Annotated in this window: 91 protein-coding genes, 6 pseudogenes and 1 riboswitch (1 of these 98 running past the window's edge); of the genes and pseudogenes, 37 read left to right on the top strand and 60 right to left on the bottom strand. The window is 72.4% G+C overall.

Annotated features, from left to right (window positions below; genetic code table 11):
- Both KJS59_RS08130 and KJS59_RS08125 read left to right on the top strand, forming a co-directional pair.
- Positions 1 to 1017, top strand: partial view of a sensor histidine kinase gene (locus KJS59_RS08130; protein ID WP_213451715.1) — the 3' portion only. It extends 174 nt beyond the left edge of the window; the window shows 1017 of its 1191 coding nt (coding positions 175-1191); its start codon lies beyond the left edge, outside the window; it ends in the stop codon at positions 1015 to 1017.
- Positions 1014 to 1667: a response regulator transcription factor gene (locus tag KJS59_RS08125; RefSeq protein ID WP_213451714.1), complete on the top strand. Its 654-nt coding sequence runs from the start codon at positions 1014 to 1016 to the stop codon at positions 1665 to 1667. Before KJS59_RS08130 ends, KJS59_RS08125 begins: the two co-directional genes overlap by 4 nt.
- A gap of 7 nt (positions 1668 to 1674) precedes the next feature.
- Here the strand turns inward: KJS59_RS08125 and KJS59_RS08120 are convergent, their stop codons facing one another.
- The 4 genes from KJS59_RS08120 to KJS59_RS08105 all read right to left on the bottom strand — a co-directional run bounded on the left by KJS59_RS08120 (position 1675) and on the right by KJS59_RS08105 (position 5516).
- On the bottom strand, positions 1675 to 2433 hold the full coding sequence (locus tag KJS59_RS08120; protein ID WP_213451713.1) for an SDR family NAD(P)-dependent oxidoreductase: 759 nt from the start codon (positions 2431 to 2433) through the stop codon (positions 1675 to 1677).
- A gap of 41 nt (positions 2434 to 2474) precedes the next feature.
- The gene (locus KJS59_RS08115; protein ID WP_213451712.1) at positions 2475 to 3452 is read right to left on the bottom strand and encodes an aldo/keto reductase; all 978 of its coding nucleotides are present in this window, start codon (positions 3450 to 3452) and stop codon (positions 2475 to 2477) included.
- 146 nt (positions 3453 to 3598) lie between these two features.
- Positions 3599 to 4369, bottom strand: coding sequence for a spermidine synthase (locus tag KJS59_RS08110; RefSeq protein ID WP_213451711.1), 771 nt, complete (start codon positions 4367 to 4369; stop codon positions 3599 to 3601).
- A gap of 91 nt (positions 4370 to 4460) precedes the next feature.
- Entirely contained in the window at positions 4461 to 5516 is a 1056-nt protein-coding gene (locus KJS59_RS08105) for a LacI family DNA-binding transcriptional regulator (protein WP_213451710.1), read from the bottom strand.
- A gap of 86 nt (positions 5517 to 5602) precedes the next feature.
- Between KJS59_RS08105 and arfA the strand changes: the two genes are divergently transcribed.
- Genes arfA through KJS59_RS08090 form a run of 3 tightly spaced genes read left to right on the top strand, consistent with a single transcriptional unit; the run spans position 5603 to position 10456 of the window.
- Positions 5603 to 7117 carry an arabinosylfuranosidase ArfA gene (gene arfA, locus KJS59_RS08100; RefSeq protein ID WP_213451708.1) on the top strand — a complete coding sequence of 505 codons (1515 nt, stop codon included), beginning with the start codon at positions 5603 to 5605 and terminating at the stop codon, positions 7115 to 7117.
- Positions 7118 to 7174: 57 nt separating this feature from the next.
- Positions 7175 to 7771 carry an extracellular solute-binding protein gene (locus tag KJS59_RS08095; protein ID WP_213451707.1) on the top strand — a complete coding sequence of 199 codons (597 nt, stop codon included), beginning with the start codon at positions 7175 to 7177 and terminating at the stop codon, positions 7769 to 7771.
- Positions 7772 to 7831: 60 nt separating this feature from the next.
- Complete coding sequence (locus tag KJS59_RS08090; RefSeq protein ID WP_213451706.1) at positions 7832 to 10456, top strand: discoidin domain-containing protein; 2625 nt, start codon at positions 7832 to 7834, stop codon at positions 10454 to 10456.
- Here KJS59_RS08090 and KJS59_RS08085 read toward each other — a convergent pair.
- Together KJS59_RS08085 and lpdA are read right to left on the bottom strand one after the other, a co-directional pair.
- Positions 10447 to 11028, bottom strand: coding sequence for a TetR/AcrR family transcriptional regulator (locus KJS59_RS08085; protein ID WP_213451705.1), 582 nt, complete (start codon positions 11026 to 11028; stop codon positions 10447 to 10449). The genes KJS59_RS08090 and KJS59_RS08085 overlap by 10 nt on opposite strands.
- A 205-nt stretch (positions 11029 to 11233) precedes the next feature.
- Positions 11234 to 12619 carry a dihydrolipoyl dehydrogenase gene (gene lpdA / locus KJS59_RS08080; RefSeq protein ID WP_213451704.1) on the bottom strand — a complete coding sequence of 462 codons (1386 nt, stop codon included), beginning with the start codon at positions 12617 to 12619 and terminating at the stop codon, positions 11234 to 11236.
- 181 nt (positions 12620 to 12800) lie between these two features.
- Here lpdA and pabB point away from each other — a divergent pair, with 181 nt between their 5' ends.
- Positions 12801 to 15149, top strand: a complete 2349-nt coding sequence (pabB, locus tag KJS59_RS08075) for an aminodeoxychorismate synthase component I (protein WP_213451703.1) — start codon at positions 12801 to 12803, stop codon at positions 15147 to 15149.
- Here the strand turns inward: pabB and KJS59_RS08070 are convergent.
- Together KJS59_RS08070 and KJS59_RS08065 are read right to left on the bottom strand one after the other, a co-directional pair.
- Positions 15129 to 16430: an NAD(P)/FAD-dependent oxidoreductase gene (locus KJS59_RS08070; RefSeq protein WP_213451702.1), complete on the bottom strand. Its 1302-nt coding sequence runs from the start codon at positions 16428 to 16430 to the stop codon at positions 15129 to 15131. The two genes, pabB and KJS59_RS08070, sit on opposite strands and share 21 nt — an antisense overlap.
- Positions 16431 to 16517: 87 nt before the next feature.
- Positions 16518 to 17543, bottom strand: a complete 1026-nt coding sequence (locus tag KJS59_RS08065) for a zf-HC2 domain-containing protein (RefSeq protein ID WP_213451701.1) — start codon at positions 17541 to 17543, stop codon at positions 16518 to 16520.
- A 58-nt stretch (positions 17544 to 17601) separates the two neighbouring features.
- Between KJS59_RS08065 and KJS59_RS08060 the strand changes: the two genes are divergently transcribed.
- The gene (locus KJS59_RS08060; protein WP_213451700.1) at positions 17602 to 18126 is read left to right on the top strand and encodes a DnaJ family domain-containing protein; all 525 of its coding nucleotides are present in this window, start codon (positions 17602 to 17604) and stop codon (positions 18124 to 18126) included.
- A gap of 334 nt (positions 18127 to 18460) precedes the next feature.
- Positions 18461 to 19513, top strand: coding sequence for a polysaccharide deacetylase family protein (locus KJS59_RS08055; protein ID WP_249713966.1), 1053 nt, complete (start codon positions 18461 to 18463; stop codon positions 19511 to 19513).
- Here the strand turns inward: KJS59_RS08055 and KJS59_RS08050 are convergent, their stop codons facing one another.
- Together KJS59_RS08050 and KJS59_RS08045 are read right to left on the bottom strand one after the other, a co-directional pair.
- Positions 19514 to 20545 carry a lytic polysaccharide monooxygenase auxiliary activity family 9 protein gene (locus KJS59_RS08050; RefSeq protein WP_213451699.1) on the bottom strand — a complete coding sequence of 344 codons (1032 nt, stop codon included), beginning with the start codon at positions 20543 to 20545 and terminating at the stop codon, positions 19514 to 19516.
- Positions 20546 to 20854: 309 nt separating this feature from the next.
- Complete coding sequence (locus KJS59_RS08045) at positions 20855 to 21793, bottom strand: PfkB family carbohydrate kinase (protein ID WP_213451698.1); 939 nt, start codon at positions 21791 to 21793, stop codon at positions 20855 to 20857.
- Positions 21794 to 22031: 238 nt separating this feature from the next.
- On the opposite strand from KJS59_RS08045, the gene KJS59_RS31710 reads away from it, so the two are divergent.
- Positions 22032 to 23897, top strand: a complete 1866-nt coding sequence (locus KJS59_RS31710; RefSeq protein WP_213451697.1) for a GGDEF domain-containing protein — start codon at positions 22032 to 22034, stop codon at positions 23895 to 23897.
- Here KJS59_RS31710 and KJS59_RS08035 read toward each other — a convergent pair.
- A complete protein-coding gene (locus tag KJS59_RS08035; protein ID WP_213451696.1) occupies positions 23881 to 26094 on the bottom strand; it encodes a glycoside hydrolase family 95 protein in 2214 nt (737 codons plus the stop codon). The two genes, KJS59_RS31710 and KJS59_RS08035, sit on opposite strands and share 17 nt — an antisense overlap.
- A gap of 162 nt (positions 26095 to 26256) precedes the next feature.
- On the opposite strand from KJS59_RS08035, the gene KJS59_RS08030 reads away from it, so the two are divergent.
- Positions 26257 to 27540 carry an erythromycin esterase family protein gene (locus tag KJS59_RS08030; RefSeq protein WP_213451813.1) on the top strand — a complete coding sequence of 428 codons (1284 nt, stop codon included), beginning with the start codon at positions 26257 to 26259 and terminating at the stop codon, positions 27538 to 27540.
- A gap of 13 nt (positions 27541 to 27553) precedes the next feature.
- On the opposite strand, the gene KJS59_RS08025 is transcribed toward KJS59_RS08030, so the two are convergent.
- From KJS59_RS08025 to KJS59_RS08015, 3 genes are read right to left on the bottom strand one after another with little or no spacing between them, the layout of a single operon-like run.
- Positions 27554 to 27853 carry a hypothetical protein gene (locus KJS59_RS08025; protein WP_213451695.1) on the bottom strand — a complete coding sequence of 100 codons (300 nt, stop codon included), beginning with the start codon at positions 27851 to 27853 and terminating at the stop codon, positions 27554 to 27556.
- Entirely contained in the window at positions 27850 to 27990 is a 141-nt protein-coding gene (locus KJS59_RS08020) for a hypothetical protein (RefSeq protein WP_213451694.1), read from the bottom strand. Before KJS59_RS08020 ends, KJS59_RS08025 begins: the two co-directional genes overlap by 4 nt.
- On the bottom strand, positions 27980 to 28429 hold the full coding sequence (locus KJS59_RS08015; RefSeq protein WP_213451693.1) for a hypothetical protein: 450 nt from the start codon (positions 28427 to 28429) through the stop codon (positions 27980 to 27982). The genes KJS59_RS08020 and KJS59_RS08015 overlap by 11 nt, the downstream gene beginning before the upstream one ends.
- A 138-nt stretch (positions 28430 to 28567) precedes the next feature.
- Between KJS59_RS08015 and KJS59_RS08010 the strand changes: the two genes are divergently transcribed.
- The gene (locus KJS59_RS08010; protein ID WP_249713965.1) at positions 28568 to 29119 is read left to right on the top strand and encodes a GtrA family protein; all 552 of its coding nucleotides are present in this window, start codon (positions 28568 to 28570) and stop codon (positions 29117 to 29119) included.
- Here the strand turns inward: KJS59_RS08010 and KJS59_RS08005 are convergent.
- The 5 genes from KJS59_RS08005 to KJS59_RS07985 form a co-directional block, all read right to left on the bottom strand.
- The gene (locus tag KJS59_RS08005) at positions 29085 to 30128 is read right to left on the bottom strand and encodes a LacI family DNA-binding transcriptional regulator (RefSeq protein ID WP_213451692.1); all 1044 of its coding nucleotides are present in this window, start codon (positions 30126 to 30128) and stop codon (positions 29085 to 29087) included. The genes KJS59_RS08010 and KJS59_RS08005 overlap by 35 nt on opposite strands.
- Positions 30129 to 30150: 22 nt before the next feature.
- A complete protein-coding gene (locus KJS59_RS08000) occupies positions 30151 to 30567 on the bottom strand; it encodes a beta-1,3-glucanase family protein (RefSeq protein ID WP_249713964.1) in 417 nt (138 codons plus the stop codon).
- Between the two features lie 130 nt (positions 30568 to 30697).
- Positions 30698 to 30967 carry an alpha/beta fold hydrolase gene (locus KJS59_RS07995; protein WP_213451691.1) on the bottom strand — a complete coding sequence of 90 codons (270 nt, stop codon included), beginning with the start codon at positions 30965 to 30967 and terminating at the stop codon, positions 30698 to 30700.
- Positions 30964 to 31173: an alpha/beta fold hydrolase gene (locus tag KJS59_RS07990; RefSeq protein ID WP_213451690.1), complete on the bottom strand. Its 210-nt coding sequence runs from the start codon at positions 31171 to 31173 to the stop codon at positions 30964 to 30966. The genes KJS59_RS07995 and KJS59_RS07990 overlap by 4 nt, the downstream gene beginning before the upstream one ends.
- A 49-nt stretch (positions 31174 to 31222) precedes the next feature.
- A complete protein-coding gene (locus KJS59_RS07985) occupies positions 31223 to 31630 on the bottom strand; it encodes a hypothetical protein (RefSeq protein ID WP_213451689.1) in 408 nt (135 codons plus the stop codon).
- Positions 31631 to 31703: 73 nt separating this feature from the next.
- Here KJS59_RS07985 and KJS59_RS07980 point away from each other — a divergent pair, with 73 nt between their 5' ends.
- The 4 genes from KJS59_RS07980 to KJS59_RS07965 all read left to right on the top strand — a co-directional run bounded on the left by KJS59_RS07980 (position 31704) and on the right by KJS59_RS07965 (position 35111).
- Positions 31704 to 33254 (top strand): phosphatidylglycerol lysyltransferase domain-containing protein, encoded by a 1551-nt coding sequence (locus tag KJS59_RS07980; RefSeq protein ID WP_213451688.1) that lies wholly within the window; start codon positions 31704 to 31706, stop codon positions 33252 to 33254.
- 18 nt (positions 33255 to 33272) lie between these two features.
- A complete protein-coding gene (crcB, locus tag KJS59_RS07975; protein ID WP_213451687.1) occupies positions 33273 to 33746 on the top strand; it encodes a fluoride efflux transporter CrcB in 474 nt (157 codons plus the stop codon).
- Positions 33743 to 34117 (top strand): fluoride efflux transporter CrcB, encoded by a 375-nt coding sequence (crcB, locus tag KJS59_RS07970; RefSeq protein ID WP_213451686.1) that lies wholly within the window; start codon positions 33743 to 33745, stop codon positions 34115 to 34117. The genes crcB (KJS59_RS07975) and crcB (KJS59_RS07970) overlap by 4 nt, the downstream gene beginning before the upstream one ends.
- A gap of 88 nt (positions 34118 to 34205) precedes the next feature.
- Entirely contained in the window at positions 34206 to 35111 is a 906-nt protein-coding gene (locus tag KJS59_RS07965) for a sulfite exporter TauE/SafE family protein (protein ID WP_213451685.1), read from the top strand.
- 31 nt (positions 35112 to 35142) lie between these two features.
- On the opposite strand, the gene KJS59_RS07960 is transcribed toward KJS59_RS07965, so the two are convergent.
- Positions 35143 to 35844 carry a gamma-glutamyl-gamma-aminobutyrate hydrolase family protein gene (locus KJS59_RS07960; RefSeq protein WP_213451684.1) on the bottom strand — a complete coding sequence of 234 codons (702 nt, stop codon included), beginning with the start codon at positions 35842 to 35844 and terminating at the stop codon, positions 35143 to 35145.
- Positions 35845 to 36130: 286 nt separating this feature from the next.
- Here KJS59_RS07960 and KJS59_RS07955 point away from each other — a divergent pair, with 286 nt between their 5' ends.
- Entirely contained in the window at positions 36131 to 37246 is a 1116-nt protein-coding gene (locus tag KJS59_RS07955; protein WP_249713963.1) for an SPFH domain-containing protein, read from the top strand.
- Between the two features lie 19 nt (positions 37247 to 37265).
- Positions 37266 to 38357 (top strand): hypothetical protein, encoded by a 1092-nt coding sequence (locus KJS59_RS07950; RefSeq protein WP_213451683.1) that lies wholly within the window; start codon positions 37266 to 37268, stop codon positions 38355 to 38357.
- A gap of 13 nt (positions 38358 to 38370) precedes the next feature.
- Here KJS59_RS07950 and KJS59_RS07945 read toward each other — a convergent pair whose 3' ends face one another.
- The 7 genes from KJS59_RS07945 to KJS59_RS07910 all read right to left on the bottom strand — a co-directional run bounded on the left by KJS59_RS07945 (position 38371) and on the right by KJS59_RS07910 (position 48765).
- A complete protein-coding gene (locus KJS59_RS07945) occupies positions 38371 to 40449 on the bottom strand; it encodes an amylo-alpha-1,6-glucosidase (RefSeq protein WP_213451682.1) in 2079 nt (692 codons plus the stop codon).
- Positions 40446 to 40832 (bottom strand): SCP2 sterol-binding domain-containing protein, encoded by a 387-nt coding sequence (locus tag KJS59_RS07940; protein WP_213451681.1) that lies wholly within the window; start codon positions 40830 to 40832, stop codon positions 40446 to 40448. The genes KJS59_RS07945 and KJS59_RS07940 overlap by 4 nt, the downstream gene beginning before the upstream one ends.
- Positions 40833 to 40885: 53 nt before the next feature.
- The gene (locus tag KJS59_RS07935; protein WP_213451680.1) at positions 40886 to 43801 is read right to left on the bottom strand and encodes an FAD-binding and (Fe-S)-binding domain-containing protein; all 2916 of its coding nucleotides are present in this window, start codon (positions 43799 to 43801) and stop codon (positions 40886 to 40888) included.
- Position 43802: 1 nt separating this feature from the next.
- Positions 43803 to 45566 carry a thiamine pyrophosphate-dependent enzyme gene (locus tag KJS59_RS07930; protein WP_213451679.1) on the bottom strand — a complete coding sequence of 588 codons (1764 nt, stop codon included), beginning with the start codon at positions 45564 to 45566 and terminating at the stop codon, positions 43803 to 43805.
- Between the two features lie 180 nt (positions 45567 to 45746).
- Positions 45747 to 46541, bottom strand: a complete 795-nt coding sequence (locus KJS59_RS07925) for an SAM-dependent chlorinase/fluorinase (protein WP_213451678.1) — start codon at positions 46539 to 46541, stop codon at positions 45747 to 45749.
- Between the two features lie 247 nt (positions 46542 to 46788).
- Entirely contained in the window at positions 46789 to 47289 is a 501-nt protein-coding gene (locus KJS59_RS07920; RefSeq protein ID WP_249713962.1) for a hypothetical protein, read from the bottom strand.
- Positions 47290 to 47550: 261 nt separating this feature from the next.
- Positions 47551 to 48765 (bottom strand): MFS transporter, encoded by a 1215-nt coding sequence (locus tag KJS59_RS07910; RefSeq protein ID WP_249713961.1) that lies wholly within the window; start codon positions 48763 to 48765, stop codon positions 47551 to 47553.
- Between the two features lie 106 nt (positions 48766 to 48871).
- Between KJS59_RS07910 and pepN the strand changes: the two genes are divergently transcribed.
- From pepN to KJS59_RS07890, 4 genes are all read left to right on the top strand, one after another.
- Complete coding sequence (gene pepN, locus KJS59_RS07905) at positions 48872 to 51424, top strand: aminopeptidase N (RefSeq protein ID WP_213451674.1); 2553 nt, start codon at positions 48872 to 48874, stop codon at positions 51422 to 51424.
- 80 nt (positions 51425 to 51504) lie between these two features.
- Complete coding sequence (locus KJS59_RS07900) at positions 51505 to 52779, top strand: L,D-transpeptidase (protein WP_213451673.1); 1275 nt, start codon at positions 51505 to 51507, stop codon at positions 52777 to 52779.
- Positions 52776 to 53642, top strand: a complete 867-nt coding sequence (locus KJS59_RS07895; protein WP_213451672.1) for a universal stress protein — start codon at positions 52776 to 52778, stop codon at positions 53640 to 53642. Before KJS59_RS07900 ends, KJS59_RS07895 begins: the two co-directional genes overlap by 4 nt.
- A 106-nt stretch (positions 53643 to 53748) precedes the next feature.
- Complete coding sequence (locus KJS59_RS07890) at positions 53749 to 54483, top strand: YqeB family protein (RefSeq protein ID WP_213451671.1); 735 nt, start codon at positions 53749 to 53751, stop codon at positions 54481 to 54483.
- On the opposite strand, the gene KJS59_RS07885 is transcribed toward KJS59_RS07890, so the two are convergent.
- The gene (locus KJS59_RS07885; protein WP_213451670.1) at positions 54458 to 54994 is read right to left on the bottom strand and encodes a DinB family protein; all 537 of its coding nucleotides are present in this window, start codon (positions 54992 to 54994) and stop codon (positions 54458 to 54460) included. The genes KJS59_RS07890 and KJS59_RS07885 overlap by 26 nt on opposite strands.
- A 205-nt stretch (positions 54995 to 55199) precedes the next feature.
- A riboswitch (cyclic di-AMP (ydaO/yuaA leader) is annotated at positions 55200 to 55337 on the top strand.
- A 5-nt stretch (positions 55338 to 55342) separates the two neighbouring features.
- Here KJS59_RS07885 and KJS59_RS30995 point away from each other — a divergent pair.
- Positions 55343 to 56065 (top strand): C39 family peptidase, encoded by a 723-nt coding sequence (locus tag KJS59_RS30995; protein ID WP_249713960.1) that lies wholly within the window; start codon positions 55343 to 55345, stop codon positions 56063 to 56065.
- 277 nt (positions 56066 to 56342) lie between these two features.
- Here the strand turns inward: KJS59_RS30995 and KJS59_RS30990 are convergent.
- Together KJS59_RS30990 and KJS59_RS07875 are read right to left on the bottom strand one after the other, a co-directional pair.
- Positions 56343 to 57080: pseudogene (locus KJS59_RS30990) on the bottom strand (glycosyltransferase family 9 protein); the annotation flags it as partial.
- A 235-nt stretch (positions 57081 to 57315) separates the two neighbouring features.
- The gene (locus KJS59_RS07875) at positions 57316 to 58494 is read right to left on the bottom strand and encodes a glycosyltransferase (protein WP_213451668.1); all 1179 of its coding nucleotides are present in this window, start codon (positions 58492 to 58494) and stop codon (positions 57316 to 57318) included.
- A 71-nt stretch (positions 58495 to 58565) separates the two neighbouring features.
- On the opposite strand from KJS59_RS07875, the gene KJS59_RS07870 reads away from it, so the two are divergent.
- Positions 58566 to 59840 carry a glycosyltransferase family 9 protein gene (locus KJS59_RS07870; RefSeq protein ID WP_213451667.1) on the top strand — a complete coding sequence of 425 codons (1275 nt, stop codon included), beginning with the start codon at positions 58566 to 58568 and terminating at the stop codon, positions 59838 to 59840.
- The gene (locus tag KJS59_RS07865) at positions 59837 to 60097 is read left to right on the top strand and encodes a PspC domain-containing protein (RefSeq protein WP_213451666.1); all 261 of its coding nucleotides are present in this window, start codon (positions 59837 to 59839) and stop codon (positions 60095 to 60097) included. Before KJS59_RS07870 ends, KJS59_RS07865 begins: the two co-directional genes overlap by 4 nt.
- Positions 60098 to 60158: 61 nt before the next feature.
- On the opposite strand, the gene KJS59_RS07860 is transcribed toward KJS59_RS07865, so the two are convergent.
- Entirely contained in the window at positions 60159 to 61544 is a 1386-nt protein-coding gene (locus KJS59_RS07860; RefSeq protein ID WP_213451665.1) for a GH1 family beta-glucosidase, read from the bottom strand.
- 393 nt (positions 61545 to 61937) lie between these two features.
- Here KJS59_RS07860 and KJS59_RS07855 point away from each other — a divergent pair, with 393 nt between their 5' ends.
- The 3 genes from KJS59_RS07855 to KJS59_RS07845 all read left to right on the top strand — a co-directional run bounded on the left by KJS59_RS07855 (position 61938) and on the right by KJS59_RS07845 (position 66888).
- On the top strand, positions 61938 to 65312 hold the full coding sequence (locus KJS59_RS07855) for a discoidin domain-containing protein (protein WP_213451805.1): 3375 nt from the start codon (positions 61938 to 61940) through the stop codon (positions 65310 to 65312).
- Positions 65313 to 65521: 209 nt separating this feature from the next.
- Positions 65522 to 66589 (top strand): LacI family DNA-binding transcriptional regulator, encoded by a 1068-nt coding sequence (locus KJS59_RS07850; RefSeq protein ID WP_213451664.1) that lies wholly within the window; start codon positions 65522 to 65524, stop codon positions 66587 to 66589.
- Positions 66586 to 66888 carry a hypothetical protein gene (locus KJS59_RS07845; protein WP_213451663.1) on the top strand — a complete coding sequence of 101 codons (303 nt, stop codon included), beginning with the start codon at positions 66586 to 66588 and terminating at the stop codon, positions 66886 to 66888. Before KJS59_RS07850 ends, KJS59_RS07845 begins: the two co-directional genes overlap by 4 nt.
- Positions 66889 to 67040: 152 nt before the next feature.
- On the opposite strand, the gene KJS59_RS07840 is transcribed toward KJS59_RS07845, so the two are convergent.
- The 17 genes from KJS59_RS07840 to KJS59_RS07760 form a co-directional block, all read right to left on the bottom strand.
- Positions 67041 to 67607, bottom strand: coding sequence for a MauE/DoxX family redox-associated membrane protein (locus tag KJS59_RS07840; protein ID WP_213451662.1), 567 nt, complete (start codon positions 67605 to 67607; stop codon positions 67041 to 67043).
- 27 nt (positions 67608 to 67634) lie between these two features.
- Positions 67635 to 68093: a S26 family signal peptidase gene (locus KJS59_RS07835; RefSeq protein WP_213451661.1), complete on the bottom strand. Its 459-nt coding sequence runs from the start codon at positions 68091 to 68093 to the stop codon at positions 67635 to 67637.
- Positions 68090 to 69865, bottom strand: a complete 1776-nt coding sequence (locus tag KJS59_RS07830) for an ABC transporter ATP-binding protein (RefSeq protein WP_249713958.1) — start codon at positions 69863 to 69865, stop codon at positions 68090 to 68092. Before KJS59_RS07830 ends, KJS59_RS07835 begins: the two co-directional genes overlap by 4 nt.
- A 104-nt stretch (positions 69866 to 69969) precedes the next feature.
- A complete protein-coding gene (locus KJS59_RS07825; RefSeq protein ID WP_213451659.1) occupies positions 69970 to 70515 on the bottom strand; it encodes a redoxin domain-containing protein in 546 nt (181 codons plus the stop codon).
- A 64-nt stretch (positions 70516 to 70579) separates the two neighbouring features.
- Positions 70580 to 70783, bottom strand: coding sequence for a hypothetical protein (locus KJS59_RS07820; protein WP_213451658.1), 204 nt, complete (start codon positions 70781 to 70783; stop codon positions 70580 to 70582).
- 74 nt (positions 70784 to 70857) lie between these two features.
- Positions 70858 to 73089, bottom strand: coding sequence for a peptidase domain-containing ABC transporter (locus KJS59_RS07815; protein ID WP_213451657.1), 2232 nt, complete (start codon positions 73087 to 73089; stop codon positions 70858 to 70860).
- Positions 73089 to 73517 carry a hypothetical protein gene (locus KJS59_RS07810; protein WP_213451656.1) on the bottom strand — a complete coding sequence of 143 codons (429 nt, stop codon included), beginning with the start codon at positions 73515 to 73517 and terminating at the stop codon, positions 73089 to 73091. Before KJS59_RS07810 ends, KJS59_RS07815 begins: the two co-directional genes overlap by 1 nt.
- 19 nt (positions 73518 to 73536) lie before the next feature.
- Positions 73537 to 76815, bottom strand: a complete 3279-nt coding sequence (locus KJS59_RS07805) for a type 2 lanthipeptide synthetase LanM family protein (protein WP_213451655.1) — start codon at positions 76813 to 76815, stop codon at positions 73537 to 73539.
- A gap of 144 nt (positions 76816 to 76959) precedes the next feature.
- Positions 76960 to 77205 (bottom strand): mersacidin/lichenicidin family type 2 lantibiotic, encoded by a 246-nt coding sequence (locus KJS59_RS07800; protein ID WP_213451654.1) that lies wholly within the window; start codon positions 77203 to 77205, stop codon positions 76960 to 76962.
- Positions 77206 to 77283: 78 nt separating this feature from the next.
- Entirely contained in the window at positions 77284 to 80676 is a 3393-nt protein-coding gene (gene lanM, locus KJS59_RS07795; protein WP_213451653.1) for a type 2 lanthipeptide synthetase LanM, read from the bottom strand.
- An 86-nt stretch (positions 80677 to 80762) separates the two neighbouring features.
- A complete protein-coding gene (locus tag KJS59_RS07790; RefSeq protein ID WP_213451652.1) occupies positions 80763 to 81008 on the bottom strand; it encodes a mersacidin/lichenicidin family type 2 lantibiotic in 246 nt (81 codons plus the stop codon).
- 171 nt (positions 81009 to 81179) lie between these two features.
- Positions 81180 to 82337 carry a helix-turn-helix transcriptional regulator gene (locus tag KJS59_RS07785; protein WP_213451651.1) on the bottom strand — a complete coding sequence of 386 codons (1158 nt, stop codon included), beginning with the start codon at positions 82335 to 82337 and terminating at the stop codon, positions 81180 to 81182.
- Positions 82338 to 82436: 99 nt separating this feature from the next.
- Complete coding sequence (locus KJS59_RS07780; RefSeq protein WP_213451650.1) at positions 82437 to 83750, bottom strand: tetratricopeptide repeat protein; 1314 nt, start codon at positions 83748 to 83750, stop codon at positions 82437 to 82439.
- Positions 83751 to 83806: 56 nt separating this feature from the next.
- Positions 83807 to 85726, bottom strand: a complete 1920-nt coding sequence (locus KJS59_RS07775) for a BTAD domain-containing putative transcriptional regulator (protein ID WP_213451649.1) — start codon at positions 85724 to 85726, stop codon at positions 83807 to 83809.
- A gap of 2 nt (positions 85727 to 85728) precedes the next feature.
- The gene (locus tag KJS59_RS07770) at positions 85729 to 85896 is read right to left on the bottom strand and encodes a hypothetical protein (RefSeq protein WP_213451648.1); all 168 of its coding nucleotides are present in this window, start codon (positions 85894 to 85896) and stop codon (positions 85729 to 85731) included.
- Positions 85897 to 86452: 556 nt separating this feature from the next.
- A complete protein-coding gene (locus KJS59_RS07765; protein ID WP_213451647.1) occupies positions 86453 to 86995 on the bottom strand; it encodes an amino acid permease in 543 nt (180 codons plus the stop codon).
- A gap of 353 nt (positions 86996 to 87348) precedes the next feature.
- A complete protein-coding gene (locus KJS59_RS07760; protein WP_213451646.1) occupies positions 87349 to 88770 on the bottom strand; it encodes an FAD-binding oxidoreductase in 1422 nt (473 codons plus the stop codon).
- 770 nt (positions 88771 to 89540) lie between these two features.
- Between KJS59_RS07760 and KJS59_RS32460 the strand changes: the two are divergent.
- From KJS59_RS32460 to KJS59_RS32145, 3 genes and pseudogenes are all read left to right on the top strand, one after another.
- A pseudogene (locus KJS59_RS32460) lies at positions 89541 to 90021 on the top strand (transposase); the annotation flags it as partial.
- A 527-nt stretch (positions 90022 to 90548) separates the two neighbouring features.
- Positions 90549 to 91058: an MFS transporter gene (locus KJS59_RS07755; protein ID WP_213451645.1), complete on the top strand. Its 510-nt coding sequence runs from the start codon at positions 90549 to 90551 to the stop codon at positions 91056 to 91058.
- Between the two features lie 67 nt (positions 91059 to 91125).
- Positions 91126 to 91200, top strand: a pseudogene (locus KJS59_RS32145) (hypothetical protein); the annotation flags it as partial.
- Positions 91201 to 91220: 20 nt separating this feature from the next.
- Here the strand turns inward: KJS59_RS32145 and KJS59_RS07745 are convergent.
- From KJS59_RS07745 to KJS59_RS07705, 9 genes are all read right to left on the bottom strand, one after another.
- Entirely contained in the window at positions 91221 to 92648 is a 1428-nt protein-coding gene (locus KJS59_RS07745) for a rhamnulokinase (protein ID WP_213451644.1), read from the bottom strand.
- On the bottom strand, positions 92645 to 92863 hold the full coding sequence (locus KJS59_RS07740) for a helix-turn-helix domain-containing protein (protein ID WP_213451643.1): 219 nt from the start codon (positions 92861 to 92863) through the stop codon (positions 92645 to 92647). The genes KJS59_RS07745 and KJS59_RS07740 overlap by 4 nt, the downstream gene beginning before the upstream one ends.
- Positions 92864 to 92879: 16 nt before the next feature.
- Positions 92880 to 94913, bottom strand: a complete 2034-nt coding sequence (locus KJS59_RS07735) for a bifunctional aldolase/short-chain dehydrogenase (RefSeq protein WP_213451642.1) — start codon at positions 94911 to 94913, stop codon at positions 92880 to 92882.
- Between the two features lie 34 nt (positions 94914 to 94947).
- Positions 94948 to 96129, bottom strand: coding sequence for an L-rhamnose isomerase (rhaI, locus tag KJS59_RS07730; RefSeq protein ID WP_213451641.1), 1182 nt, complete (start codon positions 96127 to 96129; stop codon positions 94948 to 94950).
- Complete coding sequence (locus tag KJS59_RS07725) at positions 96126 to 96479, bottom strand: L-rhamnose mutarotase (protein WP_213451640.1); 354 nt, start codon at positions 96477 to 96479, stop codon at positions 96126 to 96128. The genes rhaI and KJS59_RS07725 overlap by 4 nt, the downstream gene beginning before the upstream one ends.
- A gap of 63 nt (positions 96480 to 96542) precedes the next feature.
- Complete coding sequence (gene rhaS, locus KJS59_RS07720; protein ID WP_213451639.1) at positions 96543 to 97625, bottom strand: rhamnose ABC transporter substrate-binding protein; 1083 nt, start codon at positions 97623 to 97625, stop codon at positions 96543 to 96545.
- Positions 97626 to 97662: 37 nt separating this feature from the next.
- Entirely contained in the window at positions 97663 to 98730 is a 1068-nt protein-coding gene (locus KJS59_RS07715) for an ABC transporter permease (RefSeq protein WP_213451638.1), read from the bottom strand.
- On the bottom strand, positions 98720 to 99781 hold the full coding sequence (locus KJS59_RS07710) for an ABC transporter permease (RefSeq protein WP_213451637.1): 1062 nt from the start codon (positions 99779 to 99781) through the stop codon (positions 98720 to 98722). The genes KJS59_RS07715 and KJS59_RS07710 overlap by 11 nt, the downstream gene beginning before the upstream one ends.
- Positions 99778 to 101301, bottom strand: a complete 1524-nt coding sequence (locus KJS59_RS07705) for a sugar ABC transporter ATP-binding protein (protein WP_213451636.1) — start codon at positions 101299 to 101301, stop codon at positions 99778 to 99780. The genes KJS59_RS07710 and KJS59_RS07705 overlap by 4 nt, the downstream gene beginning before the upstream one ends.
- A 282-nt stretch (positions 101302 to 101583) precedes the next feature.
- Between KJS59_RS07705 and KJS59_RS07700 the strand changes: the two genes are divergently transcribed.
- Positions 101584 to 102606 (top strand): LacI family DNA-binding transcriptional regulator, encoded by a 1023-nt coding sequence (locus KJS59_RS07700; RefSeq protein WP_213451635.1) that lies wholly within the window; start codon positions 101584 to 101586, stop codon positions 102604 to 102606.
- A 173-nt stretch (positions 102607 to 102779) separates the two neighbouring features.
- On the opposite strand, the gene KJS59_RS07695 is transcribed toward KJS59_RS07700, so the two are convergent.
- The 3 genes and pseudogenes from KJS59_RS07695 to KJS59_RS32455 form a co-directional block, all read right to left on the bottom strand.
- On the bottom strand, positions 102780 to 106112 hold the full coding sequence (locus tag KJS59_RS07695; RefSeq protein ID WP_213451634.1) for a family 78 glycoside hydrolase catalytic domain: 3333 nt from the start codon (positions 106110 to 106112) through the stop codon (positions 102780 to 102782).
- 179 nt (positions 106113 to 106291) lie between these two features.
- Entirely contained in the window at positions 106292 to 111046 is a 4755-nt protein-coding gene (locus tag KJS59_RS07690) for a family 78 glycoside hydrolase catalytic domain (RefSeq protein ID WP_213451633.1), read from the bottom strand.
- Between the two features lie 151 nt (positions 111047 to 111197).
- Positions 111198 to 111455, bottom strand: a pseudogene (locus KJS59_RS32455) (IS1634 family transposase); the annotation flags it as partial.
- Between the two features lie 67 nt (positions 111456 to 111522).
- Between KJS59_RS32455 and KJS59_RS07685 the strand changes: the two are divergent.
- The 6 genes and pseudogenes from KJS59_RS07685 (at position 111523) to KJS59_RS07665 (ending at position 115218) form a co-directional block, all read left to right on the top strand.
- The gene (locus tag KJS59_RS07685; RefSeq protein WP_213451632.1) at positions 111523 to 111822 is read left to right on the top strand and encodes an IS110 family transposase; all 300 of its coding nucleotides are present in this window, start codon (positions 111523 to 111525) and stop codon (positions 111820 to 111822) included.
- Positions 111823 to 111985: 163 nt separating this feature from the next.
- A pseudogene (locus KJS59_RS32140) lies at positions 111986 to 112201 on the top strand (transposase); the annotation flags it as partial.
- A gap of 38 nt (positions 112202 to 112239) precedes the next feature.
- Positions 112240 to 112503 (top strand): hypothetical protein, encoded by a 264-nt coding sequence (locus tag KJS59_RS30975; protein ID WP_249713957.1) that lies wholly within the window; start codon positions 112240 to 112242, stop codon positions 112501 to 112503.
- A gap of 12 nt (positions 112504 to 112515) precedes the next feature.
- Positions 112516 to 112686: pseudogene (locus KJS59_RS32135) on the top strand (IS3 family transposase); the annotation flags it as partial.
- A gap of 150 nt (positions 112687 to 112836) precedes the next feature.
- On the top strand, positions 112837 to 113847 hold the full coding sequence (locus tag KJS59_RS07670) for a terpene synthase family protein (protein WP_213451631.1): 1011 nt from the start codon (positions 112837 to 112839) through the stop codon (positions 113845 to 113847).
- Between the two features lie 6 nt (positions 113848 to 113853).
- Positions 113854 to 115218: a cytochrome P450 gene (locus KJS59_RS07665; RefSeq protein ID WP_213451630.1), complete on the top strand. Its 1365-nt coding sequence runs from the start codon at positions 113854 to 113856 to the stop codon at positions 115216 to 115218.
- The last annotated feature ends 125 nt before the right edge of the window (positions 115219 to 115343 follow it).

Genomic DNA, 115343 nt, shown 5'->3' with positions numbered 1-115343 from the left:
TTCGGCGGGGCCATCGTCCTCGGCGCGCTGACCGGCGCCGGTTACGCGCTACTGATCTGGAGCGCCTACCGGGCCGGGCGCCGGGTCGCGTCCCGCCGGGACGCCGCCGTCGCCGCCGGCCTCGCGGCGGGCGGGCTGGGCGCCGTGCTCGCCAGGGCGCCCGATCCCCGCCTGCTCCCCCAGTTCGCCACCGCGTACCTGGTGTTCGTCGCCCTGCCGCTGCTGACCGGGCGGTACGTGGCGCAGCAGGAACGCCTGGTGACCGCGCTCGACCGGAGCAACCGCCACCTGCGCCGCGAGCGGGAACTGCTGGGCGAGCGGGAACGGCTGCGGGAGCGGCTGCGCATCGCCCGCGACATGCACGACTCGCTGGGTCGCCGGCTGAGCCTGGTCTCCATGCAGGCGGCGGCGCTGGAGGTGGCCGCCCTCCCGCAGGCGCACCGGGCGGCGGCGCGGCGGCTGGCCGAGGCGGCCCGGGACGCCGCCGCCGAACTGTATGACGTGGTGGGCGCACTGCGGGCGGCGGAACCGCCGGGGCCGGACCGGATCCCGGCGCTGGTCGCGGAGTACCGCGCCGCGGGCGTGCCGGTGACGCTGCACCGGCGGGGTACTCCGGTGGATCTGTCCATGCTGGCCGGTGAGGCGGCGTACCGGGCCGTCGAGGAGGGCGTCACCAACGCCGCGAAGCACGCGCCGGGGCGCCCGGTCGAGGTGCGGCTCGCCTGGGAGGCGGACGCGCTGCTGCTGACCGTCACCAACCCTCTCGGCGACGGGACCGGCGCGGGTTCCGGGCAGGGGCTGCGCGGGCTCGGCGAGCGGATGTCGGCGGCGGGCGGCCTGCTCGACCATCGCCGCGCCGGTGGCGAGTTCCGGCTCGGCGCGATGCTGCCCGCCGCCGCGCCGGCACCGGATCCCGACCTGCCCGGTGGCCGGCTGCGCACCACCGCGGTCGGCGTCGCCGCCGCCTGTCTGATGTTCGTCGTCCTGCCCGCCGGCCTGCTGCTGGGGCCGGCGTGAGCGCGCCGATCCGGGTTCTGGTGGCCGACGACGAGCCGCTGCTGCGCGCCGGGCTGCGCGCCGTGCTCGAAGCGGCCGGCGACGTGGCGGTGGTGGCCGAGGCCGGCACCGGCCGGGAGGCGGTCGACCTGGCCGACCGGCACCGTCCCGATGTGGCCCTGCTCGACGTGCGCATGCCGGACCTGGACGGGTTGGCCGCCGCGGAGGAACTGCGCCGCCGCACGCCCGGGGTCCGGGTGGTCATGCTCACCTCGTTCGGCACCGAGCCGAACGTGCTGCGGGCGGTCCGGGGCGAGGCGGCGGGGTTCGTGCTGAAGACGTGCGCGCCCGACGAACTGGTCCGTGCGGTCCGCGCGGCGCACGCCGGCGAGGCGTACCTCTCCCCGCCGGTGGCCCGGATCGTGCTGGGCCTCATCCCCCGCCAGGCCGCCGAGCGCCGCAGCGCCGCCGCCGCGCGCCTGGCGACGCTGGCGCCCCGGGAGGCGGACGTGCTGCGCCTGGCGGCCGAGGGGCTGCCCAACGCCGATATCGCCCGCCGGCTGCGGATGACCGAGACCAGCGTCAAGACCTACATGAGCCGAATAATGTCCAAGTTGGACTGTGCGAACCGGGTGCAGGCCGCGCTGCTGGTCCGGGACGCCGGCGTCTGACCCGCGGTCAGGCGCGCGGCCTGGGCGGCAGGCGCAGCCCGGACATGCCGCCGTCCACCGGCAGGGCGGTACCGGTGACCCCGCCGGCGGAGCGGCTGGAGAGGTAGACCACGGCGGCGGCCACCTCGGCGGCGGCGACCAGGCGGCCGGTGGGCTGGCGGGCGGCCAGGCGGGCCTTCTCCCCCGCCGGGTCCTCGACGTTCGACAGGAGCCGGGCCACCCACGGGGTGTCCACGGTGCCCGGCGCCACGCAGTTGACCCGGATGCCCTCGCCCACCAGGTCGGCGGCCATCGCCAGGGTGAGCGCGTGCACGGCGCCCTTTGACGCGGAGTACAGAGCCCGCTGGACCAGCCCGGCGGTGGCCGCGATCGAGGACAGGTTGACGATCGCGCCGGCGGCGCTGCGGCGCAGGTACGGCAGGGCGGCGCGGCTCGCACGGGCGACACCCACCACGTTGACGTCCAGGACCCGCTGCCACTCGTCGTCGCCGTTCGCCTCGACCGGGCCGACCGCGCTGATCCCGGCGCTGTTGACCAGCACGTCGATCCCGCCGTGGGCGTCCGCCGCGGTGGCCATCGCCCGGTCCAGGGCGGCGGAGTCGGCCACGTCGGCGACCACCGCCAGCGCGCCCGCGGGCGCACCGGACGGGTCCAGGTCCAGGGCGGCGACCCGCGCTCCCCCGGCCAGGAACGCCTCCCCACACGCCCGGCCGATCCCCGACCCGCCGCCGGTGACCACCGCCACCAGGCCCTCGACCCCGCTCATCCGGCCTCCCGACATCCCCGTACCTCCCTCGGCCCTGCCCGTCACGGCACCGGCACCCCGTCCGGGATCAGCCCGGTGGCGCGCAGGTCGGCCCAGAGCGCGCCGGGGATCTCCACCGAGCACATGGCGACGGCGTCGTCCACCTCCGCGGGCGACCGGGCGCCGATGACCACGCCGGCCACCGCCGGGTGCCCGAACGGGAACTGGATCGCGGCGGCCCGCAGCGGCACGCCGTGCCGCTCGCACACCGCCCGCATCGCGAGCGCACGCTCCACAAGGGAGGCCGGGGCGGGTGCGTAGTTGTACCGGGCGCCCGCGCCCGGGTCGGCCAGGATGCCGGAGTTGTAGACGCCGCCGCAGATCACCGAGGTACCCCGCTCGGCGCAGAGCGGCAGCAGGCCGGCGAGGCCGGACTGGTCCAGCAGCGTGTACCGGCCGGCGAGCAGGACGCAGTCGAAGTCGCCGGTGCGCACGAAGTCGGCCAGCATCGCCGACTGGTTCATGCCGGCCGAGACGGCGCCGATCCGGCCCTCGGCGCGCAGGTCGACCAGCGCCGGCCGGGCGCCCGCCATCGCGTCGACGAAGTGGTCGTCCGGGTCGTGGATGTGCAGGACGTCGGCGCGCTCCAGGCCGAGCCGCTCCAGGCTTTCCGCGTACGAGCGCCGGGTGCCCTCCGCCGAGAAGTCCCAGACCGGCCGCTCGCCGCTGTCCTCCGCCCAGAAGTCCTGCCCGTCGCCGCCGGCCGCCGCCAGTCGCCGCCCCACCTTCGTGGCCAGCGTGAAGCCATCCCGCGGCAGGGTGGACAGGACCGACCCGGCGCGGCGCTCGGAGAGTCCGCTGCCGTACAGCGGCGCGGTGTCGAAGTGCCCGATGCCCAGGTCGTACGCGCGCCGCACGGTCGCCCGGGCGGCCTCGTCGCCGACGGCCGCGTAGAGCCCGCCGATCGGGGCCAGGCCGAGGCCGAGCCGGGTCACGGTCACCTCGGTGCGGCCCAACCGGGCGCGTTCGAAGGGGTCCATGCATCCGCTCCCGTCTCGTCCGCCCACCGGCGCGGGCAAGATCCTATAGGATCCGCGGGCCAGGGACGGGTTCGGGCCGGGCGTGGCGGGGCTCAGCGTCACCGACCAGGTCGCCGTCGCGCGGGCCGGTTCGGGCGTCGCGCGGATCAGTCCGCCGCGGACGTTCCGGCGACGAACGCGTCCAGGTCGGCCCCGTGCAGCACCCGGCCGCGTACCTCGTCCCGGGCGGCCGTGGCGGTGAGGGCGGCCACGGGCAACCCGCCCGGGCGGTTCGTCGCGGCGAGCACCACGTTGCCGTACCGGCGGCCACGCAGCATCGTCCGCGCGGCGATCAGGCACACGTCCGCGAAGGCGGTGCGCAGCGTGGCGACCTGCCGGCGGCAGAGCACCAGCGGCGGCAGGTCGGTCACGTTGACCGCGTAGAGCCCGCGTGGGCCGGCGACCCGGGCCGCGTGCGCGGCGAAGTCCCGCCCCGTGACCCGCTCGGGCATGTGCGCGCCGCCGTACACGTCCGACAGCACCACGTCGTACCCCGCGTCCGGGGCGGCGTCGAGGGCGTCGAGGGCGTCGGCGATGTCGACCCGGACCCCGGGCGGCGGCGGCAGCGCCCGGCGGACCAGCGCCATCAGCCGCGCGTCCCGGTCCACGACCGTCTGGGCGGAGCCGGGCCGGGTCGCCGCCACGTACCGGGGCAGGGTCAGCGCTCCCCCGCCGAGGTGCAGAACGCGCAGCGGCACGCCGGCCGGCGCCGCGGCGTCCACCGCGCGGGCCAGGCGCCGCGTGTACTCGAAGCGCAGCCGGGTGGGGTCCATGGCGACGTGGGACTGCTCCACCCCGTCCACCAGCAGGGTTCGGCCACCGGTGGCGTCCAGCACCAGATCGGCGACGCCGAAGTCGACCGGAAGGTTCCGCCACATCGCGCGCTCAACCGCCGACCGGTGTGCCCGGGCCACCGGCGGCGGCGTCCCGCTCCGCGCGGGTCAGCCGGGATCGCAGGCCGACGCCCATTCAGCGCGCGGCCGCCGGCCGGCCCACGGAGCTCTCGCGGATCTCCAGGTGGTACCCGGCGGAGATTTCGCGCGACGGCGAGCCGCCCTCCCGGCCCGACGGTTCGCCGCCCGATCGCCGGCCGCCCAGCCGCTCGGCGAGGAGCGCGACGGCGAGCCGGGCGATCTCCGCCTTGTCGGGCGAGACGGTGGTGAGCGTCGGCACGGCGAAGCGGCCGTCCTCGATGTCGTCGAAGCCCGCGACCGCCACGTCCTCGGGCAGGCGCAGCCCGTGCTCGTGCAGGGCCCGCATCGCGCCGAGCGCGAGTGTGTCGTTGAAGCAGAAGACGGCGTCCGGGCGGACCGGGCCGGCCAGCAGCGCGGTCATCGCGGCGGCGCCGTCCGCGCGGTGCCAGGCGGCGGCGGGCGCGACGAGGCGGTCGTCGTACGGCAGGCCGGCGTCGGCCAGCGCGGCCGCGTACCCGGCCAGGCGCAGGCGGGTGCTGACGCCCTCGGCGGTGCGCTGGGCGCCGATGGCCGCGATCCGGCGGCGGCCGAGCCCGGCGAGGTGGGCGGTCACCTCCCGGGCGGCGGCCACGTTGTCGATGACGACGTGGTCGGCCGGGCCACCCTCGATCCGCTCGCCGAGCAGCACCATGGGGGTGCTGTCGGCGCCCGCGCCGAGGTCGTCGGCGGTGAGCGCGAGCGGGCTGAAGATGAGCCCGTCGATCAGGTGGTCGCGGATGCCGGTGGCGACCTCCCGCTCGCGGTCGATCGCGCCGCCGGTCTGGTCCACCAGCACGGTCCAGTCGTGCGCGCCGGCGGCGTTGACCACGTGCCGGGTCAGCTCCGCGAAGTACGGCAGGTCCAGTTCGGGGACGGCGAGCGCGATCACCCCGGTGCGGCCCCGGCGCAGGCTGCGCGCGGAGAGGTTGGGCCGGTAGTTGAGCTCGGCGATGGCCTCCTCCACCCGGGCCCGGGTGGAGGCGCGCACGTGCTGGTAGCCGTTGACCACGTTCGACACGGTCTTGACCGAGACCCCGGCCCGCTGGGCCACGTCCTTGAGCCTGTGCCGCACGCCGCCTCCTCCCAGGGCACGGTGTCACCGGCACTCTACCGCCCGATCCCTTTACAACGTTGTATACAACGTTATAGAAACGTCGCATGGACATCGCCCAGCTGACGATCGACCCCGCCTTCCGGATCGGCGACGTGCACCGCCGGATCTTCGGATCCTTCGTCGAGCATATGGGGCGGTGTGTCTACGGCGGCGTGTTCGAGCCGGGCCATCCCCGCGCCGACGAGCGCGGCCTGCGGGGCGACGTGCTCGAGCTGACCCGCGAGTTGGGCGCCACGGTCATCCGATACCCGGGCGGGAACTTCGTCTCCGGGTCCCGGTGGGAGGACGGGGTCGGGCCGGCCGGCGACCGGCCGCGCCGCCTCGACCTGGCCTGGAAGACCGTCGAGCCGAACGCGTTCGGGCTGGACGAGTTCATGACCTGGACCCGGGCCGCCGGCGCCGAGCCGATGATGGCGGTCAACCTCGGCACCCGGGGCGTCCAGGAGGCGTGCGACCTGCTCGAGTACGCCAACCACCCGGGCGGCACCCGGCTGTCGGACCTGCGCCGCGCGCACGGCAGCGCCGAGCCGTACGGCATCCGGCTGTGGTGCCTGGGCAACGAACTGGACGGGCCGTGGCAGGTCGGCCACAAGACCGCCGACGAGTACGGCCGGCTGGCCGCCGAGACGGCCCGGGCGATGAAGATGATCGACCCGGACGTCAGCCTGGTGGCGTGCGGCAGCTCCGGCCGGGGGATGCCCACGTTCGCCGCCTGGGAGGCCACCGTCCTGGAGCACACCTACGAGCACGTCGACTACATCTCCGCGCACACCTACTACGATCCGTCGGACGGCGACCGGCCCAGCATTCTCGCCTCGGCCGTGGACATGGACGCCTTCATCACCGAGGTGGTCGCCACCGCGGACCACGTCGCCGCCAAGCAGCGGCACCGGCGCAAGCTGAAGATCTCCTTCGACGAGTGGAACGTGTGGTACCAGAGCCGGCTGCGCGCCGACCTGGACCGGCGCGGCTGGGTGGAGGCGCCGGCGCTGATCGAGGACACCTACACCGCCACCGACGCCGTGGTGGTCGGCGACCTGCTGGTCACCCTGCTGCGCCACGCCGACCGGGTCGGGGTGGCCTGCCAGGCGCAACTGGTCAACGTCATCGCCCCGATCCGCACCGAGAAGGGCGGGCCGGCCTGGCGGCAGACCATCTTCCACCCGTTCGCGCTGACCGCCCGGCACGCCCGCGGGGCGGTCCTGCGCACCGAGCCGGTCGCGCCGCAGTACGACACCGCGCGCCACGGCCGGGTGTCCGGTGTGGACACCGTGGCCGTGCACGACCCGGAGACCGGTTACCTCAACGTCTTCGCGGTCAACCGCCTCGACCGCGACGTCATCCTCGACTGCGACCTTCGGGCGTTCCCGGGGATCGCCGGCGCCGGGCACATCACGCTCGACGCCGGCGCCGACCCGGACGCCGTCAACACCGCGGCGGCCCCGGACCGGGTCACCCCCCGCCAGGGGGATCGGCCGGCCATCGACGGCGGGCGCTGCCAGGTACGGCTGCCCGCGATCTCCTGGAATCTGCTCCGCTTCACCTCCCCCACCCACTGAGCTCTTCCAGCCGGCGTAGCCCGGCACATCCCCAAGAAGACCGATTGGGAGCACGCCATGCAGAGCACGCCATTCACCCGACGTCGGCTGCTGGACCTCGGGCTCGGGGCCGGCGCCGGGGCCGCCCTGACCCTCGCCGGCTGCGGCGGCGACAGCGACGAGCCGGCCGCCAGCGGCAACGGCGGCAAGGACTACACCGGGCCCAGGGTCCAGCTGAACCTGTGGAACGGCTTCACCGGCGGCGACGGCGACATCTTCAAGAAGCTGGTCGAGGAGTTCAACGGCCAGCACAGCACCATCACGGTCACGCCCGCCACGTACCGGTGGGAGGACTACTACGCCAAGCTGCCCGGCGCGGTCTCCAGCGGCAACGGGCCGGACATCGGCGTCATGCACATGGACCAGTTGGCCACGTTCACGGCCCGGCAGATCCTCGCCCCGCTGGACGACGTGGCCGGCGCGCTCGGGCTGACCGAGGCGGACTTCGTGCCGACCGTACCTCATCCAGGGCGTCTCGCGAAGCGGGTTGAAGGGCTGAGCACCCCGGCTCGCCGGGCGGGGGATGCTCGCGTCATTCGGAGAGCGCTCCCTCATGACGGGACGGCTGCGCATGGTTCCGGAACCGTAACCCTATTGACACATGCACATGGCTGACGGATTCTCCCAGAGAGCGCTCTCCCAACCGTCGTCCCTCCCCCGCACAGGAGATGTCGCATGCATCCCAACCCCCGCCCCCCGGACCGGTACCGCCGGCGCCCGACCCTGGCCGTCCTCGGCGCCGTCGCGGCGCTGCTCGCCGGGTACCTCGCGGTCGCGACCGCGCACCTGGCCAGCGCCGCCGACACCCTGCTCTCCCAGGGGAAACCGGCCACCGCCTCGACCACGGAGAACGCCGGTACCCCGGCCTCGGCCGCGGTCGACGGCAACACCGGCACCCGGTGGTCGAGCGCGTTCAGCGACCCGCAGTGGATCCAGGTGGACCTCGGCGCCACCGCCACGATCAGCCAGGTGGTCCTGAACTGGGAGGCGGCGTACGGCCGGGCCTTCCAGATCCAGGTCTCGGCGGACGCTAACGCCTGGACGACCGTGTACTCCACCACCAGCGGTACCGGCGGCACCCAGACCCTCGCGGTGACCGGCACCGGCCGGTACGTGCGGATGTACGGCACGACGCGGGCCACCGGATACGGGTACTCGCTGTGGGAGTTCCAGGTGTACGGCAGCACCGGGTCAGGCGGTGCCTGCGGCACGGCGAACGCCGCCCTCAACCGCCCCGCGACGGCGAGTTCCACCGAGAACGCCGGCACCCCCGCCTCGGCGGCCGTGGACGGCAACACCGGCACCCGCTGGTCGAGCGCGGCCAGTGATCCACAGTGGATCCAAGTCGACCTCGGCGCCGCCGCGGGCGTCTGCCAGGTGGTGCTGAACTGGGAGACCGCGTACGGGAAGACGTTCCAGATCCAGCTCTCCACCGACGCGAGCGCCTGGACGACGGTCTACTCGACCACGACCGGCACCGGCGGCGTCCAGACGCTGGCCGTGTCGGGCACCGGCCGGTACGTGCGGATGTACGGCACGACGCGGGCCACCGGGTACGGCTATTCACTGTGGGAGTTCGAGGTGCGCACGAGCGGTTCGACCGGTGGGCCGACGGCCACCCCGACCACCACGCCGACCGGCACCGTGCCCGGCGGTGGCTCGCTCGGCCCGAACGTGCTCGTGTTCGACCCGTCGATGTCGGCCAGCACCGTCCAGCGTCAGCTCGACACCGTGTTCAGCCGGCAGGAGAGCAACCAGTTCGGCACCGACCGGTACGCCCTGCTGTTCAAGCCGGGCAGCTACGGCGTCAACGCGAACATCGGGTTCTACACGTCCATCGCCGGCCTGGGACGCAACCCCGGCGACGTGGTCATCAACGGCGGCGTGACGGTGGACGCGGGCTGGTTCAACGGCAACGCCACGCAGAACTTCTGGCGCTCCGCCGAGAACCTGGCCATCAACCCGACCGGCGGCTTCAACCGCTGGGCGGTCTCCCAGGCGGCGCCGTTCCGCCGGATCGACGTGCGCGGCGACCTGAACCTGGCGCCCAACGGCTACGGCTGGGCCAGCGGCGGGTACATCGCCGACAGCCGGGTCAGCGGCACGGTGCAGCCGTACTCGCAGCAGCAGTGGTACACCCGGGACAGCCAGATCGGCGGCTGGCTCAACGGCGTGTGGAACATGGTGTTCACCGGCGTGACCGGGGCGCCCGCCACCAGCTTCCCGAACCCGCCGTACACCACCGTGGCGCAGAGCCCGGTGACCCGGGAGAAGCCGTACCTGTACGTGGACTCGGCCGGCGCGTACAACGTGTTCGTCCCGTCGCTGCGGACCAACTCGCAGGGCGCCACCTGGACCGGCGGCGGCACACCGGGGTCCTCGATCCCGCTCAGCCAGTTCTACGTGGCCAAGCCGGGCGACTCGGCCGCGACCCTCAACGCGGCCCTCGCCCAGGGCCTGAACCTGCTGTTCACGCCCGGCATCTACCACGTGAACCAGACCGTCACCGTGACCCGGGCCGACACGGTCGTCCTGGGCCTGGGGTACGCGACGATCATCCCGGACAACGGGGTGGTCCCGATGACGGTGGCCGATGTGGACGGCGTCCGGCTGGCCGGGCTGCTGTTCGACGCCGGCCCGACCAACTCGCCGGTGCTGCTGCGGGTCGGGCCGGACGGCTCCGCCGGCACCGGACACGCCGCCAACCCGACGTCCATCCAGGACGTGTTCTTCCGGATCGGCGGCGCCGGCGCGGGCAAGGCGACCACCAGCCTGGTGGTCAACAGCAGCAACGCCATCATCGACCACATCTGGGCCTGGCGGGCGGACCACGGCACGGGCGTCGGCTGGACGGTCAACACCGCCGACACCGGGCTGATCGTCAACGGCGCGAACGTGACCGCGTACGGGCTGTTCGTCGAGCACTACCAGAAGTACCAGGTGATCTGGAACGGCAACGGCGGGCGCACGTACTTCTTCCAGAACGAGATGCCGTACGACCCGCCGAACCAGGCGGCCTGGATGAACGGCGGCACCAACGGGTACGCCGCGTACAAGGTGGCCAGTGGCGTCACCTCCCACGAGGGCTGGGGCCTGGGCAGCTACTGCTACTTCAACGTGGACCCGTCGGTGAACGCGGCCCGCGGCTTCGAGGCACCCAACACCGGCGGCGTGCGGTTCCACAGCCTGCTGACGGTGAGCCTCGGCGGCAACGGGACCATCACCAACGTCATCAACACGACCGGCGGCACGGCGCAGGGCACGAGCACGGTGCCCGTCAACGTGGTGAGTTACCCGTGATCGTCGTCCGCCCGTAGGGCGGCTCGGATGCCCGGGGCGGCCAGCGCGTGGTACATGCGCGCCAGCCGCTCCGGGCCGTACCGGAAGTCGTGGTCCACCCACCAAATCAGCAGGCCGATCGCCGCGCTGGCGCAGAACTCCGCCGCGACCTCCACCGGCACCCCGGACCCGGCGGCGGCCAGCCGCGGGCGCAGGTGCGCCGCCAGCAGGTCGGCGAGGAGCCGGTGCAGGTGCCGGCGCACCACGTCGCCGCCGCGCCGGCCGCACAGCGCCTGGTACACCATCCGGTGCCGGTAGGCGTGCTCGAACAGGGCGCGGACCGGGTAGTCCGGACCCGGCCGCGCGGTGTCGTCGAGGTCCGCCCACAGCCGCTCGCGCACGTCGTCGAAGCTCGCCAGCAGCAGGGACTCCTTGTCCCGGAAGTGCGCGTAGAACGTGGAGCGCCCCACATCGGCGCGGTCCAGGATGTCCTGCACCGTGATCTTCTCGTACCCGCGCTCCAGGACGAGCGCGATCAGGGCCTCGTGCAACTCCCGCCGGGTCCGGCGGACCCGGCGGTCCACCCGCTCCATCGCCGCCCCTTTTCCCGCACGGCGGCCGGACCCGGTCGTTGACCCGCCCCCCGCCGGTCGCGCGCATACGCGAACAGCGTGTTCGACAACGTACACCAGATTCGCGGCGCCGCTCGCGATCGCCCGGCCCATCGTCTCGCTACGCCGGCTCGCCAAACCGCGCGGCCAACCGGACGCGCGGCCGGCTTGCCGGGCAGGTCCGCCACTACATGTTGATCATGTGGCCGGCGAGGCCGTGCACCGCCTCCTTCACGGCCTCGCCCAGCGTCGGGTGGGCGTGCACGTTGCGGGCCACCTCGTGCACCGTGAGGTCCCACTGCTGGGCGAGGGTCAGCTCGGGCAGCAGTTCGGTCACGTCCGGGCCGATCAGGTGGGCGCCGAGCAGCTCGCCGTGGGTCCCGTCGCTGATCAGCTTCACGAAACCGACCGGCTCGCCCAGGCCGTGCGCCTTGCCGTTGGCGGTGAACGGGAACTTGGCCACCCGCACGTCGAAACCCTTCTCCCGGGCCTGCGCCTCGGTCCAGCCGAAGCTGGCCACCTGCGGCTGGCAGTAGGTGGCCCGGGGGATCATCGGGTAGTCCAGCTCCATCGTCTCGGCGACGGCGATGGTCTCGGCGGCCACGATGCCCATCGCCTCGGCGGCGTGCGCCAGCATCAGCTTGGCCGTCACGTCGCCGATCGCGAAGAGGTGCGGGACGCTGGTGCGGCAGCGGCCGTCCACGTCGATCGCGCCCCGGTCGGTGAGCCGGACCCCGGTGCGCTCCAGCCCGTACCCATCGACCCGCGGCCGGAAGCCGATCGCCTGCAGGACCTTGTCCGCCGCCAGGACCCGCCGCTCGCCGCCCTTCGTCACGGTCACCCGGACGCCCTCGGCGCCCTCCTCGATGCCCTCCACCCGGGTGCCGGTGAGCACGTCGATGCCCAACCGCCGGTACCGGCGGGCCAGCTCGGCGGAGACGTCGGCGTCCTCCAGCGGCACGATCCGGTCCAGGAACTCGACGATGGTCACCTTGACCCCGTACGCGTTCAGCACGTACGCGAACTCGACGCCGATGGCGCCCGCGCCGGCGATGACGATGCTGCCGGGCAGCTCGGCGCTGAGGATCTGCTCCTCGTACGTGACGACCCGTTCGGACCGCGACGTGCCGGGCAGCAGGCGGGTCGTGGCGCCGGCCGCGATGATGCAGTGCCCGAAGGAGACGGCCTCGCCACCCACCCGGATCGTGTGCGCGTCCAGGAACTCGCCGCGCCCGTCGAACTGCCGGATGCCGTTCTTGCGCATCAGGTAGTGCACGCCCTTGACCCGGCCGTCGGCCACCGCCCGGCTGCGCTCGTGCGCCGGCCCGTAGTCGAAGCTCAGCGAGCCGTCGACGCGGAGGCCGAAGGTGCCGCCCTCGCGCTGGACCAGGTTCGCCAGCTCGGCGTTGCGCAGCAGCGCCTTGGACGGGATGCAGCCGACGTTCAGGCAGACGCCGCCCCAGTACCGCTCCTCGATGACGGCGGTGGACAGGCCGAGCTGGGCGGCGCGGACGGCCGCGGTGTAGCCGCCGGGGCCCGCGCCGAGGACGACGACGTCGAAGTGTGAGGTCATGCCGGCCAGCCTAGGGTCCGCCTCGCCGCGGGGGCCGGAGCGAGGCTGGGTCCAGGCGTCGGCTGAGGGTGCGGCCGGATACCGGGGTTGTGTCTGGCCGTGACCGGCGTGCTTCCAAGCGGCGTCCGGGCCCGGTCATCCACGTCGAGACAGGCCCTGGGAGTGTGCCTAGGCTGGCCGGGTGCGCACCCTCGTCGTCGACAACTACGACTCGTTCACCTACAACCTGGTGCACCTGCTCGCCGGGGTGGCGGGCCGGGAGCCGGTCGTGGTGCGCAACGACGACCCGATGCCCGACCTGGCCGGCTACGACGCGATCGTCCTCTCGCCCGGGCCCGGGACGCCCGAGCGGCCCGCCGACTTCGGGATCTGCCGGGCGCTCGCCGAATCGTCGGACCTGCCGCTGCTCGGGGTGTGCCTCGGGCACCAGGGCCTGGCGTGGGCGCACGGTGGCGCGATCGGGCCGGCCCCCGAGCCCCGGCACGGGCGCGTCTCCCCCGTGCTCCACGACGGGCGGGAACTGTTTGCCGGCATCCCCTCCCCCTTCCGGGCGGTCCGGTACCACTCGCTCGCGGTGACCGCGGTGCCGCCGGCCATGGAGGCGACCGCGTACACCCCGGACGGGGTGGTGATGGGGCTGCGCCACCACACCCGTCCCCGGTGGGGGGTGCAGTTCCACCCCGAGTCGATCGGTACCGAGCACGGGCAGCGGCTGATCCGTAACTTCGTGTCGCTGGCCGAGCGGGCCGCGAGGCCGGGGCCCATCACCGTCACGCCGCCCACCCCGCCACCGCCCACCGTGCCGGCGGCCGAGCCCGCGTACCGGGTGCTGCACGCCGCCCTGCCCACCCGGTGGAGCGACGAACTCGTGTACGACCGGCTGTTCCGCCGGTCGATGAACGCCGTGTGGCTGGACAGCAGCCAGACCGGCGGCGAGTCGGGCCGCTTCTCCGTCATGGCCGACGACTCCGGCCCGCTCGCCCGGACCGCGTACGCCGACGCGTGGACCGGTACCGTGCGGGTGGAGTCGGCGGCCGGCGTCACCGAGACCCGCGGCCCCTTCCTGGACTGGCTGGACGCGGACCTGCGCGCGCACGCGGTCGCCCCGCCGCCCGTCCCGTGCGACTTCGCGCTCGGGTGGCTGGGGTACCTCGGGTACGAGCTGAAGGCCGAGTGCGGCGGCGACCGGGCGCACCGCTCCGCCGAACCGGACGCGGCACTGCTGTTCACCGACCGGGCGGTGGTCCTGGACCACGCGACGGGCACCACGTACCTGCTCGCACTGGCACGCACCGGGAGTGAGGCCGACGCGCGGGCCGGGCAAGGGGCCGGCCCGGGGCCCGGGCAAAAGGTCGAGGCGCGGGCGGGGCAAGAGGCGGACGCGCACGCGGGGCAGGAGGCCGGGGCGCGCGGGAGGCAGGAGGCCGGGACGCGGGCCGGGCAAGAGGCCGGGGCGGAGCAGGAGGTCGGGGCGCGGGCCGGGCGGGAGGCCGGGGCGCGGGAGTGGCTGGCGGCGACCGCCGAGCGGCTGCGGGAGCTGGCCGGTCAGGAGCTTCCCGGGCCGCGGTGGCACCCGCCCGGCGTGGCGCCGTCGCTGCGGCACGACCGCACCGGATACCTCGCCATGATCGAGAAGTCGCGGGCGCTGATCGCAGCCGGCGAGACCTACGAGGTGTGCCTCACCAACGCCGCGACGGCACCGGTCCGGCTTGACACCTGGGCGGCATACCGGACGCTGCGCCGGTTCAGCCCGGCCCCGCACGCGGCACTGCTGCGCTTCGGCGCGCTCGCGGTGCTGAGCAGCTCGCCGGAGCGGTTCCTTCGGGTGTACCCGGACGGCACGGTCGAGTCGCGGCCCATCAAGGGCACCCGGCCGCGCGGCGCCGGCGAGGCGGCCGACGAACTGCTCCGCAAGGACCTGGTCGCCAGCGAGAAGGACCGGGCCGAGAACCTGATGATCGTCGACCTGGTCCGCAACGACCTGGGCCGGGTCGCCACGGTCGGCTCGGTGCGCGTGCCGCGCCTGTTCGAGGTGGAGACCTACGCCACCGTGCACCAGCTCGTCAGCACCGTCCGCGCCGCGCTGCGCCCGGGCGCCACGGCGGTGGACTGCGTGCGGGCCGCCTTCCCGGGCGGGTCGATGACCGGCGCGCCGAAGGTCCGAACGATGGCGATCATCGACGCGCTGGAGGGCGCGGCGCGCGGCGTCTACTCGGGCGCGATCGGCTACTTTTCGCTCACCGGCGCCGCCGACCTCAGCATCGCGATCCGCACGCTGGTCGCCGCGCCCGGCGGCGTCCGCTACGGGACCGGCGGGGCGATCGTGGCGCTCTCCGAGCCGGCGGCGGAGTACGAGGAGACGGCGGTCAAGGCGGCGCCACTGCTGCGCCTGCTGGGCGCCGAGTTCCCCGACCGGACCACGACCGCGGGGCCAGGGCCGGCAGGGCCGGGGCCGGAGCCGGCAGGGCCGGAGCTGGCAGAGCCGGAGCCGGAGCCGGCGGGGCCGGCGTCAGTGTGGCAGGGCGGGTAGCTCCGGCGACTCGGTGTCGAGCGGCACCGCCGGCGAGCGGACCAGGCCAAGCTGGGTGGTCTGCCGGGGCAGGACAGCTTCGAGCAGCCAGTCGGTCGCGGTCCGGGCCCGGTTGCCGGGCAGCGAGAGCAGGTGGTACCCGCGGGTCACCGCCTTGGCCGGCAGCCCGGCCAGCGGCACGCCGAGCGGGTTCGCCGCCGCCTCGCGGCCACCGAGATCCACCACGAAGCCGAGGTCCCGGTGCTTGTAGGGGCGCCGCTTGCCGGACCCGTACGAGGCGGCCACATTGCGCGCGGCCCGGACACCCTGCCGCTGCGCGTGCTGGGCGGTCATCGTGGTGACCTGGCCCGGCCGGGTCAGATCCGGCACCGCGGCCACGTCACCGCACGCGTACACCTCGGGGTGGCCCGGCACGGCCAGGTATTCGTCCACGGCGAGCCGGCCCCGCTCCAACTGGAGGCCGAGGCGGGCGACGAGCGGGTCCGGGCGGACCCCGACGCACCAGATCAGCGATCGGGTCGGCACGTGCTCGCCGTCGGTCAGGCGGACCCCGTCCGCGGTCGCCTCCGCCACCGAGACGCCCATCCGCAGGTCCACCCCACGCTCGCGGAGCACCCGGTCGGCGGTCCGGGACAGCCGCGGCGCGAGTTCCGGCAGCACCCGGGGAGCCGTGTCCAGCAGCAGCCAGCGGGGGCGGCTGCCGCGCAGCCGCGGGTGCCGCCGCCACAACGCATCCGTGTAGAGGACCCCCTGCGCGGCCACCTCCGTACCCGTGTAGCCCGCGCCGACCACGACGAACGTCGACCGGGCGGCCCGCTCCCGCCCGTCGTCCGTGGCGTCGGCCAACTCCAGCTGGCGGGTCATGTGGTCGCGCAGGTACAGCGCCTCGGGGATGCTGCGGAACCCGTGGGCGTGCTCGGCCACACCCGGGATCGGCAGCAGCTTGTTCACGCTGCCCGCGGCGAGGATCAGCCGGTGGTACCCGGTCCGGCCGTGCCGCCCCTCGGCATCCACCCAGCCCACCTCGCGCGCCCCGAGGTCGATCTCCTCAACCTGGGCGAGGATCAGCCGCACGCCGGTCAGCGTCTGCGGCAGGGAGACCGTGATCCGCCGGGGCTCCACCAGCCCGGCCGCGACCTCCGGCAGCAGCGGCAGGTACAGGAAGTAGTCGGTCGGGTTGATGACGACGATCTCGGCGCCGCCGCCGGACCGGCACAGCGTGCGCGCCGCGTGGTACCCCGCGAACCCCGCACCCACGACGACGATCCTCGGCCTGGCCATGGTCACCTCCCGATCCCCGGCTCGCCGGGCTCGCCGGAGCCGGTACCCCGGTCCCCTCTCCCGAAAACGGCAGGACGGGCCGCCCCCTCACGCGGCGCGCCGGCCGGTCGTGCCGGCTGCTCCCTCGGCGCGTACCCGGGCGGCACCCGGCCCGGCCTTAGCGCCGCTTATCGGGGCGGCGCGGGCCGCGCTGCCAGCCGCCCCCGCGGCGCTGGCTCCAGCACCGCGCATCGTCGCGCTGCCAGCCGCCCCCGCGACACGGACACGCATCGCCGCAGTGCCGCCTATCCCGGCGGCGCCCGCCCCGGCCCCGTGAAGAGCGGCGGCGCCGGCGACCCCTGCCGCGCGCACCCCAGCACCGAACATCGCGGCGGCGTGGGCCTCGGAGGGCAGGCCGCGAATCAGGCGCAGGCGCGGCGGCGCGGGGGCGCCCGCGGGCTCGTCCGCGGTGGTCTCGTCGTCGAAGCGGACCTTCCAGCGGGACGGTTCCCGCCGCCCCCCGGGCGGCTCGTCCGCCGGGCTCCGCCGGTTCAGCACCAGGATGATGAGGTACCCGGCGAGGACGGCGATGTGGCTGGCGACCCGGGCGCGGTCCACCCGGCTGGCCAGCAGATCGTTGACGGTCAGCACCGTCAGCGCGGCGACGAAGGCGCTGAGCATCGGCAGCACCCCGACCGGGCGCCCACGCCGGGCCGCGACCCAGGCGAAGCCGGCGCCGATCGCGATGTTCCAGGCGGCGGACTCGTGCCACAGGTGGCCGGCCTGCAACCCGCCGCCGCCCGTGTGCAGGTGCTGGCCCCCCGCCACCCCGGCGACCTGGGCGGCGCCGAGCAGGAACTGGACCGCGCCGAGCACCCCGAGAGCCCAGCGCAACGCGATCACCTGGACCGCCTCGTCACCCGCGCGCCGCGACGGCGGCACGGGCACCGCGGGCAGTTCGTCCGGCGCCGGCACCGACGCGCGCACCAGGTCCGTCACCTGCGTGGCGGCCTGCAACCAACGGCGGCACGCGGCACACCGGCTCAGGTGCGCGTCGACCGCACCCGGCGCGCCCGGTTCGTCCTCTCCGTCCAGCCGGGCCGACAGCGCTTCCCGGCATCGCTCACACCCCATACCGTCATAGTCGCCGCGCGCCGTCGCCGAGTTCCCGCAGGCCGGGTACGGTTGCCGGGTGAGCGAGCGCACGCCGCGCGGGCTTGGCTTCGAGACCCGGGTGGACCGGCAGATCCGCGAGGCTGCCGAGCGCGGCGAGTTCGACAACCTGCTGGGCGCCGGCAAGCCGCTGCGGAACCTCTCCGGCCCCGAGGACGAGCAGTGGTGGATCAAGGACTGGGTGCGCCGTGAGAACGTGTCGCCGGACGCGCTGCTGCCCCTGCCGCTCCTGCTGCGCCGGGAGGTCGAGCACCTGCCGGAGACGGTACGCGGCCTCCGGTCGGAGGAGACCGTGCGCGAGGCCGTGGCGGAACTCAACCGTCGGATCCTGGACTACCTGCTTACGCCGTCCGGGCCGCCCGTCTCCATCCGCCGCGTGGACGCGGAGCGGATCGTCGCCGCCTGGCGGGCGGAGCGCGAGGCCACCGCCCACGAAGCTGCCCCGGCCACCGCTGCCACCTCGCCGGGGCCCGCCGTGGTCGGCCCGCCCCGGCCGGCGCGCCACCCGTGGTGGCGCCGCATCGCCCGCCGCCCGGGTCAGTAACCGTCCGGTGTGGGCAGCCGGGTCCGCCGCGCCAGCGTCACAGTCCTCAGCCCGGTCGCGGAACGCGAGCCACCGACCCCGCCCCGCGCCCGGGTCGCCGGGTGGGCCGGGCGACGACCCGCGCGCCCTCGGGGCAAACCCGCACGCGCCCGGGTCGCCGGCCATGCTCTCGCACCCCCACCTTGCCGGGCCGGCTCGCAGACCCGGCTCGCACGCCGGCTCGCACGCCCGGAGATCTTGGTACGGATACTGACAATCACCATCAAGTGCGGCAATGTATCGGATCAATTCAACGGGGCACCCGGCACCCGTTCTTGTCGCTATCGTCAGCGGCGTGGGGGAGCCAGTGGGGGCCGGGTCACCGGGAGATGCGGCGCGGCAGGCGGATTTACGGGCCGCCGACGCGGCCGGCGACGCGCACAAGGCCGGGCCGGAAATGCGCAGTGCGCAGGAGACCGGCGCAAAGCGGACCGACCCGGACCCGGATGACGCGGACCAGCCGGGACCGGACCAGACAGGGCCGGACCAGCCCGGGGCTGAACAGCCCGGGGGCGAGGTGGCCGCACCGGAACGGGCCGGACCGCGGTGGAGCCGGGAGAGCCGGCGGGCGCTGCTGCGGCGGGCCTGCCTGGTCGCCGCCGGGGCGGGGCTCGGCGCGGTGGCCTTCGCCGAGGCGGCCGACGTCCTCGACCGTAACCTGCCGATCCGGGGCGGCGCGGCCGGCGCCACGGAGGTCGACCGGGGGCCGCACAGCGGCGCCGGGCAGATCGCCGTCACGTGGAGGGTCCAGACCGACCGGAAGCTCGTCGCCCTCACCTTCGACGACGGTCCCCAACCGAACTGGACCGAACTGACCCTCGACACCCTCGACCGGTACGACGTGCCGGCGACGTTCTTCATGGTCGGCCAGCGGGCGCTGAAGAACCCGGGCGTGGTGCACGGGCGGATGGCGCGGCACGAGGCGGCGAACCACTCGTGGCGGCACAACGACCTGGCGCGGGCGGACGCCCAGCGGGCCGGCGACGACCTGCGCCGCTCGCACGACGCGATCGCCGAGGTCACCGGGCAGGAGCCGGCGCTGCTGCGCCCGCCGTACGGCCACCTGGGCGGCGGCGCGCTGCTGGCCGCGGCGCGGATGAACTACCGGGTCGTGCTGTGGTCCCAGCAGATGGTGGAGTCGGAGTTCCCGGGCGACCCGGCGGGGCACGCGCGGCACATCATCGACCAGATGGCGCCCGGCACGATCCTGCTCGCCCACAACGTGGGCAAGCCGGACCGGCTGGTCGCCCTCCGCGGGCTGCCCCGGATGATCGAAGGGCTCCGCGAGCGCGGCTACGAGTTCGTGACCGTGTCGCAGTTGCTGGGGGAGACCAGCCGGTCCGTCTGATCACGGGCTGGTGCAGGTGACGGCGGGCGTGCCGGTGACGGTGCCGGAGCCGACGAAGCCGTAGGTGGCGGACCCGTGCGGCGTCAGTTGCCGGTTCCAGCTCTCGTTGCGGACCACCGACAGCGTGCCGCTCTGCAGGTACACGCCGTTCCATGCCTGGGTGATGGTGGCGCCGGAGCCGGGCGAGAAGCTGGTCGTCCAGCCGCTCACGCCGCTGGAGCCGGCCGTCACGGTCACCTCGCCCTGGAACCCGCCGGGCCAGCTGTTCGTGATTTCGAGCACCGCGGTGCACAGCCCCGGGGCGCCTGGCTGTGGGGTGCCCTCGCTGCCCGTCCCGACCCCGGTCACCTGGCCGGTGCCGCCGTCGAAGACCACGTCCGAGCAGCTGAAGAAGTTCTCCTGGCTGTCCGAGCGGACCCACCGGGCGTAGATGAGGTGCCGGCCGGTCTTTCCGGCGGGCAGGGTGACGGTCCAGTAGTAGTGGCCGTCGTTGGTGCCCGGACCGCCGACCTGTGGCGGGTCGGTCACGGTGGAGAACGGGGCGGCCTCCAGGTCGCTCCAGGCGAGCGGCCGGGTGGGGCTCCACGTGTCCCTGGTGACGTAGACGTAGAAGGTGCCCGGGTGCTTCGCCCAGTTGCTGTAGTCGATTTCAAACTGGGCGCCCGCGGTCACGTGGGTGACCGGCCAGTCGCTGCGGGCAAGGTCGTACGCGGCGAACGTGGGGTTGCCGCCGCTGCACAGTTGCCCGTCCGGGACGAAGCCGGTGGTGCGCCCGTTCGCGTCCGAGCGGAGCACGCCGAACCAGTTGTAGAGAGGGGTGGTGCCGCCCTGCGCGACGGCGGCGGAGCAGGCCGGGTTGTGTGGCTGGATGTCGCCCTGCGGCGACAGTCCGTCCAGGTAGCACAGCCAGGTGCGGCTGCCCGGCTGCTGCGGGGTGCCGTGTGCCGGCGCGGCGGCCGGCGCCACGACGGCGCCGACGGCGAGGGCGAGCAGGAGGGTGGCGGCGAGGGCGGTGAGACGGCGTGCGGTCATGGCGACTCCCGGTAGCGGGTCGCGGCGCCCGCTGGTCGCCGCCGGCGGCCGGTGCCGCCGGGCGCCGCCGGCCAGCCGGCGCCGCGGGAGACCCATCCGCGCGGGGCCAACGGACCGGCGGACGGGTATGACACCCGAATTCGACCACCCACCACCGGGGCCAAACAAGAGGAACTTCCATGTCTCGATTCCCGGCGGCGGGCGGCGCCGCCCCGGCAGTAGGCGCGTGGGAGCGCTCCACCGATCTGCCAGCCCGCCAATCCCCCGGTGGCGACGGCGCCGCCGGACTCGGCGCGGACCGCAGCGGCGCTACGGACCACCGGGCCCGATCAGGGGGCGCCCGCCATCCAGCGGCGTCAGGGCCGGGCGGCCACCCGGCTGGCCGACGCAGGCGGCGGCGGCCCCGACCGCCAGCCGGGCCGCGTCCCTCGGGTGGTCGCCGCGCAGCAGGGCGGCGGTCAGCGCGGCGGTGAACGCGTCGCCCGCGCCGGTCGTGTCGATGATCTTCTCCTTCGCGAGGGGCAGCAGCGCGTGCCCCCGGCCCCACGCCCGGTCGTCCCAGACGAACAGGTTGCCCGCGCCGCCGAGGGCCAGGGCCAGCAGCCGGGGACCGGCGGAGAGCAGGCCCCAGGCCGCCTCCAGCACCCGGTCCGGGTCGTTGCCCGGGGCGCCGGTCAGCGCCTCGGCCTCCTTGGCGTCAGCGCGCACCACGTCGGCGGTGCCGAGCAGGGTCGCCCGGTCGGCACCGTCCCCGGGCGCGCCGTCCAGGACCACCATCGCGCCGGCGTCCCGGCCGCGCCGCGCCGCCGCCAGCACCGCGGCGGGCGGCTGCTGGAGCTGGACGAGGACCGCCTCCGCCGCGTCCAGCGCCGGGCCGGCCGCCGCCACGTCCGCCTCGGTGAGCAGCACCTGGACGGGCAGGTGCTGCAGGTACCGCCAGCCGCCGTCCGCCTCCAACGCCTCCACGATCAGCCCGGTCTGCGCACCGGGCCGGCGCACCACGTACCGGACGTCGATGCCGTCGCGCCGGGCCTGGGCGAGCAGTTCCTCACCGACCCGGTCGTCGCCGGCCACCGCCACCAGCGCCACCGGCACGCCGAGCTGGGCCAGTGAGACGGCCTGGTTGGCACCCTTGCCGCCCAGCATCTCCAGACGCAGCCGGGCGTCCGCGGAGGTGCCGGTGGGCGGCAGCTCGTCCACGAGCAGCACGACGTCCCGGGCCAACTGCCCGGCCACAACGACCGTCATCCCACCCCTCCCCCTTCGCCGATCTTGGACCTGCCGTGCCGGTCAAACCGCCCTTACCCATCCGATCCCGACACCACAACTCCAAGATCGGCGGGTGCTTCGCGCCGGACCGGGGCGCGGGGCGGGTGCACGTGCATTGGCACTTGCCGCCGCACGATCGACACGGGCATCATGGTGTCCGCGCGACCACGCAACGTCGCCAATCGCACCTCTCGCGATCGGACAGAAGCTCTTGGCCATGGAGATGGACGCCGACCCGCGCCCGAGCGCGCTCGTCGCGAGGTTCCGTCCCCTCGCCACCCCGGCGGCCGCCGGGCAGAGCGCCCTGACCCGGTACCCCCGTTGGTGGTGGATCCCGCTCGCCGGCGCGGTCGCGATGGGCGCCCAGGCCGCGCTGCACGCCCATGCCCTGGCCGCCGCGGTCGGGGTCGCCGGGGTCGCGCTCGCCGGGCGCGCCCTGAGCCGCCGCAGCGCCCCGCTCGGCGGCTGGCTCGCCTTCCTCGGGCTGGCCCTCGGCGCGGTGGTGCTGCTGGCCAGCGCCGTGCCCGCCGGCCGGTCGGTGCCCTCGCTGGTCTGGGTCGCGGCGTTCGCGGTCGCGTACCTGCTGTTCACCGCGGGGCTGCTCGCCCTGATGCTGCTCTCCGCCGAGGTGGCGCCGGGCACCACCGTGCTGGAAGCGGGGATCGTGGCGGTCGGTGCCATGATCTTCGGCTGGACGCTGCTCGTGGCGCCCTCGCTGCACGGCGGCTCGCCGACCGCCGCCCAACTCGCCGTGGCCGTCACGTACAACGCGCTGGACCTGGCGATGGCCGCCGCGCTCGTCGTCGTCGGCCGCGCCTGGCGGCGGCGCCGGGTGGCCCCGCCCGTGCTCCTGCTGGCCGCGGCCGGCGCCGCCGTGCTCGCCGGGGACGTGGCGTTCCTGACCCGCATGGCCGCGATCGGGACCGGCGCGTTCGCGTCCGGCGGTGCGGGCCAGTACGCCTGGCTGGCCTGGTGCTTCCTGGCCGCCGGGGCGTTGGCGCACCCGGCGTTCGGGGTGGTGTCCCGCCGCGAGGCGCGCCCGCCGCGGCGCCTCTCCCCGCGGCGGCACGGCGTGTTCATGGCGCTGGCGGCGGCCACCCCGCTCGTCGCGGCGGCCGGCGCGGTGACCTCCGGCCACGCGGACACCCCGGCGGCCACGGTCGCGACGATCGGGCCGGCCGTGCTGGCCAGCGTCGTGTCCGTGCTGCTGGTCGCGAGGCACGCGCTGTCCCTGCGGGTCGCCGAGCAGAACGCCCGGGCGGTGGCCGTGCACGCCGTGATGCTGGACGAGTACGCGGCGCGACTGCGCCGGTCCCTGGCGGAGCAGGAGGAACTCCAGCGCCGTCTGGCCCACCAGGCGCTGCACGACCCGTTGACCGGGCTGGCGAACCGCATCCTGTTCGCCGAGCGGCTGGAGGCCGCCCTCACGCTCGGCCCGCCGCCGCACAGCGCATCGCGGCACGGCCCGCCGCCACAGAACCCGCCGCCGCCCGGCGCACAACCACACAGCGCATCGCGGCACGGCCCGCCGCCGCACAACCCGCCGTCGCCCGGCGCGTCGCTGCACAGCGCGCTGCCGCAGAACCCACCGCCGCGCGGCGCGCTGCTGCTGGTGGACCTCGACCGGTTCAAGGCGGTCAACGACGGGTTCGGCCACGCGGCCGGCGACGCCCTGCTGGTGGCGGTGGCGGCGCGGCTGCGGGACGCGACCGACGGCGCGGACGCGGTGGCGCGCCTCGGCGGCGACGAGTTCGCCGTGCTGCTGACCGGCGCCGACCCGGAGCGTTGCCGGGCCGTGGCCGCCGCGGTCCGCGGCGGGATCCGCGCCCTGGGCATCACCGGGGGCGACGGCCGGCTGACCACCGCCAGCGTCGGGCTGCTGCTGTTCGGCGACGCCCCGCTCTGCCCGGCCGAGGCGCTGCGCCGCGCCGACCTGGCGCTGTACGCGGCCAAGGCGGCCGGCCGGGACCGGATCGCCGAGTTCGGCCCCGAACTGGCCGAGGCGGCTCCGCCGGCGGCGGGCGGGCCGCGACACCGGCCCGTACTCGCGGAGCGGGTCCCGTCCACTACCGGTGGAAGCTGAGCCGCCGGGGCACCCCGGCGCGAAGCTCCACGGTGGACGGCGTGGCCACCGCCGGCGGCGGTGCGACCCGGACGGTACGGTCGTGGCGGGCGGTCAGGGTGGCCTCCCGGAGCCGGCCGGCCCGCCAGTCCAGGTCGACGGTCACCGCGCCGCGGGCGCGCAGGCCCCGGACCGACCCGTCCCGCCAGGGCGGCGGCAATGCCGGGAGCAGGCGGAGCCGGCCGCGGTGGCTCTGTACCAGCAGCTCCGCCACGGCGGCGGTCACGCCGAAGTTGCCGTCGATCTGGAACAGGTCGGTGGGGTGCAGGTCGAACAGGTTCTCCGCCACGTACTCGCGCAGCAGGGTGGCGATGCTGGCCACGGCGGCCGTCCCGTCGCCCAGCCGCGCCCAGAGGGCCACCGCCCAGGCCCGGCTCCAACCGGTGCTCCCGCCGCCGTGGTCCAGCCGGTGGCGCAGTGCAGCGCGGGCCGCCTCGGCGAGGTCCGGCGTGTCGTCGACGTCGATCGCGTCGCCCGGGAACAGCCCGTAGAGGTGGGAGAGGTGGCGGTGCCCGGGCTCCACCTCGGTGACCGGCGCGGACCACTCCAGGAGCCGGCCGTCCGCCCCGACGGCCGGCTCGGGCAGCGCCGGCTCCGCCAGGCCGGCCCAGCGGAACAGGTCCCGGATCAGCCAGATGTCCATCGTGGAGCAGGTGTCGAGGGAGACCGGGCGGTCACGGTCGTCGCGGAAGGCGTTCTCGGGCGAGGTCGACGGGGCGGGCACGAGTCGGCCGCCGTGCGGTACCAGGTAGTCGCGGACGAACTCCGCCGCGCCCCGCACCGGCCGGTCGTCCACCGGCTCCCCGGTGAAGTCGGCGTGCTCGGCCAGGTGGCGGGCCAGCCACGCGCCGGCCATGGGCCACAGCGCCCAGACCGGGTCACCGGTGCCCTCCCCCACCGGCCAGCTTGCGCGCCAGAGGTCGGTGTTGTGGTGCGCGACCCAGCCGGCGCAGCCGTACAGCGAGCGGGCGGTGCGGGCACCGGGTTCGGCCAACTGTCCGATGAGGTCGAGCAGCGGGCCGTGGCACTCCGCGAGGTTCGCGGTCAGCGCCGGCCAGTAGTTCATCGGCAGGTTGATGTTCGTGGTGTAGTTGCCCCGCCACGGTGGTCGCACCGTCTCGTTCCAGATGCCCTGGAGGTTGGCGGGCTCGGTGCCGGGCCGCGACGAGGCCATCAGCAGGTACCGCCCGTAGTCGAAGAGCAGCGCCACCAGGTCGGGGTCGGGCACGCCGGCCCGGAAGGCGGCGAGCCGCTCGTCGGTCGGGATGTCCGCGCCGCCGCGACCGCCGAGGTCCAGGTGGACGCGGTCGAAGAGGACCCGGTGGTCCCGCTCGTGCCGGGCGAGAAGGTCGCCGGTCGCCGCCCGGATGGTGGCGAGGCACCGGGTGATCAGTTCGCCGGGGTCGTCGCCCGGGTGCTGGTTCCACCCTCGGAAGGACGTGTGCGCCGCGAGTACGAGGGTGACCTCACGCCCACCGGTCACGCGCAGGTCACCGTCCACCGTGCTGATCTGCCCTTCGGGGCTGCGGGCCGTGAGTGCGATGACGAAGCGGATGCCCCGCTGCGGGTCGTAGGTGACCGGCTCGGCGCGCACCGGACCGCGACCGCTGAGCGCGATGGTGGTCCCGCCGGCCGACGGCCGCCTGGCGTCCGGGTGCGGCGTTCGCAACCGGGCACGCAGATGAAGCCCGCCCGGCCGGTCCGTGGTGACCCGGACGACGAGCACGTCGTCCGGGGCCGAGGCGAACACCTCCGTGCGTACCCCGCCGCCGGAGGCGGTCGCCACGCCCCGGGCAAGGTCGAGTTCCCGGTGGTAGTCCGGCGCGCCAGCCGGCCCGTCCACCTCCAGCAGCAGGTCACCGAGCGGCTGGTACGCCTCGGTGTCCGGGCCCTGGAGCGCCCGCGAGGCGTCGCCGGCCGCCGCGCGGTCGCCCTCGGCGAGCAGCAGGTGGCGCACCCGGGCCAGGGTCCGTGGCCCGCCCGCCACGCCGGCCTGGCGCGGCCCGCTCCCGGACCACAGCGTGTCGATGTTCAGCCCGATCCGCTCCGCGACCAGGTCGCCGAAGACCATCCCGCCGAGCCGCCCGTTGCCCACCGGCAGCGCCTGCGCCCACCGCTGCGCGGGTCGCCGGTACCACAGCCGCCGCGTCCGATCCACATCGAGGAACGTACCGTCCCCGATGTTTCGGCGAGGCCATGGCTCAGCGGTGGCCAGCGGTGCGGAGCGGGCCCCGGCTGGACACCGTGGTGCCCGGACCTCTTGCGCCGGCCCAGCCGGCATGGCCGCGGACGCACGGGGTACCCGCTGGTCGTGAGGGCAATGGGCCGGTACGGCGACGAGGTGACGGGGCTGGCGACGCCACTGACCGGGCCGGGCGACCTGGACCCGCTGATGGACCGGGTGGCCGGCGCGCGGGTGGTGATGCTCGGCGAGGCGACGCACGGCACGCACGAGTTCTACCGGTGGCGCGCGGCGCTCACCCAGCGGCTGATCACCGAGCGGGGCTTCTCGTTCGTGGCCGTGGAGGGCGACTGGCCGGACTGCGCCCGGGTGGACCGCAGCACCCGCCGCGACCCCGGCGCGCCGGAGGACCCCCGGGCGGCGCTGACCGGGTTCGAGCGGTGGCCGACGTGGATGTGGGCCAACGAGGAGGTGGCCGACTTCTGCCGGTGGCTGCGCGGGTACAACGCGACCGTGCCGGAGCCGGTCGGCTTCCACGGCCTGGACGTGTACTCGCTGTGGGAGTCGCTGCGCGAGGTCATGCTGTACCTGCGGGAGAACGACCCGGAACGGGTACCGGAGGCGCTGGCCGCCTACCGGTGCTTCGAACCCTACGGCGAGGACCCGCAGCGGTACGCGATGGCCACCCGCCTGGTACCCGAGGGCTGCGAGCCGGAGGTGCTGGAACTGCTGATGGCGCTGCGCGAGGCGGCCGCCCGGAACGCCGGCAGCGACTCGTTCGGCGCGGAGCGCAACGCCGCGGCGGTGCTGGGCGCGGAGCGGTACTACCGGGCGATGCTCGGCGGCGGCTCCGAGGCGTGGAACGTGCGCGACCGGCACATGGACGACACCCTGGCCCGGCTGCTGGAGTACTACGGGCGGGCGGCCAAGGGGATCGTCTGGGCGCACAACACGCACGTCGGGGACGCCCGCGCCACCGACATGGCGCAGTCCGGCGCGGTGAACATCGGGCAGTTGGGCCGGGAGCGGTACGGCGCGGACGAGGTGGTGCTGGTCGGCTTCGGCACCCATGCGGGCACGGTGATCGCCGGGGACGAGTGGGGTGCCCCGATGCGTGAGATGCCGGTGCCGCCGGCCCGGCGGGACTCGCTGGAGGAGGTCCTGCACGAGACCGCGCCGGAGCGGGCGCTGCTCGTCTTCCCCCGGGACGGGCGGCCCGACCTGCTCACCGACGCGCTGGACCACCGCGCGATCGGTGTGGTCTACCACCCGGAGCGGGAGCGGTGGGGCAACTACGTGCCGACCGTGCTCGGCGAGCGGTACGACGCGTTCTGCTGGTTCGACCGGTCGTCGGCGGTGCGCCCGCTGCGCACCCCGGCCGAGGACGCCCGCGAGCCGGAGACCTTCCCCACCGGCGCCTGACGGGCACCGCGGGTCAGGCCACGGCGGCCAGGAAGTCCGCGGCCGGCACCGCGAACGCCACGACCACGAGCGCCATCCGTGGGATCGACGGCCGGCGCGCGGCGACCGCGTACACCGCCACGAGCAGCGGCGCGGCTACCGTCTGGAGTGTCCAGTCGTCACGCCGGGCGAGTACGTTCAGGTGGCAGCAGACCAGCCAGGTGATGGTCGCCGCCGTCCACAGTGCCAGGCCGGTGCGGTAGCAGGTGCGGGGGTGCCACCGCACCGCGGCCGCCGCGTAGCCGGCCGCCCGGTCGGCCGCCAGGTCGATCACGGTCGTCGGCAGGTAGAGCGCCGCGCCGAGCAGCAGGCCAGCACCACCATCACCGGCGGGTACGCGCCGGGCGGGCGGTGCAGGGACCAGCCGGCCAGCGGGCCCAGCACGCCCACGACCAGCGCGTTAACGGTCACGTCCGCGCCGGGGCGGGCCTTGAGGCGGATCGGCGGCGCGCTGTAGAGCCAGCCGAGGACGAGCACGGCGACCGTGCCCGCGAGGAAGGTCGGCCCGATCCCGGCCGCGACCGCGAGCGCGCCGCAGGTCCACCCTGGTCAGCGCCCCGGTGACCAGCGACGCGGTCGCCTTGCGCGGGTTGCGCCGATCGCCGGGCAGGTCGTGCAGGTCGTTCAGGGCCAGCACCGCGCCCCAGACCAGCGGTCCAAGCACGACGTACGCGGCCAGGTACGCGGGCAGGGCCGGCGGCTCGGGCAGCCACCGCCCGGTGGCGAGGACCGAGCCGAGGAACGTACCGGCCCAGCCGAGCGGCCAGAACCACGGGCGCGTGAGGCGGACCACCGCCCAGGCCCGCTCAGCGCGGACACTGTGGAGGATCACGGCGTGCGTCTGTGCCATGACCCCGACGCTAGGGACCGGCACCCCGGCCCCGCTTCACCCGCCGGAGGCAACGTCCTCCCCGGCGGAGGGAGGACCCCTGGTGGGGCCGTGTCGCCAACGACCGGGGCGCACAGGATGAACCGGTAAAGTGCGCCGGTGCCCATCGCCCGCCACGCGCTCGCAAAGCTCCCCGCGCCCCTGCACCGGCTGCTGTGGAAGCACCGCGAGGTCGTGAAGTTCGTCCTGGTCGGCGGCTTCTGCTATCTGCTGACCGCCGCGATCAACTACGGCCTGAAGCTGACCGTCCTGGCGCACAAGCCGGTGACGGCGCTCACCATCGCGACCGTGGTCGCCTCCGTGGTGTCGTACCTGCTGAACCGGGAGTGGTCGTTCCGGCACCGCGGCGGCCGCCGGCGGCACCACGAGGCGGTGCTGTTCTTCCTGTTCAGCGGCCTGGCCGTGGCGGTGACCGACGTCCCGCTGCTGCTGGCCCGGTACGTCTTCCACCTGCACGTCCCCGAGGTCTCCCGGACCGTGCAGGAGGTCTCCGACTTCGCCAGCGGCATGATCCTGGGCACCCTGCTCGGCATGGTGTTCCGCCTGTGGGCGTTCCGCCGCTGGGTGTGGCCCGAGCCGAACGGCCGCGCGGCCCGTGCGCTGCGCCGGCGGCCGGTCACCCCCGCGGCCACCCGGCGGGACGCCGCCTGAGCCGTCCACGCCCACGCCGCGGATCAGGACGCGAGCTTTCGCGCACCTTGAGCGTGGTCGGAAAGGTGCTCTGCCAGGCGGCGAGGTGGCCGCCCAGCAGCGCGCGGGTGGCCGTGGCCGCCATCTCCTCCACCGGCTGCCGCACCGAACTCAGCGGCGGGATCGTGCAGCTGACCAGGAGGCTGTCGTCGAAGCCGACCACGGCCACGTCGTCCGGCACCCGGCGGCCGGCGGCGGCCAGCGCCTGGAGCGCGCCGACGGCCATCACGTCGCAGGCGACGAACAGGGCGTCCAGGTCCGGGTGGTCGGCCAGCAGGCGCTGCGTCCCGGCGTACCCGCCCTCGCGGCGGAAGTTCCCACCGGCACCGAGCGGGGGCAGACCGGCGTCGCGCATCGCCTCCTGGTAGCCGGTGCGGCGCCCGATCGCGCACGGGTTCCGCTCCGGGCCGTGGATCGCGGCCAGCCTCCGCCGCCCGCCCCGGTACAGATGGTCGACGGCGGCGCGGGCGCCGGCCACGTTGTCCGGGTCGATGAACGGCACCCGGGGCGCCGAACGGCCCATCGAGACGACCCGGTCGCACCGGCGGTAGAAGTCGGCGCCCAGGTCGGCGGGGACGTTGACCAGGATCGCGCCGAGGCTGGCCGCCCCCGCGACCTCGACCAGCCGGCGCGGCGCCGCGGACTCGTCCACGACGTGGATGCGCAGCTGTGCCGGGCTGCCGGCCAGCTCGGCGGCGATCCCCGCCACCACCCGCCCGCAGTACGGGTTGGACCCGAGGCTGCATTCGCCGTCGTCGACCACGACCAGTTCGACCACGTCGGCGCGGCCCGCGGCGAGGGCCCGCGCGGCGGGGCTGGGCCGGTACGCCAGCCGGTCGATCACCGCCTGGACCCGGCGCCGCACGTGCGGGGCGACACCCCGGCCGCCGTTGACGACGCGGGACGCCGCCGTCACGGACACCCCCGCCTCGCGGGCCACATCGGCCAGCGTCGGCCTTCTCTCCTGCATCCGCCGAGGGTACCTGCGGCCGCTACCAGCCCACGGCAACCAGCAGGTACTGCGGGTTGCCGTGGGAGATGAACGAGGACTGGCCGGCGTAGTCGTCGTACGGGAAGCCGTACGCCAGCTTGGTGATCGCGTGGTCGTGCCAGAAGCGCGCGTAGTAGTTCGCCGGCGCAGCCTGGTAGTACAGGCTCGGCGTGGACCACTGCGACTCGGGTAGCTGGGCCACGTGCCGGTTCAGGGCGGAGCAGTGCCCCGGGTCGTTCGCGAGCGGGCCCGCGCAGCCGAAGATGTCCTGGGTGGACGCCGACACCCCGACCGACGACGCGTAGCCGGTGAAGTAGTTGGCGTACTGCCCGCCGGCGCGGAAGTCGGCGTCGCTGCCCGGCGCCGGGATCCGGTACGGCGCCTGCACCTGGGCCAGGTGCTTGAACTCGGCGGGCACCTCGTCGCTGAGATGCGCACCGCGAACTCCCAGAGCGAGTAGCCGTATGCGGTGGCTCGGGCGGTCCCGTACATCCGCACGTACCGGCCGGTGCCGGTCACGGCGAGCGTCCGCGTGCCGCCGATCCCCTTCACCCGGCGGCGACGGCCTCGCGGATCAGCGCCGCCACGGCCGCCGGCCGCTCCAGGGACGGCAGGTGCGCCACCCCGGGCAGCACCACCGCCCGGGCGCTGGGCAGCCGTTCCGCCAGTCGGGTGCAGCGGTCGATGATGTGGGGCAGGTCCAGGTCACCCCGGGCGACGGTGGTCGGCACGGTGACCCGCTCGATTCGCGGCCACGCCTCGACGCCGGAGGCGCCGGCCTCCTCGGGCAGGCCGCGCCGGAGGATCGCCAGGTTCATCTCCAGCGCCAGTGTCCGCGCCCGTAGCCGCGCCGGTCGTACGCGACCGCGGTGCCCGCCTCCGCCAGCAGGTCCGCGCTGCCGCACCAGGACCGGCGGTCGGTGACTCCGCTGTGCAGCAGGACGATCGTGGGGTCCCGACCGGGCCAGCGGTCGGCCGCGAGACGCGCCTCGCCGGCCCGGAACTCCATCGCTTCTCGCCTCATCGCCGCCCAGCATTGGCGCCGCCACCGCCCCTGTCGACCGGTTTCGCCCTCAGCCGGGCACCCGGCGGCCCCGCCGGACCGCGCGGGCGGTCACGCCGGTGAGCAGCGCCGAACCGGCGGCCGTGCCGAGCAGGACCAGCACCGCGCCGACCACCCACAGCCCCGAGTCGTCGGACGAGGCCGCGCGGGCCGACCAGGCGGCGGTGAACGCGAGGGTCAGCGCCCCGGCGACGGCCCACGCGGGCGCGATCAGGGTGGCGAGGACGGCGATGGCCGCCAGGGTGAACACGCAGCCGGCGACCTGCCACCACTGGTACGGGCCGCTGACCGCGCCGGTGCTGGGATCCACGTCATAACCGGTATCCCAGCCGAGCCAGGCATACCAGGCGGCCACGGTCAAAACGGCGACGGCGGGGACGGCCAGGGCGGCACGGACGCCGGTACGCATCGAGGTCATCCGCCGAGTCTGCCGCCGTAATCGGCCCCATGGATGAGTACCGGTACTCAGTGCGGTCCGCGATGATGGCGGGGTGAGGGCATGGGGGCCGCGCGCGGCGGGTGCGCTCTCGGTCGGGGCGGCCGTGGGTTGCCTGACCCCGCTCGGTGCCGCTCTGCCCACGGTGGACCGTTGGGCGCTGGCCGGCACCCTGCTGGTCCTCGGGCGCGGGCTGCTCGGCCGGCGGCGCCTCGCGTGGCAGGCGGGCCTGGCCCTGGTGGCGTTGCTGGCGCTGCTGCCGCCGCACCGGCCGGGCCGGTTCCTCGCGCTCGGCGCGGTGGCGGTGCTGCTGATCGCCGGTCACGCGCAGTACGTCGCGCGCCCCGATCCGCGCCGGCTGCGCGCGGCCGCGTACGCCGGCCTGGGCGCGCTGACGCTGGTCGTGGGGCACGGGCTGTGGCTGTCCGCCCGGGACCGGACGCCGGTGCGGCAGGTGGCGCACGCAGCGCTGACCCTGCCGTCGCGGGCGGCCGCCCGCTCCGACCGGGTGTTCCTGCTCGCCGTCGTGCTCGCGGCGCTGCTCGCCCTGGCGCTGGCGTTCGCGCCCGCGCCGCCGCCGCCCGCCGATGACGAGGCCACCCGCGCGCGGGTGCGCGACCTCGTCCGGCACCCGGATTCGGGCAGCCTCGCGCCATTTGCCACCCGTGCCGACAGGGCGTACGTGTTCAGCGACGACGGCGCCGCGGCGATCGGGTACCGGGTGGTGTGGGGGGTGGCCCTGGCCGGCGGGGATCCGGTGGGCGCGGCGGCGTCCGCACCCGCGGCGGTCGCCGCCTTCGGCCGGCTCTGCGAGCGGCGCGGATGGCGCCCCGCCGTGCTCGGCGCCGACGCCGCGGACGCCGGGGTGTGGCGCGCCGCCGGCCCCCGGCGCGGCGTCGAGATCGGCGACGAGGCGGTGCTGGACGTGGCCGGGTTCTCGCTGGCCACCCGGCGGATGCGCAACGTGCGCCAGGCGGTGCGCCGCACCCACCTCAGCGGGGTCCGGGTCGACCTCGGCGTCCTCGACGCGTCGCTGGCCCGCCGGCTGGCGCCGGTCCTGGAGAACTGGCTGCGGGGGCGGGCGGAGCGCGGCTTCGCGATGAACCTGGACCGCATCCTCGCGCCGCGCGCGGACGTGCTGGTCGCGGTGGCCTACGACCGGGCGGGCGCGCCGCAGGCGTTCGCGCGGTTCGCGGTGGCCGGTGGCGGTGCCGTGCTCTCCCTGGATGTCGCGCCGCGCCGGCTGGACGCGCCGAACGGCGTCGTCGAGCGACTCATCGTCGAGGCGGCCGGGTACGGCCGGGAGCGCGGCGTGCGGGAGGTCTCGCTGAACTTCGCGGGCATGCGCCGCGCCTTCGTCAGCCCCGGCCGGATGGCCGCGCTGGCCCGGATCCCCCTGCACGTGTTGGACCGCTGGATCGAACTGCGGCCGCTGTGGCGGTTCACGGCCAAGTTCCACCCGCGGTGGCGCCCCCGGCTCCTGCTGCTGTGCACCTGGTGGGACCTGCCCCGGGTCGGCCCCGCCGCGCTGCTGGCCGAGTTCGGCCGGCACCGCCCCGCCGCGCCGGGCCGCGACCTGCCGCAGGAGGCGGGCGTGGCGCCGTAGCGGCACTATGCTCGGCCCGTGGCAGACGCTCGACCCGTGGTTGATCCGGACGTCGACCTCCACGTACCCGCGCAGCGCGCCGAACTGGCGCGCACGCCCTGGGCGGTGCTCGCCGCCATCTCCGCCGGTGGCGTCGCCGGCGCCTGCGGACGGTACGCCCTGGCGCTGGCCCTGCCCCGCCAGCCCGACCAGTTCCCGTGGGCCACGCTGCTGACCAACGTCTCCGGGTGCCTGCTCATCGGGGTGCTCATGGTGCTGATCACGGAGGTACGCCCGGCGCACCGGCTGGTCCGCCCGTTCCTCGGCGTGGGCGTGCTCGGCGGGTACACCACGTTCTCCACCTACGCGGTGGAGGTGCAGCGGCTCGTCGCCGCGGGCGCCGCCGGCACCGGCCTGGTGTACCTGGCCGGCACGCTCGTCGCCGCGCTCGCCGCGGTCGCGGCCGGGCAGGCGCTCACCCGGCGCCTGGCGCGGCGGGGTCGGCCGCGGTGAGCTTCCTGTACGTGGCGCTCGGGGCGGCCGTCGGCGCGCCGCTGCGGTACCTGCTGGACCGCGCCGTCCAGGCCCGCCACGACTCGCTGTTCCCGTGGGGGACGTTCGCGGTCAACGTGACCGGGTCGCTGATCCTCGGCGTGCTGATCGGCGGCGCCACCGCCGGGGTCGTGCCGGGCGCGCTGGGCACCCTCCTCGGCACCGGCTTCTGCGGCGCGCTCACCACGTACTCGACGTTCGGTTACGAGACGGTACGGCTGGTCGAGGAGAAGGCGGCGTTCTACGCGGTCGCCAACGCGGTCGCCAGCGTCGCGGCGGGGCTCGGCGCCGCATTCATCGGCATCACGGTCGCCCAGGCGATCTGGTCCTGACCGGCCGGCGTCCCGGCTGATAGGAAGTTCTCCACCAAGTCCACTGGTTTAGTAGACAAAGCCCGGCCGCCGCGCGCAAACTCGGGGCGTGGACCCCATCATGGCGCTGGCCGGCCTCGGCGTGGGCATCATCGTCGGGTTGACCGGCATGGGCGGCGGGGCGCTGATGACGCCGATCCTGGTGCTGCTGTTCGGCGTGCCGCCGGTGGCGGCGGTCTCCAGCGACCTGGCGGCGAGCGCGGTGATGAAGCCGTTCGGCGGCTGGGTGCACGCCCGCCGCGGCACGGTGAACTGGGCGCTGGTCGGCTGGCTGTGCGCGGGCAGCGTGCCGAGCGCGTTCCTCGGCGTGCTGCTGCTGCGCCTGCTCGGCGACGACGCCGCGGTGCAGACCGCCATCCGGGTCGCGCTGGCGGTGGCGCTGCTGCTGGCCGTGGTCGGGCTGCTGATCAAGGCGTACACGGCGCGCCGGACGGCCGGCCGGGCGCCGGCGCCGCTGCGGGTCCGGCCGCTGCCGACGGTGGTCCTCGGGGCGCTGGGCGGGCTGGTCGTGGGCCTCACGTCGGTCGGCTCCGGGTCGCTGATCATCGTGGTGCTGCTGGCGATCTACCCGATGCTGCGCCCCAACGACCTGGTCGGCACCGACCTGATCCAGGCGATACCGCTGGTCACGGCCGCGGCCCTGGGCCACGCCCTGTTCGGGGACCTGCACCTGGACATCGCCGGCGCGGTGCTGCTGGGATCGGTGCCCGGGGTACTGATCGGCGCGCGGGTGTCGTCCCGGGCGCCGGCCGGGCTGGTCCGCGCCGCGCTCGTCGTGGTGCTCCTGGCCAGCGCTCTCAAGCTGCTGGACCTGCCGACCGCCGCCGTGGGTGCCGCGGCCGGCGGGGCCGTCCTGGTGATCGCCGCCGTGACGGTGGCGCTGCGCCGGGCCGGCCGCAGCCCGGCGGGCACGGTGCCGGTGCCCCACCTCGACGCGGCGGCCGGCGTGCAGTAGACCGTCGTGCGGCTGGCCGCCCGCGGGACTTTCACCGCCTGGTCTGGGCGGTGTTGGCGGCCGTGGTGAATGCCGTCATCAGTGTGGCGAGATGACCGGGGTCGGCGTCGGGGTCTTCCGGGTGCCACTGGACGCCGAGCGCCCAGCCCTCGGTTCCCTCGATGGCCTCGATGATCCCGTCGCTCGCGGTCGCGCAGACCCGCAGCCCCGCACCGACGGCGTCCACGGCCTGGTGGTGGCCGGAGCGGACGTCGAGGCGCGCGCGCCCACAGATGCCGGCCAGCAGCGTGCCGGGGATGATCCCGATGCCGTGGGTGGTCATCGTCGAGTTATCGGATTCGATGTTGTGCATCGTCCCGGGGCCCAGATCCTGGATCAGTGACCCACCCGCGGCGACGTTGAGTACCTGCATGCCGCGGCAGATGCCGAGGACGGGTCGACCGGCGTCGAGCGCGGCGCGGGCCAGTCCGAGTTCGAAGGCATCGGCGGCGGCGTCGAGGCCGTACAGGTTCCTCACCCGGCGCGGCTGCCCGTAGGTGGCGGGATCCAGGTCGGCGCCGCCGAGGATGAGCACGCCGTCCGCGTCGCGCACCAGGTCCGCCGGGTCGCCGAGCGGGCGGGCGGCGTCGACCAGCACAACCTGCGCCCCGGCCGCTTCCGCCGCCGCGGCCGCGTTCTTCGCCAGGGTGTGGAGGAACTCCCGGAGCCAGCTGGAGCTCTGCTCCGCGTCCATCGAATAGGACGCGACAAGCCGCCCCCGACGCCCCGCGACGGTTGCGGAAGTGGGCTCGGACTGAAGCATGATTCTCCTTCGACTCCCGTGCCCGACGGCCGGCGAGCCGGACCCTACCGGAAACGCGGCCACCTCGTCGATCTTGGACGCGCGGTGGGCCGCGGAGCGGGCGAATCCGCGCGATACCGGCACCACCACTCCAAGATCGGCAGGTGGGATGCGGTGGCGGTCGCTTGCTATCGTCACCGGGGCGCCTACCCGCCGGGGGCGCGAAGGGAAGGGGGGCGTGGTGGGGCTGATCGACAAGCTCCGGGGCGAGTTCATCGACATCGTGGAGTGGCTGGACGACAGCCGGGACACGATCGTCTGGCGCTTCCCCCGGTACCAGAACGAGATCAAGATGGGCGCCCAGCTCGTCGTGCGCGAGTCGCAGGCGGCGGTGTTCGTCAACGAGGGGCAGATCGCCGACGCGTTCACCCCCGGCACGTACACCCTCGAGACCCGGAACCTGCCGGTGCTGTCCACGCTGAAGGGCTGGAAGTACGGCTTCAACTCGCCGTTCAAGGCCGAGGTGTACTTCGTCAACACCCGGCAGTTCACCGACCTCAAGTGGGGCACCCAGAACCCGGTCATCGTGCGCGACCCGGAGTTCGGTGTGGTCCGGCTGCGGGCGTTCGGCGCCTACGCGACCCGGGTGGCGGATCCGCAGAAGCTGCTGCGCGAGCTGGTCGGCACCGACCCGCAGTTCCGCACCGAGGAGGTGCAGGAGTACCTGCGCCAACTCATCGTGGGGCGGCTGGGCTCGGCGCTCGCGACCGCCGGGGTCCCGCTGCTGGACCTGGCCGCGCACCAGGACGCGATCGGCCGGCGGCTGGCCGCCGTGCTGACCGAGGAGCTGTCCGACGTCGGCATCGCGATCCCGAAGTTCGTCATCGAGAACATCTCCGTGCCGCCGGAGGTGGAGCAGGCCCTGGACAAGCGGACCGGCATGGGCGCCGTCGGCGACCTGGACCGGTACACCCGGTACCAGGCGGCCAACGCCCTGGAGGAGGCGGCGAAGAACCCGGGTGGCGGCGCGGGCGGCGGCATCGGGCTCGGCATGGGGATGGCGGTCGGTCAGCAGGTGGCGCGCAGCATGGCGGGTGGTGGCGCCCCGGCGGGCGCACCCGCTGCCGCCGAGCCGCCGCCGCTGCCGAACCAGGCGCAGTGGTACGTCGGCGTGGCCGGCCAGCGGCAGGGCCCGTTCGACCTCGGCGGCCTGGCCGAGCGGGCCGGCGCGGGAACGCTGAGCGCCGAGACGCTGGTCTGGCGGGCCGGAATGGCCCAGTGGCAGCCGGCCGGGCAGCTGCCCGAACTGGCGTCCGTCCTGGCCAGCGTCCCGCCGCCGCTGCCGCCGCAGTGAGCGACGAGGGAGCGGCGCGATGAGCGACACGGCAGTCTCGCCACCGTCGTACCAGTGCGGCGGCTGCGGCGCGCGGGTCGAGTACGCACCGGGGACGACGGTGCTGCGCTGCCCGTACTGCGGGCACCAGCAGCAGATCGCCGGGCCGGTGCGGGAGGTGCGGGAACACCCGTTCGCCGAACTGGCGACCCTGCCGCGCAAGCCGGTGGCGAGCGTGGGCGCGTACGTGTTCGTCTGCCCGGGCTGCGGCGCCCGGACGGAGAGCGACGCGCTGGCCGAGCGGTGCCAGTTCTGCGCCGCGCCGCTGGTGGCCGAGGCCAGGGCGGGGGAGCTCGTCGCGCCCGAGGCGGTGCTGCCGTTCGCCGTGGACCGGGCCGGCGTGCGCACCGCGCTCGGCGCCTGGTGCCGGTCCCGGTGGTTCGCGCCGAACAGCCTGAAGAAGGTCTCCGAGGCGGAGACGCTCAAGGGCACGTACCTGCCGCACTGGACGTTCGACGCGCACACCGTCTCGGACTACCTGGGCCAGCGCGGCGTGTACTACTACGTGACCGAGACGTACACGGTGACGGTGAACGGCAAGTCGGAGCGGCGCACCCGGCAGGTGCGGCGCACCCGGTGGTACCCGGCCAGCGGCCGGGTGAGCCGGGACTTCGACGACGTGCTCGTTCCGGCCACCACCCGGTTGCCCGAGAAGCAGCTGGACCGGCTGACCCCGTGGCCGCTGGCCGAGGCGGTCCCGTACCAGGCGGCGTACCTGGCCGGGTACCACGCGCTGCGGTACGACACCGAGCCGGAGGCCGGCCTCGTGGGGGCCAAGAACCGGATGGCGCCGGTCATCGAACGGGACTGCCGGCGGGACATCGGCGGGGACGAGCAGCGGGTGACCTCGGTCGACACCGCCTACTCCGACGTCATGTACAAGCTGCTCCTGCTGCCCGTCTGGATCGCCGCGTACCTGCACGCCGGCCGCTCGTACCAGGTGCTGGTCAACGCCCGCACCGGCGAGGTGATCGGTGAGCGTCCGTACAGCGCGGCGAAGATCGCGGCGACCGTCGTCGCGGCGCTCGCGCTGGTGGCCGCCGTCGTCGCGCTGTACCTCGTCAATCGCTGAGCGGGCCCGGCCGCTACCGTTCGCCGTCCGGCGAGCGCTCCACCTCCTTGCTGTGCAGGGTGGCGCGGCCCCGGCCGAAGGCGTCCACCCGGCCCCAGCGGCCGGGGATGTCCAGCAACTCCATCCGGCCCAGGTCCGGGGGCAGCGCCGGGTCGACCACCAGGTGGTCGCCGTGCGGGTCGAGCCCGAGCAGGGTCCGCAGCAGCAGCAGCGGGGTCCCCGTGGACCAGGCCTGCGGGCTGCACGCCGTCGGGTACTGCACCGGGTACTTGGTGAGCTCCCGCGGGTAGCCGCCGAACGCCTCGGGCAGCCGGCCCTGGAAGTAGTTGGCCGCGTCGAAGATGCCCGTGGCGATCTTGGCGACCTCCTCGCGGAAGCCGTACCGCTGCAGGCCCCAGGCGATGAACGAGTTGTCGAAGGGCCACACGGTGCCGACGTGGTAGCCGATCGGGTTGTACCGGCCCTCCCCCACGGCCAGCGTGCGCACGCCCCAGCCGGAGAACAGCCGCGGACCGACCAGGTGCTCGGCCACCTTCGTGGCGCGGTCCTGTGGCACGATGCCGCTCCACAGCAGGTGACCCATGTTGGAGGACAGGGCGTCCACCTGCTGGCCGTCGGCGTCCAGCGCGAGGGCGTAGAACTGGCCCTTCTCCACCCAGAAGTCCCGGTTGAACCGTTCCCTGAGGTCGGCCGCCTCCTTCTCCAGGCGCTCGGCGTAACCCGGGTCGTTCCAGGCGCGCCGGGCCAGCCGGGCGCCGCGCAGCTTGGCGTCGTACGCGTACCCCTGTAGTTCGCAGGTGGCGCGGGGGAACCCGGGCAGCCGGCCGTCGTGGTAGGAGATCGAGTCCCAGGAGTCCTTCCAGCACTGGTTCTCCAGGCCGGTGTCCTGGTTGCGCCGCTCGTACCAGATGTAGCCGTTGCCGAGCAGGTCCGCGTACGTCTCGATCCAGTCCAGCGCGGCCCGCGCCTCGAACTCCAGGTACCGCACCAGGTCCAGGTCGCCGGTCCACCGCTCGTACTCGTCGAGCAGAATCACGAACAGCGGGGTGGCGTCGGCGGTGCCGTAGTAGGGCGAGTGGGGCTGCTCCTCGAACGCGGCCGACTCGCCGTACCGCAACTCGTGCACGATCCGGCCCGGGTCCTCGTCCCGGAAGTCGTCGAACCGGCTGCCCTGGGTCAGGCCGAGGACCCGCAGCGTGGTGGCGGCCAGTTCGGGCGTGAACGGCAGCGACTGGAGGCTGGTGAGGATGCTGTCCCGGCCGAACACCGCCATGAACCAGGGCAGGCCGGCGGCGGGCAGGGCGGGCCCACCCAGCGACAGCGGCGGGAACCGCAGCGCCGCCAGGTCCACCAGGCTGCGCTTGTAGGTCTCGACCAGGCTGCGGGAGTCGCTGTTCAGCGTGGGCGCCCGGGTCAGCCACTGGTTCAGGTCGACCGCCAGGTCGCCCTTCTCCCGGCTCTGCGACGACAGGCCGAGGCGCAGGTCCTGGCCGTCGGGGCCGACCGCCACCGCGCTCACGGTCAGCGTGGTGTGCCACTTCTCGCCCGGCTCCAGGTGGATCTGAAAGGTGATCCCCTGCGGGTCGAACGCCGCGGGCACGCTGCTGGTGATGATCGTCTCGCGGCGGAACGTGTCCCGCTCGTACCCCAGCCGCAGCCGGTCGTCCCGCGGCTCGGCGTAGTACTTGCCCTTCTTGGTCAGCTCATTCTTGATCTCGAAGATGTCGGCGAAGTCGGAGGTGGCCTGCATGCGCACGGTCAGGTCGACCCCGACCTCGTTGTGGTTGAGCAGGGTGAGGTCCTCAAACAGGCCGATGCCCAGCGAGCGCTGCCGGATGATCGACAGCTTCGAGTCGACGTACTGCCCGGCCACCCCGGGGACGAGGAAGAACCGGGCCTCGTAGTACTGCAGGTCGTCCACCGACAGGGCGCTGGTCCGCTCGCCGTTGATGGTCAGCACCCAGGTGGACAGGAACCGGGTGTCGATGGAGAACAGGCCGACCACCGCCGTGGGACCGGCCTCGATGTCGCCGCGGTCGTCGCTGACCACGAACGTGTTGCCGTCCAGGATCCGGTTCTGTTCGCGGCTCATCGGAACGCCTCCTGGTAGCGGGCGCGTGGGTCGCGGGTCCCGGGTGGCGACGGGAGCAGCCGCTCGAACGAGACCAGCAGGTACAGGTTGCCCTCCACGAGCGCGGCGCCCCGCAGCAGCGAGGCGATCGCGTTCTCCTCGCCACGGGCGATCCGGGCCAGCGCCCCCTCGCCGGTGCGCACGACGCAGTCCGCCGGGCGCCGCTCGTGCGCCACCTCGATGTCACCCCGGTCCAGGCGCAGGAACCAGGTGTCGACCGGCTGCCCACCGCCCGCCGCCTTGTCGCCACGCTCGATCTCGAACTGGATGCTGCCCCGCACGCCCTCCAGCCGGACCTCATGCTCCCGGTGCCCGAGCTGCTCGAAGAAGTCCGCGATAGTCACCCTGGCAGCCTCGTGCGTGGCCGGGTAGTCCGGCATCACCCCTGGCGGGCTAATCACGCCTCGCGCCGCGGGCCGAGCGTCCGCTCCGGGTACTCGCCGAGCGGGGTGCCGCGCACGGCGGCGTTGAGCAGCTCGGCCAGGTGGACGCCGCGCCGCCCCGTGCCGGTGTCGGCGATCTGGAGGCGGCAGGAGAACCCGTCGGCCAGCACGACGGCGGACGGGCCGGCGGCGTGGATCGCCGGCAGCAGTTCCCGCTCCGCGCAGGCGATCGAGACGTCCCGGTGCTCCGGGACCATGCCGAAGTTGCCGGCCAGCCCGCAGCACCCGCCCGGCAGGTCCCGGACCCGCACCCCGGCGGCGGCCATCAGCCGCTGGTCGCAGTCGAAGCCGAGCACCGAGTGATGGTGGCAGTGCTTCTGCACCACCGCCTCCACCGGCTCCCGCAGCCGCGGGGTGAAGTCGGGTGCCCGTTCGACCAGCAGCTCGGCCAGGGTGCGGGTGTGCCTGGTGAGCCGCCGGGCGTCCTGGTCGTCGCCGAACAGCTCGGGCAGGTCCGAGCGGAGCGTGGCGGTGCAGGACGGTTCCAGGCCGACCACCGGCATGCCGGCCCGGGTGAAGGGGGCCAGCGCGTCCACGGTCCGGCGCAGCACCCGCTTGGCGGTGGCCAGCTGCCCGGTCGAGATCCAGGTGAGTCCGCAGCACACGGCCCTGGGGGGCACGACCACACGGAACCCGGCCGCCTCCAGGACGCCGACGGCCGACGCGACGACGCCCGGGGCGAACGCGGTGCTGAACGTGTCCGGGAACAGCAGCACCGGCCCGCGGTGCCCGGAGCCGCGCGGGGGCCGGCGGCGCAGCCACCGGTCGATGCGGGCGTGCGCGAATCGGGGCGCGGTGCGCTTCGGGTCGATGCCGGCCAGCCGCTTGAGCGCGGGTATCCGGGTTGCGGCGTTTGCCACGCCGGGGGCCAGCGCCGCCGCGCGGGCCAGGACCGGCAGCCAGCCCAGCGAGTAGTGGTCCACCGGGCGGACCCGGCCGGCGTAGTGGTGGGACAGGAACTCCGCCTTGTACGTCGCCATGTCCACGCCGACCGGGCAGTCGCTGCGACATCCCTTGCACATCAGGCACAGGTCCAGCGCGTCGTGCACCGCCCGGCTGCGCCAGCCGTCCTCAATGGTCTCGCCGGTGGCCATCTCGAACAGCAACCGCGCCCGGCCCCGGGTGGAGTGCTCCTCCTCGCGGGTCACGAGGTAGCTCGGGCACATCACCTCGCCGCGCGGGTCGGTGCGCCGGCACTCGCCCACGCCGACGCAGCGCAGCGCCGCCCGCGCGAAGCTGCCGCCATCGGTGGAGTACCGGAAGTGCGTGGGCGGCTGGGCCGGGGCGTAGTCGGCGCCCAGGCGCAGGTCCGCGTCGAGTGGGCGGGGGTGCACGATCCGGCCGGGATTCATCCGGTCGGCCGGGTCGAACACCGCCTTGAACTCCTCGAACGCGGTGACGATCTCCGGGCCGAACATGACCGACAGCAGGGCGGCGCGGGACTGCCCATCCCCGTGCTCGCCGGAGAGCGAGCCGCGGTGCGCCACGCAGAGCCGGGCGGCGCGCTCCACGAACCGCCGGTACGCGGCGATCCCGTCCGCGTCGGTCAGGTCGAACGGGATGCTGGTGTGCACGCAGCCCTGGCCGAAGTGGCCGTAGAGGCTCGCGTCGCCGTAGCCGAACTCGTTCAGCAGTCCGGTCAGCTCGCGCAGGTAGGCGCCCACCTCGTTGGGAGCGACCGCGGAGTCCTCCCATCCCGGCCAGGTGTCCGGACCGCCGGGTGTGCGGGAAGTGCTGGCCAGCGCCACCTCGCGCAGGCGTTGCAGCCGCGCCCGCTGCCCGCCGTCGGTGATCAGGCGGGCCTGCGTGTGGTCCAGGTCGGCGACGAGCGCCCGGGCCCGGTCGGTGGCCTCGTCCGCCGACTCGCCGCCCAGTTCGACCATCAGCCACGCGTTCCCCGGCGGCAGCAGCGGCATCGCGGCGAGGTTGCGGCCCTGCTCCCGCTCGTACCGGACGAGCTTGTCGTCCAGCCCTTCGAGCTGGATCGGGCCGTGCGGCACGATCGCCGGCACCGCGTCGCCGGCCGACCCGAGGTCGGGGTAGCCCAGCAGCACCACCGCCCGGTACGGCGGCTCGGGGCGCAGCGCCAGTTCGGCGCGCAGCACGGTCACGCAGGTGGACTCGGTACCGACCAGCGCGCGGGCCAGGTTGAAGCCGCGCTCCTCGGTCAGCGAGGTCAGGTCGTAGCCGGAGATGCGCCGCGGGATGTCCGGGAACCGGGTGGCGATCTGCTCCGCGTACCGGTCGCGCAGGTCGCGCAGCCGCCGGTAGATGTCCGCCCGGCGGCCCGGGACGCGCTGGATCGCCGCGTACTCCTCGTCGCTGGTGGGGCCCACCCACATCCGCAGTCCGTCGTAGGTGAGCACCTCCAGCCGGCGGACGTTCGCCGAGACCGGACCCGACCACTGGGCGGTGGACCCGCACGAGTCGTTGCCGATCATGCCGCCGATCGTGCAGTGGGTGTGCGTGGCGGGCTTCGGTCCGAAGATGAGCCCGCCGTGCCGGCGGGTGATCGCGTTCAGATCGTCCAGCACGATGCCGGGCTGCACGACCGCGGTGCGGGTGGCCTCGTCCACCGACTCGACCCGGTTGACGTACTTGGACCAGTCCAGCAGCACGGCCTCGTTGCAGCTCTGCCCGGCCAGCGCGGTCCCGCCGCCCCGGGAGACGACCGGCGCGTCGTGCGCCGCGCACACCGCCACCGCCGCGACCGCGTCCGCCACATCCGCCGGGCAGACCACCGCGATCGGCAGGTGCCGGTAGTTGGAGGCGTCCGTGGAGTACGCCGCCCGGCTGCCGGTGTCGAAGCGGACCTCACCCCGCACCTCGCGGGCGAGCGCCGCGGCCAGTCCCGTTCCCCGCCCCGCCACGTCAGAGCCGCATCTGCTGGAGCCGGTCGCGGACCAGTGTGGTGGCCATCGCCCCCTTGTGCGGCTGGCCGCGCAGCCACGCCTGGGCGAAGCGGGTCGCCTGGTCGTAGGAGACCCGGCCCGGCATCGGCGGCTCGTCCGGGTCGACCGCCACGTCGACCAGGGCCGGCCCGTCGTGGGCGAACGCGGCGCGCAGCGCCGAGGCCAGGTCGGCCGGGCGCTCCACCCGCGCGCCCCGCCCGCCGCACGCCGTCGCCCACGCCGCGTAGTCGGCCGGCGGTTCGCCGAAGCGCACCCCGTGCTCCGGGTACCCGAGGACCATCTGTTCCCAGAGGATCTGACCCAGCGCGTTGTTGTTCGCGATCACCACCTTGATCGGCAGCCGGTACCGGGCCGCGGTGTGGAACTCGGCCATCAGCATCGCGAAGCCGCCGTCGCCGACGAACGCGATCACCTGCCGGCCCGGGTGGGCGTGCTGGATCGCGACCGCGTACGGCAGCCCCGGCCCCATCGTGGCGAGGGTGCCGGACAGGTGGAAGTCCCGGCCGCCGCGGATGTGCCAGTGCCGGGCGGCCCACGTGGCCACGGTCCCCGAGTCGCAGGTCAGGACGGCGTCGTCGGCGGCGAGGATGTCCAGTTGCCGGGCCAGGTACTGCGGGGCGATCGGGTCCCGGGTGGGGTTCTCCAGGGTGGCCATCCGCTCCCGCCACTCCGCCATCCTCGACTGGTACGCGGCCAGGTTCTCCCGGTCCTTGCGGTGCAGCAGCGGCAGCAGCGCCTCCAGGGTGGCCCGCACGTCGCCGACCAGCGGTACCTCCGTCGCGATCCGCCCGCCGCAGCGGGTCGGGTCGATGTCGACCTGCACCACCCGGGCCCGGCCGGGCCGGGGTAGGAACTTCGTGTACGGGAAGTTCGTGCCGAGCAGCAGCAGCGTGTCGACGTTGTCCATCAGGTCCTCGCTCGCCGCCGTGCCCAGCAGCCCGAGCCCGCCGGTGGTGTACGGCGAGTCGTCCGGCAGCACCGCCTTGCCCAGCAGCGTCTTGACCACCGGGGCGCCCAGCGTCTCCGCCGCCCGCTCCACCAGGTCGCCGGCGCCGCGGGCGCCCGTGCCGGCGAGGATGCCCACCCGGCGCCCGGCGTTGAGCACGTCCGCCGCCCGGCGCAGATCCTCGTCGCGGGGGCGGATCACCGGCTCCAGGTACACCGGTGCGGTGGCCGGCGGCCGGACCGGCGCCACCGACCGGTACGGGTCGGTGTGCGCCGGCGCCACCTGCACGTCGTTCGGCACGGTCAGGTGCGCCACCCCGCGCCGGGCGTACGCGGCCCGGATCGCCTGGTCCACCAGGCTGGGCAGCTGGGCCGGGTTCATCACCACCTGGTCGTACTCCGCCACGTCCTGGTACAGCCGGTCCAGGTGCACCTCCTGCTGGTACCCGCTGCCCAGCACGGGGGTCTCCTGCATGCCGGTGATCGCCAGCACCGGCACGTGGTCGAGCTTCGCGTCGTAGAGCCCGTTGGCCAGGTGGATGCCACCGGGGCCCGAGGTGGCCAGACACACGCCGATCCGCCCGGTCGCCTTGGCGTACGCGGTGGCCATGAGGGCAGCCGACTCCTCGTGGTGCACCAGCACGAAGCGCACCCGGTCCGCGTGCCGGCGCAGGCCCTCCATGATCCCGTTGATGCCGTCGCCGGGCAGCCCGAACACGGTATCCACGCCCCAGTCCGCCAGCCGCCCGATCAGCGCTTCGGACGCGATCTCGCTCATGAGTGGCTCTAACCCGCCAGCGCCGGCGCAAACATCCCCGCTCTCCCGCTCTCCGCCAATTGCGTCGATGGTGGGGTGTGTTGTGCGGCGCCGCCGCCCGGAGGTGAGATCTTGGTAAGACACGCGGGTTTTCTGGCCTGTTTTCTGGCCGGATCGGTACCAGTACGGCCGGCTGGGTGGCTACCGCGGTGTGGTGGGGGTTACTTCGACGGGGGTGCCGGCGGGTGGGTTGCCGAACAGGTCGGCGGCCCGGGCGCCCCGGGCGAACAGCTCGTAGCAGGCGCGGTAGGCGGCGCCGTCGCCAGTCCCGACCGGCCAGCCGGAGCTGCCGGGGGCGAACGCCAGCTCGCCGGGCGGCACGGCGAAGACGCCGTCGCTGACCACGGCCCGCGCCCGGGCGTCGCCGATGCGTACCCGGACCCGGGTGCCGGTCGCGGCCGGCGAGTCGTACCAGCTCGTCTTCAGGTTGCCGTAACCGTCCACATAGGTCACCGTGCGGGGCGGCGGCGGGGCCACTTCGACCGGCTCGCCGAGCAGGTCGCCGTCGCCGCCCGCCAGCGCGGCCACGGCGTCCGGGAAGATGTCGCGGGACCGGAACTGCGAACCGGACCCGGGCACCCGCACCGCGCGCAGCGGCACCCCCGCGTCCGCCAGGAAGGACATGCTGGCGCCGGCGGCCACGCCCGCGACGAGCGCGCCGGACGGCAGCCGCGCCGCGACCAGCCGCTCCCCCGCGTTGTCCTCCCGGGGGTCGTCCGCGTCCGCGCGGGGCGCGACATTGGCGTAGATGACCCGGTCCGCCGGCCCGTCGCCGAAGGCCAGTTGCGCGACGCAGAAGCCGGCGCTGACCGTGTCGAACGGCGGTACCGGCACGGCGGTCACATCGGCGCCGGGCAGCAGCCGCGCGAAGCGCTGCCGCACCTCCGCGAAGGCCAGGTCGCCGGTGCCGTAGTCGGCGACCACGGTGATCAGCACCGGCCCATCATCGCAGCGGCGGGCGGGCCGGGAGGCTGGAACGGCGGCGAACGGGCCGGTAGTTTGATCACACCGCTTCGGCAACCGTCTATCTGGTACCGCACACGCGCTGGGACCGGGAGTGGTACGAGCCGTTCCAGCGGTTCCGGCTGCGCCTGGTCGACCTGCCGGACGACGTTCTGGAGGGAGCCGAGGCGGATCCCTCGTTCCGCTTCACCCTGGACGGGCAGATGGCCGCCGTGGACGACTACCTGAAGGTGCGCCCCGAGGCGGCGGCGCGGTCCGGGCGCTGGTCACGGGCGGACAGTTCGTCGTCGGCCCGTGGGCCATCCTGGTTCATGAACTGGAGCAGTTCCCACGTCTGCTGTGGGTACTTCGTCGCCGGGTTGATGACCCGGCCGCTGCCGCCGGACGTCGACATGAAATCCTGCCCGCGGATGCCGGCGCCGGGCTGCTGCGCCGGGATCAGCGCGTACCCCACGGCCGCGTCCCGGTCCGGCATCTTGGCGATGCCCTCCTTCGGCTCCACCACGCTGCCCTTGGCGTCCTGCTGGAGCACCTTGTCGCCCAGGCCGCCGCCGCAGATCCGCCGGTACAGCCCGAGCGCGTCACGCAGCGCGGCCGAGTCGCCCAGCCAGCCGCAATCCGCCCAGATCTGCTCGCCCACACCGGCCAGCAGCGGCAGGATGCCCTGCATCGCGGTCGCCTCGCCCATCGCGGTACTCGCGCTGAGCTGGATCGGGGTCACCCCGGGCAGCTTCGCCTTGATCGTCTGGCCGGTCTGGATCAGGTCCCGCCCAGCTCGTGGGCTGCCAGTCCGCCGGCAGGCCAGCCTGCTCGAACAGCTTCCGGTTGTAGAACAGCACCCGCCCGTCGGTGCCCAGCGGGATCCCGTACCGCCGGTCCTTGTAGATCATGTTGCCCTGCACGGACTCCGGGACCTGCCGCCAGCCCTCCCACCCGCTCCCCCTCCCATCGGTTAAGGTCAAACTCCGCCGGCGGCCGGACCTCAGGCGGGCGGTACGGCCACGGCCGGCGACGGGGCTCCGGGCACCGGTTCCGGGCGCCTCCGGGGCGGGCGGAGAACCCCCGCCATGAGCACGACGAACAGCGCCAGCAGCACCGGCAGCGCGAGGGCGCGCGGGAGGCCGAACAGCGCCGCCAGCCCGCCGATCACGACCGGCCCGACCAGGAAGCCCGCGTACCCCATGCTGGCCACCCGGGCGATGGCGCGGCCGGCGCGGGCCGGGTCGCGGTTGCCGGCCGCGGAGAAGACCTGCGGGGCGATGCCGGCGAGCCCGGCGCCGAGGCAGCCGAAGCCGACCACGCCGGCGACCGGGTGGTTCACCAGGAGGGCGGCGCCCAGACCGCCGGCGGCCAGCATCCCGCTCAGCCGGACCAGCAGGACCGGGCCGAGGGCGGCGGCGAGGCGGTCGCCGGCGATCCGGCCCACGGTCATGGCCCCGGCGAACGCGGCGTACGCCGCCGCGGCGAACCCGGCGGAACTGCCGAGTTTGTCGCGCAGGTAGACGCTGGACCAGTCGGCCGCCGCGCCCTCGCCGACCAGGCAGCAGAAGGCCAGCACGCCGAGCAGGAGCACGCCGCCCGGTGCGCCGGCCGGGTCGGGGGCGGCCACCGGCGCCGGCGCCGGCGTGGCGACGACCCACCGGGAAGCCGCCGCCGCGAGCGCCACCGCACCGAGCCCGACGCTGAGGAATGTGGTGGCGGGCGCCAGCCCGGCCCGCGCGAACAACCCGCCGATGGCCGCGCCAAGGAAGCCGCCGACGCTGTAGACGGCGTGGAACGACGACATGATGGGGCGGCCCCAGGCCCGCTCGACCTCCACCGCGTTGGCGTTCATCGCGATGTTGAGGGTGCCGTGCACCACCCCGAACGCGAACAGCGCGCCGGCCAGCACGGCGAGCGTCGGCGCGAACGCGGGCAGGATCAGCGCCGCGCCCTCGGCCAGGGCGGCGGGCACCAGTACCCGGGCGCTGCCGTACCGGTCCACCAGCCGGCCGACCAGTTGCATGCCGGTGATCGCGCCGGCGGCGAACACGAGCAGCCCGACGCCGAGCTGGCCGTCGGTCAGGCCGAGCCGCTGTTTGATCGCGGGGATGCGCGCGGTCCAGGCGCCCAGCGCGGTCCCGAACAGCAGGAACATCGCCGCGGCGGCCAGCCGCCCGCGCCAGGGGCCGGCCCGGTCGCGCGCACGGTCAGGCACGGCTCTCCACGCCCCCATCGGACCATCGACCGCCGCGGATCGGCAACCCCCCACCCGCGAGGCGGCGCGGGCCAACTAGGTTGGAGGGCCGCATAGAGGGGGATTCGTGGCCGGAAACCTGACCCGCGACGAGGCGGCAGCGCGCGCGGCGGCGTTGACCGTCGAGGGATACGACGTCGAACTGGACCTCGGCCTCGCCGAGCGCGAGGACCGGTGGTTCGGCTCGACGACCCGGTTACGGTTCCGGGCGACCCCGGGCACCGGCACGTTCATCGAGTTGACCGGCGCCCGGCTGCGCCTGGTGACGCTCAACGGCAAGCCGCTGGACACCTCCGGGTACGACCCCGCGGTGGGGCGGATCGTCCTGCCCGACCTGGCCGCGCACAACGACGTGCGGGTGGTGGCCGACTGCGCGTACTCGCGCAGCGGCGAGGGGCTGCACCGCTTCGTTGACCCGGTCGACGGCGGGGTCTACCTCTACAGCCAGTTCGCGACCGCCGACGCCCAGCGGGTGTACGCCTGCTTCGACCAGCCGGACCTGAAGGCGCCCTTCACGCTGATGGTCTCCGCACCGCCCGGCTGGTCCGTGGCCTCGAACACGGCGGCCGAGCCGGCCGGGGAACCTGATCGGAGGGTGTGGCGCTTCCCGGCCACGCCCCCGCTACCCACCTACGCCACCGCGGTCGTGGCCGGCCCATACCACGTCGTCACCGACGAGTACCGGGACGGGGACGGCACGGTGATCCCGCTCGGGCTGTGGTGCCGGGCGTCCCTGGCCCCGTACCTGGACCCGGACGCGTTGCTGGCCATCACGCGCGGCGGCTTCGCCTTCTTCACCCGCGCGTTCGGCATGCCGTACCCGTTCGGCAAGTACGACCAGATCTTCTGCCCGGAGTTCAACCTCGGCGCGATGGAGAACGCCGGCTGCGTGACCGTACACGAGAAGTACGTGTTCCGGTCCCGGGTGACCGACACGCTGCACGAGCGGCGGGCGGAGACGCTGCTGCACGAGATGGCGCACATGTGGTTCGGCGACCTGGTCACCATGCGCTGGTGGGACGACTCGTGGCTGAACGAGTCGTTCGCCACCTGGGCGGGGCTGCTCGGGCAGACCGAGACCACCCGCTGGACCGGCGCCTGGACCTCGTTCGCCAGCATGCGCAAGGAGATCGCCTACCGGGAGGACCAGTTGCCGTCCACCCACCCGGTCTCGGCGGACATCCCGGACGTGGCCGCGATGGAGGTGAACTTCGACGCCATCACGTACATGAAGGGCGCCTCGGTGCTCAAGGCGCTGGCCGCCTGGGTGGGCCGGGACGCGTTCCTGGCCGGGGTGGCCGACTACTTCCGCCGGCACGCCTGGGGCAACACCACCCGCGACGACCTGCTTGAGGCGCTCGCTCGCGCGTCCGGGCGGGACCTGTCCGCGTGGTCGCGGGAGTGGCTGGAGACGGCCGGCCTGAACACGCTCCGCCCGGCGTACGACGTGGATCCGGCGGGTCGCATCGCGGCGTTCGCGGTGCTGCAGGAGTCGGCGCCGCCGCGGTCGCACCGGGTGGCGGTGGGTCTGTACGACCACGGCCCCACCGGCCTGGTGCGCCGGCACCGGGTGGAGGTCGACGTGACCGGCGCGCGCACCGAGGTGCCGTCGCTGGCCGGGCACGCCCGCCCCGACCTCGTGCTGGTCAACGACGACGACCTCACGTACGCGAAGGTTCGGCCGGACGCCCGGTCGCTGGCGACCCTACGATCGTCCATTGGGGACATCGTGGAGCCGATGCCGCGCGCCCTCGCCTGGTCCGCGGCCTGGCACCTGACCCGGGATGGTGAGCTTCCCGCCCGGGATTTCCTCGCGATGGTGCTCGCCGGTGCGGGGGCGATCGCGGAGGTCACGGTCGCGCAGAGCGTCCTCGGCCAGGCGCGGACCGCGCTGTACCGGTACGCCGACCCGGGGTGGCGGGAGTCGGGCCTCGTGGCGCTGGCGGACGGCCTGGTCGACCTGCTGCTCGCCGCGGCGCCCGGCGGCGACCGGCAACTGCTCTACGCGCAGTCGCTCGCCCAGGTGGCCCGCACCGGCGGGCAGGTGGCCCTGGTCCGCGACCTGCTGAGCGGGGCCCGCGTCCTCGACGGGCTCGTCGTGGACGCCGACCTGCGCTGGGCGCTGCTGCGCCGCCTGGTCGCCCGGGGCGCCGCCGGCGCCGCCGACATCGACGCCGAACTCGCCCGCGACGGCACCGCCGACGGCGAGCACAACGCCGCCGCGTGCCGCGCCGCGATCCCCACCGCCGAGGCGAAGGCGGCGGCCTGGGAGCGCGCCACCAGCGGCTGTCTGACCAACTTCACCCTGCGGGCCACCCTGGACGGCTTCGCCGAGCGGGACCACGAGGCCCTGTTGGCGCCGTACGAGGAGGCGTTCTTCACGGCGGTCGGCGGGGTGTGGGCGCGGTGGTCCGTGGGCATGGCGCGGCGCTTCACCGGTGGCGCCTACCCGGACTGGGCGGTCCGCCAGGTCACCCTCGACCGCACCGACGACCTGCTCGCCGGGGATCTGCCGGGCCCGCTGCGCCGCCTGCTGCTGGAACACCGGGACGACGTGGTCCGCGCGCTGCACGCCCGCTCCCGCGACGCGGCCGGCACCCTGGTCGATCCAACGCGTTGACGCTCGTGCCCGTCACCCGCACGGGATGAAATGGCCCGCGCGGGGAGGGCGTCCCTCCGGTGCCGGGCTAGACAGGAGACATGGGACTGAGGCAGCACACGGGACCGCTCCTGGCGGCGGTTATCGCGGCGCCGTTGGCGCTCGCCGGCTGTACGGGCAAGGATTTGGTGCCCGGGGTGAAGCCGGCAGCTCCCGACGTCGCGGTGAGCCCGGCCACCGGAGGGCAGAAGGTTCCCATCAGCGCAGAAATCGGCACGAAGGTGACACACGGCAAGGTCGCGGCGGTGACGGTCACCGACGCGGCGGGCGCGAAGCTGGACGGCACGATGCGGCCGGACGGCTCCGCGTGGGTGCCGAGCAAGCCGCTGAAGTACAAGCAGCGGTACTCGGCGACGGTGACCGCGCGCAACGACAGCGGTCAGAGTTCGACGGCAACCACCCAGTTCACGACGATGAATAAGCCGGACAAGAGCACCACGACATTCAGCTACCTGCGTACCGGCGAGGCGTACGGCGTGGCCATGCCGGTAGCGGTGTCGTTCGATCCGCCGGTGCCGAAGGCGCAGCGCGCGGCGGTGCAGAACCGGCTGTGGGTGGACACCACGCCGAGCCAGCCGGGCGTCTGGTCGTGGGTGCCGGACGGCTCGCAGGTGTACTACCGGGCGCAGGACTACTGGAAGCCGGGCACGAAGATCAGCATGCGCGCCGGCCTGGCGGGCCTGCCGATGGGCAACGGCCAGTACGGGGACAAGGACTGGACGGCCAGCGCCTCGGTGGTCCAACACCCGGTCTTCCTGTCCATTGACGACAGGACCCACCAGATGACCGTGACCCGGGACGACAAGACGCTCAAGAAGATCCCGGTCAGCCTGGGCAAGTCGAGCACGCCCACGTCCAGCGGCAAGATGGTGATCATGGAGAAGTTCAACAGCACCATCTTCGACACCCGCGGTGAGCCCGACGGCGGGTACGTGGTGCAGGTGAACGACGCGCAGCGGTTGACCAACGGCGGCGAGTTCATCCACGCGGCGCCGTGGTCGACGGGCGACCAGGGCTACGACAACGTCTCGCACGGCTGCACCAACGTCTCCGATGAGGACGCCAACTACCTGATGAAGGTCACGCACGTCGGCGACCAGGTGACGATCAAAGGCACCGGCACGAAGCTGACCCAGGGCAACGGCTGGACCGCCTGGGACCTCAGCTGGCCGGAGTACGTGAAGGGCAGCGCCCTGCCGGTACCGTCCGAACTCGCGGCGGTGCACAAGCCGGCGCCGCCGAAGGCCACCACCCCGCCGCCGGCCGCGGCCGAGCGGTCCGGTGTCCCGGCGACCCCGGCGAACAACGGACGATGAACCCGACCGACGACCGGCCAATCGTGGTGGGCACCGACGACTCCGCCGGTGCCCACCGCGCTGTGGACTGGGCGCTGGACGAGGCGGCTCTGCTGGTGGCCCCGGTCCGCCTGACCCGGGCGCTGGAGTGGCCCGGCGTGGCCAACCCGCTGGTCCCGATCGCGGCCGGCTGGCCGGACGGCGAGGTCCGGCGCGGCGCGCAGCGCAGCCTGGACGCCGCGGTGGTCAGCGCCGGGGCGCGCCGGCCGGACGTGGAGGTCACCGGCGAGCTGTGCCCGGGGCAGGCGGCGGAGGTGCTGCGCGACCGGTCGGCGGAGGCCCGCATGCTGGTCCTGGGCGACGGGGGGCACGGCGGGGTGCGGGACTTCCTGCTCGGCTCGACCACCACGGCGGTGGCCAGCCACGCCGCGAGCCCGGTGGTGGTGGTCCGCGGCGAGGACCGGCAGGCGCCGGTGGTGGCCGGCGTCGACGGGTCGGACGGCTCGATGCTGGCGCTGGACTTCGCGCTGTCGCAGGCCGACGCCGCCGGGGTCAAGCTGCGGGTGGTCACCGCGTGGGCGCCGCCCCCGGGCGACGGGGTCCCGCCGCCGCTGACCGACCCCGACCGACTGACCGAGTCGGTGCGCAAGGCGCTGCACGAGCGGCTGGCCGGGCCCCGCGCCCGGTACCCGGACGTGGAGGTCGAGGAGAGCTTCGTCTACGACCGCCCGGTCAACGCGATGCTCGACGCGGCCGAGCGGGCGCGGCTGGTGGTGGTCGGCTCGCGCGGCCACGGCGGCTTCGCCGGGCTGCTGCTCGGCTCGGTCAGCCGCGCGCTGATGAACCACGCCTCCTGTCCGGTCGCGGTGGTCCGCGGCACCTGAACCGGCCGCGCGGCAATCCCCGGTGCCGGGGGCGTCGACCTTCGGCGCGAGGTGTTGACTTAAGACGGGTGTCACCGGGCGCGATCGCCCCGGGACACTCGTCACCGTGGACGCCCCTCGCATCGTCGTCAGCCGGCCCCGGTGGGTCACCTCGCTGGTCTGGACCGTCCCGCCGGCCGCCGGCGCCGCGGCCGGTTGGCTGCTCGTCCGCGCCGCCGGTTGGCTGCTGGACCTGCGCTGGCTGCCACTGCGGCTGGTGTTCCGGCTGATCCACGCGGTGCCGGAGCCGGCCGCCACGCTCGGCGCGCTGGCCCTCGGCGGCGTCGCCGGGCTCGCCCTCTCGTACGCCGCGCACCGGGACAGCCTGACCGTCGCCGTGGACTGGGACGTGGTGGCCACGAGCCGGCCGGGCGGCGAGCCGAACAGCCGCGCCCGCCGCGCCGTCGCGGCCGCGTTTCTGGACGGCAAGGATCTCGTGCTGCTCGGTCCGGACGGCGCCGAGCTGACCCGCGAGGCGTGTGACCTGGACGCCGGGCCGCTGGCCGCCGCGTTCACCGCGCGGGGCTACCCGTGGCGCCCGGACGGCGACCCGTTCGCCGACGCGTACCGGCGCTGGGTGCCCGGCGAGCCGGCCCTGCCCGTCGGCGCCGACGCCCTGTTCAGCGCCCGGGAGCGCGCCCAGCGGGCCGGCGAAAGCGCGGACGTGGCGGAGCTGCGCGGCGAGCTGGCCCGGCTCGGCGTGGTGGTCCGGGACGCGAACCGGCGGCAGTACTGGCGGCTCACCGGGCCCGCGGAACCGCGAGCCGAACCGCCGGCTACTCGCCCGTCGTCCCGTCCATGATTTCCCGGGCCACGTCCAGGTGCCCGGCGTGGCGGGCGTACTCCTGGAGCACGTGGAACAGGATCCAGCCGAGCGTGGGTGCCTTCTCCGGGGTGGGGAACCGGCCGCCCAGCGCGGCCCGGCGCGCCAGCGGCACCCCCGCCACGATCTGCCGGGACCGCTCGCACTGCTCGGTGAAGCGCTCCAGCGCCTGCGCCATCGTCACCTCCGCAGGGACCTGCCAGCGCCCGTGCGGCCCGGCGCCGGGGCCGTTGTCGCCCCAGGGCTCGGGCGTCGGCTCCGCCAGGAAGCCCCAGCACAGCCACCGCCGCTCCACCCACATCAGGTGCACCACCAGCTCCAGCGGTGACCAGCCGGACGGGACCACGCTGCGCCGCGCCTGCTGCTCGGTCAGCCCCGAGAGCTTGCGCAGCACCGCGGCCCGGTAGAAGTCGAGGTACCCCGCCAGCAGGTCGGCGGGGTCGGCCAGGGTGCGGGGCGGCTCCTGCACCGCGGGTCCACTGTTCGGCATGGGGCGGATGCTACGGCCGGGGTACGACGGGCCGAAGAAATTATCCGGGCGGATTACCACCCTCGGTGTTACTCGGGACCGCTGGCGTGACGCCTGTGCCGCGGGAGGTGGAAGCGGTGGCCGGCGGGTCGGCGGCCGCCTTGCTACCGGGTGACCGGCCAGTACCCTCGACCCGTGCCTCGTCCGCTGGCCGTCAAACCGACGGCGCGGGGCACCGCCGAGTCGCGCACCCGCGCGAGCCGGGGACCCAGGTTCCTGGGGTGAATCCGCGTATCGCACGCGGTAGGGCGCTCTTTCCCGCCCGAACCCGTCAGCTAACCCGGTAGGCGTCGTGGAAGGAGTTCCTCGGTGAACGCTATTCGCACGCTCCGGGACGCCCTGGAGGGCAACCGGCTGAAGGTGGCGGCCACCGCCGCCGGCCTGCTGTCCGTCTTCTCGCTCGGCGCCATCGCCGACGTGACCCGCGGGCAGACCGCCCCGCCGGTGGGCGGGGACACCTCGATCGCGGCGATGACCCTCGACCGGATCGAGCGGCCGGCGGAGCGGGCGCAGCGCCCGGCGCCGGTGGCCAAGCAGCTGAAGTACGACTACCAGGCCCAGATCAACGGCTGGTACTGCGGGCCGGGCGCCACCCGGATCGCCGTCTCGTCCCGCGGGTACTTCCCGGACCAGGAGACCGTGGCCGGCCGGCTGGGCACCACGGTCAACGGCACCGACTCGATCGACGACGTGACCCGGGTGCTGAACATGTACGGCACCGACCGGTACGGCAGCCGGCACATCGGGCCGCGGGCCAGCCAGTCCGACACGGAGCGGATGCGCGACGACGTGGTGCAGTCGATCACCTCCGGGTTCCCGGTGGTGGCGAACATCGCGGGCGCGGCCTCCGATGTGGATGGCGTCGTGCACGACTACCCGGGCGGGCACTACCTCACGATCGTGGGCTACCGCGACAACGGCAACCAGGTGAGGATCGCCGATCCGGCGTACGTGAACGGCCAGGCCAGCTACTGGATGGACTACAGCGCCGCGGCGCAGTGGACGCAGACCCGCGGCTACTCCGCCCTCTGAACCGGCGCCTTGGCCCACTGACCCGCGGAGCCGACCGGGAGACCGGCCGGCGGGTGGACCGTAGGGCGGAGCGCACCGCGGCCAGCACGGCCGGCACCCCGATGTCGGCCATGCAGGCCGGCCTCGCCGCCCGTACCGCCGCCCGGACGACCGGGCACTTCGCCGTCCACCAGCACGGCTGTTCGGTGATGGCGGTCGGGCGGCGGTGCGGGCACCCCGGCATCCCCTGGATGTCCACACCGGACGCTGGTCTGTCCACATCGGATCTGGGGGTCGTCAGCCCGTAGCGCCGGGCGTCGGTGGGGCCGAACAGGCCCACGGTCGCGGCGCCGACGGCGGCGGCGATCCGCAGCGGGCCGGTGTCCGCACCGACCACGACGCCGCCCCGCCGGGCCACGGCCGCGAACGCCGCCGCCAGGTCCCGCAGGTCGCCGCCGAGACGGCCGCCCCGGACGGCGCCGGCACCGGGCGGGGCGACGGTCAGCACCGGGTGGCCGGTGCGGCGCAGCGAGGCGGACAGGTCCCGCCAGCGCCGCGTCGGCCACCGCTTGACCGCCATGCCGGCGCCCACGACCAGCACGACCGGCGGCGGCCGGCGCCCGCCCGGCAGCGCCCGCTCGCCGCGCCGCAACTCCCGCTCGCTCAACCGGATCCGCGGCGCGCGGGGCACCACCCCGAGCCCCTCGGCGCGCAGGATCCGCAGGTACCGCTCCCCCACCCGCTCGTCCGGCGGCGGGTTCCGCCACAGGTCGGTGACGCACCGGGCCCCGGTCGCCGTCAGCAGCGCCGGAATCCCGTCGTACCGGGTGGTGGTGACCGCCAGATCGGGCCGGCGGCGGGCGACGGCCTCGGCCACGGCGGCGCGCTCCGCGCCCGGGCCGCCGTGCCGGGGCGTGCGGACCTCGGCCACCGCGGGGTCGCCGCGCAGCAGCGCGGCCCCGGGCTCGTGGGTGACCACCCGCAGCCGCGCGGCCGGGTACCGCTGCGCCAGGCCGTGGATGACCGGCAGCGCCATCACCAGGTCGCCGATGCCGCCGAGCAGGTCCACGACCAGGACGTCGGTCACCGGCGACTCGCCAGGCGGCTCCACGACGGGCGGTTCGGGGGGCGGCTCCACCACCGGCGGTTCGGGGGGCGGCTCCACCACCGGCGGCTGCGGCGGCGGTTCCACCACCGGCGGCTCGGGCGGCGGCTCGACGAGGGGTGGTTCGGGCGGCGGATCAATGACCGAACCCTTCCCGATCAGCGACTCAGCCGGCGGCGTCACGGGCCGGCTCCAGGTCCAGCAGCATGTCGTACAGGTCGCGGTGGGCGGTCGCCACGTCGCACCAGCGGCGCCCGGCGACCAGTCGCGCGCCGCCGTCGGCGAGCCGGCGGCGCAGATTCCCGTCCCGCAGCAACCGGTCGACCGCGGCGGTGACCGCGGCCACGTCCCGGCGTCGCGGGATGACCGCCACGGTCGCGCCGTCGACCAGGTCCGGGTCGGGGCGGTACGGCACGGTGACCGCGGTCGGCAGCCGGTGCGCGAGCGTGGTCAGCAGCGCCCCGCTCTTCGTCGTGACGCCCTCACCGAATGGCAGCACCGCCGCCTCGCACGCGTGCAGCGCCGCCGACACGTCCGCCGCCGGCAGGTACCCGGTGAACGTGATCGCATCGGCCACCCCCTGCCGCACGGCCAGCGCGGCCAGGTCGGCCCGGTACGCCTCGGCCTGCTCCCGCGGCAGCGCCTGCGAGGTGAAGCCGCCGATCACCAGCGTGTGCAGGGTGGGGTGTCGCCGGCGCAGCTCGGGCAGGGCGGCCAGCAGGTAGCGCAGCCCCTTGACCGGGTGCACGAAGCCGAAGAAGGCGATGAGCCGGGCGTCCGGCGGCACGCCCCAGCGGGCGCGCAGGGCCGCCGCGCGGTCGGTGGCCCCGGCGTCGGAGACGTTCGGCGCGATGGGGACCAGCACCGGCGCCCGGCCCGTGCGCTCGCGCAGTTCGGCGGCGTGCCCGGCGTTCGTCACCACCACGGCGCGGCTGTCGCGCACCAGCCGGCCGCTGTCCCGGTCCCAGCCGCTGGCCCGCTCCCACCACCGGGGGCCGCCCGGCCGCCCGTACTCGTGCAGCGTGGTCACCAGCGGCACGCCCCGGCCGACCAGCAGCGGGAGCAGCCCCGCCGCGCCGGTGAACCGGTACGCCGACGGGGCGAACTGGACATGGACCAGGTCCGGGCGCAACATCCGCACCCCGGCGGCCGCCCGCCACGCCGCCCGCCACCAGTCGGCCGCCTCGAAGCGGTCGCCGGCGCCGGCCCGCGGGCAGACCATCACCGGCGCCACCTCGACCCGCACCGCCGACAGCGCGCCGACGAGCCGGTACAGGTAGTCCGCGACGCCGTCCCGGGTGGGGTCGGCCGCACCGTGCACCATGGCGACCCGCAGCTGCCTCACCGCAACCGCGTTCCCGCCGGCCGGCCGGGCAAACCGTTAGTCAGCCGGGCGGGTGGGGTAGCCGCCCCCGCGTGACGCTCGAACACCCCGCCGCGCTCGCCTCGCCGCCGATCCGCTGGCGGGACCTGCGGGCGATCCTGCTGATCCGCACCGACAACCTGGGCGACGTGGTGCTGGCCGGTCCCGCGCTGCGCGCCCTGCGCCGGGCCGCGCCGTCCGCCCGGCTGGACCTGCTCGCCGCGCCCGCCGGCGCCCCCGCGGCGCAGCTGCTGCCCGAGGTGGACGGGGTCATCGCCGCATCGGTGTCGTGGCAGCAGACCGGACCGGTCACCGGACCCCCGGCCGACGACCGCCGGCTCGCCGAGCGGATCGCCGCCGGCGCCTACGACGCGGCGGTGGTGCTCACCTCGTTCTCCCAGACGCCGTGGCCCGCCGGCTACCTGTGCCGCGAGGCGGGCGTACCGATCCGGGTGGGTACCTCGAAGGAGTTCGGCGGTGCCGGGCTGACCCACTGGGTGCCCGCCCCGCCCGACCCGCTGCACCAGGTCGACCGCAACCTGTACCTGCTGGAGCGGGTGGGCGCCCCGGCCACCGGTCGGCACCTGCGCCTGAGCATCCCCGCCGGCGCCACCGCCGCGGCCGGCCGCGCCCTGCGGGCGCGCGGCGCGGACCCCGCCCGCCCGTACGCGCTGATCCTGCCCGGCGCCTCCTGCCCCGCCCGCAGCTACCCGCCCGACCGGTACGCGGAGGTGGCCGCCCTGCTGGCGGCCCCGGCCCGCGGGCCGGGGCTGCCGGTCGTGGTGGCGGGCACCGCCCGGGAGGCCGGGCTGGTGAACCGGGTCGCGAAGCCGGCCGGCGCGGTCGCGGTCGCCGGCGACCTGGACGTGCCGGCGCTGGCCGCGGCGATCGCCGGTGCCGCGGTCGTGATCTGCAACAACAGCGGCGGCGCGCACCTCGCGGACGCCGTCGACACGCCGGTCGTGGTGCTGTTCGCCGGCACCGAGGAGGTCGAGCAGTACCGGCCCCGGGGCACCGCCGCCACGGTGCTGACGATCCCCACCGGCTGCGCGCCGTGCCGCCAGTTCGCCTGCCCGTACGCCCAGGACTGCCTGGCGGTGCCGCCGGAGCGGGTCGCCGCGCAGGCCGCCCGGGTCGCCACCGGCCGGCGCCACCCCGGGGTGTCGGGGGCGGTCCCGGGGCCGATCTCGGGGTCGAAGGCGTCCCGGCGGGTCAGGGTAGGGCCGGGGTCCGTCCCCGATGTTCTCGGCGCCACCCTGGCGGACACTGGTTATCGACGGGCACGACCGCCCGCGCGACCGCCATCGGGAAGGAAAGCCCAGCCATGAACGACGTGCACCGCACCTTCCGCGACCAGGGCCTGGTCCGGCCGACCGAGGGCCGCCTGCTCGGCGGCGTCGTCGCCGGACTGGGCCGCCGCTTCGGTATCGACCCGTGGCCGGCCCGGCTGCTGTTCCTGCTGATCCTGATGGTGATTCCGGGCAGCCAGATCATCATCTACCCGATCCTGTGGATCCTGATGCCCGCCGAGCGGCCGGTCGCGTACACCTACCCGGCCCCACCGACGTCCGGCACGTCCGCCTGACCGAGCGGCCCGACCCTTTCCCGGGGCGGGCCGTTTCCGGCTGTGCCGGCCAGCGCCGGGGTCACCCGGTCGGGAGCCCACCCGCCCGGATGACGCCCCTGTACCAGAGCGCGCTGTCCTTCGGCGTGCGCACCTGGGTCGCGTAGTCGACGTGCACGAGTCCGAAGCGCTTGCCGTACCCGTAGGCCCATTCGAAGTTGTCCAGCAACGACCAGACGAAGTATCCGCGCAGGTCGACGCCGGCCGTGTACGCCTCGTGCGCGGCGGCGAGATGGGTGCGCAGGTACCCGATCCGCTCCTGGTCCCGTACCCGCCCGTCCGGGTCCACCCGGTCCGGGTAGGCGGCGCCGTTCTCGGCCACGTGCACGGGCAGGTCGCGGTACTCGTCCCGGATCCGCAGCAGGATCTCCCGCAACCCCGCGGGATCGATCGACCATCCCATGCCGGTCACCGGACCGGGTGTGCGGTGGAAGGTGATGTCGCTCGCGGCCGGGTACGGCGTGGTGGGGTCCGGCTCGGGGCGGTTCCCGGCGACCAGGTCGGGCTGGTAGTAGTTCACGCCGAGGGCGTCGACCGGCGTGGCGATGGCGGCCAGGTCCCCGTCGCGCACGAACGACCAGTCGCTGACGCGGGCGGTGTCCGCCAGCACGTCGGCCGGGTAGCCGCCCCGGAACAGCGGGTCCAGGAACAGGCGGTTGAGCAGGCCGTCGATCCGGCGGGCGGCGTCCACATCGGCCGGCGCGGGGGTGAGCGGGCGCACGACGCCCAGATTCAGCGCGAGCGACACCGGCGCCCCGGGCGCGGCGGCCCGGAGCGCGTCCGCCGCGAGCCCGTGCGCCAGCAGCAGGTGGTGCGCGGCGGCCAGCGCGGCGGCGTGGTCCCGGCGACCGGGTGCGTGCGCCCCCGACCCGTACCCGAGAAACGCCGCGCACCACGGCTCGTTGAGCGTGTGCCACAGCCGCACGCGGTCGCCCAGGCGCTCGGCCACCGTGGCGGCGTACTGGGCGAAGCGGTGGGACGTGTCGCGGGCGGGCCAGCCACCGGCGTCCTCGATCGTCTGCGGTAGGTCCCAGTGGTACAGGGTTGCCACCGGCGCGATCCCGGCGCCGAGCAGTTCGTCGACCAGCCGGTCGTAGAAGTCGAGGCCGGTGCCCAGCACCCGCGGCCAGGAGACGGAGAAGCGGTAGGCGGTCAGGCCCAGGTCGGCCATCAACGCGACGTCCTCGCGGTAGCGGCGCCGGTGGTCCGCGGCCCGCCGGCCGGTGTCGCCGCCGTCGACCCGGCCCGGTCCCGTCGAGAAGGTGTCCCAGATGGACGGTGCGCGGCCGTCCTCGGCCACGCCGCCCTCGATCTGGTAGGCGGATGTCGCCGCGCCCCACCAGAAGTCCGGCCGGAACCGCTGCGGGCCCGGGGCCGGCGCCACACGCGACACCGCCAGTGCGCTCATCCGATCGCCACCTCTCTCGCGTGCCGTCGCGCCGCACGGCCTCACCGGCCGCACTGACCGCGCTCGTGCGATGCCGCCCGGAGCCAGGATCGGGAGGCGGGCGGGCGGCGGCCCCGGCGAGGCCGGGGCCGCCGCCCCAATTGGAGAGCGCTCTCCAATCCGCACCCAGCCTCGCCGCCCCCGCCCGCGCTGTCAAGGGCGCTTTCGCACGCTTGGCACGGCATGGCAATGGATCGAACTTCTTGACACCACGGAAACCGCGGCGTCACACTGCCGCCTGTGGAGAGCGCTCTCCCTCCCCCTCCGCTCCCCCACCACCGAGAGGCAGGCGACCTCGTGAACCGCACACCCTCGCCGCCCGCGCTGCGGGCGCTGCTATCGGTCCTGCTCGCGATGCTGGTCGGCGCGTACGTGATGGTCGTGTCGCCGGGCGCCGGCGCGGCGGAAACCCTGCTCTCCCAGGGCCGGCCCGTGACCGCCTCATCGATCCAGGGCGACGATCTGACCGCCGCCAACGCCGTCGACGGGAACCCGGGCACCCGCTGGTCCAGCCAGTTCAGCGACCCGCAGTGGCTGCGTGTGGACCTGGGCGACACGGCCACCGTGAGCCGGGTCGTCCTCCAGTGGGAGGGCGCGTACGGCACCGCGTACCAGATCCAGACCTCCGCCGACGGGAACGCCTGGACCACCGTCTACGCCACGACCACCGGGACGGGCGGCACGCAGAACCTCACCGTCAGCGGCACCGGCCGGTACGTGCGCATGTACGGCACGGCGCGCAACAGCGGGTACGGGTACTCGCTGTGGGAGTTCCAGGTCTTCGGCACGCCGGCCGGCGGGACCCCACCGGCCGGCTGCGGAACCGCCAACGCGGCGCTGGGGCGGCCCGCCACGGCCTCCTCGACCGAGGGCGCCGGCACGCCCGTCGCCGCCGCGTTCGACGGCGACGCCGGCACCCGGTGGTCCAGCCAGTTCAGCGACCCGCAGTGGATCCGGGTGGACCTCGGTGCGGCGCAGCCGATCTGCCGCGTCGTGCTCGTGTGGGAGGCGGCGTACGGCAGGGCGTTCCAGATCCAGACCTCCGCCGACGCGAACGCCTGGACGAGCGTCTACTCCACCACCACCGGCACCGGCGGCACGCAGACCCTCGACGTCTCCGGCACCGGCCGGTACGTACGCATGTACGGCACGGCGCGCAGCGGCGGGTACGGGTACTCGCTGTGGGAGTTCCAGGTGTTCACGGGGGCGACGGGCGGCGCAACCACGCCGCCCCCGACGACCACCCCGCCGCCCGGCAACTGGACCACCGTGTGGAGCGACGACTTCACCGGCGCCGCGAACACGTCGCCGTCGTCCGCGAACTGGCTGCTGCGCACCGGCACCCAGTACCCCGGCGGCGCGGCGAACTGGGGTACCGGCTCGGTGGAGACCGCCAGCGCGTCTATGTCCAATGTGTACCTGGACGGCGCCGGCCGGCTGAACATCCGGGCGACCCGCGACGGCGCCGGGAACTGGACCTCCGGCCGAATCGAGACCCAGCGCGCCGACTTCGCTCCGCAACCCGGCGAGCAGCTGCGGTTCAGCGCCGTGCTGAAGCAGCCCGACGTGGCCAACGGCCTCGGGTACTGGCCCGGCTTCCGCGCCACCGGCGCCGCCTACCGGGGCACCTTCACCAACTGGCCGGGCGTCGGCGAGACCGACATCATGACCGACGTCAACGGCCGCGGCCAGCTCGCCCAGACGCTCCACTGCGGCACCGCACCGGACGGGCCGTGCGCCGAATACAACGGGCGTACAAGCGGGCTGGCCAGCTGCGCCGGCTGCCGGACGGGCTTCCACGAGTACACCCAGATCATCGACCGGACCAGGACGGACGAGGAGATCCGGTTCTACCTGGACGGACGGCAGACCTGGGTGGTGCGGGAGAGCCAGGTCGGCGTGACGGCCTGGCAGGCGGCCGTGCACCACGGCTTCTACCTGCGGCTGGACCTGGCGATCGGCGGCTCCCTGCCCACCGCGATCGCGGGGTCGACCACGCCGACCGGCGACACCACGTCGGGCGGCATCCTGAGCGTCGACTCGGTGACCGTGTCCCGGTCCGCCGGCACGACCCCGCCGGCGATGACCGATCCGGCGACCCCGGCCGGCCCGAGCCTCGTCAAGGTGACCGGGAGCCAGGGCAACTGGCAACTCCAGGTCAACGGCGCGCCGTACGAGATCCGGGGCCTCACGTACGGGCCGCCGCAGGGCGCCGCGGACGGGTACATGCGCGACCTGAAGAACATGGGCGTCAACACCATCCGCACCTGGGGCGTCGACGACGCCGCCACGCCCACCCTGCTCGACCGGGCCGCCCAGCAGGGCATCCGCGTCATCGTGGGCCACTGGCTGAACCAGGGCGCGGACTACGTCAACGACTCCGCGTACAAGACCTCGGCCAAGACCGAGATCGTGAACCGGGTCAACGCGCTGAAGAACCGGCAGGGCGTGCTCATGTGGGACGTGGGCAACGAGGTCATCCTCACCATGCAGGACCACGGGCTGCCCGCCGCCGAGGTGGAGGCGCGCCGGGTCGCGTACGCGAAGTTCGTCAACGAACTGGCGGTCGCCATCCACGCCGCCGACCCGAACCACCCGGTCACCTCCACCGACGCGTGGACCGGCGCGTGGGGGTACTACCGGCAGTACTCCCCCGACCTGGATCTGCTCGCGGTGAACGCGTACGGGGCCATCGCCACCGTCAAGTCCGACTGGATCGCGGGCGGGTACACCAAGCCGTACGTGGTGACGGAGGCCGGCCCGGACGGCGAATGGGAGGTGCCGAACGACGCCAACGGCGTACCCACCGAGCCGACCGACCCACAGAAGCGGGCGATGTACACGGCAAGCTGGAACGCCATCAGGTCCCACCCCGGCGTGGCACTGGGCGCCACCGAATTCCACTATGGGCTCGAGAACGACTTCGGCGGGGTCTGGCTCAACACGTACACGGGCGGCTGGCGCCGGCTCGGCTACCACGCGCTGCGCCAGGCGTACACCGGCCAGGCGTCGGCGAACACCCCGCCGGAAATCTCCGCCATGACCGTGTCGACGCCGACCTCGGTACCCGCCGGCGGCACGTTCAACGTCGGCGTCACCGCCAGCGACCCACAGGGCGACCTGATCCGCTACAACCTGATGGCCAGCGACAAGTACATCAGCGGCGGCACCGGGTTCAGCAACCTCACCTTCACCGAGACCGCGCCCGGCCAGTTCACCGTCCGGGCGCCGGATCGGCTCGGCGTCTGGAAAATCTACGGCTACGCCTTTGACGGGCAGGGCAACGTCGGCATCGAACAGCGCTCCATTCGGGTGGTGCCGCCGACCATCCCGGGCACCAACGTGGCGCTGAACAAGCCCGCCACCGCCTCCTCGTACCAGCCGACCGGCACCGACGGCGCGCAGACCCCGAACCGCGCGGTCGACGGCGACTACGGCACCCGGTGGGCCAGCGAATGGGTACCCACCGCCTGGCTCCAGGTGGACCTGGGCGCCGTCACCTCGTTCACCCGCATCCTGCTGGCCTGGGAGGCGGCGTACGCGACGGCGTACCAGGTCCAGGTGTCGAACGACGGCGCCTCCTGGACCACCATCTACTCGACGACCAGCGGCGACGGCGGGTTCGACGACCTCGCGCTCACCGGCTCCGCCCGGTACGTACGGGTCAATGGCACGCAACGGGCGACGACGTACGGGTACTCCCTGTGGGAGGTCGGCGTCTACCGCTGACCGGTGCCGGGGTGGCGGGCGGGCCAGCGCCCGCCACCCCTCACCCACCCGCCCTGCGCCCCGGCCCGACCCGGCCCCGAGCGACAAGGCGCCAGATCCGTACCAAGATCGCCGCCCGCGCCGGCCGACGAGATACGCGTCGCCGCGTACCGGGTTGGCCGCGCCCAGCAAGGAGAGCGCTCTCCATCCGCTGTGCTATAAATGCCGGCATGGCGCTGGGGTCGGGTGGGGGCGGTGACTCCGCAACCGGGTCCCGGCCGCCCACATTGGAGGACGTGGCGCAGCTCGCGGGCGTCTCGCGGGCCACCGTGTCGCGGGTCATCAACGGCATCCGGAACGTCAACCCGGAACTGCACAAGGTGGTCTGGAACGCGGTCGGGGTCACCGGCTACGTCCCCAACCGCGCCGCCCGCTCGCTCGTCACCGGCCGCACCGGCACGGTGGCGCTCGTCGTCTCCGACTCCGTGCGCCACGACGACGACCCGTTCATGAGCCGCTTCTTCGCCGACCCATTCTTCGGTCGGGTGGTCGGCGGCCTGCTCAGCGTCCTGCGGCCGGGCGGCGTGCAACTCGCCCTCCAGTTCGTCGGGGACCGGGAGTCCCGCGAGCGGCTGATCGGCGACCTGCGCCAGGGCCGGGCCGACGGCGCCATCGTGCTCTCGCTGCACCCGCAGGACGGCCTCCCCGGCATGCTCGTCAACGCCGGCATCGCGGCCGTGCTGATCGGCCGCCCGGCCACCCCCGCGCCGATCAGCTACGTGGACCTCGCCAACGACGCCGGTGCCGCCCTCGCCGCCGACCACCTCTACGCCGCCTGCGGCCGCCGCCGGATCGCGATGATCAGCGGCCCGGCCGAGGTGCCCGCCAGCCAGGACCGCATCGCCGGCTTCCGCCGCGCGCTGGCCCGGCACGGGCAGCCCTTCGTGCCGTGCGTCGAGGGCAACTTCACGTACGACAGCGGCGAGCGAGCCATGCGCCACCTGCTGAGCGAGCGCGCCGTCGACGGTCTCTTCGTGGCCAACGACCTGATGGCCCAGGGCGCCCTGATGGTCCTGCGGGACGCGAACCTGCGGGTCCCGCAGGATGTCGCCGTGGTCGGCTTCGACGACAGCAGCGCCGCGCTCGCCGCCCGGCCCACCCTGACCACGATCCGCCACCCGCTGGAGGACATGGCGGCGGAGAGCGCCCGCATGCTGCTGGCCCGCGTCGCCGACCCGGCGACCGACCCGTCCTCTGTGATCTTCGAGCCGACCCTGGTGGTCCGCCAGTCCGCGTGAGGTGGTACCCGCTACGCCTGGCCCGCGAGCGACGCGGCCGCCTCGGGGTCGACCTCGACCCGGACGCGACCCGCCGACTGCTCGGCCGACAGGTAGGCGGCCACGGCACGCAGGGCGTGGTGGGGCCCGGCGCCGCGGCCGGCGAGCGCCGCGCGGTGGCCGGCGAGGACGCCGCGATGCCCGTGGCGGGCGTGCGCCGCGAGTCCCGCGGCTACGTCGACCACATCGCCGCCGCCCGCGCCTTCGGCCGCCTGCCGGCCCTGGCCGCCGCGCTGAGCGCGCCTCCTCACCTGTCCTAGCATCGGGTGGCCGATTCCCCACGACTTCAGATCATCGTTCGTGAGCCTCGGCTTCGCGTCCTGAAGATCACCCCCTCATCGGGTCTCACGCAGCATCACCGCGCGGTTGCGCGGAATAGCTAAGCGGGGAGCCCGGGACGGATGGGCGGTGCCTACTGCCCCGGATTCGCGGCGAACAGCTCCGCCATGTCGTCGGCATGGATGATGAGGAACGCCGCCACCGCGCCGGCCGTCACGGCCACAAGCAGGTCCTGAGGCCGGACCGGGGGTGCGGGTGGCAGCGCGGCTGCGGTCCCGGCTGCGGCAAGTAGCAGCACGTTGCGGACCAGGTGTGACACGCCAAGCGGCCGGTGCGCCGACCCGAAACAGGCGCAGCCTGCCCGTACGCCGCGCCGTAGCGTAATGGCGATCCCGACGGTGAGGGTGATCAGCAATATCGCGGTAGCCGTGAGCGCCACCGCGGTCATGGCTACCGCGCCGGGCAACCCGGCCCAGCCGGCGATAAGCGATGCGAGCAGATCGGCGGCCACCATCAGTTCGCCAGCGGTGAGCGCGGCTGCGACCCCCCGGACCGACCGTGCGGGAAGGAACGGCAGATCGCCCAGTGACGCGGCGAACGTCCGTTGCGCGTCGGGGCCGCGAAGCTTACTCGCCCCGGAGGTGGCGAACACCACCACGAGCGTGACGATCAGGCCGGTTGACAGGTGCGTCATCGACATCGTCCTTTCTCTTCCAGACCGGGCCTGTCAGGAAGGGTGGAGTCGCCGGATACCGATCCCGAGGACCAGCCGGGCGTCCACATAGCCGCAGCTGCGGGAGTCGTGGCTATCCGCAGTGTTGTCGCCGAGAACCACGAGCCGGTGCCGTGGCACCCGTTGTTCGGCGGTGTACCGAAGCGCGGGGAACTGTGTGCGCGGCACCGGATCACCCGGCACCGAATGCACCCGCTTGATGATCCATTCCCGGGCGCTCGTCCGGGCAAAGGGTGTGATACCCAGTCGCGGCACGCTGTGCGGGCGTTCGACGACCACGACCTGCCCGCGGCGGATCCTGGTGATCGGCCGGCGCCACACCAGGACCCGATCACCGTCGTGGTATGTGGGCATCATGCTGGTGCCGTGGACGGTGACGACCACGAGTTTCCACCGCACGAGCCACCATGCGCAGCCGACCAGGACCAGGGTAGACGGGAGGGCGTACATCATGATGTCACCATCCGGGCGGGCTCGGTGGCACCGGTGAGGTAGCCGCTGGCCTGCAGATTGAACAACCGCCGGTAAACGCCGTCGGCTGCGATCAGTGCGTCGTGGCTGCCCTGCTCGGCGATGCGGCCGTCGTCGAACACGACGATGCGGTCCGCGTCGCGTACCGTGTTGAGGCGGTGGGAGATCAGCAGCCTGGTCCGGCCAGCACCGTGCGCGCGCAACCGCGCGTGGATCGCGGCCTCCGCATCGGCGTCGAGGCCCGAGCTGGGTTCGTCGAGGATGAGCAGGTCCGGATCGGAGCGCACCAACGCACGGGCGAGGGCCAGGCGTTGCCATTGCCCGCCGGAGAGCACGACGCCGGTCTCCGGTCGGCCCTTGTCGCCGTGGCCGGAGAAGATCCTCGTGAGCAGCGTGTCGTAGCCCTTGTGGAGCCTGACCAGGTCGTCGTGGATGTGTGCATGCCGGGCGGCGCACTGGATTCGGTCGGGGTCGTGCTGTGCGGAGAGGTTGCCGACGGCGATGTTGTCCGCAGCGGAGAGGTCGTACCGCATGAAGTCCTGGAACACGACGCCGACCCGACGGCGCAGGTCCGCGGGGTCGAGTTCGCGCAGGTCGACACCGTCCCAGGTGATGGCGCCTTTCGTCGGGTCGTAGAACCGGCAGAGCAGCTTCACCAACGTGCTCTTCCCGGCACCGTTCGGGCCGACGAGTGCGACCGCCGAGCCGCGCGGTATGCGGAGGTTGACGCCGCGAAGTGCCCACGGATGGTGGTCGCTGTACCGGAACCAAACGTCGTGCAGCTCGATGCCATCGAGCAGCGGCGCCGCAGACCGTGTCCGGGCCGGCGCCGGCAGATCCGACGGGGTGTGCAGCACATCGTCGTAATGCTGGAACAGCAGCAGCGCCGCGTAGACCGAGCCGACCTGCACGGCGGCGACGGTCAACGCGGACTGCACCCCGGCGATCACGGCGATCAGGATGGAGACGTCACCGACGGTCAGTGCGCCCGATGCTGCCTGACGCACTCCCCAGATGAGGCCGGCACCTGCGACCGTCGCGGCAAAGACGCCGAGCGCCAGCTGCCAGCGCAGCTCACGCCGGTCCACGGTGCGCTGTTCGCGATGGATGGTGGACAGTTCGGCGAGCATTCGGGTGGCGAAGTGCCGGCCCAGGCCGAAGAGACGGATCTCCTTCGCGGCGGCCACGCTCGACAGCAGCTCAGTGTAGAAGATGTCGCGGCGCTCCGGCTGGCCGAGCCGCCACGCGACAGCGGCTCGGCCGCGGTTCATCAGTAGTTCTACACCGAGCGCCGGCAGCGCCGCCAATATGATCACTGCGACCATCCACGGGCTGAGCACCACGAGGGTGCCGATGAACCCGACCAGGGTCAGCCCGGCCTGGCCGATGCCGATCAGGCCGGTGAATGCCTGACGCGGTGCCGCCCGGGTCGCTTGCTGGGCAAGCTGGAGCCGGTCGTGGAACACCGGGTCCTCCAGCCGAGCCAGGCCGGCCAGCCTATTGACGGCGATGAAGAGCCGGTCCCGCATCACCCGGGCCGTGCGCCGCTCCACCTCGTGGTGCGCGTAGCGGGACAGGTGCGGGACGCCGGCCACCACGACACCGAGGACGGCAAGCCCGAGCGCCAGCGGCGCCGCGTGCGGCAGCGCGGCGCTCCCTGACGCCGCGACGGCGTCGAGCACCAGTTTGGTCAGCCAAGCCGCGGCAGCCGGCGCGCCGGCGGCCAGCAACGCCGCCGCGACGAGAACAATCATCGCGGACGGGGCTGCTGCCCAGACGAGGTGGAGACAGTCCCTGACGTATCGCCCGGGGCCCCGGCCGACGGCGGGCGGCGGCGGACCGGGTATGTCGATGCCGGTCATGTCAGCGCCGGTGCCGGAAGATCGGCGACGCGGTGGCCGGTGGCGGTGACGATGCCGTCGTGGCCGACCTGCGCGAAGGACGGGTAGCTGCGCACGGCGAAGGCGGCGGTAACCGGCCCGCCGTCGGGCTCCATGACGACGCGGGCGAACGGGCTGAGTCGCGCGACGTACTCGTCGCGGTGCGACGCGCCAGCGACGACGACGAGTACCCGTGACCGGCCGCCCGGCATCGCGGCCGCGCGATCGACGAAGGCCGGCGTCTCCTCCTGGCAGGGGCGGCAGTCCGCGGCGAGGAACGCGACGAGCGCACCATCGGCAACGGCATCCAGGGAGACGGTTTCGCCGTCGATGGTGGTGGCCGAGAACGGCCCGGGAGCCTGGCCCGGCGGCAGCATCGTGGGTGTGCCCTCGCCGAACGGGCTGGTGAGACGGGATAGCCGGGTGCTGTGCTCCCGTAGCCGGCGCACGATGCCGACGGCAAGCACGAGATTTATAAGTGTCACCACTCCTACCAGCGCGGTGACGGCGTCGCCTAGGTCCATCCGAGGTGCCCTCTCTCGACAGGGCCGCCCGACAGCTCGGGCGGCCCATCCGGCGAGGCTGCGTTCAGCAGCCGCAACCGATCCAACCGGTGACGTTGCAGATCGCACCCTGCGACGAGTAGACGCAGGTGATCTCCAGCTCCTGGCGCCAGAAGATGGCGCACCGGTTGTTGCTGCAGGTGATTCCCTTGTAGGTTTCGGCCGCCGCCGGGACCTTGGGGACCAGGCGGTCGACGAGCCGATCGGTGAACGTGAGCATGCTCCTCATGGGATGCCTTCCTGGGTTGTGCGCGGATGACCGGAGGCGGGCGATCGGGGTGGCCACAACGATCTGCCAGCGGTCTACGGGACGGTCTCGGCCACCCTCGTCTGGTCCTCCTCTCCTTCGATCTGCGACTGCCCTCGCCCGGCGTGACCGCCGTGCGCCTCGGCCGGCAGTTGGGCGCTCACCAGCGCCGCGTAACGGCCGCCGGCCGCGACGAGGTCGTCGTGCCGGCCACGCTCCACCACCCGGCCGCGCTCCACGACGAGGATCGTGTCGGCGTTGACGACGGTGCTGAGCCGGTGCGCGACGACGATCCGGGTCGCCCGCAGCCGGGCGAGATTCGCGTGAACGCGGGCCTCGGTGTCCGCATCCAGATGGCTGGTGGCTTCGTCGAGCACCAGCAGCCGTGGCCGGGTCACCAGCGCCCGGGCGAGCGCCAGGCGCTGCTGTTGGCCACCGGACAGGCCGCCGCCGCCCTCGCCGAGGGGAGTGGCGTAGCCCAGCGGCATGCCGGCGATGTCGTCGTGGAGGCAGGCGAGCCGCGCCGCGTCAACGATCGCTGAGAGCGGAGTGTCCGGTGCGTTGATGGTGAGGTTCTCCAGGATCGAACCGCTGTAGACGGCGGCGTCCTGCACGACGATGCCGCATTGCCGTCGCACGCAGCGCACGTCGAGGCGTCGCAGCGGTACGCCGTCGAATCGGACTTCGCCCTCATCCGGCTGATAGAGGCCGACCAGCAGCCGGGCAAGGGTGCTCTTGCCGGAGCCGGTGCGTCCGACGATGGCGATGTACCCACCGGCCGGCACGTCCACATCGACGTCGATCAACGCGGGCGGCGCGTCCGGCTGGTACCGGAACGTGACGTCGTGCACCTGCACGGCGCCGCTGATCTCGACCGTGTCCAGCGGTGCTCCCTCAGGCTGCTCCGGCGGCTCTTCCAACACGTCCCGAAGGCGATCGATGTGGGTGCCGACGAGTTGGAAGCTCTGGTACACCTGGGACAGCGAAGTGATCGGTGACAGTGCCATGCCGGCGAGCAGGTTGGCCGCGAGCATCGTGCCGAGCGACAGGTTCCCGGCCAGCACGGCATGTGCACCGACGAGCAGCAGGACGATCGGCATGCCGACCCGGGTGAGATCGAGCAGCGCGTCCATGGTGTTGCGCAGCCCGCCCTGGCTGACAGTTGCGCCCAACTGCTGACGGTAGAGCCGGTTCCAGCGGGACAGTGCCACATTTTCGGCGCCCGCGGCCTTGAGCGACTCGATACCGGTCAGCGCCTCCACGAGGCGGCTCTGCGCCGCGGCCATCGCGGTCAGCTCACGGTCGGTGGCCCGGCGGATCGACGGCGCGTAGGCCAGCGCCACCAGCACCTGCAGCAATGCGACGCCCGCCACGAGCGCGGCCAGCGGCGGCCACACCCGCCAGAGCAGGACGGCGTAGACCACCGCCGACGCGGTGTCCAGCACCAGGGTGAACACATGCGTGGAGACGACCTCGCGCAGCATGGCACTGCTGGACATCCGGGTCAGCAGGTCACCGCTGGTGCGTAGCTGGAAGTACCGGTACGGCAGTCGGAACACATGGCGCAGGAAGGCCGACATCATGCCGTGGTCGAGCCGGGTACGCAGGCGCAGCAGCAGTTCCCGGCGCAGGTATCCGACGAGGCTCTGGCCGACGATCAGTGCGGCAGCCGCGGCGGAGAGCACGACCATGGTGTCGCCCCGGCCGGCCTGCACGACATCGTCGACGACATAGCGGGTCAGCAGCGGTGGCACCAGGCCGACCAGGGTGAGGACGACGGACGCGACCAGGATCATCGCGAACAGTGCGGGCCGGTGGGGCAGATAACGCCACACGAACCGGACGAGCCCGGCGTGGTCGCGGCGGGCGGGGACCATCCGCACGGTCGGAGTCATCTCCAACACGACGCCGCTGAACCCGGCATCGAACTCCGTGCGTTCGAGCCTGCGGCGGCCGACTCCCGGGTCCACGATGTCGGCCCGGGTCGGGCTCCAGCGCTCCAGCACGACGAAGTGGTTGCCATGCCAGTGGATCAGGGCGGGCAGCCGCACCCGGTCGAGGGCGCCCGGTGCGCAGCGGAGCGCGTTCACACGTAGGCCCAGTTCGTCGGCAGCGCGGACGAGCGCCGCTGCCGTTGTGCCGTCGCGACCGACGCCGAGGCGTTCACGCAACTCCCGGACCCTGGTCGGGCGACCGAAGTAGCTCGCGATCATGGCGAGTGCCGCCGCGCCGCACTCCGCCATGCTGGCCTGCAGCAGCACCGGTACTCGGCGCCGGAAGACACCCATCACGCCTCCGCCACGATGTCGGTGAACAAGGAGCGCCGGCCCAACACCACCGTGAGGTCGGCGATCTCGGCCGGCGGCGTGGGCAACGCGACGACCACAACGCCTTGTGGCGGGTCGCCGGGCCGTGGTGCCCACGGCCGTACCGCGACGACCCGCCCCGGCACCGGACCTGTCCGGGTGTGTGCGGTGACCGCCGCGCCGACGAGTTCCTGCGGGTCCTGCCGGGCGGGAGCGACGGCGAGCACCTCGACGCCGACGACGTCGACCGGCACGAGCCGGACCTGCCACGGGACCCGCACACCGGCGCCGATGCCGACTAGAAGGGCCATGGCGGTGACACAGAGGATGATGGCCCGCACCGGCGGACGCAGCTGGCGCTCCAGAAGGTCGCCGCCGTCCGGCGCGTCAGGGCCGGCGGCATCGGTCATCCCACGCACCTCGGTCCGGCTATCCACGGCTGCCCACCGGCGGATCGAGGAGCAACAGTGACGGGAGGCCCGGATCGACCAGGCGAAGAAACTGATAGCCGATGCCGGCGAGGCCGTACATGAGGCCGGGGATGTCCTCGACACCGGGCACCCCGGTACGCCAACCGCGCTGCAAGCCGTCGCGGGCCACGGTCTGGGCCAGGGTCAGGCACCGCCGCACCGCTTCGTCGTCGCCGCGTCGGCGGGCCAGCGTCAGCGGCAGTTCCAGGTTGCCCAGCGTGCCGTGGCAGGGCGCGTCCGTGCCCAGCCCGACCAGCATGGGCTGCGCGTCGGCATCGGTGCTGACGAGGTTCCGCCAGACCGCACGTTCCGCCACGGCGAGATCGTCGGCGGCGCCCGCATGCAGGTCGGAGAGGCCGGGGTGGTCGAGCACCGCGAACCGGGACAGGCCGATCCCGGCCGCGCCGTGACACCATGCGACCAGCGGCACGCCACCACCGCCGCGGGCCTGGTCGCGAAGGTCCGGCCAAGTGCCGGCGGTGTCGTCGCGTACCGCCCGTTCGTAGCGGAGGGCGCCGGCAACCGCCTCGGCGAAGCCCAGTCCCGGGACCAGCCGGTCAAGGCGGGCGAGGGCGAACGCCACCCCGGCGGCGCCGTGGGCCATACCGGTGAGCGGACTGTGGTCGAACCGCGCCGGCCAGGCCAGGCCGCCACGAGCGGCGACCGCGGTGTCGAGCAGGCGCCGGCCCGCCGCGACCGCCACGTCCACGGCTTCGTCCGAGGGACGGGTCCGGTCCAGCACCAGGGCGGCGACGATCGCGCCAGCCGCACCGGACACCAGGTCGGCAGACGGATCGTCGGCAACGTAGCGGCGCAACACGGGCAGCAGGGCCTCGGCGGCATCGAGGAAGTCGGGCCGATGGTGCAGCGCGCCGGCGTGGGTGAGGTAGTACATCGTGCCGCCGAACATGCCGAACACGCCGGCGTCCGCGGTGCGCCGCAGCAGCGGCGGCAACGTGCCGCGGCGGGTCACCTCGCGGGCGATCTCCCCGCCGACGAGATGCGCGCGGGCGGCGACCGCCTCAGCAGCGGCGAGGGCCGTCTCGGCGATCTCGGGGTCACCGGTCAGTGCCGCCACCGTTGACAGGAACAGGCCGATGCCCGCGACACCCGAGTAGAGGTCCGCCGGTGCGGCATCCACCGCCCAGTGCACATCCTCGATGAGACGCATGGTGATCCAGCCGATGTCCGTGCCGAGCCGGACCGCCGACGCGCACACCCGGCGGGCCAGCATCGCGGCCAGTTCATGCGCCTCGGCAGGACTCAGCGGAGCGTTGACCAGCGGGCTCGGCACCGGCGGAGCGAGCGTGGAGACCGGACCGCTCTGCAGGGAGGCGAACGCCTGGCGGATGAGCAACGTCTGTGCGGCGAGGTCGGGCTCACCGAGCCCGCGGACGTGCTCGGTGACCTCGGCGAGCGAGGGACGGTCCAGGGCGTCCGGGATTCGCTCCCCGCGGCTGTTCCACAGGTCACGGGAGTCAGGCCGGGCGGCGAAGTACGGGATGTCGCCGGCACGCAGGTCCGCGAACTCGGATACCACGAGGCGCTCACTGAGGCTGCCAGGGTCGACGCCGAACGCGAGGCGGAAGAACGTCCTGTCCCGGTCCGCCGCGTTGCGCAGGTAGTCCGGATGCAGGCTCTGGCCGAGCAGCCGCGCGTAGTACGACGTAGGCCGGGAAATGTACCGGACCGGCACCGTTGCGAACCGGTCCAACAGGCCGCCCGCCCCCAACCAGGCGTCACGGTCGGCGCAGATGGCCTGGTACGCCCAGCTGAAGCCGTCGAGCACATCCTGCTGGTAATGCCGCGGATCTGCGAGCCGACCTGCCACGCGCAACCGGCTGGCGCCGTTCACGGCCACCGGCGCCCGCTGGTCGACAAGCCGCATGGCATCGGTGCCGGCGTCGGTGGGCGTGGGCACGGTGAACGGCGTCAACTGCCGCTCCGGCACGCCGATGGCGCTGAAGTCAAGCACCGCAAGCCCCCGCTCGCCGGGCACGAAAAGCTTCCGGGGCAGCAGGCCGATGGAGGTCACGCCGCCGGCGATGGCGGCGGCCGCGGGATCGTTCCACGGCATCGCCGGTCGGGCAGGGGCGGGGTGCAGCAGGGTCTCCAGATCAACGAGCACCGGGTACGGCCCCGCAGCGATCAGGTTCTCCGTGTGCGCGTCGGTCGCGCGGACCGCGTAAAGCAGGGCGAGCAGGGCACCGGTCCGCCAGTAGTGGGCCTGTGCCTCGCCGCGGTCGGCACACTCCCCGGCGGCAATGAAGCCCGCCCAGCCGCGGTCGCCGGTGGAGGGCGGCGAGACGACGACCGGGGTGACGAGATCGTGTCTCGGTCCGCGCCCGTTGAACCACGCGACCACCGCATGCCACGCCTCGTCCACGGCCAGGGAACGCGGCTTGTAGACGACCCGGCCACCGGCAAAACTCACGATCGCGACGCTTCGGCCCCCCCGATGCCGGTCACCGGCTCCGAACTCGACTGCCTGACAGTCGCCCAACGACGCGTCGTCGCCGAACGTCCCGTCCAGCAGCGGGAGGTCCTGCACCAGGTGCCGGGCGAACGCCGTGCGTGATTCGACCCAGCCCTGGAAGACGTCGTGCAGGTACCGAAGCAGGACCGGATACTCGACCCAGAACTCATCCGCGGCCATGTCGAGCCGCCGCACGAAGTCGGCGAACCGGGCTTCGGGCGTGTCGCCGGCGAGTTCGCCACGCACCCGTGCGACGTTGAGCTCCAGCACCATCGTCGGTCCGAGTGCCGTACTGAGTTGCTCCGCCGGCCACTGGGCGGCGAGCAGTGCCGGGAGGCCGGACAGCCGCTGCCGCGATTCTCCGGCCGGCAGCGCGTCAGCGACGAGGTTGTGGAGTTGGCGCTGGAAGGCTCGTACGTACGGGCCGACGAGCCGGAGCAGGCCGAGCTGTCCGTCGGTGACCATCCAGGGCTCCGGCGGGCCCGGGTACGCCCGCGCCGCCGTCATATCCCGCAGCCAGGACGGCTCTGTCGGGTCGTTCGGCACGGGCGGGCGGAGCAGGTCGTCGACGCCGAGGCCGAACATCCCGGCTGCCCGGGGTAGTTCCGCCCCGTCGACGGGCACGTTCAGCACGTCGGCGAAGCCGCTCAGGTCCGGCGTCGGGCGGCGGGCGCCGTACGGTGCGGTGGTGGCCCGTTCGCCCAGTCGCAGTGCCCGGTGCCATGACGTCGAGCCGGGCGTGGTTTGGTCAGCGACGGTCATCTCTTTTTACTCGTCCCATCGACGGTGACACGTGGTCTGCGGGGAGTCCGGCAGAGACCTGGGGTTCCGCGGGCCCACGGGAGGCGGCGGGCCCGCGGAACAGGTGACTGCGTCAGGCGCGGTCACGCCGGTCAGTCAGGTCGCTCAGTAGCAGATGTATATAGCGGTGCAGGGCAGGATTGTGGTCCCCCCGGTGAGCGTCATGTACCAGTTGCAGCAGCCGAGGGTCGCGATCCAGGCGGTGCCGGCACCGCCGATGGCCTCCAGCTCCGCGTCGTCGATCCGCTCCAGACCCGGCTCGCCGGCCGGGTGCATTGGCAGCGATTCGCGCTCGGCGACCGGAAGGCCCGCTCGGTACTGTGGGTCCTTCCACGCACGTGCAATGTCCATAGGGGACTCCTTGGTCGATGATGAGTTCCGGCAGCTCGCGGCGAATGTCCGCTCGGTAGACACACTCCGGGTCCCGGCTTAACCCAATTCTTCGCCGGGCAGCATGGCCGGCTGAAGCGTTTGCGCTGGCAGCAAACTGCAACGGCCGTCGCCTGCCTGCATCGGCGGATCGAGCAGTAGCACCGACGGCACACTATCCATATCAGACAGTCGCAGGAGGTTGTACCCGATGCCGGCCAATCCGTACATGAGCCCGGGCACGGCGGCCGAACTCATCGGCTCGGTCCGGTAGTCGGCAGCAGCGCCGTGCCGGACGATCTGCCGCAGCGCACGCAGGCATGCCAGGTGCGCATCGTCGTCGCCACGCCGGCGTGCCGCCAGCACCAGAGCTTCCAGGTTGCCCAGGTCACCGTGGCACAGCACGTTGCTGCCCTGGCTGACGAACTGGCCACGGTGCGCTCCGAACGTCTCCCGCCGCACGATCAGCTCCGCGTCCGCCAGGCTGTCGGTGGCCAGGGTGCGCACCGCCGCCGGCAGCGGTGCGCCGAGGATACCGATCCGGGACAGCGCGATGCCGGGTGCGCCGTGGCACCAGGCGACCAGTGGCGTGGCGGAGCCGCCGTGCTCGGGCCGACGCAGGTCCGGCCAGCCGCCGGCACCGGCGTCGAACGTGCCGGCCTCGTAGCGCAGTGCCGCCTCGATCGTGGCGGCGTAGACGTCCTGCGGTTCGACGGCGTGGAGCCGGGCGAGCGCGTACGCGATGCCGCTCGTGCCGTGCGACATGCCTAGCAGCGGCCGGTCACCGAAGTTCGACGGCCAGCCGAGCCCGTCGCCGGCCGGTATCGCACCCTCGACCAGGCGGGCGGCGGCCTGCCGAGCCAGCGGCAGCGCCCGTGAGCCGGGCCGCATCCGATGCAGCGCCAACAGCGCCAGCAGTGCCCCACCGGCACCGGCGAGCAGGTCAAAGCAGCCGCTCCGGTCGATGGACAGCGCGAGCACGTCCAGCAGTTGCTCTGCGACGTCGAGCAGGTCAGGCCGATCGTGCGCTGCGGCGGCGTGCGCCAGGTAGTAGACCGTGCCGCTGAGCGGGCCGAAGGCGCCGAGATCGGCGTTCTCGGTCACGACGTCCAGCAGCAGGCGGTTGCTGTTCATCTTCCGCGGGAACGCCTCGGCCATCCGGCTCGCCCGCCCGGCGACGATATCAGCGACGCGTAACGCGGCCTCAGTGGTCCGCGGATCGGCAGTGCGACCGGCCACTGCGGACAGGAACCGTCCGATGCCGGATAGTCCCGAGTACAGGTCCAGTTCGGCCGCGCCCACCTGCCAGTGCAACTCGTCGACGAACCGCAGAATGATCCAGCCGAGGTCGTCGCCGTCGCGGATGGCGCCGTCGACGAGGCGGTGTGCTATCCGCAGCGCGGCGGCTCGGCCCTCCTCGGCGCCGAGCGGCTCGACCGGCAGTTTCTCCGTTGACAGCTGGGTCCGGTGCCCGACCCGCAGTGATTCGAACGTGCGGTGGATGAGGTCCACCTGATGGCGCAGTGCAGGCTCGGACACCTGCTCGACCCGTTGCCGTACCCGGGCGATCGGGGCGTCGTCGAGGAAATCGGCGATCACGTCGCCGGATGCGGCGTAAAGATTGCGTTCCCCGGGTCGCATCTCGAAACATGGGATGTCACCGACCCGCAGGTCGGCGAGCTCACTCGCGACGAGGCACTCCCAGCGCTGGTCGCCGTCGGCGCCGACCGCGATCCGCGCCAGCGCGCGGTCCCGCTCCGCCGAGTCGCGCAAAAAGTCCGGGTGCAGGCTGTCCAGCAGGACCCGACCGTAGTACGCCGTGGGACGGGCCACGTATCGCAGGCGCACCTCGGCGAAACCGTCGACCAGCCCGCCAGGCCCAAGCCAGCGCGCCCGTTCCGTGGCGATGCGCCGGTACGTCGCTGTGAACCCCTCGACCAGCTCGTCCTCGAACTCGGCCGGGTCGACGTCCCGCCCGCCGAAGCTCGGACGGCTGAGGCTCAGATGCGGCAACGGGGCGTGCTCGTCCACGACTCGCACGGCATCGGTGCCGAGCCCGACGAGTGACGGCACGGCGATCGGCGTCATCTGGTCGCCCCCGGAGCCCACGGCGCTGAGATCGAGCGCCCGGGCGGGCTGATTCCCTTTGATGATCATTTTCTCGGGAAGGATGCCGACCGCGGTCACCCCGGTATCTATCAGCTGCGCAGCCGGGTCAGTCCACATATTGTGCCGCCCGGCCGCCGGTGCGGCGTGGAACAGCGCCTCGAGGTCGATGATCACCGGATCGGCGCCGGAGGCGATCACGTTCTCCAAGTGCACGTCGACCCCATGCAGCGCATGCAGCAGGGCAAGCAGCGCGCCGAGCCGCCAGTGGAACGCCGCCAGCTCGGCAACCGTGGCACACCCCCGCCGCTCCACAAACTCCGCCCAGCCGTAGCCCGGGCGGGTCAACGTCTCCGGGGTGCGCAGTCGGTGCGCCGTGACCCCGTTGTTGAACCAGTCGAGCACCGCCCGCCAGGCCAGATCGACCTTGAGCGACCGCGGCTTGTAGACCACCTTTCCGCGGGCGAACTCAATCGTCGCGACGCTGCGGCCGCGCCGGTGTGTGTCGCCTTGACCGAGGCCGACCGCCACGACCTCGCCGAGACCGCTCACACCCGGCGCCAGCGCGTCAAGAGCCGGCAGATCCTCGCACAGCCGTGCGGCGAGTTCGAGGCTCGCCTCGCACCAATGCCGCAGGACGTCGTTGACGTACCGGACGAGCACCGGATACTCGTTCCAGATGGTGTGCCGGGTCGCCGGGAGGCCGAGCATCTCGACGAACGACACGAAGCGTTCCTCCGGGGTCGACCCGACGAGCCGGTCCTCCACCCGCGCCACCGCCAACTCCAGCACGGAGGTCCGCAGCACCGCCGACGTAACCGCCGACTCCGGCCATGCCGAGGCCAGCAGGTCCGGCAGCGCCGCCAGCCGGCCGCCGGCCGCGCCCGCACCCACCACGGTGGTCACCTTGCGGTGCAAGCGGCGTTGGTAGCCACGCACCTGCGGCCCCACGACGCGCAGCAGGCCGAGCCGGTCGTCCGCCGCGAGATAGGGCTCGGGGCCGGCAGTCCCGTCGGCCACCACCGCGGTGACCTCGCCGACCCACGCCGGGCGTCCCGCGTCGCCGGAAGCGGCACCCGGCGGCTCTGCGCCGCTGGTCGCGCCGCTTGAGGCAAGCACGCCCAGCAGCCCGTCAAACAGCGGCTCATCGAGGCCAAGACAGCGCAAGCCGGCCTCCAGCGCCGTCTCCGAGCCGAACGTGGTGGCCCACCGCCGTCTGCGTCGGCGGCCCAACTCCTGGTCCCCGGCGGCGGGATCCCGCTCGTGCAGATGTGCCGCCGGGCGCCACGCACCCGGGTCGAAATCGAACGGCTCGCCACCGCCCTCGGCTCCGCGAACTTGCCCCATCGATCTCCTCCAGATCCCCGTGCCGGGTCGGGATGCGACGGTGTGGCCGCCCACGCGAGGCGACCACACCGAGTACGCCCGATGCGTCAGCAGCAACCGCTCGTCCACAAACCGCACGTCCCGCACACCGAGTTCTTGGTGCAGTAGGCGGCGCTCAGCGTGACAATCGTGATGACTCCGCAGACCGGCGTGGTGGGCGTGCCACCGGAGATCTGAGCCAGCTCTGCGTCTGCGAGGATGCCGCCAGCCGGGTGCGCCGGCAGCGTGGCAAGCTCCTCGCCGGAGATCGAGTCGCGGTAGTCGAGATCCTTCCAAGCCCGTACGTGGTTCATCTACGCCTCCTCAGGCGTCTGCGGTTGGGAACAACGAACGGCCCGCCGAGCGCGCAGCACCGGTGTCGGAACGACCGGCGGCACCGGGCCGATCTCATCGTCGGCGCCGGTCGCCGGAACCGCCACGGCCCCCGCTGGCGCCCAGCGGCCAGTGCCGCAACCTGCCAGCCGTCAGCCGACTCGGTCGACCGGCGGGCGACCCGGCGCATTCCGGTCGAGCAACCCGTATGACGCGGCGATGAGGCCGGCCTGAAACCGCGACTGCGCACCGAGTTTCGTCATGGTCTCGGACACGATGCGGCGCAGCGTGCGCAGCGAGACACCCAGGTGTCGAGCCATCGCCTCATCCTTGGCTCCGCAGGCCAGCAGGCGCAGCACCGCCTGTTGCTGCGCGCCGAGCCCGTCCGGTTCGGGCTCGTCGCGCACCCGGACCGGGTGACGTGCCGGCAGGTGATCGGATGTGGACCAGAGGTGATCGAAGACCGCGGCCCACAGGTCCACCACCGGCCGGCCGCGCAACATCATCACGTCCTGGTCCGCACGGACAGGATGTCCCGCCAGTACCGCTGCCTCGTCCAGAATCGCGAAGGGCAACGGCACCGCGTCCGCCACCCGCAGTCTGGCACCGCGCCGGCCCAGCATCCGCAGGAGACGGTACGTGCTCAGCGAGTTCAGGCACGACCGCTGCACGACCAGGTTCATCCGTCCGGCCATCCGCGCCAGGGCCGGATAGGCCAGGCCGGCTGCCGGTTCACCGCTGTGCAGCTGGGTCAACAGCGGCGTCGGGCACACGAGCCGCAGCACATGACGCACGCCGCTCAGCAGCGGCCCGAGGCGGTGCGGGCACACCGGCTCGACCTGTGCGGCGGCACACCCGGCCGCCGGTTCACCCTCGGCGCCGGGCACCGCGCTCAGCGCCTCGAACACCCGTTGCTGCGCCTGGTAGACGCCTTGCAGCCGGCGATGCCGGGCGGCCAGGTCACGCCAGTGCCGGTTGGCCAGTTCGTCGAGGGCCAGGCAAGGGTTCGTCGGGCTCAACCGGCCGGAGTCGCTCCGGTACAGCAGGTCGGCGTCGACAAGCTCACCAATCGCATCGTTGACGACCCGCAACGCGATCCCGGTGGCCGTCGCCACCATGCCGGCGGTCGCGCCCGGACGGCGTTCCGCGAATCCGTAGACGGTCAACGCCGCGTCGCTGAGGTCGGTGCTGAACGCGGCCCCCGTCCTCGCACGTCCTGACAACGTCACTCCCCAAATGCGTTGGGATACACAGACATGACCGCAGCGTGACAGATGCCGCCGACCGAGCACTTGACGCCAGCGCACCATCAGGCCATTGACATCAGTGCACGTCGGCGGCGCCTTGGCGGGCCGGTACGGGAGTCGGTCGACGGCGTGTCCCGTACCGCTGGACAGCGGTACCGGCGGTCAGCCGGGCACGCCTGCCAGCAACGCGAGTGCGAGATCGTGCAGGTGGCGAAACTCTCCCCGCCGCGCCCCCTCCGCCGCGACGCGGCCGTAGCGGCGGGCGAGCTCCGACTCGCCCGCTGAGCGGTATGCGGCGGCCAGGCCGAGATGCGCCTCGGTGACCAGGTACTGGTCGGTGACGGCCTCTGCGATGCGCAGCGACTCCCGGTGTGCCGCGAGCGCCGCGCCGATCGCCCCGGATACCCGCAGCGCCTCACCGATGGCGTGATGCGCGCGGGCCTCGGTGTTGCGGTCGTCGCTCTCGACGGTGATCGCGAGGGCCTGCCGCGCCGTGTCGAGCGCTTGACGGGTCTGGCCCACCTCGCACTGCACTCGACTCATGATCACCAGCACGTCGGCCTCACCGTAGCGGTTGCCCATCTCCCAGTGGATGGCCAAGGCTCGGCTGAGTAAGTCACGGGCGTCGGCGTAGCGACGCAGCAACCGGCACGCCTCGGCCTTGTTCGCCATCGCCAGCCCCACGAGCTGTTGCTGGTCGGCGGCCAGGCGCAGCACCTGCTCGAGATGGTCGAGTGCCGACTCCACCGCGCCCATCCGCAGCAGCGTGACCGCGAGGTTGTTGTGCACATGTACCTCGATGTGCGGCACGTCCACCCCGGCGCACAGTGCCAGCGCGCGGGTCAGCAGGTCGGAGGCGGTTCGTAGCTGGCCGAGCTCGATGTAGATCGTCGCCCGGTCGCTGTACGTGCCGAGCTCGGCCTCGGTCCAGCCGCAATCCTCGGCCAGCTGGATCGCCACCGAATGGTGCCGCAGCGCCAGCCCCTGCTGCCCGATGCTTTGGTGCAGGTTGGCCAGGTTGCGGTGCGCCGTAACCTGGCCTCGGACGTCCCGGGCCGCCTGCGCCGCGGCCAACCCGGCTGCGGCGGCGGCAGTCCAGTCCGCGATCGGGCGGCGCAGTATGAAATAGCCGCGCAGTGCGTCGGACAGTTGGAAGGCGTGGTGCAGGCGCCCGTGGTCGGCGGCGTAGCGGATCGCCGCGACGAGGTTGGCCCGCTCGGCATCGAGCCACTCCAGCGCCTCGCCGCGGTGGAGGAACTCGAAGCCCTTGTCGACGTCAAGGCGTAGCATCGCGGGATACAGCAGTCGTGCGGCGGCGTCGACGCGCGCGAGGTACCAGTCGAGGAGCCGCGCGATCGACATCGCGCGGTCGTCGTCGGGCAACTGCTCACGCGCGTACAGCCGCAGCAGGTCATGGCAGGTGTACCGGTCGAGAGCAGGCTGCTCGACGAGGTGCGCCCGCAGCAGACGGCGCACCGCCCGATGCGCGGAGTCCCGGGAAGCGCCCGCGAGCGCGGCCAGCGCGTCGATGCTCAGCTCGGCCCCGGAGCCGCACCCAGCAGCCCGAACATGCGCCGCGGGAATGGGTCGAGACCCCGGTACGACAGTTCGAACGCCGCACTGACCGCAGTCCCGGGTTCATCCTCCAAAGCGAGCTCGTCGAGCAGGTTGCCGACGGTGAGGCGGTGAACGTATCCCGAGACGGACAGGTGTGGGTCCTCGCTGATGTTGGTGCCCGCGATCCGCAACGCCAGTGGCAGCCTCGCACACAGCCGCACCAGTTGTGCCGCGGCGGCCGGCTCGGCGGCCACCCCCGTGCCGGCGACACGGGCCAGCAGGTGCAGCGCCTCGGCCTCGGCGAGCACGTCGACGTGCACGGACGCGGCGGCCTCCCGCGCCACAAGGCCGACCAGCCGGTCCCGGCTGGTGATCAGCACCCGGCACCTCTGACTGCCCGGCAGCAGTGGACGGACCTGTTCCGGCGAGGCCGCGTTGTCCAGGACCACCAGGACCCGCCGGTCGGCAAGAACGCTCCGGTACAGCGAGGCCGCCTCGTCCACATCCGACGGCACGTGCTGCGGTGGGATGCCCAACGCACGCAGGAACAGGGCCAGCACGGCCAACGGGTGCATCGGGTCACCGGTGGCGTACCCTCGCAGGTTCGTGTGGAGCTGACCGTCGGGAAACCGGGCTGCGGCGCGATGCGCCCAGTGTGTCGCCAGCACCGTCTTGCCCACCCCGGCAGAGCCGCTAAGCACCGCGACCAGATTCGTGCCGGCCTCGCCGAGGACGGTGTCGAGCTGGTGCAGGAGGTCAGCGCGGCCGGTGAAGTCCACAGTGTCGGCCGGCAGCTGCCGCGGGACGGGAAGCACACCACCGGCCGGCTCGACGGGCACGCGGCCGGGCGCCGGCTCCGGACCGGCGTCCGACTCGGAGATGTCGGCGGCAGACGTCGCCGACAACGCCACATCCAGCACCTGCCGGTACGCGTCGAGGACGGCGCGGTCCGGGCTGACGCCAAGCTCCTCAGCGATCCGTTGCCGGAACAGTTCGAACACGCGCATCGCCCGGGCACGGTCCCCGGTCCCGCCGAGCGCAAGGATGAGCTGTGCGTGCACGCCGTCGTGCAATGGTTCCGCCTCCGCTGCCGCCTCCAGCACCGGCAGTGCCTGACGGTGCGCACCCATCGCCATGGCCAGCGAGGCGTACTCGACGGTCGCCGAAAGCCGCTCCCGGTGAAGCCGTACCACACGGGGATGACCGCGCAGCGCCGGCACATCCGCCGCGACGTCGCCCGACCACACCGCCAGCGCGGCCCGGTAACCGGCCAGTGCACGGGATTGGCCGTCCTGAGCTGCCGCGCCGCGGGCCTCCTGCAAGTGCTGCTGAAACCGCAGTAGGTCGAGCTCGGGCGGTGAGACGGCGAGCCGGTACCCCTGGGCGGACCGGACCAGCAGAGCGTCCCACGGCTGCGTGGTTCGCGACGAACCCAGCAGCCGGCGTAGTCGGCTGACGTAGGTCTGGATCAGGTTCGCCGCCGTCTCCGGTGGCCGCTCGCCCCACAGAGCCGAAACGATCGTTTCCGTCTCGACGGGCCAACCGGCCCCGAGCGCCAGCAACGTCAGCAGCGTGCGAAGCCGGTCCGCCTCGACCGGCCGCGGCTGGCCTGCCACGGTAACCCGCAGCGGGCCGAGCACCTCAATCGAGAGTCGTGGTGCGCTGATGAGCCCGGACCACCGGTTCCCGGACGGCACCCCTGGCACCGGCTCGCGCACCGCGCCGAGTACGGCGGACAGCCGCCGGACGACGCTGGCGTCGGGCCGGCGAGTCCGGCCCTGTTCGAGATCACGCACCGTCCCGAGCGCGACGCCGGCCAGTTGCGCCAGTTCTCGTTGAGTCAGCCCCCGGTCGCGCCGTGCGGCCGCGACCCGATCGCCCAGCCGCTCCGACACTCTTATCCCTCCATCGTCGTGCGGTCTGTCACCGCGCAGGCACCGCGAAGGTGCTTTGTCGGCAGGACATCGCCGACGGCCTCGGCACGCCGCGCGAATGCCGCAGCGTGCTGGCCCACGTCCGCCGTGATGATCGGGTCGGCTCCGCAGTCGACGGCGTCGGTGACCACGGTGTCTCGTTGGCACAGACGGCTTACCGGTCGGCCTAATATGACACAGTCAATGTGCATAGGTACATCAGCAGGTGAACTTGCCCGAATCTTGACAAGTTGGGGCGGGATGTTTACTCGCTGGAGCAGGCCACCCGCCGATCGAGATCGGGTGGGAACGGCTGCGGCGACTGCTGGTCAAGCACGGGATCACGTTCCAGCGGACCAAGATCTGAAAAGAGTCGACTGCCCCAGACTGGGATGCGAAACTCGCCCGCATCGGGCGCGTGACCAGCAACTTCCCGCGGCGGGTGTTCGCGTTCGACGAGTTCGGCCCGCTGGTAGGAAGAGCACGAGGTCGGCAAGGACCGGTTCGCCTTCAACCAGTCCCAGACCCGCCTATATACCCCGATCATGCGCCATCGTGCCGGTCATGGCCGCCCTCGCGGCCCGCGCCGTCGCCACGGCGCACGCCCGTATCAACACCGAAACCCCTCCCACACCGACCAGTCCGAACCAGCCGCCACCCGATGACTCCGATCTAATCCCATTGACTATGTTCGATATGAAACGCTGTTCAACCTGGCCACCCGCGTCTGCCGCTCCACCAGCCACCACTTACGTTGGTCCTGGTGGCGACGCCAGCATCAAGGCAGCCAAGGACGTCGAGCACGTTGAGAGCCCGCGGCCAGCGGCGCTGCGTGGCGGGCTGAGTGAAGGCCGCGGCGTTAGATATGGCGTAATAGATGAGCACGCCGAACGAGGAGAAGCCGACGACGTCGCGCAGGTCGCTGGTGGCCACGACGACGCCCACCAGGACCGCGAGCGCGACCTCGGCGTGATGCGGGACGCGGTAGCGGGGGTGGACGGCGGCCAGCCAGCCCGGCAGGCCGCGGTTGCGGGCCATCGCCAGGCCGGTGCGACCGATGTCGACGACCAGCGCCAACAGGGCACCGAGCGCGGCGAACGCGGCGCCGACGCGCACCACGGGGGCCAGGTTACCGGCGCCGGCCGCCTGGACGGCGGTGGTCAGCGGCGCCGCCGCGGCGGCGAGCCGTTCCGGTCCAGCGCCCCAGAGTGCCGCCACGCCCACCAGTAGGTAGACGGCGACCGCTGACACAGACCGCTGCGGTGACCACGACCGTCAGCCGGTGTCGTACACCGCGACGGGCGCGAGGATCCGGCAGACCCGGCAGCGCCGCAGGCAGCCCAGCAGCGATTTCGGGCACGGTGACCGCCGGTGCGCCGGACAAGGACGAGATCAGCGATGATGGCAGGGAGGGCAGGACTCACTTCGGGCGATCAACAAAGGCGCAGGAACCTCGATGATCATCTGAACGCGTCAAGCCCGCCCTGCTACCACCAGCAAGGGGCGCGTCTACACCAACCACATCAAGCCGGACCCCGTCTCGCCTTTGCCGGAGCCTTGGAGCGTCAGCACCTCATGAGCATTGGTTCGGTGCCTGCATCCGTTCAGGCGCGCGATATTGTTCCGGTATCGTATGTCTTGCGGATGGCCTCCAGACGCGGGTCGTGCGCCTGCTCGGGCAGCCAGATGTCTCCCCGGTAGGGGCGCCCGGGCCCCGGATCCTGCTTCGACAGCAGGATCGAGTGAACCTTGTCCGTGAAGTCGCGGCTCCATGCCTCCTCGGTTTCGGGGTCATCCCAGTGCAGCTCGAACCGCGCCAGCGCCTCGCCCAAGGGCATGGAACAGCTTTCTTGCAGGTCCGTCATCCGGCCGCCGCCTAAAATGACGAGCGTGTACATCCGCTCGCGCAACGGATGCGCCTGCGCCGATTCGAAGGCGGCGTATAGTTCGAGGAGCATGGGCTCGCAGTCCGGAACGACCCAATTCGAGATGGACGTGAAGTAGGAGCTGGCCATCTCGCGCGCGGACGAGGTCTGCTTCCAGTACAGTAAGGGATTGGCGTGTAGCGCCTGCGCGTTCACCTCTCCCAGCATCTCTGGGTGGGCTGCCAGAAAGTCCGAAGCCGGCAACATGCGCAGATCGAGCAGAGTCTTTTCCGACCATGCCGAAAGATCGGCCACGATGTCCGTAACCTCGTCTCCCAGGTTTTCCCGCAGCAGTTGCACGGTGGCCTCGGCGGACAGTAGGCTTACAACGTTGAATGAGCACACTGGCGCCAGCTGATCCGGCTCGAAGTGGATGCGGACCGAGACTGACACCTCCTGGGGCAGCTTGGCCGACCGTCCGAAGAAGCCATGGCCCACGCAGGTGGCCAGTTGTTCTCGGGTGATCCGCGTGAACCGCCAAGTCGCCAGCGCCGGCTCGTCTATCAGACGTAAGCGTATTTCGGTGACGACTCCCACGCCGGCGGTGGCACCGCCACGCATCGCCAGCAGCAGGTCTGGGTGGCTTTCTTCATCTACGTCGACGACGCTGCCGTCCCAGAGCACGACTCGACCGCCCGCGACGGATTGGCACCCCAGTCCGTATTTGCGCGCGAGGATAAGGTCCCACCCGGCGGTGAGGAAGTGCCCGCCCGCGCCGACTCCGAAGCAGTCGCCATGCGGCACTGCCTTGTGGTTCTTGGCCAGGATGTTGATGGTCTGCCCGAGCACGCAGCCCGGCTCCAGGAACAAGGTATCGTCGGCAATGCGACGCTGGGTCATGTTCGCTAGGTTGATCATGATGCCCGTGCAGGTCGCGCCGTTAAAGTAGCCATGGCCGCCGCTCTTGACTGACAGCGGGACCTTCCCGTTCAGTTTCAACTCAGCCATCAGTTGCAGCGTCTGCACGACGCCCCATTCGCTGCGCGGAGAGACGACGACGGCCGGTACGACGGCCGCGCGGTCGTGCATCGCGGCGTTCGCCGGGAAATCGATGCCATTTGTCTCCTCGACCTGAATTCCTCGCAACCTCAATCTGTTCACGAATTCTCGATAGCTGACTACATCTTCGCGAGCATTCATAGAGATGACCCTCCTGTGAGTTGAAGAATTCGGCACGTCCGAGTCAGCCACAAGCGCTGCAAAGGAGCTCCCACACTTGAGAGTCAGCAGTTCCGGCTCGCCGAATAGGCGGGTCATCCCCCAAGCAGAACAACCGTACGACCACGCCGGCGATCACCATGCCTTGCCGAGAAATCCGGGTTCGCAATGTATGCAACGAATTTGGCGCGGTGCAGGAATTTGATAGATAGCACAATCTATACAATCCCTACTTTTAGGCAGGCTTGAACTGAAGGCAACTAAACGATTGGCGAGCCGCGCGGCATTCGCACCGGGCGTGTCGGTAATCTTGAAGGCAGGAGCTACGTTAGAACACGCTCAAGGGTACTGACTTTCACCCGGGTCTGGTCATATCCGCGGCTTAGCCAAGCTCATCGCCACCAATCGATACGGGCCACCGACGCCTCCAAGAAAGGGCCGTAGGAGGTGGTGGCACCTCACGGCCTCCTGCAGACGCCGGGCCGAGCCGGGCTTCCGCGCCAGCGGTTGGGGGTGGGTAGCGCGGTCACGGTGGGCACCTCCGCTGCGACCAACGAACTGGATGATCATCATTGTTGATACATGGACGCCAAAAGTCACTACACCCGTGTCCAAATTTCAGGCGCCCTAATCGAATCGAACTATGTCCGCTTGCCCGATTGACGTCCTCGCCGGCCAGTCGATCTGGCGCGTCATGAGCTGCGGGTCATCGTCGGCGGGAACGCCCCCATCCCGGCGCCCAACTGACACTGTTCGAGCACCGCGACGGCTGGCGCTACACCGCCTTCATCACCAACACCCCGACAAGGGCCCTGCAGTGGTTGGAGGCCCCTCACCGGACCCACGCTCGTGTCGAGGACCGGATCCGCTGCGCCAAGGACACCGGCCTTCGCCGGCTACCCTCCCGCGAGTTCGCCACGCCGCCTGGTGCACTGCTGCGGCGATCGCCATCAACCTGATCGCCTGGCTGCAGCTCATCGGCCTCGACAGCACTGGCCAAGGCCGAACCGAACGGCTGCGCTGCCGGATCCTGCACACCGCCGCCCGCCTCGTGCACGGCCAGCACCGCCGCTGGCTACGCATCCCACACGTGGCCCCACGGCCGAACAGATCACCGTCGCGCGAGACCGCCAGCCAAGGCGCTCACCTGTTGATCCCGGTCAAGGGCAACCAGTGCGCCACGAGGCGCTCTGACACATCCCCGCCGCAGGCGGGACAGACTCGAAGGGAGGTCTGCTGGGTCTGATGGCTTACCTGGAGCCGAAAGGTGAAGGGGACAAGAGCATGCCAGGAAACCGGCGGCTGGGTCCAGGCGCCTGGGACAGCGTGTCGGGGGACCCGCGCGGTATGGCGAAGGCTTGATTGCTTGAACCCCAATCTCCAGCGGCAGCACTTTACTGCGACCGGAACGGCACCTGGAACCGGTGTCCGTCGTGGCCGGGGTGTACTGGTTCGCCCTGGTCAACCTTCGCGGCGGGAGCGATGTCCAGCGAGGGCATTCAAGGAGATGAGTGGGGCGTCTGGGCCGTGCTGATCGTGTGTCCACGGGCGTTTCAAGATCACGATGTGAATCCGAGGATGGTGAAGGGCCTGGTCATGTTCCGGCTGGCCCATCGGGTGGCTTCGGTGATGTCGGAGCGTCCGGCCAGGCGTAGCGCGTTGATGGCCAGGTTGCGTAGCGAGGCCAGGACGCGAGGTCCGGAGCGGGTGCGGACTCGGGAGTGGTCTTCGCGGTAGCAGGTGTCGCCGGAAAGCTGACCGGCAAGCACGGCGCCAGCCTCCCCATGACCATCGGATACACGCTCGTCGGCGCATCCCTGCTCGGGATGCTCGTCCTCCGGCCCGATACCCCGTACGGGGTGACAGCGATCCTGTTCCTCGTCAACGGAATCGGCCAAGGCCTCGCCATTACCCCTGCCACCGCCGCCGTGCTGCACATCGTGCCGCCCCAACGGGCCGGCATTGCCGCCGCCACTGTCAGCGCGGCACGCCAGTCCGACACCGCGCTCGGCATCGCCGTTCTCGGCGCACTCGGCCACGCGCAACTCGCAGAGCGCGGCTCTACCAACGAACTCACGGGTGGCCTCCACATCGCGATGCTCGTTGGCGGCATCGTCGCCCTGCTCGCCGCGCTCGCACTCGGAATGTTCCTCCGACCCGGTCACCGCATAGCGAGGGAGGCCGGGTCCGCGCGTACCGGCGACCCGGGCCATCGGGCTCTTCGAACTTGAGTGGGGTTGGTGGGGTGGCGCGACCCGGGTGTGCGGGTTCGCGGCTCTTCAGTGATCATCTGAGTGTCTGGATCGGACGGTCATACGGGACTTGCCGGTAGGTGGGCGCCCTGGTCGGCTGCGGTGGCGTAAGCGGCGCTGGCACTGCGACCGGCGGGACCCTCAACCACCAATCCTGTCCTCGGCCGCGCGCCAGGCCACCTCGTCGCCGCGCGGCTCGTACCGCACGATGTGTTGGGTCTGGCGCAGCACGGTTCGCATGGCTGCGAGGTCACCGTCGATGGCACCGGCGGCACGGGCCTGCACCAGGATGTTGCCGAGCGCGGTGGCCTCGACCGGTCCGGCGAGGACGGGGAGCGCGCAGGCGTCGGCGGTGAGCTGGCACAGTAGTTCGTTGCGGGCGCCGCCGCCGACGATGTGCACGGCGTCGACGTGGCGGCCGGAGAGCTGTTGCGCCTGGCGCACGGCGCGGCGGTGGGCCAGGGCCAGGCTGTCCGCGATGCACCGGACGATGGCGGCGGGGGTTGTGGGCACCGGCTCACCGGCGCGCCGGCACGCATCGGCGATGCGCGCCGGCATGTCCCCGGGTGGCAGGAACGCTGGGTTGTCCGGGTCCATGACGGACCGGAGTGCTGGCTCCTGGGTCGCGTGGCGCACCAGACCGGGCAGGTCGCTGGTGCCCCAGGTACGCAGGGATTCCTGCAGCAGCCACAGGCCCATGATGTTGCGCAGGTAGCGGATCGTTCCGTCCACACCGGATTCGTTGGTGAAGTTGGCGCGCCGGCTCGCTTCGGTCAACACCGGGGCGTCGAGTTCGACGCCCACCAAGGACCAGGTGCCGCAGGAGATGTAGGCGAAGTGTTCCCCCGCCGCCGGCACGCCCATCACCGCGGACGCGGTGTCGTGCGAGCCTACCGCCACGACGCCCGGCTCGCCGGGCAGCCCGAGGTCCGCCAGGACCGGCCCGATCCGGGTGCCCGGCTCGCGTAGCGGCGGGAACAGGTCGGTACGGATCCCCGCGTCGGCCATGAGGTCGACCGCCCAGCCCCGGCGGCGTACGTCGTACAGCTGCGTCGTCGAGGCGTTGGTGATCTCCGCGCCGATCTCCCCGGTGAGCCAGTACGCGATGAGGTCCGGGATCAGCAGCAGCCGGTCGGCGATGTCCAGCTGCGGCGTACCGGCGGCCGCGATGAGCTGGTAGAGGGTGTTGAATGGCAGTTGCTGCAGCCCGGTGGTGGCGTAGAGCCGCTCCGCGCCGAGGTGCCTGGTCACCCGCTCGGGGATTCCGTCCGTGCGGGCGTCACGGTAGTGCACCGGGTTGCCGAGCAGCGCCCCGGAGGAGTCGAGCAGCCCGTAGTCGACGGCCCAGGAGTCGATGCCGATGCTGGTCACGGGGCCTGCGGCGCGCAGGCCGTCGAGGACGCCCCGCCACAGGCCGAGGATGTCCCAGTGCAGGGTGCCGTCGGCACGTACCGGCTCGTTGGGGAATCGGTGCGCCTCCGTCAGGTCCAACCTTCCGGCGCCGACGCGACCGACCATGACCCGGCCGCCGGATGCGCCCAGATCGACGGCGGCAAGGGTGGCGCTCATAGCATCCCCCGTCGGACCGCCCATACCACGGCCTGGATCGACGCGCTCACACCGAGCCGGTCGCAGACGGCCCGTACCCGCCGGCGCACGGTTCGCTCGGAGAGCCCGAGCCGCCGGGCCACCGTCTCGAGCGGTAGACCCGCCGCCAGCAGCCGCAGCAGCCGCAAGTCCTCCTCGTCGAGCACCGGTTTCTCCACGATCACCGTCGTCCTCATCTCGCGCCCGTCCGGATCAGCGCAGGAAGGCCGCGGCGACGCCGGCGTCGACGGGGAGGTGCAGCCCGGTCGTGTGTGACAGGTCGCCGGCGGTGAGCACGAAGACCGCGTTGGCCACGTGTTCGGGCAGCACCTCCCGTTTGAGCAGGGTGCGCTGGGCGTAGAACTCACCGAGCTTCTCCTCCGGCACGCCGTAGACGGCGGCGCGTTGGGCGCCCCAGCCACCGGCGAAGATGCCGGAGCCGCGTACCACGCCGTCGGGGTTGATGCCGTTGACCCGGATTCCGTGGCCGCCGAGCTCGGCGGCGAGCAGGCGAACCTGGTGGGCCTGGTCGGCCTTCGCGGCGCCGTAGGCGACGTTGTTGGGGCCGGCGAAGAGGGAGTTTTTGCTGGAGATGTAGACGATGTCGCCGCCCATTCCCTGGTCGATGAGGACGCGGGCGGCCTCGCGGGAGACCAGGAAGGAGCCTTTGGCCATGACGTTGTGCTGGATGTCCCAGTCCGCCTCGGTGGTCTGCAGCAGGGACTTCGACAGCGACAGCCCGGCGTTGTTGACCACGAGGTCCAGCCCGCCGTAGGCGAGCACGGCCGCGCGGACCGCGGCGGCCACCGCCTCGGTGTCGGTGACGTCCAGCGGTACGGCCACCGCGACGTCCGGGCCGCCCAGTTCGCCGGCGACTGTTTCGGCGGCGGCGGTGTCCCGGTCGGTGACGACGACGCAGGCGCCCTCGGCCGCGAGGCGGTTGGCGATGGCCCGGCCGATGCCGGAGCCGGCGCCGGTGACCAGGGCGATCCGGGTGGCGAGGGGCTTGGGCTTGGGCATCCGGGCTAGCTTGGCCTCTTCGAGTGCCCAGTATTCGATGCGGAACTTCTCCGCCTCGTCGATCGGGGCGTACTGCGACACGGACTCGGCGCCCCGCATGACATTGATGGCGTTGACGTAGAACTCTCCGGCGACCCGGGCGGTCTGTTTGTTGGCCCCGAAGCTGAACATGCCCACGCCCGGCACGAGGACGATGGCCGGGTCGGCGCCGCGCATCGGCGGGCTGTCCGGGGTGGCGTGCCGCGCGTAGTGGGCGCGGTAGTCGTCGCGGTAAGCGGCGTGCAGTTCCCGGAGCCGGGCCACCGCGTCGGCCAGCGGGGCGGCCGGTGGCAGGTCGAGCACCAGCGGGCGGACCTTGGTACGCAGGAAGTGGTCCGGGCAGGAGGTGCCGAGCGCCGCGAGTGCGGGGTGCCGCTGGCGGGCGACGAAGTCGAGCACCGCGTCGCTGTCGGTGTAGTGCCCCACCTGGGGGCGGTCGGTCGATGCCAGGCCACGGATGATCGGGGCCAACGCCGCCGCTCTGGCGCGCCGCCGATCCGGGGGCAGCGGCTCGTAGCCGGGGATCATCGGGCCGAACGGCTCGGACCGGCCGTGCTCGTCGAGGTACGCCTGCGCGGTGTGGATGATCTCCAGCGAGTGGCGCTCGCACTCCTCGCTGGTGGCGCCCCAGGCGGTGATGCCGTGCCCGCCGAGAATGACGCCGATCGCCTGCGGGTTGGCCCTCGCCACGGCGGCGATGTCGAGGCCGAGCTGGAAGCCGGGTCGCCGCCACGGCACCCAGAGCACCCGGTCGCCAAAGATCTCCTTGGTTAGCTCGGGACCGTCGGCGGCGGTGGCGATCGCGATACCGGCGTCGGGGTGGAGGTGGTCCACGTGCGCGGCGTCGACCAGCCCGTGCATGGCGGTGTCGATCGACGGCGCCGCGCCACCCCGTCCGTGCAGGCAGTAGTCGAACGCCGCGACCATCTCGTCCTCCCGATCGACGCCGGGGTAGACGTCGACGAGGGCGCGCAGCCGGTCCAGGCGGAGCACCGCGAGGCCGGCCTCGGTGAGCGTGCCGAGGTCGCCGCCGGAGCCCTTGACCCACAGCAGCTCGACGGGGCCGCCGGTCACCGGGTCGGTGGCCTCGCCCTTGGCGGAGGTGTTGCCGCCGGCGTAGTTGGTCGTGGCCGGGTCGGCGCCGAGCCGGTTGCTGCGGGCGATGAGCGCCTGAACCTCGGAATGCATCGTCCTCACGTCCTCTGTGCGTTCTCGGTGGTGGTCAGGCGCCCCAGCCGGCCTGGTGGCCGCCGACGCGTTCGGCGCGAATCTTGTCGAAGTAGCCGGAGCGGGCGTACGCGGCCAACGGGTCCGGGTCCAGCCCCGCCTCCTCGCGCACCTCGCGCAGCAGCGGGCGGACATCCGTGGCGTAGGCGTCCATCAGCACGGCGTTCGCGCCGAGCACGTCCCCGGCCCGCTGCGCGGCGGCCAGCGCGTCGGCGTCCACGAGCAGCGCCTTGGCGGTGGCCTCCTGCACGTTGAGCACCGAGCGGACGATCGCGGGAATCTTCGGCTCGATGTTGTGGCACTGATCGAGCATGAACGCGATCCCGGCCTCCGGGCGCAGCGCGTCCCCGCGGACGATCTCATACATGATGCGGAACAGCTGGAACGGGTCCGCCGCCCCGACCATGAGGTCATCGTCGGCGTAGAACCGGGAGTTGAAGTCGAAGCCGCCGAGCTTCCCGGCGCGCAGCAGAAACGCCACGATGAACTCGATGTTGGTACCGGGCGCGTGGTGCCCGGTGTCGATGACCACCTGCGCCTTCGGCCCGAGTTCCCGGCAGTGCACGTAGGCGGTACCCCAGTCCGGCACATCGGTGGTGTAGAACGCCGGCTCGAACAGTTTGTACTCCAACAGCAGCCGCTGGCCGTCACCGAGCCGGTCGTACACCTCGCGCAGCGCGGCGGCGAGCCGGTCCTGCCGGGTACGGATGTCGTCCTGGCCCGGGTAATTCGTGCCGTCGGAGAACCACAGCTTCAGGTCACGCGAACCGGTGGCGTCCATGATCTCGACGCACTCCAGGAGATGGTCGGTCGCCTTGCGCCGCACCCGCGGGTCCGGGTTGGTGACGCTGCCGAGCATGTAGTCCTGGTCCTGGAACACGTTCGAGTTGATCGCGCCGAGCCGCACCCCCAGGTTCGTCGCGTGCTTCGCCAGCGCGGCGTAGTCGTCGACCCGGTCCCACGGGATGTGCAGGGCCACCATCGGCGCCACCCCGGTAAGGCGGTGCACCATCGCGGCGTCGGCGATCTTCTCGTACGGGTCGCGCGGCACGCCCTCCTGCGGGAACACCTTGAACCGGGTGCCGGAGTTCGCGTACGCCCAGGAGGGGGTCTCGATGCGCTGCGCGCGCAGGGCCTGCCTGACCCGCTCGTGGGTCGGCGCGTCGGGCTGGATCATGCTGTTTCTCCCGTCTGGGCGGCGAGCTGCGCCTCGAGGTTGAAGACCTCGTCCAGCGGCCGCATGGACTGGTCGGCGGTGCCGCGGTCGAGGTTGAGAAAGAAGGACGCCATCTCCGCCTGCCAGCGGGCGTTGACGTCGCGGGCCTGCATGGCGGTCCGGGCCGCCGCGAAGTCGTCGGTAACCAGGAACCCCACGAGCAGGCCGTCCTCGCGCAGGAACAGCGAGTAGTCGCGCCATCCGCACTCGGCCAGCGCGGCCAGCATCTCCGGCCAGACCCGCACGTGCCGGGCCCGGTACTCCTCCAGCCGGTTCGGGTCGACCTGCAGGGTGAAGCAGATGCGGGGCATGGTTCTCCCGTCGGTGCGCCCGGCCGGTGCCCGCGAGGAGCGCCGGCACCGGCCAGGCGGCGGTCAGAACTGGAACTGGTCGATGTTGTTCTGGTCAAAGACGGTGGGTGGGCCAAGCACGACCACCCCGTCCTTGCCGACGGTGTACTCACCGAGCTTGCCCGCCTTGAACTTGTCGCCCTCGGCGCCGCTGATCTGGCCCGAGGCGAGCGCAGCGCCGGCGTAAGCGGCGAGGTAGCCCAGGTCGGCGGGGCTCCACAGCGCGAACGCGTCGACGGTGCCGTCCTTGACGAACTCGCGCATCTGGTTCGGGGTGCCCAGGCCGGTCAGCTTGACCTTGCCCTTGTACTGCGAGCCGCTCAGGTAGCGGGCGGCGGCGGCGACACCGACGGTGGTCGGCGAGATGATGCCCTTCAGGTTGGGGTACGACTGCAACAGGCCCTGGGTCTCCTGGAAGGACTTCTGGTCCTCATCGTTGCCGTACGCCACCGTGACCAGCTTGATCTTGCTGTACTCGGACTTCTTCAGCTCTTCCTTCATCAACGCGATCCAGGCGTTCTGGTTGGTCGCGTTGGCGGTGGCGGAGAGGATGGCGATCTCACCCGCGCCGCCGATCTGCTCGGAGATGAGCTTGACCTGGTTCTCGGCGATGCCCTCGGCGGTGACCTGGTTGACGAAGATCTGGCGGCACTCCGGTTTGGTGTCGGAGTCGAAGGTCACGATCTTGGCGCCGGCCGCCTTCGCCTGGTTCAGGGCGCCGCAGATCGCGTTGGGATCGTTGGCCGAGGTCACGATGACGTCCATGCCCTGCTGGGACAGGGTGTTGATGTAGCTGACCTGGGACGAGGCGCTGGCCTCGGATGGGCCGACCTCCTTGAACTCGCCCTTGATCTCGGTGACCGCCTCCTTGCCGCCGTTGTCGGAGGTGGTGAAGTAGGGGTTGTTCACCTGCTTCGGCAGGAAGGCGATCTTGAGTCCTTCCTTGAGCTGGGCGTCCGGGTTGGCGGCGCCGCTGGTCTGCGAGCCGCCGCCGGTGTCGTTGCCGGACTTCTCGCGGGTGGTGCCACCGCAGGCGGTGGTGAGCAGCAGCGCGGTGAGGGTGAGGGCGGTGGCTCCGAGGCGGAGGCCCCTTTGATTGGCAGACATCGATATCCTTTCCGAGTGGTGGGGGAAGCGGAGACGGTTACGACGCGGTGAGGTGCGCGCGTTGCCGTCGGCGGTGCAGCCGGGCGCGGAGGTTCGCGACGGCGTTGGGAAGCACCACGGAGGCGATGAGCAAGGTACCGGTGACGATCGTCAGCGCGTTCGCATCGACGTCGGCGAGTTGCAGCGCGTTGCGCAGGACGCCCAGCAGCAGGACGCCGCCCACCACACCGAGCAGGCCGCCACGGCCGCCGAAGATGGACACCCCGCCGAGCAGGACGGCGGTGACCACGGTCAGCTCCAGGCCCGTGGCGTTGTCCCCGCGGGCGCTGGCGTAGCGCAGGGTCCAGAAGACGCCGACCAACCCGCAGACGGCACCGGAGACCACGAACAGCCAGAACTTGGTCCGGGCGACAGAGACGCCGGCGAACGTGGCGGCCTGGTCGTTGTTGCCCATGGCGTACAGCGCCCGCCCGACCGGGGTGGCGTGCAGGACGACGCCGAACACCACCGCCAGCAGCAGCACCGGGACGACGGCGGCGGGGATCGACGCGCCGGGGAGGTTCCGCACCGCGGCGGCGGTCCAGCTGGGCGGAAAGTCGGCCACCGCCTGGTCGCCGAGCACAACGAACGACAGTCCCCGATACAGCGCGAGGGTGCCGATGGTGACGGCCAGCGACGGCAGGCCGAACCCGGTGATGAAGACGCCGTTGACCGCGCCGAGCACGCCGCCCAGCAGCACCACCAGCACGCAGATCAGCTCCAGCGACAGCCCGCTGGACAGCCACATCTGCCCCATCAGCGTGCTGGACAGCCCGACCATGCTGGCCACCGACAGGTCGATCTCGCCGGTGATCACGATCAGCGTCATGGGCAACGCGAGTAGCGCCAGCGGCACCAGGTCGAGCAGCAGGAACTGGGCGTTGCGGCCGGTGGCGAAGTTCTGCACCGACGCGCTGGCCAGCAGCACGGCGACCACCAGTGCGGCCACGACCGCCGCATCCCAGGAGCCGAGCGCCCGGCGCAGGGCGGCGAACCGGCCCCCCTCCCGCTCGGTCTCGACGCCCGCGCCGGACGGCGGCGCGGTATACAGGCTGTCATGCGCCATGGGCGCTTCCCCCTCTGAGCCGGGCCGCCGTCCGGAGGGCCAGGAGTCGGTCCAGGCCGATGGCGGCGAGGATGAGCGCGCCGACCACGGCCTGCTGCCAGAACGGGTCGATGCGCAGGACAGCCAGCGAGCTGCCGATCGTGGTGAGCAGGACGGCACCGAGCGCGGCACCGTACACGCTGCCGCTGCCGCCGAAGATGGCCACCCCGCCGACCACCGCGGCGGCGACGACCTGCAACTCCAGTCCGGCGCCGGCGGCCGCGTCGAGCGTGCCGAACCGGGCGGCGTACAGCACGCCGGCGAGGCCGGCGAGCGCCCCGTTGGCGGCGAAGACGGCGAACACCCGCCGGCCCACCGGGATTCCGGACAGCCGGGCGGCGGCCGGCTCGGAGCCGATCGCGTAGAGCTCCCGACCGCTGCGGTAGGAGCGCAGGTAGAAGCCGGCGGCGGCGACCACGACCAGGGCGACCAGGAAGAGCACGGGTACACCGAGCACCGTCTGGTTGCCCAGACGCAGGAACGACCGGGGCATATCGGCGGCGTTGATCTGCCGGCCGGCAGCCCAGTAGTAATCGATGCCACGGAAGGCGTAGAGGGTGCCCAAGGTGATGACCAGCGCCGGGACCTTGGCCACCGCGATCAGCCCGCCGTTGACCACCCCACACAGCCCGCCCAGCGCGACGCCGACCAGGAGGGCGACCGGCCAGGGCGTGCCGGGCGCGGCGAGGAAGAGCTCACCGGTGGCGAAGGCGACGAGTCCCAGAATGGACCCGATGGACAGGTCGACGTTGCGGGTGACGATGACCAGGGTCTGGCCGACCGCGAGGATCACCAGGATCGCGCAGCCCAGCAGAAGATCCTTGATGCTCTGCGCGCTGAGGAAGCGGTCGTTGCGCATGGTGGTGACCAGGATCAGCGCGGCGAGCGCGATCAACAGGCTCAGCTCCCGTACGGCGAGTAGCCGCTCGGTGAGGCCGCGGCGCGGCCGGCCGGGGCCGGACGGCGGGTGATCCGCGACCCGCTCGGACGCGCCGGTGTCGGTGCGACTCATGCGGCGGCTCCCTGACCGGTGGCGGCGAACATCACGGAGGTCTCGTCGGCCTCGGCTCGGGGCAGCTCGCGGACCACGCGGCCCTCGTGCATGACCAGGACCCGGTCGGCCATGCCGAGCACCTCGGGCAGCTCACTGCTGATCATCAGAATGGCCAGGCCCGCACCGGCCAGTTCAGAAAGCAGCCGGTGCACCTCGGCCTTGGTGCCGACGTCGATGCCGCGGGTGGGTTCGTCGATGATCAGGATTCGTGGTTCGGTTGCCAGCCACTTGGCCAGCACAACCTTCTGCTGGTTACCGCCGGAGAGGGTCGCCACCGGCGCGGCGAGCCGGGAGGTCTTGACCTGTAGCCGGCGAGTCCAGCAACGGGCCTCGGCCCGCTCGGCGCCGCCGAGTAGCAGGCCGAGCCGGCTCAGCGCCCGGCGGCGGGCCAGGGTGGCGTTACGTTCCACCGACAGCTCCATCACCAAGCCTTGCTGGCGGCGGTCCTCGGGCACGAGCGCCATACCGGCGGCGATGGCCTTGCGCGGGTTGCCCGGCCGCAGGACCCGGCCGGCGACTCGTACCTGGCCGGCGTCGTAGCGATCGACACCGAAAATGGCGCGGGCCACCTCGCTGCGCCCGGCTCCGACCAGCCCGGCCAGTGCGACGATCTCACCGCCATGGACGGTGAAGGACACGTCGGAGAAGACACCGGCGCGGCTGAGCCCACGCACATCCAGCAGGGTGTCGCGCAGCGTGGTGTCCTGCTTCGGGTAGAGCGAGGAGACGTCGCGGCCAACCATGCGCCGGACCACCTCGTCGACGGTGAGGTCGGCGGCCGGGTCGCTGGACACCCACGCCCCGTCGCGCATGACGGTGATCCGCTGGCACAGGTCGAACACCTCGTCGAAGCGGTGCGAGATGAACAGCACCGCGGCGCCCCGCTCGCACAGCGACCGGGCGACCCCGAAGAGCCGCTCCACCTCGACTCCGGAGAGCGCGGCGGTCGGCTCGTCCATCACCAGAACCCGGGCATCGAATGAGAGCGCCTTGGCGATCTCGACGAGCTGCTGGTCGGCGATGGACAACCCGCGCGCCGGGCGGGTGGGGTCGATCCGGACGCCGAGGCGTGCGAACAGCCGCTCCGTGGCGCGGTTCATCGCCCTGCTATCGATGCGGCGCGCGCCGCGCAGCGGCTGCCGGCCCATGAAGATGTTCTCCGCGACCGACAGGTCCGGAAACAGGGTGGGCTCCTGGTAGATGACCGCGATGCCGGCGGCGCGGGCGTCGGCGGGGCCGCGCAGCACCAGGGGCTGTCCATCGAGGGTCATGCGGCCGGAGTCCGGGGCGTGGGCGCCGGCCAAAACCTTGACCAGGGTGGACTTGCCGGCCCCGTTCTCCCCGACGAGCGCGTGGGCCGCACCGCGGTGCAGCGCCAGGTGCACCCCGCGCAGCGCGGCCACGGCGCCGAACGACTTGGTGATGTCGTCGAGGACGAGCAGCGGGGACGTCTGCGTCCCGTCCGTGTCGGGGCTCATCCGACCCCCTTCTGAATCGTTTCATCGTCGGTGGCTAGGACGGTAGGGGTTAGGATTTGCATGCGTCAAGAGGTTTCCAGGAGATTTCTTCGCGATTCCACCGGCCAGCGGCGCGAAAGAGGGCGCCTGGCCTCGCGCCATGGATCGAGGAGATTCTCCACACGCGGTCCGCGGTGGATGAAACGTTTTAGGGCGTTCTACACTACTGCCGATCATCGCCCCAATCCAGACCTCGGGCACCGAACGCCCGCACCATCGCAGGTACACGTCATCGAGGGAGCCATGACAGCGGCAAGCATCAAGGAGGTGGCCAGGCACGCCGGCGTGTCGCTGGGGACGGTCAGCAACGTGCTCAACCGGCCGAACGCCGTCGCTCCGGCCACCCGTCAGCGGGTCCTCGACGCCATCGCCGAGCTCGGCTACGTTCGCAACGACTCCGCGCGGCAGCTACGCGCCGGCCAGAGCCGCACCATCGCCATCGTCGTCCTCGACGTGGCCAACCCCTTCTTCACCGATGTGGTCTGCGGCGCCGAGCAGGTGGTTGAGGAGGCCGACGCCATGCTCGTCGTCTGCAACAGCGGCGAGAACGATGCCAGGGAACGCCGGCACCTCGAGCTGCTGGAGGAGCAGCGGGTACGCGGGGTGCTCATCACCCCGGTCGGCCATGGCCAACAGCCCCGCCTCGACCGGCTTCACGAGCGGGGCATTCCGGTGGTGCTCGTCGATCGTGGATCCGGTCGGGCCGGCCGATGCTCGGTGGCGGTCGACGACCTGCTGGGCGGCCGACTGGCCATGGAGCATCTCCTGGACCAAGGCCACCGCCGCATCGCCTACCTCGGTGGACCCTTCTCCATCCCGCAGGTGGCCGACCGGCATGCCGGCGCCGCGGCAGCGCTTGCCGAACGCGACGCCGACGCACAGCTGCGAATCGCGAAGACCACCAACCTGACCGTAGCCGCCGGCCGGCGAGCCGCGGCGGAGCTGTTGACCCTACCCGCCGCGCAGCGCCCCACCGCGGTCTTCTGCGCCAACGATCTGATCGCCCTTGGCGTACTTCAGGAACTGACCAAGCACGGGCGGCGGGTGCCGGATGACGTGGCGATTGTCGGCTACGACGACATCGAGTTCGCCGGCGCCGCTGCCATCCCGCTGTCGTCGGTACGCCAGCCCCGCGAGCAACTGGGGCGGACCGCGGCCCAACTGCTGCTGGAGGAGGCCGACGCTGGTGCGACGCACCGGCACCGGCACGTGGTGTTCCAACCCGAGCTCGTCATCCGGGCATCAAGCGACCGGCCCCGGCGGTGACTCCGGCGGTCGCGCCCGGGAGGCCGCCATCGTAAGCAGGTGCGCTCCTTCACCACGTGATGCCGGATCTACGGAAGATGCGTGACTGGCTGATCGCGCAGCGGTTCACCGTGGCGGGGATGGCCCCGCCGCCCGCCCCGCACTGTGGCCGGGCGGGCGGCGACGTTCTTCAGTCAGCGAGGTATGGCCGCGACGGTGAAGCGGTAGGTGCCCGAACCGACCTCGTACACGACGAAGGCATCCCCGACGCTGACCCGCCGGGCACCGCCGGTCGCGGTGACGTGTTTGGCCTTGGAGCCCAGCCGTGGTACATGCACGCGCGCGGTGGTGTTCGCGGGGATCTCGACCATCAGGTGGAAACTGCGACCCGAGCGCTCCCAGCTGGACGAGACACGACCTCGCACCGTCTCCTGGGTGACACGCACGTGGTCCAGACCTCGCGGCACCTGGGGTGCGACCGTCATCGCGGCGTAACCCGGTGCGGTCGGGACGATCCCGCCCAAGCGGGTGAAGAACGATGCGCTGATCCCAGCGAACATGGCGTGGTCGTGGGTGATCATCGGCGCGTTGTAGACCCACTGCTCCCAGGGTGTGGTGCCCCCATTGTCAATCTGGAAGCCGAAGCTGGGGTAGGTGTGCTTGCCCAGCACCGTCATCGCCACGTCCATCCTGTCGATGGCAGCGAGCGCGTCCATGAGGTAGCGGGTGCCGAAGATCCCCGTGTCGAGATGACCGTTGTTGTCGACCAGGATGGTCCTGACGAGGTGGCGGCCCACCGCCTCCACGTTCGCCTCGGGCACCATGCCGAAGGCCAGGGGCAGCACGCTGGTGGTCATCCGGCCACTGCCGTACCTGTCCCCCGCGGCGGAGAGGAACTCGTCGTTGAAGGCGTCGCGAATCCGCTTGGCCAACGCCTCGAAGCGCGCCTTGTCCTTGGTTTTGCCCAGCGCGGCGGCGGTCGCGGCCAGGTCACGTGCCTGCCGGTACCAGAGCGCGGTGTTGACCAGGGAGACCTCGCTGAAGCAGCTGGTGACGCCCGGCCCACCCATACCACCGTTGGCTTGCTCTCCGTGCACCGGCGGGCACCAGTCGCCGAACCCCTCGTTGTTGGGCCAGATCAGAGCTGGCTTCTCCTCGACGTTACGGTCGATGAACCGGACCATGTCGTCGTAGTGCTCGACCAGGACGGCGGGATCGCCGTACTGCTCGTACAGCGTCCACGCCAGTGCCACCTGCCCGCCGGCCATGTCCGGGTACTGCGACTTCACGTCATCCGTCGGCAGGGCGGTGCCGGGCGGCAGATCGCGCAGGTACTTGGCGTAGAAGGTGTCCATGCGGAACTCCCGGGTGGACGCGTCGGCATAGGCCTGCACATCCATGGCCGGAGGTGTGCGCTCGTCGCGCACCGGCGTGTCGGTCGGTGTGCTCATCGAGTTGTTGACAATGCTCCAGCGGTTGTTGCGCCAGATGGCGTTCAGCAATTTGTCCGAGGAGTCGAACGTCGCGGTGGACTGCACGTCGGCGTGAACGACGCGGCCCTCGAGGGAGTTCAGGGTCGGTCGACCCGGGAAGCCGGTCACCTCCACGTAGCGGAACCCGTGATAGGTGAACCGCGGCTCGTAGGTCTCCGGTCCCCCGCCTTTGAGGACGTACGTGTCGGTGACCTCGGCGTTGCGGTTGGTGCGGGTGTCGAGACCGCCGTTTGGATAGACCTCCTCGGCGGCCCGCATCCGGACGGTCGCACCGGCCCTGCCCGATACGCGCAGCCGTGCCCAACCCGCGATGTTCTGCCCCAGGTCGAAGACGAAGACACCGGGCTTGGGCTCATCGAGCGCGACCGGACGCAGTGTCTGGACGACCCGGCGAGGCGGGATCGGGTCTCCCACCAGCCGTCCCTGGGGGGCGGGGAGGCTCGTTACCGGCTTCCACGACCGGTCGTCGAAGCCGGGCGAGGACCAGCCTGGCTGCTCTAGGCGTGCGTCGTATGCCTCCCCGTCGTAGAGGTCAGCACTAACGATCGGCCCGGTCGACCACGACCAGTCCTTCGCACCCGTGGTGACGTACTGGACGGTGCCGTCGACATAGGTGATGCGGATCAGCATCCGGGCTCGCTTCTCACCGAGGAACCGCCAGGCGTAGGGGCTGTAGCCCTGGCCGTAGCCGTCGGCCAGCCACAGCCCGACCGCGTTCCTACCCGACCGCAGGCCATCCGTCACGTCATAGGTGTCGTAGAGGGCGTGCGTCGCATACTGACCGTTGGTGGGGGTGAGTACCCGGTCACCCACCTTGTGACCATTCAGCTGCATCTCATAGAGGCCGAGACCGTAGACGTAGGCCCGGGCCGAAGCCACGCGCTTGGTCACCGCAAAGTCTGACCGCAGAAGGGGTGCGGCCGGATCGCGCGCCAAGATCGTCAGCTCCGCGGTCGGCGCCAGCTGGCCGTCGACGATCGGCGTGCCAGGGAAGTACGGATCGGGGTTGGTGGAGAAGTCGTCGGTGAAGAGCGTTTCCCCGGTCGGGCTGGTCACCTTGAGGTTGTCGTACCTGACCCGCTCCGCCTGTCCGGCAGTGCTACTGGCGCGGAATCCGAGGGTACCCGCGCCGGGTAAGGAGTCGTCCGCACGCCGGTCGACCTGCACGCCGTCCAACCATGTGGTGATCACGGCGCCGGACGCCCCGATCCGGATGTGATGCGATTCGTCCGCGTTCTGCGGGGTGAGCACCGGGCTGAGGTCAACGTCGTCGAGATTGGCGAAGCGGCCGCCCCGGTTCACGTGCGGCCGCAGCATGACCGAGCCCGGCCGGGTGACCGCGTTGATCTGCCACAGGTAGAAGTTGGCGGAGTCTTTCACCCGGAACAGGAAGCTGGCGGCCGCCTGGTCGATGGTGAAGTCCGCCTCGTAGGTGAAGTCGCGCCACATGAGTTCGGCCGCGGTGTCAGGCCCGACGAACGCGGCGCCCCGCCAGTCGGCGTCGTCGAGCAGGCCGGTCTCCCACCAGCTCACGGGGCTCCAGTCAGCGGCTCGACCGCGGGAGTCTCGGACCTGAACCCTCCAGTAGTAGCGCGTACTGGACTTTAGCGCGGGCCCGCCGTAGGGGATCCCGATCGTCTCGGTGCTCTCGACCCGACCGCTGTCCCATACGTCGGCCCGACCGGAAACGAGCCGGTCGGGAGTTGTCGCGACCATGATCCGGTAGCCGGACTGCTGGGCGTCGCGCTGTCGGCTCTCCACCCGCCAGCTCAGGCTCGGCGCCGGGTCGTCGATGCCGAGCGGCCGAGCGGTGCCCTCGACTCTCAGGTCGAGCGGCGCCAGCGTTCCGACGCCCGGCGGCGAGGCGGAGCCGCGCACACCCGGGCTCGCACCGGCCGTGCCGGGCGCCAACGACACGACCACCACGAGCAGCGACGCCAGCGCCAGCCTGCCGCGTTTCCGAGGCCCCTGGCCGAGGTTGACAGGCATGAGGATAGATCGCATCAAAACCACCATCTCGTGAAGGGTTTCCATCGCCGCCCGCAACCCCCTCGACCCACGCTTCACGGGTCTGACGCCGCCGACGACCTGGATGTCTGGGCTCGTCGGGTACGGGTGGGGCCCACTACCGCGCCGGTGGTCGTGGTCTCCTTGGGGTCAAACCTCACAGCTTCTTCGGGGCTGGGCGGGGACCGGGAAGCGGCGATGCGCGCTCAGGAGACCGGGCGCGACCAGACGTCAGCGATCGACGGGTCGAAGTAGGCCGGGTCGTCCTGGTTCTCGAACCGGATCCGGACCGACCCGTCGGCGGCCGCGAGCGAGGCCGGGACGACCAGCTCGTAGGTCTGGGTGCCGGCACCGGCGGCGGAGCGTTCGAAGGTGCGCAGCAGCACCTCCTCACCGTCGACGTAGACCTTGTAGCGCTTGGTCTGGGCACGGTCGTAGGTCTCGACCGCGCGGACCACGAACGCCTTGCCCGGGGTCACGGCCAGGTCGAACTCGAACCACGAGAACGGCGTGAGGTGTCCGGCGTAGCGCCGGGTCAGTCCGGCCTCCGTGCTGGTCCCGGAGGACGGCGCCGCCGTCAGCCGGTGCGCCTGCTCGGACGAGGCATCGCCGAGGTCGACATGGTCGAGGGCGTCGGTGACGTCCGGGGTGATCGCGACCCGGACCGAGCCGGTTCCGGTCGCGAGGACCTCGCCGTCGCGGACGAACCGCGCGGTGAGCGTGCCGTCCTCGACCGCCTGGCGGGCGGCGCGCGGGACGACCACGTCGAGGGCCACGCTGCGGGCCTGGCCGGCCGGGACCGTCAGGTCGGCCCCGGCGACCGGCTGCCATCCCTCGGGCAGGTCGAGCCGGAGCTTGCCGGGCGTCGGGGCGCGGCCGACGTTGCGCACCGTCACGGTGACCCTCGCGGACGCCCCGGGCCGCACCTCGGCCGGCTCGGCGGTGACCGACTCCACGACCACCGGCGACTGCACGGAAACCTCGAGCGGGCCACGCACGGTCAGGGTCGCGTCGGCGTACACGTAGGTCGCCTCGGCGTCGCCGCGCACGGTGCCCGGTTGCTGCTGCTCGGCAACCGCCAGCTCGATCCGGCCTTCGCCGGTGCCGCGGGGCGGCAACTGGTTGGTCAGCCGCACCCACGAGGGCGTGGTGGTCCAGCCCTTACCGAACCCGGTCAGCGTGGCCCGCACGTTCACCACCCGTTCGGAGCCGTCGTTGGCCACGGTGAGCCGCACGGGGACCCGGTCCCCGGGCCGCAGCGCGTCGGGAGCGGCCTCGGCCTTCAGCGACAGACCCAACAGGTCCGACGCGGCGGTCGACACGGCGGACATCGCGCGGTCGACCGCGGTCACGAGCGTTGCCAGGCCGGTGGTGCCCCGTTTCGCGAGGATGTCGGCCATCGACTCCAGCGCCAGGTGCGCGGCCGCCAGGTGCCGGGCGGCCGTGCGGGTGTCGCCCGTGAGCAGGGCGGCGTGGGCGTTGCGGGCCTTCGTCTCGGCGGTGGCGGCCGCGGCGGAGAGCCGCTGCGCATGCCCCGGGTTGAGGTCGCCGGCCCGGCGGGCGGCGTCGACGAGGGCCGCGAGGGGCTGCGTCGCCTCGATCGCCGCGCCGATCAGGCCAAGCTGCTCGTCGGAGACGAACCGGTAGTTTCCGGAGCCGACGACCACCCGTACGACGCCGTCGGCGACGGTCACCTCGCGTACGCCGGCAGCACCGGCCACCGGCCGTCCGCCCTCGGACACGGCCCAGCGGCTGGCCCCCGGAAGCTCGACCGTGGCGGTCGTACCGACCGGGACGTGCACGTTGAGCGAGAGCCGGCGACCCTGGCGGCGCCAGTCGCTGGCGACCGGACCCCACGGGGTCTGCGTGGTCGCGGACGCGTGGTCGAGCTGAGCGGTGAGGGCCGGGGCGATGGTGACGTCGCGGTAGCCCGTCGTGGCCGAGGGTCGGATGCCGGCGACGTAGTGGTAGTTCCAGTCCTCGATGGTGCCGAGGAAGTAGTGGCCCAACGACCGGGCCTGCAGGGACCAGTGCTCCCAGACCGTGGTCGCACCGTTCGCGAGCTTGTAACCCCAACTCGGGTACGTCGTCTGGGTCGCCACCCGGTAGGCCACGTCCTCGTGACCGTACTGCGTGAGCACCGGCAGCAGATACTTCGTGCCCAGCGTGCCGGTGTCGAGGTGGTAGTCCCGCTCGGCCACGTCCTGCGCGAGCCGGTCGGCGACCCGCTGGGCCACCTCCCCGTTCGGGGTGAGATCGAAGGCAAGCGCCAGCACGTTGTGGACCTGCCGGTAGCGGTTGGCGTCCGCACCCTCACCGCGGTAGCGGTCCTGGGAACTCTGGAAGTAGACATCGTTGAACGCCGTCTTGGTGGCCTCCGCCTTCGCCGCGAACTGCGCGGCGTCGGCCGGCTTGCCCAGGTGCTGTGCGACCCGCTGCATCGTGCGCAGCATGAGGTAGAGGTACGCCGTGCCGGCCACGCGGTTGTCCTCGTCCGGGGCGTGACCGCCGGCCGGGCTGCCCGTGGGCGGCACCCAGTCACCGAGCCGGTTGCTGATCACGGTGCCGTTGGCTCGACGCTGGGCGTACTCCAGGTCGACGTAGCCCTTCATGCCGTCGTAGAGCTCGGTCATCACCCGGTCGTCACCGCCGTACTGGTACAGCCAGTACGGGATCACGATGTAGGCCGCGTGCCAGGGCTGAGACGGCCCCCAGGCGCCCCAGTTGCCCGAGCTGGGCGCGATCACCATGGGGGCACCGGCGCGGGAGCCGCTGACCTCCCGGCTCTCGTGGATGTCGCGCAGCCACTTGGCGAAGAGCTCGTGGGTATCCATGTTCAGCATGAACATCTCGGCACCGACCGCGGCGTCGCCGGTCCAGCCGTTCTTCTCGAACATCGGAGTGTCGGTCGGGATGTGGTGGATGTTGTTGTAGAGCGTGTTCACCACGATCTCGTGGACGCCGTTCAGCGTGCCGTTCGCGGCCTCGAACCGACCGGTCTGCTCGGCGTCGGTGTTGACCCGCTTGGCCGTGAAGGCGCTCAGCGGCGGCGGGGCGTCGCCGGGCCAACCGGTGACCTCGATGTACTTGAAGCCCTTGTAGGAGAACTTGGGCATCCAGGTCTCCGGCTTGCCGGTCCCGGCCAGCGTGAAGTAGTCGGTCTGGAAACCGGCCTGGAAGCCACCGTTGTTGCTCATGTTGACGCGGCCGTCGGCCAGCAGCTTCTCCGCGTGGGCGGCCCGGATCGTGGTGCCCGCCGGGCCCCGGACGGTGTACTGGACCATGCCGGCGATGACGTTGGGGAACTCCACCACGTACACGCCCGGCGCGGGCTCGGTGATGCCGACGGCGGGGAAGGACCGGGTCACCCGGACCGGCTGCTGCCGCTGATTCACCAGGACACCCTTCGGCCCGGTCGCGATCCTCGGGGCCTGCCACGCGGAGTCGTCGAAGCCGGCAGAGTTCCAACCCGGAACCGCGAAGCGCGCGTCGTAACGCTCACCGGCGTAGAGATCGTCGAAACGGGTCGGGCCCTCGCGGTAGGTCCAGGAGTCGTCCGTCACCACACGCCCGGTACTGCCGTCGGCGTACTCGATGTGCAGGATGCCCCGGGCCATCGGCTCATCGCGCCAGGTCGGCCGCTCCCAGTTCCAGACGTTGCCGCCGGTCATCGAGAAGAACTCGCGGCCGAGCTCCATGCCGATCACGTTCGTCCCCTTGACCAGCCGGTCGGTGACGTCGAACGCCGCGTACTGCACGGTGTCGTCGTAGTCGGTGAAGCCCGGGGAGAGCATGGCGTCGCTGACGGGCGACCCGTTGAGGCTGACGTCGGCGTAGCCGCCGGCCGCGACGTAGTACGTCGCGTTGCGCACCCGCCCACCGACGGCGAACTCCTTGCGCAGCAGCGGGGCGGCGGCCGGCGCGGGCGCCAGGACCGTGTTGACGGTCCCCACGAGCTCCAGCGAGCCGTTGACGACCGTGCCGCCGCTGAACGGGTTAAAGCCGGTGGAGAAGTCGACGTCAGCCAGCACCTGGCCGTCCTCGCTCCGGGTCACCTTGACCGCGTGGGCCCGCGACCGCTCCGGCTGTCCGCTGGCGAAGTCGGAACGGAAGCCGACGAAGCCGCGCTGCATATTGCCGGCCTGCGTCACGTTGCGCGAGTCGACCTCGATCCCGTTGATGCGGGTGAGCACGTGGACGCTGGACTGGTCGATACCCGGTCCCACGGTGACACTCAGCTTGTTGGACTGCGTGGTGAGCTGGTTGACCGTCACCGCCGAGGAGATGTCGATACCGGGGTTCGCCAGCAGGGTGTAGCCCCCGTCCACCCGACGGTGGGGGCGCAGGCGGGGCGTGCCACCGTCGACGGAGACCTGCCACATCAGAGCGTTGTTCGGGCTCGGCGCGCGCACGAAGGCACCGAACGCGACGTGGTCGATGGTGAAGTCGAACTCCGCGGTGTAGTTGTCCCATCCGACGAGCGGGTCGCTCGATGGCGGCCGCGCGCCGATCCACCTGCTGTCGCCCCAGTCCGCGGCGGTCATCAACCCCGTCCGGAACCGTGCCGATCCGCTCGCCTTGCCGGCGGTGGTGATCACGTCGACCGTCCACTCGTACCCGGTCGTCGACCGCAGGACCGGTCCGTCGTACTCCACGTCGAAGGAACGGTCGGATCTGACGACTCCGCTGTCCCAGACGGTGTTCCGTCCCGTGGTGACCCGTACGCGGTACGACTCCTGACGGACGTCGCGCCCGGTGGTGCTGATGATCCACGAGAACCGGGGATGGTCGAGGTCGATGCCGACGGGCTCGCGCTTGCGCTCGACCTTGAGGTCGACGAGCGCGACCCCATCGCCCTTCGCCGGCCGCGCGCTCGCGCTCGCCGTCGGTACGCCGAGCCCGGTCAGGGTCAGCGCCAGCACCGTCAGCACGCCGACGAGACGACGAGCTCTATCAGGCATGTACCGCATGGGGGCCACCTCTTGCTGGACGCCGCTGTGCCAGTGAAACGTTATAGGGGACAGTAGGCAAGACTTGTCGCGCCTCACAACTGGCCGGGAAGAGATGACCGCTTTCGGCCACGGCTGTGAATTGAAACGTTCTAGCATGCCTGCCCCGGTTCAACCTCCAGCAGCTGCTGTAGCCCATGGCGATGTCCTCGGTGGACAGAGTGGGGTCGGAGGTGCGCAGCGGGTACCTTGCCGTCGAGGTTCGCCTCGGTCTTTGTTGGTAGCGGCGTCAACGCGCAGCAGTCCGCTGGGGGTGCGGCGAAGGTAGCGCTTCAGGGGGCTTGATGGAGATCACCTCGGCGAACTCGTCGCGCTTGCTGCGCGGCAGTGTGTCGGTGCCATCGGTTAGGGCGGTCAACGCTCGACCAGCTCGGCCGCCGCTTGGGCGTGGCCAGCGTACCGACGGACGACGCCCATCACCAGGCCATGTGGGACTGGGCCAGCGGCTTCGGCTCGATCGAGCAAGCCGGCGTGGAAGGAACGGCAGCTTCGGCTATCGGCTGGCCCAGTACCTGACCGGCCGAGGCGTCACCGTCTTCGAGGTCAACCACCCGAACCGGACCGCCCGGCGCCGGCGCGGCAAGTCCGACCCGGTCGACGCGGAGAACGCCGCCCGCGCCGTGCTGGCCGGCGACGCCACCGCCACGCCGAAGACCCACACCGGCCCGTCCGGCCAGCTACGCGCTCTGCTGGTCGCCCGCCGCAGCGCCATCAAGTCCCGCACCTAGCCGAACTCCAGCTACGCAGCCTCATCCTCGAACTCAACGACGACACCCGCGCCGGCATCGACCACAAACGCATCGAGGACCACCGCCTGCGCCGCGCTCACCGGCACCGACGGCACCAGCCTGGCCCTGGCCGCGCTGTCCCGCCGCTGGCAGCACCTCAACACTGAGATTCGCGAGAACGACACCCACATCCAGAAGGTCGTCCAGCAGACCGCACCCGGCCTGCTGGCCCGCCCTGGCATCGGACCAGTCAGCGCCGCCCAACTACAACGCCACCGCCGGCGACAACCCCGACCGGCTGGCCAGCGAAGCCGCCTTCGCCGCACTCTGCGGCGTCAGCCCGGTCCAGCACTCCAGCGGCAAGACCCCACGCCACCGCCTCAACCGCGGCGGCGACCGCGCCGCCAACAGCGCACTGTGGACATCGCCACCAACCGTCTCATCCACGACCCCCGCACCCGTGAGTACGCCGCCCGCCGCACCGCCACCAGCTCCAGCCGCAAAGAGATCATCCGGATACTCGAGCGCTACATCGTCCGCCAAGTCTTCCCGGAAATCCGCCGCGCTCTCACCCCACCACAATCAAGTCCACAAACAGCTCGACATAGGGGGCATCAACGCCATGGCCGAAGCATTCAACTCCCCCTAAAAGCCGAACTCGTCCGCAACACCGGCCCCTGACGCGGACTCGACGACCTGGAAATCGCCACCGTCGAGTACATCGACTGGTACAACAACCGCCGCCTACACGGCGAACTCGGGCACATCCCACCCGCCGAACACGAAGCCCTACACGCGATGACCCACCCGCTCACCGCACCCCTGAAACCAGCTAACCAACTCTCCATCAAACCCGGGGCTTGACATCTCATTAGGATCGAAGCTGCCCATGCCGTCACTCAGAGTCGCCCACTCGATGTAGCGAGAAGGCATCCCAGCTAATGGGATGTCGTAGTACGCCCGGTCACCCTCGCGGTAAGAAGGGAAAGGTCAGACTATGCCTTGGAGGTTAGGATGACGCGCTCGGGTGCCGCCTTCCTGGCACCATGGCCTTTGCAGACGAATCCCCATCTGAACCACGCACGTGGCGACGCCATCGACTGGATGAAGAGCCATGGGCTTCTGCACGACGAGGACTCGGTGCAGGCGTTCGTGAGTTGGAGGCTCGCCGAGGTGGCCGCTTGGTTCTATCCCCACGCCAACGCTGAGGACCTTTGCGTGGCCGCACGTATGATGGGCTGGTACTTCTTACCCTTTGACGACCAGCTCGATGGCGAGGGCGGTCGGAACGCGGAGAACGTGACTGAGGTGATCGGGACGCTGATCTCGATCGTGAACGGCGAGTTCAGCCCACGACTGGCCGTGGACACTCCGACCGTGCGGGCCTTCGCCGACCTGTGGCCACAGATGACCGCGGGTTCCTCGCCCGCCCTGCTTGCCCGGCTACGCTTCCACTGGACAAGTTACTTCTCTTCACAAGTGACCGAAGCACTGGACCGCGCGACTGGCTTCGTTTTCCGCAACCTAGACGACTACTTCGCATTCCGGGCGGCGACTACGTGTGCATTTGGCCAGAACGATTTGGCCGAGAAATGGGGCGGTATGGAGGTTGACCCCACGGTGTGGCACCATCCCGCACTGGCCCGACTGCGGCAACTCGGTGCCGATCTCGTGGCGATACGCAACGACTCCATGTCCACACCTCACGAGGATGTCCAAGGGCTGCATAACACCATTCACATCATCGAAGCGACCCGCGGATGTTCACGAGAGGAAGCCGTGGCCGAGGCTTCAGCCATTGCGCAATGCAAGATAGCTGAAATCGTCGAACTTGAGCAGACGAATCTACCAAGGATCATGGCAGAGATTAGCGTCGAACGCAGAGCGGCCCTCAATGGCTATACCGACATCATCCATAACTGGATCGTTGGCGACTACGAGTGGGAGCAGGTATCCACGAGGAACGAAAGCCATCGCGAAACGCCAGAATGGGCGACCACACTCCTGTTTCCGCAGGGCGGCTGAGCCGGTATGAATCGAAGTCTTGTGCCGCGAGCGCCGGGCGCCTTGCCGGTCATCGGCCATGGTTGGCAGATGATCACGGATCCTACCGCCTTTCTGGCTTCGCTTCCGCAGCACGGCGATCTGGTGGAAATCAAGATCGGCTCTCGCTCCACCTACGTTGTGTGCTCGCCCGACCTTGTTGCGAGCGTCCTCCTCAACTTGCGGCATGATTTCGACAAGGGTGGACCTTTCTTTGACAATCTCACGACATTCCTCGGCGATGGTCTAGCGACTTGCCCAAATGCGAAACATGCAAGGCTGCGGAGGCTGATGCAGCCCGCATTTCGCAAGGCTCGTGTCGAAGCATACAGCCAAATAGTGCAGCGAGAGATTTCCCGAATAGTCGAAAGCTGGTCAGATGGCGAGGCCTTCGACGCGTACCGGGCCATGCAGGATCTGGCCATGCGGATGACAGTCTCGACGATGTTCAGTGCATGGTCGCCAGTTCTCGAGAAGCAGGCGGTCGCCGAAAAGATTCTCGACAGCGCCAGCATCCTTGTTCGAGGAACATTTATCCGCATGGTGATGCCGCGCGCTCTGACAAGGCTGCCACTGCCTGTTAACCGACGACATCACCGGGTCAAGCTGGAACTTGACAGGCTGATTAGCGAGATCATCGCAACCTATCGCCATGCCGGTGAGGACTACGGAGACCTTCTTTCCGCATTCCTTTGGCCGGACGAAAATGGCGATCAATTATCTGATGGCGAGATCTGCGATCAAGTGATTACTACGTTGATCGCTGGGATTGGTGCCACCGCGGCCATGCTCGGCTGGACGCTTTACTACATCTCTTGTAACACCGTCGTGGACGAAGCAATTTCAGATGAGGTCGGCCGTGTGTGCGGCGATAGGATGGTTGAATACAAGGACATCCCTCATTTGCGGACAATTTCGAACACGATCACGGAGACACTCCGTATCGCGCCCGCAGCCTGGCTATCCAGCAGGGTCGCCGTGAACGACATCACACTGGGCAACCACCTCGTGAGGGCTGGCACCCCGATACTGCTCACACCTTACGCCCTCCACCACCGGGCTGATCTGTACAGCGATCCCGAACGATTCGACATCTACCGGTGGGATGGTCTTAATGCGACCACGGCGGAAAGAGCCACGACCTATATCCCGTTCGGCTTTGGGCCGCGAAAGTGCATTAGTCAGAACTTCACCATTACCAACGCGGTTCTCGCTATGGCCGCGATTCACCAGCGGTGGCGACTGGTCCCCGCTACGTCGCGCCCCGTACGGCCATCGGGGCGAATGGTTCTCGAGCCACGTAACCTCTTCTTGCGAGCATTACCTCGCCGGCCCGTAACCAGGGTCGGGTAGCCGGAGGGAGTTTAACCCTCCGGCTCCCACAGATTTCCGCGTGACAGTCTCCTGTCACCGGGCTTTTGTCATTCTGCTCACCAGGCGGTCGTGACCCAACGCCAGTGCATGAAGATCCGGGGATA

The sequence above is a fragment of the Rhizomonospora bruguierae genome (assembly GCF_018397995.1).
Lineage (GTDB): Bacteria > Actinomycetota > Actinomycetes > Mycobacteriales > Micromonosporaceae > Rhizomonospora > Rhizomonospora bruguierae.
This window is presented reverse-complemented; position numbering and strand designations above follow the sequence as displayed.

Coding starts and splice junctions, on each gene's coding strand:
- KJS59_RS08070 (WP_213451702.1), bottom strand. CDS start 16,430: ATGGCCAGGCCGAGGATCGTCGTCGTGGGTGCGGGGTTCGCGGGGTAC.
- KJS59_RS07960 (WP_213451684.1), bottom strand. CDS start 35,844: ATGGACGCGGAGCAGAGCTCCAGCTGGCTCCGGGAGTTCCTCCACACC.
- KJS59_RS07715 (WP_213451638.1), bottom strand. CDS start 98,730: ATGGCGCATGACAGCCTGTATACCGCGCCGCCGTCCGGCGCGGGCGTC.
- KJS59_RS07830 (WP_249713958.1), bottom strand. CDS start 69,865: ATGATTGTTCTCGTCGCGGCGGCGTTGCTGGCCGCCGGCGCGCCGGCT.
- KJS59_RS07805 (WP_213451655.1), bottom strand. CDS start 76,815: ATGACCGTCGCTGACCAAACCACGCCCGGCTCGACGTCATGGCACCGG.
- KJS59_RS08095 (WP_213451707.1), top strand. CDS start 7,175: ATGCAGAGCACGCCATTCACCCGACGTCGGCTGCTGGACCTCGGGCTC.
- KJS59_RS08085 (WP_213451705.1), bottom strand. CDS start 11,028: ATGGAGCGGGTGGACCGCCGGGTCCGCCGGACCCGGCGGGAGTTGCAC.
- KJS59_RS08090 (WP_213451706.1), top strand. CDS start 7,832: ATGCATCCCAACCCCCGCCCCCCGGACCGGTACCGCCGGCGCCCGACC.
- KJS59_RS07700 (WP_213451635.1), top strand. CDS start 101,584: ATGACAGCGGCAAGCATCAAGGAGGTGGCCAGGCACGCCGGCGTGTCG.
- KJS59_RS08065 (WP_213451701.1), bottom strand. CDS start 17,543: ATGGGGTGTGAGCGATGCCGGGAAGCGCTGTCGGCCCGGCTGGACGGA.
- KJS59_RS08015 (WP_213451693.1), bottom strand. CDS start 28,429: ATGGCACAGACGCACGCCGTGATCCTCCACAGTGTCCGCGCTGAGCGG.
- KJS59_RS08120 (WP_213451713.1), bottom strand. CDS start 2,433: ATGAGCGGGGTCGAGGGCCTGGTGGCGGTGGTCACCGGCGGCGGGTCG.
- KJS59_RS08005 (WP_213451692.1), bottom strand. CDS start 30,128: ATGCAGGAGAGAAGGCCGACGCTGGCCGATGTGGCCCGCGAGGCGGGG.
- KJS59_RS07985 (WP_213451689.1), bottom strand. CDS start 31,630: ATGACCTCGATGCGTACCGGCGTCCGTGCCGCCCTGGCCGTCCCCGCC.
- KJS59_RS07825 (WP_213451659.1), bottom strand. CDS start 70,515: ATGGACCTAGGCGACGCCGTCACCGCGCTGGTAGGAGTGGTGACACTT.
- KJS59_RS08115 (WP_213451712.1), bottom strand. CDS start 3,452: ATGGACCCCTTCGAACGCGCCCGGTTGGGCCGCACCGAGGTGACCGTG.
- KJS59_RS07950 (WP_213451683.1), top strand. CDS start 37,266: ATGAGCGACACGGCAGTCTCGCCACCGTCGTACCAGTGCGGCGGCTGC.
- KJS59_RS07790 (WP_213451652.1), bottom strand. CDS start 81,008: ATGAACCACGTACGGGCTTGGAAGGATCTCGACTACCGCGACTCGATC.
- KJS59_RS07885 (WP_213451670.1), bottom strand. CDS start 54,994: ATGCCGAACAGTGGACCCGCGGTGCAGGAGCCGCCCCGCACCCTGGCC.
- rhaI (WP_213451641.1), bottom strand. CDS start 96,129: ATGATCCAGCCCGACGCGCCGACCCACGAGCGGGTCAGGCAGGCCCTG.
- KJS59_RS07930 (WP_213451679.1), bottom strand. CDS start 45,566: ATGAGCGAGATCGCGTCCGAAGCGCTGATCGGGCGGCTGGCGGACTGG.
- KJS59_RS07745 (WP_213451644.1), bottom strand. CDS start 92,648: ATGAGCGCCACCCTTGCCGCCGTCGATCTGGGCGCATCCGGCGGCCGG.
- KJS59_RS07785 (WP_213451651.1), bottom strand. CDS start 82,337: ATGGTGCGCTGGCGTCAAGTGCTCGGTCGGCGGCATCTGTCACGCTGC.
- lanM (WP_213451653.1), bottom strand. CDS start 80,676: ATGGGGCAAGTTCGCGGAGCCGAGGGCGGTGGCGAGCCGTTCGATTTC.
- KJS59_RS08045 (WP_213451698.1), bottom strand. CDS start 21,793: ATGACGGTCGTTGTGGCCGGGCAGTTGGCCCGGGACGTCGTGCTGCTC.
- KJS59_RS07710 (WP_213451637.1), bottom strand. CDS start 99,781: ATGAGTCGCACCGACACCGGCGCGTCCGAGCGGGTCGCGGATCACCCG.
- KJS59_RS07990 (WP_213451690.1), bottom strand. CDS start 31,173: ATGAGGCGAGAAGCGATGGAGTTCCGGGCCGGCGAGGCGCGTCTCGCG.
- KJS59_RS07900 (WP_213451673.1), top strand. CDS start 51,505: ATGGGACTGAGGCAGCACACGGGACCGCTCCTGGCGGCGGTTATCGCG.
- KJS59_RS07850 (WP_213451664.1), top strand. CDS start 65,522: ATGGCGCTGGGGTCGGGTGGGGGCGGTGACTCCGCAACCGGGTCCCGG.
- KJS59_RS31710 (WP_213451697.1), top strand. CDS start 22,032: ATGGAGATGGACGCCGACCCGCGCCCGAGCGCGCTCGTCGCGAGGTTC.
- KJS59_RS07690 (WP_213451633.1), bottom strand. CDS start 111,046: ATGCCTGATAGAGCTCGTCGTCTCGTCGGCGTGCTGACGGTGCTGGCG.
- KJS59_RS07860 (WP_213451665.1), bottom strand. CDS start 61,544: ATGAGCGCACTGGCGGTGTCGCGTGTGGCGCCGGCCCCGGGCCCGCAG.
- KJS59_RS07665 (WP_213451630.1), top strand. CDS start 113,854: ATGAATCGAAGTCTTGTGCCGCGAGCGCCGGGCGCCTTGCCGGTCATC.
- KJS59_RS07815 (WP_213451657.1), bottom strand. CDS start 73,089: ATGGGTGTCTTCCGGCGCCGAGTACCGGTGCTGCTGCAGGCCAGCATG.
- KJS59_RS07865 (WP_213451666.1), top strand. CDS start 59,837: ATGAACGACGTGCACCGCACCTTCCGCGACCAGGGCCTGGTCCGGCCG.
- KJS59_RS07705 (WP_213451636.1), bottom strand. CDS start 101,301: ATGAGCCCCGACACGGACGGGACGCAGACGTCCCCGCTGCTCGTCCTC.
- KJS59_RS07895 (WP_213451672.1), top strand. CDS start 52,776: ATGAACCCGACCGACGACCGGCCAATCGTGGTGGGCACCGACGACTCC.
- KJS59_RS07820 (WP_213451658.1), bottom strand. CDS start 70,783: ATGAGGAGCATGCTCACGTTCACCGATCGGCTCGTCGACCGCCTGGTC.
- KJS59_RS07855 (WP_213451805.1), top strand. CDS start 61,938: ATGCTGGTCGGCGCGTACGTGATGGTCGTGTCGCCGGGCGCCGGCGCG.
- lpdA (WP_213451704.1), bottom strand. CDS start 12,619: ATGACCTCACACTTCGACGTCGTCGTCCTCGGCGCGGGCCCCGGCGGC.
- KJS59_RS07840 (WP_213451662.1), bottom strand. CDS start 67,607: ATGTCGATGACGCACCTGTCAACCGGCCTGATCGTCACGCTCGTGGTG.
- KJS59_RS07670 (WP_213451631.1), top strand. CDS start 112,837: ATGACGCGCTCGGGTGCCGCCTTCCTGGCACCATGGCCTTTGCAGACG.
- KJS59_RS07695 (WP_213451634.1), bottom strand. CDS start 106,112: ATGGAAACCCTTCACGAGATGGTGGTTTTGATGCGATCTATCCTCATG.
- KJS59_RS08050 (WP_213451699.1), bottom strand. CDS start 20,545: ATGACCGCACGCCGTCTCACCGCCCTCGCCGCCACCCTCCTGCTCGCC.
- rhaS (WP_213451639.1), bottom strand. CDS start 97,625: ATGTCTGCCAATCAAAGGGGCCTCCGCCTCGGAGCCACCGCCCTCACC.
- KJS59_RS07800 (WP_213451654.1), bottom strand. CDS start 77,205: ATGGACATTGCACGTGCGTGGAAGGACCCACAGTACCGAGCGGGCCTT.
- KJS59_RS07740 (WP_213451643.1), bottom strand. CDS start 92,863: ATGAGGACGACGGTGATCGTGGAGAAACCGGTGCTCGACGAGGAGGAC.
- KJS59_RS08110 (WP_213451711.1), bottom strand. CDS start 4,369: ATGTGGCGGAACCTTCCGGTCGACTTCGGCGTCGCCGATCTGGTGCTG.
- KJS59_RS07945 (WP_213451682.1), bottom strand. CDS start 40,449: ATGAGCCGCGAACAGAACCGGATCCTGGACGGCAACACGTTCGTGGTC.
- KJS59_RS07735 (WP_213451642.1), bottom strand. CDS start 94,913: ATGCATTCCGAGGTTCAGGCGCTCATCGCCCGCAGCAACCGGCTCGGC.
- arfA (WP_213451708.1), top strand. CDS start 5,603: ATGGACATCGCCCAGCTGACGATCGACCCCGCCTTCCGGATCGGCGAC.
- KJS59_RS07725 (WP_213451640.1), bottom strand. CDS start 96,479: ATGCCCCGCATCTGCTTCACCCTGCAGGTCGACCCGAACCGGCTGGAG.
- KJS59_RS07995 (WP_213451691.1), bottom strand. CDS start 30,967: ATGAACCTGGCGATCCTCCGGCGCGGCCTGCCCGAGGAGGCCGGCGCC.
- KJS59_RS07810 (WP_213451656.1), bottom strand. CDS start 73,517: ATGACCGATGCCGCCGGCCCTGACGCGCCGGACGGCGGCGACCTTCTG.
- KJS59_RS07835 (WP_213451661.1), bottom strand. CDS start 68,093: ATGATGTACGCCCTCCCGTCTACCCTGGTCCTGGTCGGCTGCGCATGG.
- KJS59_RS08030 (WP_213451813.1), top strand. CDS start 26,257: ATGGGCCGGTACGGCGACGAGGTGACGGGGCTGGCGACGCCACTGACC.